Origin of the sequence: Novosphingobium sp. NDB2Meth1, assembly GCF_900117425.1 — a bacterium.
Classification (GTDB): domain Bacteria; phylum Pseudomonadota; class Alphaproteobacteria; order Sphingomonadales; family Sphingomonadaceae; genus Novosphingobium.
The window spans coordinates 1-112,727 of sequence record NZ_FPEH01000032.1 but is presented as its reverse complement, the minus strand read 5'-3'; the positions used below and the strand labels follow the sequence as shown (position 1 = coordinate 112,727).

Below are 112,727 nucleotides of genomic sequence, written 5' to 3'. Positions count from 1 at the left end.
CCGCCTCGGCATCGATCCCGGCCTGGAAGACAGTCCAATCCATCAGCATCGTGTCGTGGTAGGAGTCGCCGAGCGCGGCGCCCCACTTGACGGCGACGAATTCGGGGCTGAACCCTGGAGCAATCACATCGGGCGCAAGCTGGGCAGCGCGGTTGGCGACGCCGGCTTCGTCCATCGGGATCGGAACGATGACTTTGATGCGATGTTCGGTCACGCGACGATGCACCCCGGCCTGTTGCGATTGTGTGCGAACCTAATGTATACAATGACACTCGGTCAAGCAGGAGTAATAGAGAATGTCGCGCGCGTCCGATCGAGCTTACGTGATGATCCGCGACATGATCCTGTCCGGCGACCTGCCCTCTGGGGCAAAGATCGGCGAAGAGGCGCTGGCGGAGCAATGCGGAGTTTCACGCACCCCGATTCGCGAAGCGCTGGGCCGTCTCGAGGCCGAACTGCTAATCCGCCGCAGCGACACGCAGCGCAGCTATGTGGCAGACTGGTCGCTGGAGGATGTCGAGGAAGTGTTCGAACTGCGCGGCCTTCTGGAGAGCCGCGCCGCACGCCGCGCGGCCACCCGCATCAGTCACAGCCAGATCGAGCGACTGAAGACGCATCACGCCGCAATTGGCGAGGCAATCAACGCGCCGACGCCCGACACGCAGCAGTTTGTCGAGCACAACCATCTGTTTCACAGCGTAATTCTGGAAGCCTCCGCATCGGCTGAACTGACCAGCATGCTGGCGCGGATCATTGAGCGGCCGATCGTGCATCGTACGGCCCGCAACTACTCTTTCGACGATCTCAAGCGCTCGCATCGCCAGCACGGCGAGCTCGTTGCCGCGTTCGAGCAGCGCGATCCGGCATGGGCGGAAGCGGTGATGGTTTCCCATATCCGCCGCGCGTTCCACACCTATGCCAACGCGCATATCGACCAGCGGATACCGGATATGTCGCAAGCTGCTGAATAGTCGCAAAGAATGGGGGCGACGGGTGAGCCCTCTTGATTTTGTATGCAAAACTGCGATGCTCGAAAGATGGGATCAACAAGCATAGAGTTCGTCGAGGTCGGTCCGCGGGATGGCCTTCAGAACGAGCGGACGGTGGTTTCGACCGCCGACAAACTCGAACTGATTGCGCGTTCGATAGCGGCCGGTGCCCGGCGAATCGAAGTGACCAGTTTCGTGAACCCCACGCGAGTTCCGCAGATGGCGGACGCCGAGGCGGTCTGCGCCGCCTTGCCCGAAAGGGCAGGCGTCACCTTCATCGGCCTCGTCATGAATGCGCGCGGGGCCGACCGGGCGATTGCGACCGGCAGGATTGACCAGCTTGGCGCAGTGGCCGTGGCCACAGACAAGTTTGCCATCGCCAACCAGGGCCAGACCAGCGACGAATCGGTCGATGCCGCCAAGGCGATCATCAGCAAGGCCCGCGATGCGGGGTTGACCGCGCAGGCGACGATCGGTGCGTCGTTCGGTTGCCCTTTCGAGGGCGAGGTGGACGAGGCGCGTGTGGTGGAGATGGCGCGCCGGCTTGCGGAAGCAGAGCCGGTTGAGGTCGCCCTCGCGGATACCATCGGCGTTGCCGATCCGGGGCACGTATCGCGGCTAGTGGCGGCAGTGCGCGCTGCCATCGATCCGCTGCCGGTGCGGGTGCATTTCCACAACACGCGCGGCACGGGCCTCGCCAATGTCTGGGCGGCGGTCAACGCCGGCGCGACCGTTGTCGACGCCGCGCTCGGCGGCCTCGGCGGCTGTCCGTTCGCGCCCGGCGCGGCTGGCAACGTCTCCAGCGAAGACGTCGTCTACATGCTGGAGCGCGCGCACATTTCGACAGGCATGGACCTTGATCAGCTGATCGAGAGCAGTGCCTGGCTCACAGGAATCATCGGTCGGAAATTGCCGGGCATGGTGGCGCAGGCGCCGCGATTCCCGCAGCAGCAAACAAAGGACGCATAGATGGGTTACCGTTTGGGGGTTGATGTCGGCGGCACGTTCACCGACCTGCTGTTGTTCGACGAGACGACCGGCGCCTTCTGGCGCCACAAGACGCCGTCTACCCCGCACGACAGCTCGGAAGGCATCCTCACCGGCGTCACCGCGATCTGCGAGAAGGCGTCGGTCGATCCCAAGGAGATCGAATACTTCCTTCACGGCACGACGGTCGCGACGAACGCGGTGCTTGAAGGCAAGGGCGCACGCGTCGGCCTGATCACCACCGATGGCTATCGCCATGTGCTGCAGATCGCGCGCTCCTATGTGCCGGGCGGCCTTGCGGGCTGGATCATCTGGCCCAAGCCGACACCGCTCGCCGCGCTGGAGGATACCGTGACGGTCGGCGGCCGCATGGATGCCGCAGGCAAGGAAGTGCGCCCGCTCGATGAAGCCAGCGTCAGGACGGCGCTGCTCAAGCTCAAGGACCAGGGCGTCGAGGCGATCACTGTCTCGCTGATCAACGCCTACGTGAACGGCAGCCACGAAGCCCGCATCGGCGAAATGGCGCGCGAGATGATGCAGGACATCCCCGTCTCATTGAGCCACGAAGTCTTGCCCGAAATGCAGGAGTACGAACGCACGCTGACCACGGTGGCCAATGCGGCGGTGCGTCCGGTCGTCGGCCGCTATGTCTCGAGCCTGCGTGACAAGCTTGCGGCATCGGGCATGAACGGCAAGCTTTCGCTGCTGCGCTCCGATGGCGGCCTGATGTCCGCCCAGAAGGCGGAAGAGCAGCCGGTCAACATCCTTATGTCCGGCCCTGCCGGCGGCGTGACGGGCGCGCTGTGGGTCGGCAAGAATGCCGGCATCCGCAATATCCTGACGCTCGACGTCGGCGGTACTTCGACCGACGTCGCGCTGATCGAGAACCTCGAGCCGCGCCGCCAGCGCACGACCGAAGTCGGCCACCTCTCGGTCCGCGCCTCGGCGCTCGACGTGAAGACGGTTGGCGCCGGTGGCGGCTCGATCGCCTATGTCCCCGAACTCACCAAGGCGCTGCGTGTCGGGCCGCAGTCCGCAGGCGCGGTGCCGGGGCCGGTCGCCTACGGCAAGGGCGGCGAACTGCCGACGGTGACCGACGCCAATGTCGTCCTCGGCTATCTGCCGGAAAATCTCCTCGGCGGCAGCTTCAAGCTCGACCGCGAAGGCGCCAAGCGCGCGGTGCAGACCATCGCCGATGCGCTGGGGATCGACCTGATGGCCGCCGCGCGCGGCATCATCGACATCGTCAACGAGAACATGTTCGGCGCGCTGCGGATGATTTCGGTGCAGCAGGGCTATGATCCGCGCCACTTCGCGCTGATGGGCTTCGGCGGCGCAGGGCCGCTCCACGTGAACGCCGTGGCCCGCCTGATGAGCAGCTGGCCGGCGGTCTCTCCGGTCTCGCCGGGCGTGCTGTGCGCACTTGGCGATGCGACGACGCGGATGCGCACCGAAACCGCGCGTTCGTTCTCGCGCCTTGCCACGCAGACCGATGCGGCCGAGCTGATCGCGGTCCTGAAGGACATGGCAGAGCAGACCCGCGCCGAACTGCGCGCCGACGGGCTTGCCGACGCGAGCATCGAAAGCGAGTTCGAAGTGGACGTGCGCTACGCCGGGCAGGCCTTCGAAGTGCCGCTCACCATCACGGCAGAAGTGCTGGAGCGCGACGGTATCGACGGCATCATCAAGCGCTTCGACGAAGAGCACCTGCGCCTGTTCACCTTCAACATGGATACGCCGCACGAGATCGTGAACCTGCGCGCTGTCGCGCTCGGCCAGGCGCTCGACCTGCCCGCTGCGGAACTGCCCAAGGGGGATGGCAATCCCATTGGCGCAAAGATGCGCGATCACACCTTGTGGATGGATGGCAAGGAGCAGGCTGCGGTGATCTATGATCGCGCCAAGCTGCGCCAGGGCGACGTGATCCCCGGCCCCGCCATCGTCATCGAAATGGATTCCACGACCCTGATCGAGACCGGCTGTGTTGCGGTTGTTGACCGTGTCGGCAACATCCTGATCAACCTGGCCTGAGAGGAGGCAAGAGCCCATGCCCGCAACCATCATCCAGACCAATCCTGCGCCCTTCGAGAAGCTGGCAATCGATCCGGTCACGCTCGACATCATCGAGAACGCGCTCCGCAACGCGCGCAATGAAATGGACGCCACGCTCAAGCGCACCGCGATGTCGCCAGGCATCCGCGAGCAGGGCGACGCCTTTCCGCTGGTCGCCGACCATGCCGGGCGCATGATCGTCGGCCAGTTCGGCAGCTTCATCGGCGGCTTCCTCGAGGGCTACGAAGGCACGCTCGAAGACGGCGACATGATCTTCCTGTCCGACCCCTATTCGGTCGGCGGCGCAATCAGCCACTCGAACGACTGGCTGGTCCTGCTGCCTGTGTTCAAGAACGGCCGCCTGATCGGCTACACCGCGATGTTCGGCCACCAGGCGGATATCGGCGGCAAGGTGGTCGGCTCGATGCCGATCGATTCGCGCTCGATCTTCGAGGAGGGCGTGCGCATTCCGCCGGTCAAGATCTGGAAGAAGGGCGAGTACAACGAAGACCTGATAAAGCTCGTCATGCACCAGACGCGCAAGCCGGACTGGTGCCAGGCGGACCTCAACGCGCTGATCGCCTCATGCCGCGTCGCCGCGCGCCGCGTGATCGAGATGGCCGAACGCTTCGGCGAGGACGTCTACGTTTCCGCCACCGAAGAGCTGCTGGCGCGCAACCACCGCGCGATGAAAGCACTGATCGGCATGGCGATCGCCGAGGATCCGGTGAGCTTCGAGGACTATATCTGCGACGATGGCATGGGCGCCGGGCCGTTCAAGATCAAATGCACGATGTGGCGCGAAGGCGAGAAAGTGATCCTCGATTTCGACGGCACCGACCCGCAGAGCCAGTACTCGATCAATTTCCTGCTCAACGAGAACATGTTCCGCATGTTCTTCGGCATCTACATGATCATGGTGTTCGACCCGCAGATCCTGTTCAACGACGGATTCTACGATCTCATCGACGTGCGCATTCCGGAAGGCTCGCTGCTCAAGCCGAAGTTCCCCGCCGCGCTCTCGGGCCGCACCCATGCGCTGGGCCGCATCTTCGACATCCTTGGCGGCCTGCTGGGCCAGAAGACTCCGGAGTTCCTCAACGCCGCCGGCTTCTCGTCGAGCCCGCACCTGTTCTACTCGGGCCTTGATGCCAAGGGCGAATGGTTCCAGCTGTTCCAGATCGGCTTCGGCGGCATTCCGGGCCGTCCGATGGGCGACGGGCCGGACGGGCACTCGCTGTGGCCGGGCTTCACCAACGTGCCGAACGAGTTCCTCGAGCGCTATTTTCCGCTGCTGATCGAGAACTATGAAACCGTGCCCGACAGCGGCGGCGCCGGCCTCCACCGCGGCGGCAACGGCATCAACATGACCTACCGCTTCCTCGCGGACGGCACCATCTCGGCGCATGACGACCGCTGGTTCGTGCCGCCTTGGGGCGTCAACGGCGGCGAGCCGGGCGCCCGCGCGCGCAAGATCGTGGAGAAGCCCGATGGCCGCAGGATCATCATCGGCAACAAGGTCGATGCCTATCCGGTGGAGGCGGGCGACCTGCTGCACTTCATCACCTGGGGCGGCGGCGGCTGGGGCGATCCGCTCGAGCGCGATCCCGCGCTCGTCGGCAAGGAAATCACGCAAGGGCTGGTCACGCCGGAAGGCGCGAAGGCCTACGGCGTGATCGCGAACGACAATGGCGAGGTCGATCTGGCGGCAACCGAGGCGCTGCGCGTCAAGCTGCGCGCCGAACGTCCGCCGCTCGGCCTGTTCAACTTCGGCCCGGATATCGAAACCTTGCGCGCCAATTGCGAGGCAGAAACCGGCCTTCCCGCTCCCGTCCAGCCTGTTTGGCAGACGGCGCAGGCAGCGGAGTAAGCCATGGCTGGGGCAGTGGCGAACGAGGGTGCTCTGAAGGGCATCCGGGTGGTCGAACTCGGTCAGTTGCTGGCGGGTCCGTTCTGCGGGCAGCTTCTTGGCGACATGGGCGCGGACGTGATCAAGGTCGAGCCGCCGGGTGCGGGCGATCCGATGCGCGACTGGGGGCTGGGCGATGACAAGGTCAACTGGGAAGTCATTGCGCGCAACAAGAAGTCGGTTTCGGCCAACTTGCGGGTGGCCGAGGGCCAGGAGCTAGTGCGCCGGCTGCTCGCCACGGCCGACGTAATGGTCGAGAACTTCAAGCCGGGCACGCTGGAAAAGTGGGGCCTCGGCCCTGATGCGCTGCACGCGATCAATCCGGGCCTGATCATCGCGCGCATGTCGGGCTATGGGCAGACCGGGCCCTATTCGGACCGGGCCGGCTTCGGCGGGATCGGCGAGGCGATGGGCGGCTGGCGCTACATCGTCGGCGAACCGGACCGTCCGCCGAGCCGCATGGGCATTTCGATCGGCGATACGCTGACAGCGACCTATGGCTGCATGGGCGTGCTCGCCGCGCTGCATTCGCGCAGCTCGACCGGCAAGGGGCAGGTCATCGACACCGCCCTTTACGAAGCGGTCCTGCAGGTCATGGAAAGCGTGATCCCGGAATACGACCATTCGGGGATCATCCGCGAACGCTCGGGCTCGTTCCTGCCCGGCATCGCGCCGTCCAACGTCTACAAGTGCAGCGACGGCGACTTCATGATCGGTGCCAACAAGGACGCGATCTTCGCGCGGCTGGCCGAAGCCATGGGCCGGCCCGAACTGGCGACCGACCCGCGCTATGCCACCCACGTGGCGCGTGGCACCAACCAGCTCGAACTCGATGCGCTCATCAACGAGTGGACGAAGACCCTCACCATCGAGGAAGTCGACGCGCTGATGATCAAGCACTCGATTCCGGCGGGCAAGGTCTATCGCGCGCCGGAAATGCTGGCCGACCCGCACTTCCAGGCGCGCGAGGCGATCATCGAGGTGGAGACCGAGCGCTTCGGCAAGCTCAAGATGCAGAACGTTGTGCCGCGCCTTTCCGCCACGCCGAGCAGCGTGCGCACCCCGGCGCCATCAATCGTCGGCCAGCACAATGCCGAGATCTATGGCGACCTGCTGGGCCTTGATGAGGCGCAGCTGGCCGATCTTGCCGCGCGCGGGATCATCTGAGGGGAACGGGCGCGCCATGAGCACGGACTACGGCGAGATCGCAGCCAACTACACCGGCGCCTTCGACGGCTCGCTGCCGTTCGGCAAGCGGCCGGCGATCATCGTGATCGACATGGTGGAAGCCTATCTCCAGCCGGGATCGCCGCTCTATGCCGGGATCGAGGCGGCGGTCGAAAGCGCCGCCCGCCTCGTCGCGGTGGCCCGGCAATGCGGCGCGCCGGTGTTCTTCACCAATGTCGAGTACCAGCCCGGCGGAGCGGACGGGGGCGTCTTCTTCCGCAAGGTACCGGCGCTCAAGGTGTTCGAGAAGGGCTCCCCGCTCGGCGCCTTCCCGCCGCAGCTCAGCCCTGAAGACGGCGATTTCGTCATCACCAAGCGCTACGCCTCGGCCTTTTTCGCCACGCATCTGGCGGCGACGCTGACCTCGATCGGCGTCGATACCCTGCTGATCACCGGTGTCTCGACATCCGGCTGCGTCCGGGCCACCGCGCTCGATGCGTGCCAGAGCGGCTTCCTGCCCTTCGTCGTGCGCGATGCCTGTGGCGATCGCCATCCGGGGCCGCATGAAGCAAATCTGTTCGACCTTCAGGCGAAGTACGCCGAAGTCGTCTCGGAAGAGCGCGCGATCACGCACCTGCAGGCCTCGCGCGCAGCCAGTCGCTGAACCCCGACACCGTTCCTGGAGGCCCGGCATTGCGCGAGATCAGGGCGCCAAACAATTCAAGCGGAGCGCGGCTGCGCCTGTTCCATGCATCTTCGATGGAGCGCGCGACCATCTCTCGAACCAGCCGAAAAGATGGTGGGCGCGGCAGGGATTGAACCTGCGACCCCACCCGTGTGAAGGGTGTGCTCTACCACTGAGCTACGCGCCCGCATGGCCGGATCGGGCCAGACAGGGGCGCGCCTCTGCCATGGCGGGGCAGAATTGACAAGTGGGGGGATCAAGATATTTGGCTCCTCCCATGACCGAAGACGCCTCATCGCCCGAATCCGCCGCCCCCGCCGCCACTGCCGGGCCCGACGTGCCGCCCGATCGCCTCGCGATCAATCCGCGCAGCCCGTTCTTCGATGCGGAGAAGCTGCGCCGGGGCATCGGCATCCGCTTCAAGGGCACTGTGCGCCGCAATGTCGAGGAATACTCGATTTCCGAAGGCTGGGTCCGCGTGCAGGCGGGCAAGACCATGGACCGCAAGGGCAATCCGCTGACGCTGAAGCTGAGCGGTCCTGTCGAAGCATGGTACGAGGATCTGGGCGACGACGCTCCGGTGGCGAAGCTTTAGGTAGAACCCCTCCGTCAGCCCTGCGGGCTGCCACCTCCCCATTTGTGCGTTCCGCAAAAATGGGGAGGGCCTAGTGGGGCAACAGGCGTGCTCGTTCCTTCTCGACCAATCCTGTCAGCCAGGTCTTGAAGGCTTGGACGCGAGCGAGGCTATGCGTGTCCTTGTGCATGACCAGCCAGAATGAGCGCGTGATCCGGCGCTCCGGCAGCACGGGGACAAGCCGCGGGTCGGCGTCGCCGATGAAGCAGGGGAGTACGCCGATGCCAGCGCCAGCCGCAATCAGGCGGTGCTGGGCGTTGATCGAGGACGAGCGGACAGTTGCGGCGAGGCCGGGTTCGATTTCGGCGAGGTAGCGCAGTTCCGGCGCATATAGCAGGTCCGGCACGTAGCCGACCAGCGCGTGGCCCTTGGCGAGGTCCGACGGGCGGCGCAGCGGGGGGTGACCGGAAAGGTAGTCCGGGCAGGCGTACAGCCTGAGGTGATAGTCTGAAAGCTTGCCGGCGATAACCGGCCCGGCGCGCGGGCGCGAGAGGGTGACAGCGAGATCGGCTTCCCGCTTTGATGGGCTGAGGAAGCCCGAGTTCGCAACGAGATCGATTACGAGGCGCGGGTGCGCGGCGGTGAAATCTGCAAGGGCGGGCGCTACGATCCAACTGGCGAAGCCTTCGGAGAGGCTGACGCGCAGCAGTCCCGCGGGACCGCCGCCCCCGTGCTCGGCGATACGGCTGGCGGCGCGCTCCATGGCTTCGACTTCCACCAGCATCGCCTCACCCGCTTCGGTGAGCACCTGACCCTCGCGCGTTTGCTCGAACAGGGTGGCGCCGATGCGCGTTTCGAGGCGGCGCAGGCGGCGGCCCATGGTGGTGGCATCGACGCCCATGGCCTGCGCAGCGCGAGCGAGCTGCCCGGCGCGGGCGATGGCGAGGAAGGTCTGGAAATCGCTCCAGTCGGGCACCTGCATCATTGCAGGCCTCCCTCGCATTTTCTCACCTTGCTTGCAATTCATCCGGGGTGCAGGAGGCCAGAAAGGCCCTTGGCCAAATTCGTCAGGAAAGGAAGCAAACCCATGCGCCAGATCGATCATTTCATTGTCGGCGGTTCCGGCGGCGCGCCGGCGCGCAAGGGCCCGGTGTTCGATCCCAACACCGGCGCCGTGCAGGCCGAAGTGGCGCTGGGCACGGCGGAAACGCTGGAGCGCGCAGTTGCCGCCGCGCATGCCGCGCAGCCCGCGTGGGCCGCGACCAACCCGCAGCGCCGCGCCCGCGTGATGTTCGAATTCAAGCGGCTGGTCGAAGCCAATATCGACGAGCTGGCGCATCTGCTCTCGTCCGAGCACGGCAAGGTTATTGCCGATTCGAAGGGTGACATCCAGCGCGGCCTCGAAGTGATCGAGTTCGCCTGCGGCATCCCGCATGCGCTGAAGGGCGAATATACCCATGGCGCCGGCCCGGGCATCGACGTCTATTCGATGCGCATGCCAATCGGTATCGGCGCGGGCATCACGCCGTTCAACTTCCCGGCGATGATCCCGCTGTGGATGGCGGGCGTGGCGATCGCCTGCGGCAATGCCTTCATCATCAAGCCGTCCGAGCGCGATCCTTCGGTGCCGGTGCGCTTCGCCGAGCTGTTCCTCGAGGCGGGCCTGCCCGAGGGCATCTGCCAGGTCGTCCATGGCGACAAGGAAATGGTCGACGCGATCCTCGATCACCCGGCCATCGGTGCGGTGAGTTTCGTCGGCTCGTCGGACATCGCGCACTATGTCTACAACCGCGGGGTGGCCGCCGGAAAGCGCGTGCAGGCCATGGGCGGCGCGAAGAACCACGGCGTAGTGCTGCCCGATGCGGACCTCGATCAGGTGGTCAACGATCTGGCCGGTGCCGCGTTCGGCTCGGCGGGCGAGCGCTGCATGGCGCTGCCGGTGGTCGTGCCGGTGGGCGACGAGACGGCGGAGGCGCTCAAGGCCAAGCTGATCCCGGCGATCGAGGCGCTGCGCGTCGGCCTGTCGACCGACAAGGACTGCCACTACGGCCCGGTCGTCACCGCCACGCACAAGGCAAGCATCGAGCGCTGGATCACCAAGTGCGAGGAAGAAGGCGGCCAGATCGTGATCGACGGTCGCGGCTTCAAGCTGCAGGGGCATGAGGACGGCTTCTTCGTCGGCCCGACGCTGATCGACCACGTCACGCCTGACATGGAAAGCTACCACAACGAGATCTTCGGCCCGGTGCTGCAGATCGTGCGTGCCAAGACCTTCGAGGAAGCCCTCGCGCTGCCGTCGAAGCACCAGTACGGCAATGGCGTCGCCCTGTTCACCCGCAGCGGCAACGCGGCCCGCGAGTTCGCGGCGCGGGTCAATGTCGGCATGGTCGGCATCAACGTGCCGATCCCGGTACCAGTGGCCTATCACACCTTCGGCGGCTGGAAGCGTTCGGCGTTCGGCGACACCAACCAGCACGGCATGGAAGGCGTCAAGTTCTGGACCAAGATCAAGACCGTGACCCAGCGCTGGCCCGAAGGCGTCCCCTCGGGCGGGAACGCCTTCGTCATCCCGACGATGAGCTGAGCCGGACGCTTACGGGCTGACAGCACCATGCCCCGGGCTACCCTGCGCAGCGGTTTCGCGGCGGCGGTTCACCACCGCCTCGAACCGTTCGTGGTAGCGCGGGTGCTCGGTGCCCATCCAGCGGTCCCACCACGTGAAGTAGAGGCCGAAGTTGTAGCGCCCTTCGCTGTGGTGGAGATCGTGGTGGGTGGTCGTCGTCATCCAGCCCGTCCACGGCGAGCGGGTGAAGCCCGGCCAGGCGAGTTCGAACCCGGCATGGCCGAAGGCGTTGCGGGCGATCTGGTGGGCGAGGAAAATGAACACCGCCCAAGGCTCTGCCGGGGCCGCGATCGTGATGGCTGCGATCATCAGCGGTGTGATGATCCCTTCGAAAACGGCCTCGCCCGTGGCAAAGCTGTAGGCGGCCCAGCTCGTCGGCGTGCGGCTGAGGTGGTGGACCGAGTGGAGCAGCCGGAACATGGCCTTGCTGTGCATCCAGCGGTGCATCCAGTAGAAATAGGCATCGTGCATCAAGATGAGCGCTGCGGTCTGCCACAGGATCGTGGCGAGCACGGGCGGACCAAGATTGAAGGCGATCGCGCCCGCGACGATCAGCGCCACGGTCATCAGATCGACGAAGGCGAACACCGCCATCGACCACATCGACTGGCGCACCTCGCGCAGGCGGTCGGCATTGGTGGCATGGCGGGTCTGAATGCGGCGGTGGGCGATGCGGCCCGCCAGCAGCCAGCACAGCAGCGCGACGCCGGCAGCGCCCGCGAAGTAGCGGATGCTTTCGATCCAGATGCTGTCGAATATGCGGTAGGCCAGAAAAGCAAGCGTGATCGGCATGGGACTCTCCGGGAAGGGGATGCCCAGAGCTTGTCACAGCGGCGGCACGGCGGCTCCGCTGGCCCCGAAAATGCTGATGCTTTCCGGAATCGATCAGTCTTTTTCAGGATCGGCAAAGGCCTGACGACGAAATTCCGTGGGGGTCTGGCCGACGCTTTCGCGGAAGGCGCGGTTGAACGGGGCGAGCGAGCCGTAGCCGAGGTCCATCGCGATGGTGAGGACAGGCAGGTCGACCCGCACCGGATCGGCGAGCACGGCTTTGGCTTCGGCAATGCGGTATGCGTTGAGGAAGGCCGAGAAGTTGCGATGGCCGAGCCGGCGGTTGATGAGCGCGCGCAGGCGGTGCTCGGGCACGTCGAGCCGGGCGGCGAGCATGCCGATGGTGAGGCCGGGTTCGAGCCAGACGCGGGCCTCCATCGCGGCATTCAGCTTGGCGGCGAGGACGCGTTCGGCAGGGCTCCAGTCATCGTTCGGAGCCGTGGGACCAGGCGCGCGCGGCGGAGCGAGCAGCGCGGGATCGGCTTCCAGCATGGCCACGCCGATGCCGAGAATCGCAAGCGCGATGACGACCGACTGGCTCGCCAGCATCCACACCGGTTCGTGGCCGAAGCCGAACCAGGCCTCGCTCGCCAGCACGCCGATCGAGAGCACCGCGATCACCAGCACGAAAGCCACGCGGAAGCGGCGGCGCTGCTCCACCAGATCGTCGTCGCGTTCGCGGACCGCAATGGCCATGGCATGGATCACCAGCAGCGCAGCAGTGAGGTGGCCGACGGCATCGGCGAGCGGGATCAGCGGCTCGCACCAGCGGCGCAGGACAAAGATCATCACGCTGGCAAGGATCAGCGCGATGCTCGCCCCGGCGATGCGCCGGTCCGCCGCGCGGTCGAACACGACATGCGCGAAGAGCCACAGGAACCAGGGCGCAAGATTGCTGGCCAGCACGACAGCGAACCGCGTGGGCGAGGGCGTTTGCGGAAACTGCGGCGCCGAATTGATGAGATAGCCGATCACGCCGATCAGCAGCGCGACCGTCACCCGGCGTACCGCCGGCCCGGCGCCGCTGCGCCAGACGACGAGCGCAACGAGCACGAGCTGGCCGATGCCGATCAGGCGCAAGGCAGTGTCGAGGTTTTCCATGCGCGCGCGGTTATGGCCCGCACTCGCCCCAAGGTCCATGGCCCGCGCCACACCTTGCCTGCCCCTGCGCTTCGTCTAGGACGGGCACGGGCCGTGCGGCGTCCCCCGATTTCACCTTCCCTGCAAGCCAAGGCCAGAGCATGACCGACCAGTTCGCCCTTACCGACGACCAGATCGCCATTCAGGAGATGGCGCGGCGCTTCACCGCCGATGCGATCACGCCCTATGCGGCGCAGTGGGACGAGGAGCACACCTTCCCGCGCGATACGGTGAAGATGGCGGCAGAGCTGGGCTTCGCCTCGATCTACGTGAGCGAGGAAAGCGGCGGCATCGGGCTCGGCCGTCTGGACGCGGCGCTGATCATGGAAGCCATGGCCTATGGCTGCCCCAGCACGAGCGCGTTCATCTCGATCCACAACATGGCCTCGTGGATGATCGACCGGTTCGGCGGCGCGGAGATCAAGTCGCACTATCTCCCCGACCTCATCACGATGGACAAGATCGCCAGCTACTGCCTGACCGAACCGGGCTCGGGCTCGGACGCGGCGGCGCTGCGCACCACAGCGAAGCTCGAAGGCGATCACTATGTCGTCAACGGCACCAAGCAGTTCATCTCGGGCGGCGGCGTGAGCGATCTCTACGTGACGATGGTGCGCACGGGCGAAGCGGGGCCGAAGGGCATTTCATGCCTCGTGATCGAGAAGGACATGCCCGGCGTCAGCTTCGGCGCGCCCGAGCGCAAGCTGGGCTGGAATTCCTCGCCCACCGCGCAAGTGATCCTCGAGAACGTGAAGGTGCCGGTGGCAAACCGTATCGGCGCGGAAGGCGATGGCTTCCGCTTCGCCATGGCCGGGCTCGATGGCGGGCGCCTCAATATCGGCGCCTGCTCGCTCGGCGGGGCGCAGCGCTGCCTTGATGAGGCGATCAAGTATGCCAAGGAGCGCAGCCAGTTCGGCCAGCCGATCGCCGAGTTCCAGAATACCCAGTTCGCGCTGGCCGACATGGCGACCGACCTCGAAGCGGCGCGCGCGCTGCTCTATCTCGCGGCGGCGAAGGTGACGCAGAACGCGCCGGACAAGACGCGCTTCTCTGCGATGGCCAAGAAGCTGGCGACCGACACCGGCTCCTCGGTGGTCGACCGCGCGCTGCAGATCTTTGGCGGCTATGGCTACCTGAAGGACTATCCGATCGAGCGCTTCTGGCGCGATCTGCGTGTCCACCGCATCCTCGAAGGCACCAACGAAGTTATGAAGATGATCGTCGGGCGCGATCTGCTGCGGCAATGATCGCGCAAAAGCTCGCCATGGTGACGATTGTCGTGCCCGACTATGAGGCGGGTCTGGCGTTCTTTGCCGGCACGCTGGGCTTCGCCATCGTGGAGGACACCGATCTCGGTGCGGGCAAGCGCTGGGTGGTCGTCTCCTGTGGAGAGGGCGCAAACCTGCTGCTGGCGCGCGCGGCGGATGAAACGCAGGCTGCGGCGATTGGCCATCAGGCAGGCGGGCGCGTGGGGTTCTTCCTCCACACTTCCGATATCGCCGCGAGCGAGGCCCTGCTGCGGACACGCGGCGTCACCATCGAAGCACCGGCGCGCCGCGAAAGTTATGGCGCGGTGCTCGTCTTCCGCGATCCCTTCGGCAATCGCTGGGATCTGATTGAACCGCGAATGGATGTAGCTGCATGACCGAAGACATTCTTGTGCGCGTCGAAGGCGGGATGGGCGTGCTCTCGCTCAACCGGCCCAAGGCGATCCACGCGCTGAACCGCGCGATGGTGGATGGCATGACCGAAGCGCTGCTGAAGTGGCGCGATGATCCGGCCATCGGTGCCGTCATCATCGACCATTCCGAAGGCCGCGGCTTCTGCGCGGGCGGCGATATCGCCTTCCTGCGCAACTCCGCGCTGAACGATGGCGGCGTTTCGGGCCGCAAGTTCTTCTTCGACGAGTACCGCCTCAACCACCTGATCATGACCTACGAGAAGCCCATCGTGGCCTTCATGGACGGGATCACCATGGGCGGCGGCGTTGGCATCGCTGATCCAGCGCGCTACCGCGTCGCGACCGAGAACACGCGGCTTGCCATGCCGGAGACCGGCATCGGCCTGTTCCCGGACGTCGGCGGCGGCTGGTTCCTTTCGCGCATGAAGGGGCGGCTTGGGCAGTACCTTGCGCTCACCGGCGCGCGGATGGACGGGGCGGAGTGCCTTTGGGCCGGTTCCGCCACGCATTACCTGCCCTCTGCCGCGCTGGCCGAGGTCAAGGCGAAGATTGCGGCGAACCCCGGTGATATCCCGGCGATCCTGCACGAGGCGGCCGCCGTGCCGCCCGAGCCGAAGATCGCGGCGCATGCCGACGATATCGCGCGGCTGTTCGCGTCCGACCGCTACGAGGACATCCTCGCCGCACTCGAAGCTGATGGCAGCGAGTTTGCCGCTGCGACGCTGGCGACCCTCCACACCAAGAGCCCGCAGACGTGCAAGGTCGCGCTGCGCCAGCTCGCCACCAGCCTGACTCTCCCCGATTTCGCCGCCAACATGGTGATGGAATACCGCATCTGCAGCCGCGTGCTGCTGCGCCCCGACTTTGCCGAAGGCGTGCGCGCGGTCATCGTGGACAAGGACAATGCCCCCAAGTGGGACCCGGCAACGCCTGAAGGCGTGACCGACGCAATGCTGGACGCGATCTTCGCGCCCCTGCCTGCAAACGAGGAATGGAGCCCCCTATGACGTACGAAACGATCCTGGTTGAACAGCGCGGCGCCGTCACGCTGATCACGCTCAACCGCCCAAAGTCCTTGAATGCGCTCAATTCGCAGGTGCTCGAGGAACTGATCGTGGCCTTTGGCGCCTATGAGGCTGATGCCACCCAGCGCTGCGCGGTGCTGACGGGTTCGGGCGAGAAGGCCTTTGCCGCCGGCGCCGACATCAAGGAAATGGCCGACAAGGCCGCAACCGATTTCTACACCGGCGACTTCTTCTCGCGCTGGACCAGCCACCTCGTGAAGACCACCCGCAAGCCGTGGATCGCGGCGGTGAACGGCTTCGCGCTCGGCGGCGGGTGCGAGCTTGCGATGATGGCGGACTTCATCATCGCGTCGGAGAACGCCAAGTTCGGCCAGCCTGAAATCAAGCTCGGCGTCGCGCCCGGCATGGGCGGCTCGCAGCGCCTGACGCGCGCGGTGGGCAAGGCCAAGGCGATGGACATGTGCCTCACCAGCCGGATGATGGACGCGGTGGAAGCCGAGCGGTCTGGCCTCGTCAGCCGCGTCGTGCCGCTCGCCTCGCTGATCGATGAAGCCATGGCCGCCGCCGAGGCGATTGCCGGCATGGCTCCGGTCGCGGTGATCGCCAACAAGGAAATGGTCAACGCCGCGTTTGAGATGACCCTCGATCAGGGCATCCTGTTCGAACGCCGCGTGTTCCAGATCCTCACCGCGACCGAGGACAAGGCCGAAGGTATGGCCGCCTTCATCGAAAAGCGCCCCGGCGTGTGGAAGGGGCGGTAAGCGGTGGGGACTGGTCTGATCGCGATTGGAACATGCCTCGTTGGCATGATGATCGCGATCTACCTGACTTTTTCTAGGGGCGACCGTATCGCGCAAGCTACCACCAAGTCGGTTGTCCTTGCGGTGCTGCTCAGCGAAGCGATCATCCCGATTTTTCCTTATGATTCACAATACTTTTTGGGCGCAACGCTCCGCCTCGCGGGCTTGATCCTGCTTCCTGTTGCTGCATCCGCTTGGATCGGCACGTGGATGAACTCCAGATACGAGGAAAAACCATGAAAATCGCATTCATCGGCCTTGGCAACATGGGCGGCGGCATGGCCGCGAATCTCGTGAAGGCGGGGCATGACGTCCACGCCTTCGACCTTGCCGAAGCGGCGCTGGCGCGCGCCAAGGAGAACGGCTGCACCACCTATACCTCGGTGCAGGAAGCGGTGCAGGGCGCGTATGCCGTCGTTTCGATGCTGCCCAATGGCGCCATCGTGAAGGCGGTCTACACCGCCGACGTGATCGGCCACGCGCCGACTTCGGCGCTGCTGCTCGATTGCTCGACCATCGACGTCGCCACCGCGCGCGAAGTGGCGGCACTGGCGGCGGACGCAGGCTATGCCATGGTCGATGCGCCGGTTTCGGGTGGGATCGCTGCGGCCAATGGCGGCACGCTGACTTTCATGGTCGGCGGGGCCAAGGACGCCTTCGCCCGCGGCGAGCCCATCCTCGCCGCGATGGGCAAGGCGGTGATCCATGCGGGTGACAGCGGTGCGGGGCAGGCGGCCAAGATCTGCAACAACATGCTGCTCGGGGCTTCGATGATCGCGACCTGCGAGACCTTCGCAATGGCCGAGAAGCTGGGGCTCGATCTGCAGACCTTCTTCGACATCTCCTCGAAGGCCTCGGGCCAGTGCTGGTCGATGACGAGCTATTGCCCGGTTCCGGGTGTCGGCCCGACGACGCCTGCGGACAACGGCTATCAGGGCGGCTTTGCCACCGCGCTGATGCTGAAGGACCTCAAGCTGGCGATGGAAGCCGCCAAGAGCGCCGGGGCCGATGTGCCGATGGGCGCGCGCGCGGCGGAGCTTTACGCGGCGTTCGATGCGGCGGGGAACGGCGGGATGGACTTCTCGGCGATCATCAAGACGCTGTAAGGGGCCGCCGCTCAGCGCACGCGGGCGGCGATGATACGGCCGATGGGATCGCGGGCGAGGCTGGGGGAGACCGCCAAAGTGCGGTCTTCCTCGCGCGGCTTGGGCTCGGCCTTCACCACAACGCGCGCGGTCAGCGGTTTGCGCGCCGCTGTCCGGCTCGTTTCGGGCACGATACCCTTGAGGAAATCGGGGCCGATGCGCGAGGTGTAGGTCGCCTTGGGTGCGTCGGCCGACGCCAGCACCGTCAGCCGTTCGTTCGCGAGTGGTTTCTTGTTGTAAATGAAGCCCTCAACCGGCCAGTGCGTGGTGCCGAGGCCGCCGAGCGGGGCGTACCACACGCGGACTTCGCTCCAGTCGTTGTCGGGTGAGACGTCTACCGCGCGAACGTTGTCTTCAGGCTGGCCGCGGCGGCCATCGATGGGCGACCAGTTGGCGTGGCGCAAAAGGATCGTGCGCGAATCGACAATGCGGCTGACGGCAGCGACATGGCCCAACTGCATCGCGCCATAGGGGCGGAAGGCCATGACCGCGCCAACCTTGGGCCGGGTGCCGCGTGCATAACGGCCGGCGGCCTGATCCCACCAGGTATGCGCATCGCCATAGAGCTGAATGCCGGAAACTTTGCGCGCATAGGGCACGCACTGGATGTAGGGAAGGGCGAAATCTCGCCCGAAATCACTGGCATCATCATCGCTTGCACCTGCCGGATGAGGCGCAATCGGGCGCGCCTGCGCCATCGGCGGCACTGCGGCGAGCAGAAGAAGGAGTGCGAGTCGCAGAGATGCCGGGCTCATGCAGGCACCATTGCCGTCGCGTGGTTAAAGCGGCTGAATTGAAGCTGGTTAATGCATCCTTGACGCGGGCGGGCGCGCGCCGGGGATCCACGCTGCGCTTGCGTTCCGCTGCCGTTGGGGCCACGGGAGGGCCATGCTGCCCCAGGTTATCATTATCGGCCGGCCCAACGTCGGCAAATCGACGCTGTTCAATCGGCTGGTCGGCAAGAAGCTCGCGCTCGTCGACGACCAGCCGGGCGTGACGCGCGACCGCCGCTTTGGCGATGCCGATCTGCTCGGCCTGAAGTTCACCATCGTCGATACGGCGGGCTGGGAAGACCTTGATCCGGAGACGCTGCCGGGCCGCATGCGTCAGCAGACCGAAGCCTCGCTGATCGGCGCCGACGTTGCCCTGTTCGTGATCGACGCGCGCGCGGGCGTGACCCCGCTCGACGAGGAAATCGCGCGCTATCTGCGCTCAAGCCGCATTCCCATCGTACTCATGGCCAACAAGGCCGAGGGGCGCGCGGGCGATCCGGGGCTCTACGATGCCTTCGCGCTGGGCTTTGGCGAGCCGGTGGCGTTTTCCGCAGAGCACGGGCAGGGCCTCGCCGATCTGTTCGAGGTGCTGCGTCCGCATATCGAAGGCGCGTCCGAGGACGACGACGATGACGCTGGCCCGCCGCCGGAAGGCGCGGAGGAGGAGGAGGAGTTCGATCCCGAATCGGTCCTCAAGCTCGCCATCGTCGGGCGCCCCAATGCGGGCAAGTCGACCCTCATCAACAAGCTGCTCGGCGAGAACCGGCTGCTGACGGGCCCCGAGGCCGGGATCACGCGCGATTCGATCGCGATCGACTGGCAGTGGTTCGATCCGGCGAGCGATGCCTATCGCCCGGTGCGACTGATCGACACCGCGGGGATGCGCAAGAAGGCGCAGGTCGTCGAAAAGCTGGAGAAGCTCTCGGTCGCCGATGCCCGCCGCGCCATCGATTTTGCCGAAGTCGTCGTGCTGCTGCTCGATGCGACGCGCGGGCTTGAACATCAGGACCTCAAGATCGCCTCGCTGGTGCTCGAGGAAGGCCGCGCGCTGATGATCGCGATCAACAAGTGGGACGTGGCCGAGGACCCTTCGGCGCTGTTCAACGGCGTGCGCGCGGCGCTCGATGAAGGCCTGGCGCAAGTGCGCGGCGTGCCGCTGCTCGCGGTCTCGGCGCGAACGGGCAAGGGGCTCGACCAGATGCTCACCGCCGCCTTCGATATCCGCGCGGCCTGGTCGAAGCGCGTGCCGACTTCGGCGCTCAACCGCTGGTTCGATGATGCCCTCGCCGCCAATCCGCCGCCGGCGCCGGGCGGCAAGCGGATCAAGCTGCGCTACATCACGCAGGCACGCACCCGCCCGCCCAGCTTCGTGATGTTCGGCACGCGGCTCGATCAGCTGCCGGAAAGCTATCGGCGCTATCTGGTGAACGGCATCCGCCGTGAACTGGGTTTCGATGCGGTGCCGATCCGGCTGACCTTGCGCAGCCCGACCAACCCGTTCGCGAAGAAATAGAACGCGCCATGCCGAACGCTGCCCTCCCGCTGGACCCCGCGATCCTGCCGCATAGCGCAGGCGCTGCCATCCTGCGCGGCGCTTCGGGCAAGTGCCCCCGCTGCGGGGGCACGCATCTGTTCGCAGGCGGGCTGAAGCCGGTCGAGCGCTGCCGGATGTGCGGGCAGAACTGGACGCTGCACGCGGCGGATGACTTCCCGCCCTATATCGCGATCCTCCTCACCGGGCACCTGATGGCGCCGGTGATCATCGGCCTCGGCAAGATGGAGACCCTGCCGGCATGGGCGATGATGCTGATCGCGCTCACCATGGCCGCCGCGCTGATCGCCACGATCCTGCGCCCGGCCAAGGGCGGCGTGATCGCGCTGCAGTGGTGGCTGGGAATGCAGGGCTTTGCCGGGCATTCGGGGAAGGCCGAGGCTGGGGTGGCGTAAGGAAACGTACCCACCCCTTCGTCGCCCCGTGCTTGACACGGGTTTGGCTTTTCTTCCGGGTCAGCGCAGTGCCGCAATAGCGGAACCCCTGATCAACTCCAGGGTGATGGCAGGTTTTGAGGATCGAAACTTCGGGTTGTTTTGACGGGAATTGGGTGGGAAGCTGAATGACGGCTTATTGGGGCAAAGAGCCTGAAGCGGGAATGTGGCTCGATCACCTGTCGCGCCTTGCCTATTGCTTGCGGACTCACGGCCTCGTGTTCATGGTAGCGCAGTCATGGTCGATATCCGAATTCTGACGATCCGCGATGCCCAACTGTTCAGCAGCATTGCGGACGACGTTTTCGACGAGCCGATCAATCCCGAATATGTGGCTGCCTTTCTGGCTGACCCGCGCCACCATATCGCCGTCGGGATCGATGATGGCGTGATCGTCGGGTTTGCCTCGGGCGTCGACTATATTCATCCCGACAAGCCTGCCGAGCTATGGATCAACGAGGTCGGCGTGGCGCCGACGCATCAGGGGCGCGGGCTTGGCAGGCGCATTCTCGATTGTCTGCTTTCGCATGGTCGGTCGATCGGCTGCCATACCGCATGGGTGGTGACGGAAAACGGCAATGCGCCAGCCAAAGCGCTCTATGCCTCGGCTGGCGGTACAGTCGATGCTGACGAGGACGACCGCGATGCGCAGCCGGTGCTGTTTGTTTTTCAGGAGGGGGCCTGAATGGATTATCAGATCAAGGCTATCGGCCATGTGCAGGGCGGCAGGGTCGATCCGATCGATGATGCCTGGGGGGCAAGCCGGTCAGTCATCGCGCTCGACACCGAGCAGTTCGGCCCCGAGGCTCTAGCCGGACTTGACGCCTTCAGCCATGTCGAGATCGTCTTCGTGTTCGACAAGGTTGCTCCGGACAAGATTGAAACAGGCGCGCGCTACCCGCGTGGCCGCAAGGACTGGCCGCTGACGGGCATTTTCGCCCAGCGCGGAAAGAACCGGCCGAACCGGCTCGGGGTCACGGTCTGCAAGATCGTGTCAGTGGAAGGCACCATGCTTCATGTCGAAGGACTGGATGCGATCAGCGGGACGCCGGTGGTCGATATCAAGCCAGTGATGCGGGAGTTTCTGCCGCGTGGCGACGTGCGTCAGCCCGCGTGGGTGGGCGAGCTAATGGCGCGCTATTGGTGACAGCAAACCTGCCATGTCAGGGCAGGTTGAAGGCCCCTTAACGGGTGTATGGCCGGACCATCCTTTGATGGTTGAAACGGGCGAAAGCTGAGGCGTTCTGAACGTCCGCAATGGGGTCGTATCCAGACAGACAGCTTTCAGCTCCTCGACGACGAATGCAGCCACTCCCTCACAAAAAATTATTCGGCCAGATCATCGTGCGCCACATATGCGCCGTCGGTGAGCCATCGAAGCCCAGCCCTTCCGCCGGCTCCCTGAAGTTCCGCCCGATCACGTCTTCCAGCTCCTCCGGCTGCACCACCGGGAAATCGTCGAAGAAGTAGGTGTCGTAGAGCGTCATCTGCCGCGCGGTCATGTACCACTTGTGGTTCTTCGCATATTCGGCATCGCGCAGGAGGTAGTCCGGCACCTGATAGTCCGGGCCGAAGAAGGCGTGGTAGCTTTCGGGATAGGTGTAGCCGACGCTTTCATCGGGCACGTAGCGCAGTGCCTGGTGGTACTTCACCGCGAAGGCGACTTCGGGATCGACATAGGGCTCGACCAGCTGCGCGCTCCAGTAGCCGTGGTCGCAGCGGATCAGGCAGCCGTTGGAAATGTCGTGCAGCAGGCAGGCCATGACGACCTTTTCCGGCAGCCCGTCATCCAGCGCGCGCTTGGCGCTGACGAGAAGGTGGCGCACGGTGATGTCGCCGAAGCGGCAGCGGAAGAAATCCATCAGGCGCGGGCGCTCGGGCATGCGCGGCAGGGCGGGGTTGTCGCCCATCATGAACACCGTCTTGGGGTTCAGGCGCTTGAGCAGTTCGCCCTCGTTGTCGACGAAATCGGTGCCCTTCCAGCCGACCGGCGAAGGATAGATCAGGCGTTCGCGGCCGTCCTGCGGCCAGGGGCGGTTGTCGTCGGTCATATGCAGGAGGGTAAGCGCGGCGCTGCCACTGGGCAAGCGCCGCGCCGATGCCTCAGAGGACTTCGAACAGCCCCGCCGCGCCCATGCCGCCGCCGACGCACATCGTGACGACGACGTATTTCGCGCCCCGGCGCTTGCCTTCGATCAGCGCATGCATCGTGCAGCGCGCGCCGGTCATGCCGTAGGGGTGGCCGATCGAGATCGAACCGCCGTTGACGTTGAGGAGTTCGTTCGGAATGCCGAGCTTGTCGCGGCAATAGAGCACCTGCACCGCGAAAGCCTCGTTTAGCTCCCACAGGCCGATGTCATCCATCTTGAGACCGAAGCGCTTGAGCAGTGCCGGGATCGCGAAGACCGGGCCGATGCCCATCTCATCGGGCTCGGTGCCTGCCGCCGCCATGCCGACATAGCGGCCAAGCGGGGTGAGGCCCTTCTGCGCGGCGACACCCGCTTCCATCAGCACCACGGCGGCGGAACCGTCCGACAGCTGGCTGGCGTTGCCCGCCGTCACGATGCCGCCCTCGATCACGGGCTTCAGTGCCTGCAGGTTCTCGAGGGTAGTCGAAGGCCGGTTGCCCTCATCCTTGGTGAGCGTCACGTCGTGCATCGTGATCTCGCCGGTTTCCTTGTTCTGCACGCCCATCGAGGCGCTGGCAGCGACGATCTCGTCATCGAACTTGCCGGCGGCTTGCGCGGCGGCAGTGCGCTGCTGCGATTGCAGGGCGTATTCGTCGCAGGCCTCGCGGCTGATGTTGTAGCGCTTGCCGACGGTCTCGGCGGTCTGCAGCATCGGCATGTAGACCGCATTGTGCATGGCAACGAGGCTGCGGTCGGGCATCACGCGCATGTCCTTGGTCTGGACGAGGCTGATCGATTCCTGGCCGCCCGCGGCGACGACATCCATGCGATCGACGATGATCTGCTTGGCGGCGGTGGCGATGGTCATCAGGCCCGATGAGCACTGGCGGTCCATGCTCATGCCCGAAACGGTGACGGGAAGGCCCGCACGCAGCGCGACCTGGCGAGCGATGTTGCCGGCCTGCGCGCCCTGCTGAAGCGCGGCGCCCCACACCACGTCGTCAACCTCGGCACCTTCGATCCCGGCGCGCGCGACGGCGGCTTCCAAGGAAAGCGCGCCGAGCGTGGCGCCGGCAGTGGCGTTGAACGCGCCCTTGTAGGCGCGACCGATGGGGGTACGGGCGGCGGCGACGATTACGGCATCACGCATTAGTTTTCTCCTTAGGCATCCGGTGTGAGTACGGGCTTCTGGGCAATCGGGTTACCACCGAAGTGATCGCGCAGCTCGCGCTTGAGCACTTTGCCGATGGGGCTGCGCGGCAGTTCATCGACCACTTCGATGCGGGCAATGCGCTGGGTCTTGCCGAGCGCGCGGTTGGCTTCGAGGCGGATCGCCTCCGGGTCAGCAGTTGGATCGGCAAGCACGATGACCGCGAGCGGGGTCTCGCCCCACTGATCGGAAGGAATGCCGACGACGGCCGCTTCCTTCACGGCGCTCTGGCGGGTCAATTCGGCCTCGAGGTCCGTCGGGAAGATGTTGAACCCGCCCGAAATGATCATGTCCTTGGCGCGGTCCATCAGGATGAGGAAGCCGTCCTCGTCGAACTTGCCGATATCGCCGTGGCGGATGTAGCGCACACCGTCCTTGTCGAACCACTCCATCTCGCGCGTCTTGGCGGGCTGGCCGTGATAACCGTTCATCATGATGGGGGAGCGGCCGACGATTTCGCCGACTTCGCCTTGCGGCAACTCGTTGCCCTGCTCGTCGATGATTTTCATCACGTGGCCGGGCGAGGGCTGGCCGACGGTGTGGAGCTTGTTGGGGAACTTGTGCGCGAGGAGCGTGGTTGTCGCGCCGCCTTCGGTGAGGCCGTAGCCTTCGACAAGGCCGCCGGGCCAGCGCTTCAGCACGTCGGCCTTGAGCCACGCCGGGAAGGGCGCGGAGGTGCAGCCCTTGAGGCGGTAGGACGAAAGATCGAAGCTGTCGAACTCCGGCAGCTCCATGATCCGGCGGTACTGCACCGGCACCAGCATGGCGTTGGTGACGCGCTCGCGCTCGCTGAGCTCAAGAAACGTGCGTGCATCGAACTTCTTCATCAGCACGACCTTGCCCGCCGCGGTGAGCGTGGGGAGGAAGCTGACGAGCGTGGTGTTCGAATAGAGCGGGGTGGAATTGATAGTGACGGTATCATCGTCATAGCCGCCGACGATCGTGCGCCGGGCATATTCGTGGCGCATCTGGTGCGACTGGACGATGCCCTTGGGTACCCCTGTAGTGCCCGAGGAGTAGATGATGTTGAACGGGTCTTCGGGCTGCGGAAGGCGCTCTTCTGGCTTGGTGCCCGGAGGTACGATCCACTCGGAGAAAGGCACGCCCGCATCGCTGTCGTCGAGCGCGATGCGTTTGACGTTTGCCGGGAAAGGCAGGCCCGCCAGCCCTTCCGCCATCGTCTTGTCGAGCAGCAGCACGCGGCTGGTGCTGTCGGCCAGCATGGCGAGAACGGTCGGCGGCGCGGCGGTTGAGGTGAGCGGTGCGGCAACCGCCCCTGCCCGCAGCGCGCCGAGGAAGGCGAGCGCCGTGCGCACCGAATTGCTCGCCGCGATGGCAACGGGTTCGTTGGCCTGAACCCCTTCGCGCTGGAGCGCAGCGGCCACGCGGTCGAGCATGGCGTCGAGATCGGCCCACGAAAGGCGGGAGGTCTCATCCGCCAGCGCGATGGCTTCGCCCCGCCGCGCCGCATGGGCGCGCAGGATCACGCTCAGCGGGATGAACGGGCTCTCGACAATGTCCTCGATCTGCATGGCCGCCTGCTTTCTCAGTCGAAGCCTTCGCCAGCGGCGGCTTTCTTCGCCAGCAGCGGCGCAACGGGCAAGCCATGCTTCTCAAGCCCGGCGACGACCGTGCCCAGGCCGATGTTGTTTGCCCAATACATCGGGCCGCCGGTCCACGCCGGCCAGCCGTAGCCATTGAGCCACACGGTATCGATGTCCGATCCGCGTTGCGAAATGCCTTCCTCGAGAATCAGCGCGCCTTCGCTGATCATCGGGTAGAGCAGGCGTTCGAGGATTTCTTGGCTGTCGATGCTGAGCTGGGGCTTGCCTTCCTTGGCAGCCCATTCGGCGATCAGGCCGCGCGTGACCTCGCTGGGGGTACGCTGGCGGTTCTCGTCATAGTCGTAGAAGCCCGCGCTCTTCTTCTGGCCCCAGCGGCCCAGCGCGCAGAGCGCCTCGCGCAGCGTCTCGATGCGATTGGGATCGCGGTGCCAGCCGATGTCGAGGCCGGCGAGGTCCGCCATCTGGAACGGCCCCATCGGGAAGCCGAATTCGAGCAGCGCGTTGTCGACATCGGCGTAGTCCGCGCCTTCCATGATGAGCGCGTTGGCCTGCTCCTGCCGCTTGGCTAACATGCGATTGCCGATGAAGCCGTGGCAGACGCCCGAGACGACCGGGACCTTGCCGATCTTCACCGCCAGCGCCATCACAGTGGCGAGCACGTCCTTGGCGGTAGCCGAGCCGCGCACGACTTCGAGCAGCTTCATCACGTTGGCGGGTGAGAAGAAGTGCATGCCGAGCACGGCTTCGGGGCGCTTCGTGCTGGCGCCGATTTCGTTGACGTCGAGGTAGCTGGTGTTGCTCGCAAGGATCGCGCCCGGCTTCACGATGGCGTCGAGCTTGCCGAAGACGTCCTTCTTGACGTCCATGCTCTCGTAGACCGCCTCGATCACCAGATCGGCATCGGCGAGGGCTTTGAAGTCGAGCGAAGGCGTCAGGCGGCCCATGGCGGCTTCGGCGAGTGCGGCGTCCATCTTGCCCCGCTTCACGGTGTTCTCGTAGTTGCGGCGCATCGTGGCGACGCCGCGGTCGAGCGCTTCCTGCGTCATCTCGACGATGGTGACGGGGATGCCGGCGGTGAGGAAGTTCATCGTGATGCCGCCGCCCATCGTGCCTGCGCCGATCACGCCGACCTTGGCGATGGGCAGAAGCGCGGTGTCGGCAGGAATGTCGTCGATCGTTGCAGCCAGTTTGCGGGCCGCATCGATGTGGTCCTTGGCGCCGGGAATGGGATCGGACATGCGGTGTCTCCTTTGAAACTTCAGGCGTGACTGTGCTTCATCGCCGAATAGACCAGCGTCTTGAGCTGGCGGCGGATGGGATAGCTGGACGAAGGGAACAGCTGGGTCATGAAGACCATGTGCAATTTCTCGACCGGATCGATGAAGAAGGCGGTCGAATGGATGCCGCCCCAGTGGAATTCGCCCTTGGTGCCGGGGATGAGTGTCCTGGCCGGATTGATCACGACACCGAAACCTAGCCCGAAACCGACGCCGGCATTGCCGGATTCGCTGAACAGCGCCTTCGACAGCGTTGTGAGGTCCGCACCACCCGGAAGGTGGTTGCTCGCCATCAGCGCCAGCGTCTTGGGCGAGATGAGCGGGGCACCGCCCTTCGCAAGCGCGGCGCAGAAGCGGTGGTAGTCCGCAGTGGTCGACAGCAGCCCACCGCCGCCGCTTTCGAAGCGCGGCTCGCGCAAGGTGTTCGATTTCTCCGCATGGTCGATCAGCGTGGGCGCGCCGAGCGGGTTCCAGGCCCAGCTGTCGGTCAGGCGGTGGGCCTTCTCGGGCAGGCAGTGGAAGCCGGTATCGACCATGCCGAGCGGGGCGAAAATGCGCGTGGCAAAAAACTGGCCGAGGCTCATGCCGGAAAGGCGCGCGACGATCACGCCGAGAACGTCGGTGCTGACCGAGTAGTTCCAGCTCGTGCCGGGATCGAATTCCAGCGGCAGCTTGGCCAGTTCGGCGACGAAGTGGTCGTTCCCCGGCAGCGAGGCGTGCCCGTCGAGCCTGCCCTTGCGATAGGCCGCATCGACATTGGTGCGGTTCTGGATGCCGTAGGTAAGGCCCGACATATGCGTTAGGAGGTCCACCATGCGCATCGGGTTGGTGGCCGCGCGCGTCGGGAAGAACGGCGCATCGCCGCCGCCGCCGTTGTAGATGCCAAGCCCGGCGAACTCGGGGATGACCTTGGTGACCGGATCGTCGAGCGCGACTTTGCCTTCCTCCAGCAGCATCATGAACGCCACGCTGGTGAGCGGCTTGGTCATCGAGGCGATGCGGAAGATCGCATCCTCGCCCAGCGGCGTGCCATCGGCGCGGGCCTTGCCGGTGGTGAAGCGGTGGAAGGCCTCGCCATCGCGCGCGATCAGCAGGTCTGCATTCGGCAGCAGCCCGGGTGTGACGTAGCGCTCTTCGAGGAACGCGCCGATGCGGGCGAGGCGGGCTGCGTCGAAGCCATGGGCGGCGGGGTCTGCCAAAGTAAGATCAGGCGCGATCATCCGAACACCGCCACCGATTGCAGGCCGTGCATCGCTTCCACGCCTTCGCTGTTCCACAGCCGCAAGGTCTCGCTGCTGAAGCCGTTGGCCATGTGGTTGGATCTGGTCTCCAAGAGCCACCAGCCATCGCGCGTAGGCGGCACCTCGCCGAGGATCGTCAGCGCCCAGGTGATCGAACTGATCGGCCCCATGCGCTGCATCGCGCGCGCAGACCCCGGCGGCAGGGCATCGCCGATGCCGACAAGCTCGCCGACGGGATCGAGGCCGGAGCGGTCCTTGAGGCGCACCCAGCGGCGGATCGTACCCGGAGGCGAGCCTTCCGGCGGATCGGCGCGGCGCATGTCCATTCGCGCGGTGAAGGCGGGGGCCATGTCGTTCGCGGTGAGGCGGGGCGAGTCCTCGGGTTGGATCACGTTCGGCAAGACGGCGGCGGCGACGTTTCCGTTGCTTTCCCGGCCCGCGCCGAATAGCCAAAGCGTGCGCTGCGCAACTGCGCCGTCGCATAGCAGCGATGTCTCAACTTGCGCCACGCTGCGGCCTTGTCGGAGCATGGTCACGCTGACTTCGAGATGTTCGCCCACCGGGGCCACGAAGCCGACCTGTGCGGCGCGCAAGGGAGGCAGATCGGGGAAGGCAAGCTTGGCGGCGGAATAAGCGATGAACGCCGCCGTCCCGCCATACATCGTGCGGCCCTGCATCCAGCCTGCCGCCCCGTCGAGCTCGAAGCGCCCCTCGCCCAGCGGCTCCAGCTGCGCGGCGAGTGCGCCGAAGCCCATTTCGGCCTCGGCGAATGCATTGCTGGCGGCGTCCGGCTGCTCGGCTTCCGGCAAATCGGCATCCTTCCCACGAATCTTCTTATGCGCCCGGATTAGGTCATCGGAAGGGATCAGGGAAGCGTCTGCGCAGCGCGAAAGGCCGAAAAAATCACGCAATTCCGCCGGGTTCGCTGCCTTCCGCTACGGCAAGCGAGGCTTTCGGACCCCTTGCTGCGAGACGGGGGCGGCACTACTCTCCGCGTCAAAGAGGCACTGCCAGAACGAGCAGCGCCCGCGAGGATGTCATGACCGAACAGAGCCCAATCGCGCAAGGAGCGCTTCCTACGATTCCCGCCGGCTGGCCCGTGCATACCCTCGCCGCAATCCGGGCGGAACTCTGCGCGCCGGGCATGCCCTTCGAGATGGAAACGGTCACCATTCGCGGTGTGCCGACGCGCGTGTGGAAGAACGCCTTGCCCAACCTGCGCGGCGTGATGGCGGCCGCACGGACGCATGGAGCGGCCGATTTTGTCGTCTACGGCGAGGAGCGGGTCACGTTCGATGCGTTCCATCGCGCCGTGGCGGCATTGATGGCCGCTCTACAGGCGCGCGGGGTGGGCAAGGGCGACCGGGTCGCACTCGCGATGCGCAACCTGCCGGAATGGCCGGTCGTATTTATGGCCGTCACCGCGCTTGGCGCGATCATCGTGCCGCTCAATGCGTGGTGGACCGGCGAGGAACTGGCGTTTGCGCTCGAAGACAGTGGTTCGAAAGTCCTGATCGCCGACGCTGACCGATGGAACCGCATTGCGCCGCATGCCTCGCGCTTGCCGCTGGAGCGCGTGATCGTCTCGCGTGGTGATGCCGAGGGCGCGGAGCGACTGGAGGATATGATCGGTGCGCCGATGAGCTGGGCTGCGCTCCCCGATGCGGATCTGCCTGCCGCAGCCATCGCCAGCGATGATCCCGCCGGCATCTTCTATACCAGTGGCACCACCGGTCGCCCCAAGGGCGCGCTCGGCACGCATCGCAACCTCGTGACCAATATCATGACCAGCGCGTGGAGCGGGGCGCAGACCGCCCGGCGGCGCGGCGAGGGGCTGCCCGAGGCGAAGCGCCGCGTTATCCTGCTGGCCGTTCCGCTGTTCCACGCAACGGCCTATTCGGCAACGCTGATGGGCACGCTTGCGGGCGGCAACTGCCTCGTGCTGCTCCACAAGTGGGATACGCTGGATGCAATGCGCCTGATCGAGAAGGAGCGCGTTTCGATGACCGGCGGCGTACCGTTCATCGCGTGGCAGCTGATCGAACACCCGGACCGGCACAAGTACGATCTCTCGAGCCTCGAAGCCGTGTCCTACGGCGGAGCCCCCTCTGCACCCGAGCTTGTTCAGGCCATCTGGCAGACCTTCGGCGCGCTCCCCGGCAATGGCTGGGGCATGACCGAGACGAGCGCAACGGTGACGCACCATATGGCCGAGGACTACCTCAACCGGCCCTCCAGCTGCGGCCCGGCAGCCCCAGTCGCCAGCCTCGAAATCCGCGCCGATGATGGCGTGACGGTGCTCCCGCCGAACACGGTCGGCGAGCTCTGGGCAAGCGGTCCGATGATCGTTGCCGGCTATTGGAACCGCCCGGAGGCGACCGCGCAGACTTTCGTCAATGGCTGGGTGCGCACGGGCGATCTTGCCAGGCTGGATGATGAAGGCTTCTGCACCATCGTCGACCGTGCCAAGGACGTGATCATCCGCGGCGGCGAGAACATCTATTCGATCGAAGTCGAGAACGTGCTCTACGAGCATCCGGCGGTGACCGACGCGGCGCTGGTCGGCATTCCGCACCGCACGCTGGGCGAGGAACCGGCGGCGGTCGTCTATCTCGCACCCGGAACCGAAGCGAGCGAGGACGAACTCAAGGCCTTCGTCGCGGCGCGGCTTGCCGGTTTCAAGGTGCCGGTGCGGATCGCATTCACCAGCGAGACGCTGCCGCGCAACGCCAATGGGAAGATTCTCAAGAAGGACCTCAAAGCTCTCTTGGCTGCTTCCGGGCTGGCAGAAACGTGAGATGGCGCGCCGCAAAGCCTGTGCGATATGACGGGCAAACAGGAGGGAGACGGGGCAATGACTGAAACTACGGGCGAACGGCGGACGGGCGGATGCCTCTGCGGAGCGGTGCGCTATGAAACCGCATGGCCGCCGCTGCTGACGGGCGTCTGCCATTGCCGCCATTGCCAGAAGCAGGCAGGCACCGCGTTCTCGGTGCTCGTCGCCGTGCCGTTCGCCGCGCTGGAGCGGTCAGGCGAGCTGACGGTCTACGAGGACGGCAGCGAATCCGGCAATCCGGTGATGCGCAAGTTCTGCGGCACATGCGGTTCGCCGGTGTTCAGCGAGACGCCAAGCGGGATGGCGCAGGGCATGATCTTCATCAAGGCGGGCACACTCGACAATCCCGACGAGCTTGAGCCTACCGTGCATTTCTGGACCAACAGCAAGCAGAACTGGGTGACGCTGCCACAAGGTGCGACCCTGCTGGAAAAGCAGTAACCCGCGTCAGTTCGCGCTCCTATCCAATGCGCCAGCTTGTTGGCAGGCGGCGCAGTGGCATTATGCTCACCGTGCAAGACTTGCGCGTCTGGCGAGGGCTGTTCCGCCTTCCCGGCGCCGCCTACAATCAGGACCTGCCATGGCTGACATTGACCCCCAGATCGAACGTTCGGACCGCTGCCCGGGGATCACCTATACAGACATGCTCGCCGTCGATACGCGGCCAGCGCCCGATTACCTCGTGATGGAATCGACGCAGGAGCTTGGCGACGAACCGCTTGACCCGGACCGCTATACCAGCCCCGCGTTCAAGGCGCTCGAAGACGAGAAGATGTGGCCCAACGTGTGGCAGTTCGCCGCGCGGGAAGAGGACATGCCCGATCCGGGCGACACGGTGGTCTACGAGATCAATGACAAGTCGTTCCTGCTTGTCCGCCAGCAGGACGGCAGCGTCCGCGCGTTCTACAACGTGTGCCTCCACCGCGGGCGCAAGCTGCGGCTCGAAGGCGGCCGCGCGATCAATCTGCGCTGTCCGTTCCACGGCTTTACCTGGAACAACGACGGCAGCCTCAAGGAAATCCCCTGCTCGTGGGACTTCAAGCATCTCGAGGACAAGGACCTCTCGCTCCCCGAAGCGCGGGTCGAAAGCTGGCAAGGCTTCATCCTGATCACCGAGAACCACGATCTTCCGTCGTTCCGCGAGTGGATTGGGCCCGGTGTCGAGCACTACGACAACTGGCGGCTCGACGAATGCACCACCGGCGCATGGGTCGCACGGATCGTTCCGGCCAACTGGAAGGCGGTGGCCGAGGCGTTCATGGAGGCGTGGCACTCGATCGTCACGCACCCGCAGATCCTGCCGTTCACCGCGGACGCCAACACGCGGTACGACCTCTACGGCGATCACATGAACCGGGCGATCACGCCCAATGGTACTCTTTCGCCCCACCTCAAGGGCAAGGACCAGATGTATGTGATCAACAAACTGGCCGAGTTCCTCGGCGCGGGCGACGGGCGCGGACGGCGCAATGCAGCCGAGCCGACCGACCTCAAGGGCTTCGATCCGGAAGATCCGCTGCTGGCGCGCAAGGTGCTGGCGCAGGCCAACCGCGAGGGCTTCGCGGCGATGAACGGGCATGACTATTCGCAGGCCTCGGACAGCGAGATGCTCGACAACCTGACCTACAACATCTTCCCGAACTGGAGCCCGTGGGGCGGCTTCGTGCCGAACATCGTCTATCGCTGGCGGCCGTGGAAGGATGCCGATCACTGCCTGATGGAAGTGCGCATCCTGATGCGCGCGCAGAAGGGCGAGAAGCCGGCGCGTGGCCCTGAGATGTTCATGATCCCGGATGATCAGCCGTTTGCCTATGCCGGCCACCTCATCGGCGCGGCGCTGGCGGGCGTATTCGATCAGGACATGGAGAACCTGCCGCACGTGCAGGCGGGCATGAAGGCGAGCAAGAACAAGCGGCTCGAGCTCGGCCACTATCAGGAAACGCGCATCCGCCAGTTCCACCGCACGATGGACAAGTATATCTCCGGCGAACTGCCGAAGACGGCGTGATGCCGCGGTGGTGGGGCGTCAGAGCTCCACCACCACCTTGCCGATGTTCGCGCCGGTGAACAGCTTGGTGAAGGCGGCGGGGGTCTCCTCAAGCCCGGTGCTCACCTCGAAGGGCAAACGCAGCTGGCCGGCGGCTGCGAGCTTCGCGAGCTCGGGATTGAACGCCGGTTCGCGGGCGTAGAAATCGGGCGAGAAGAAGCCTTCGATGCGCAGGCGCTTCATCAGCACCTGATCGAAGCGGTAGGGACCCGGTACTGGCCCCTGCGCGATGTAGTTGGTGATGAGACCACAGACTGCGACGCGACCGAACAGAGCCATGTTTCCCAGCGCCGCATCCAGAATGGCGCCGCCGACATTGTCGAAATAGACGTCGATCCCCCCCGGGCAGAGCCGTGCGAGTTCGGCTTCGACATCGGCCGCCTTGTAGTCGATCACCCCATCGAAGCCGTATTCGCGGGTCAGCAGGTCACACTTGGCAGAGCCGCCCGCGATGCCGATGACCCGACAGCCTCGCGCCTTGGCGATCTGGCCCGCCATCAGCCCGGTGCAGCCTGCGGCGGCGGAGACGACGAACGTCTCGTCAGCCTTGGCCGCGCCGGTTTCGACCACGCCGACCCATGCGGTCCAGCCGTTGGCACCGTAGATGCCGACGTATTCCTTGAGATCGGCATGGGCATCGTCGAGTGTCGTGCAGTATGTCGCGTCGGGTTCGACGACCGAGAAATCCGCCCACTGGCCGTAGCAGCGGACGCGATCGCCTGCCGTGTAGGCCGGGTGGCGACTGTCCTCGACCACCCCGAGCACCGTACCGATCAGCTTGGCGCCCAGCGGCGTGCCGGGCTGGTAGCTGTCCTCGCGGTCGGTCATGTACATGCGGGTGCCGCTGTCCATCGAGAGCACCTTGTTGCGCACGAGGATCTGGCCTTCGGCGAGCGCGGGCAGCGTTTCCGTCTTCATCTCGAACGCTTCGGCATAGGCATTGCCGACGGGGCGCCGGGCCAGGATCCAGTGGCGGTTTGCGGTGCTCAACGTTTGTCCTCCGGTATCGGTGCAGCCTCCATCAAGCCCGGGATCGCCCGGCAATGCCACTGGCGGAATTGAGCGGCCCACCCTCTCTTTCATCAGTGTGCCCAGCCCCCGATTGCCGATAGCTTCCCGCCATAAAATCTGGGGAGATGTACCTTGGCCGATAAGACCCTGCGGACGTTCTGCCGCTTCTGCCACGCCAGCTGCGCGATGCTGGTCGATGTCGAGGGCGACAAGGTGACGGCGGTGCGGGGCGATCCCGAGAACGAGCTGTTCCACGGCTATACCTGCGTGAAGGGCCGCCAGATGCCCGAGATGCACAACCTGCCCGAACGGCACCTGCGCCCACTGGTGCGCAAGGGCGGGGTGAAGGGGGCCGAGTTCGTCGAGACGTCTACCGCCGAGGCGCTCAAGCTGGTGGCGGACAAGATCAAGGCGGTGATCGCCGAGCACGGGCCGCATGCGGTCGCGCTCTATTGCGGCACCAATGCCTTCCAGAACAGCGCGGTGCTGGGCACGTCCTACGCGCTGGCCGAGGCGATCGGCACGCGCAACTACTATACCAGCGTGACGGTGGACCAGCCGGCCAAGGTCTTCACCACCGCGCGCTACGGCCAGTGGATGGGCGGGCCGAACAACTTCGAGGAATCCGACGTCGTCATGTTCGTAGGCAACAATCCGCTCGTCTCGCACTACACGCCGAGCGGGGGTGTACCGCCGTTCTCGCCCTCGCGGCGCCTGCGCGATGCCAAGGCGCGGGGGATGAAGGTGATCGTGGCGGACCCGCGCCAGAGCGATACCGGCAATCTCGCTGACCTCTACCTGCAGGTGAAGCCGGGCGAGGACCCGGCGCTGCTGGGCGGGATGCTCCACGTCATCATCAAGGAAGGGCTCTACGACCGCAATTTCGTCTCCGCCTACGTCGATGGCTTCGATGCACTGGCCGATGCGGTGAAGGATTTCACGCCCGATCTCGCCGGGGAACGCGCCGGGGTTCCGGCGGAGCAGGTGGTCGCTGCCGCCCGCATGTTCGCCCGTGCCGCCAAGGGCCGCGTGGTGACCGGCACCGGTCCGGAAATGGCAGGCAAGGGCGTGCTCACCGAATACCTCGTGAACGCGCTCAACATTGTCTGCGCGCGGTTCAACCAGGCGGGGGACAAGGTGGCGAACCCGATGGTGTTCATGCCCTTTGCCGCCGGGCCGAAGAAGGCGCAGGTCGCGCCGCCGATGCCGATGTTCGGCGAAGGCTTCGCCCAGTCGCGCATCCGGGGGATCGGTAAGCTGGGCACCGAAATGCCCTGCCCGGTGCTGGCGGACGAGATACTCACTCCGGGCGAAGGCCAGATCAAGGTGCTGATCTCGATCGGCGGCAACCCCGAGATCGCCTTCCCCAACCAGCGCAAGGTGAGAAAGGCCTTGGAAACGCTGGAAATGTTCGTGCAGGTCGATCCCTATATGTCGGCCAGCGCGAAGCGGGCGGACGTGATCCTCGCGCCGTCGATGTGCCTCGAGCGCGAGGACATCAACAACGTCTCGCAGCCCTTCTGCGAGGAGCCCTATGCCCATTATGCCGAGGCGATGGTGCCCGCGCCGGGCGACACGATGGATGAGTACGAGATGCTGTGGTGGATCGCCAAGCATCTCGGGCTCCAGCTGCAACTGCCCGGCGGCCCTTGCTCTATGGAGAGCGTGCCGGACAAGATGACGATGCTCGACCTGATTTCGCACGGCTGCCTCGTCAAGCCGAGCAAGGCGCGCGCGGATTCGCTTGCGAGCGCGACGCCGGGCGGGGCGATGTTCTATCCCGAAGTCCATGCAACCATCGCGCCGGCGGACCCTGATGCCACGAACAAGTTCCAGCTTGGCGCGGGCGACATGCCGTCGGCGTTCGCGGGCTATGCGGCGCGGCGGCCCGAGGCGGACGGGTTCGATTTCAAGCTGATCTCGCGCCGTTCAAAGCACCGCTACAACAGCAACGGGCACATCTCCGAGTTCCTCAAGAAGAAGATGCCGACCAATCCGGCCTACATCAATCCGGAGGACCTCGCGGCGCTGGGCGTGGAAGACGGCGCGGTGATCGAGATCGCCTCGCGCGTCGCCTCGATCCATGCCGTCGCCAGCGCCAGCGACAAGGTGCGGCGCGGGGTGATCTCGATGAGCCATGCCTGGGGCAACGACGATGCCGGCAAGGACGACGTGATGGGCATCGGCGCCTCGACCAACCGCCTGATCGACGACATCCAGGACATGGACCCGATCACCGGCCTGCCGCTGCAGAGCGCGATCCCGGTGCGGGTGATCGCGGCCTGAAAGCGGGGAGCAAAAGCGACAAAAGCGACACCGTGTCGCTTTTGAGAGGCGCTGTTTTCCTGTTTATTGACAGGACCTTGTGCTCGAAAAAGCGACAAGGTGACACATATTGCGTGTGTGCGCCTGAACCGACCATTTCAAAGAGCGTGTGGAGTCTGACAGACCGGGCGGGTGTAGGAAAGGGGTAACCGAGCGGGGCGCCCTGGCTTTCACTGGGTGGCGCCGCGCCTTCAAGGCGGCCCAGTCCCGTGTCGAGCACGGGGCGACGGAAGAATGCCCGAAGCAAAGGGAAAAGGACCCCTCCGACCTGCCTTCGGCAGGCCACCTCCCCATTTGTGCGTTCCGCAAAAATGGGGAGGACCAGAACAAGAGTTGGGCCCATTTGCCCGGGCCGCAAGAATGGGGAGGACCTGAAAAGGAAAAGGCCGCCCCGGTTTCCCGAGGCGGCCCCTTCATCCGGCGTGGAGTTGCCGCCGGGATCTCAGAACTTGAAGCTGCCCTGGATAAAGATCTGGCGGCCGCGGTTGATGGTGAAGACTTCGTCGTCACCGATCGGAAGGCCATTGGTCGGGCCGGCGAGGAACGGACGACCGCCCGAGGTGTTGACGAAGATCTTGTCGGTGATGTTGTTGCCGACCAGCGCCAGCCTCCACTTGCCATCGGGCGCGCCGACCGAGATCGAGGCGTCGATGGTGGCATAGGCGGGCTGCTGGTAGTCCGTGAAGTTTTCCTGCCGGGTATAGTACTTGCCGCTGTAGGCGACGTTGCCCGAGAGGCCGAGTTCCAGCGCATCGCTGAGCGGTGCGGTGTAGTCGAACGCGATATTGCCGGCGAATTCCGGCGCACGCGCGGCGCGGCGGCCACGGATGTTGGGATCGTCAGCCGTGCCGAGCACGCCATCCGGGCCGGTGCCGGTGAAGAAGTCCCGCGTGAACTTCGCATTGGTATAGGCGAGCGAGCCGAACAGGCGCAGGCCATCGACCGGCGGGCGCCAGCTGAAATCGACGTCGATGCCCTTGGTGCTGAGCTGACCGGCATTGGTGGTGACGAACTGGATCGTCGTCGCGTTGAAGTTCTGCACCTGCAGGTTGTTGAACACGTAGTAGTACGCCGTGGCGTTGAACGTGATCGTGCGGTTGGCCAGCTGCGACTTGAAGCCGATTTCGCCGCCCTTGCTGGTTTCCGACTTGAAGATCAGCCCGTTGGCTGCGGCCTGGAACCTGTCGGGAATCAGGAAGTTGGCGAGGTTGCTCGAGGGCAGCGCGCTGTTGTCGATGCCGCCCGACTTGTAGCCGGTCTTGAAGGCAGCATAGACGTTGAAGTCCGGGTTGACCTTGTACCGCAGCGTCACTTCCGGCGACCAGTTGCTGTCGTTGAACTTGATCGGCGGTGTCTTGAAACCGCTCGGCACGAAGCCGAACACCGTCGACAGGAAGGTGTGCATGTAGGGAATTTCGATCGTGTTGACCTTGTCTTCCTTGGTGTAGCGGACGCCGCCGGTCAGCTCGAGCTTGTCGGTGATGTCATAGGTCGCGCTGCCGAAGAGCGAATAGGTGTTGGTCTTCGTGCGGTGCTTCTTGAAGTAGTCGAACGTATTGCCGGTCACTGGATCGGGGAACAGCAGCGAGGCATTGAACGCCTGCTGCGAGGTATCGAACTTGATCACGCGGCTTTCGTAGAAGGCGCCGAGCTGGAAATTGATCGGACCATCATAGCTGCTGACAAGGCGCAGTTCCTGGGTGAACTGGGCCGTCTTGTTGACCGGATCGCTGCCGCCGACGCCCTGCGGCGAACCGGGGGCGTTGACCGCTGCCAGCGCGGGGGCTGAGAACGGCCCGAGCGCTGCGAGCACCAGCGGCGCCCCACTGGGGCGGAATGCCGGGCCGACGCCGAGATAGCTGTAGGAATCGAAGTCGAGCGCCTTGAGATTGAGGTAGCCCGTGGTCGAGACCAGCTTCAGGTTTTCGCCGAGCTTGGCGTCCATCTTTAGGCGTGTGAAGAACACGTCTGTCTGGCCGAAGGGATGGCCCGGATAGCGGCCGCCCGCAGCGCCGCTGCCATCGGGGAACCGGCCCACCAGCGCCGGTGAGGGATCGGACGTGGTGACGTACTTGTCGAGCGGCTTGCAATCCGCGTTCGAGGGGATTGCAATCGCGTTGGGGCCAAGGAACGAGAACAGCACGACCTCATCCGCACGGCCGTTCTTGCCGCACGAAATGTCGGCGGTGCCGATCGCGCCGTCGTTGGTGTTGCGGGTGTAGGTTGCCTTGAGGTTGGCGGTGAAGTCGCTCGACGGTTCCCACTGCAGCGTGACGCGGCCGACGAAATCGGTGAGGCCGCGGTTGCGCAGCTTGGCCGGGGTCGTCGGGTTGATCTTCACGTATTCCTTGACGTCGTTGTACTGGCCGGCGACGCGGATGCCCAGCGTATCGGTCAGCGGGCCCGAGACGTAGCCGCTGACGAGATAGCCCTTCTCTTCGAATTCATAGGAAGCGCTGCCGCCGTACTGCCAGGTCTTGGTCGGATCGGCGGTGCGGATCTGGATGACGCCGGCCGAGGCGCTCTTGCCGAAGTAGAGCGACTGCGGGCCCTTGAGCACGTCGATCTGCGCCGGGTCGGCAAAGCCGGCCTGAAGCAGGCGGCTGGTCGAGACCTGCACGCCGTCGAAATCGATCGCCACGGCGCTGTCGAACGCGGCGGAAATGTTGGACGAGCCGACACCGCGCAAGCTGATCTGCGCACCTGCGCCGGAGCCGCCGACCTGGACGTTGAGCGTAGGGATGCGGCTGACGATGTCAGCCGGCTTGGTGACGTTGTACTTGGTGAGCGTGTTGGCGCTGATCGCGGTGATCGTCAGCGGCACGTTCTGCAGCGATTCCGCGTCGCGGCGGGCGAACACGGTGATTTCCTCGGTCGTCGCCGGCGCGTCACTGGCGGCGGCACCTTCCGCCGGAGCCGCAGCATCGGCAGCATGAGCCAGCCCCGGCAGCATCAGTGAAGTGGCAGCCGCACCGGCAAAAAGCGCGGCGCGGAACGGCGACACGACGGTCCTCATCCCCATAGCAATCCTCCCAACTTTGTGGCGGCAGATATCTAGCTGTATTTACTAGATTTTCCGCCCACAATCCCGGTTACTAAGCTAGGGCGCGGGGGGCGAACAGCAACTATCAGAAATAGGGACAGGCGGCGGGTTTTTGTGCGCGGTGTTGCTGCAAAAACGCACGGATTCCGTAAGGTCCGATCTGAATGTAATTGCTGCGTGCCGTCACCGGCTTCTGGGCGGGGTCTCGCTTTCCAGCCAGCGGTTCAGCTTGTTGTGAAAATCGCGGATCTTGCTTTCCTGATAGCTCGCGAAGATCACCTCGCCCTTGGGATGATTGTGCAGGCCCTTCTGGACGGCGGCGTGATTGAGCCCGTCCTGGTTGAAGATCTTGTTGAGATAGCTGCCGAATTCGGTCGCCTTGGTGTAATCGTCCTCCAGATCGAGGAAGGTGCACTTGGCTGGCGCCGGGCGCTCTGCGCCTTCGGGCACCTGCACCATGTACATGACCTCGTGGAGCGACTGCTCCGGATTGTCCCCGTCGGGCCGGAAGCGGTAGAAGATCGGATTGAAATCCGCCCACGGATGCAGGTTGGGGAACACCGAGTAGAAGATCGCGTCGATCATGTCGGCGTCGCTGAACTGGTCGATCTTGTCGCCCCACTGCGGGCGCATGAGCTCGCGCCGGTCGCGCGCAGCATCGGCGCGGAAATCCTCGGTTGAGGCACTGGCAAAGCGGGTGGGCATGTTTTCCTCGCCCGGTGCGATCTTGCCGCCGATCCAGTTGCACATGTGCGCATCGGCGCTGACGACTTCGCCCTCGATATGCGCGCCGGTCATGTCGAACAGACCGGTCTTCCCGTCGGGCCGCGTGACTTCGACGCGGTTTTCCTCGATGCGGCGATAGACGTGGCCCGAAAGCGGATGGCGGAAGCTGGTGAAGGCCTGGCCTTCGGGGAAGGCGCTGGGGTCCGGTGCATCGAGATCGGTGTGCGCGCTCGGCGGGCCCGAGGCCGACATGGCGCGGCTGATGTTCGGCCAGACGTCGTACTTGGAGCCGGTATCGAGGAACATCGGCAGCAGCTCGGGGTGCGTGCCGACAACGTGGTAGGATTCCATGAAGGCTTCCTGCGCCACTTTCCAGTTGCACGGTAGGCGCTTCACCATGTGCGCGGCCTTGTAGCGGCGCTTGAACGGCAGCGAGAAATGGCGGTCGATATCGCCGAGAAAATCGGCAAGCGGCTCGGCATTCGGGTCGGGATTGATAAACACGAAACCGCCCCAGTGGCCGACCGAGACCGCGGGGAGGGAATATTCCTCTTCGGTGACGCTCGGGAAATCCCAGTGGCTGGGCACTTCCTTGAGCTTGCCATCGAGGTGCCACGACCAGCCGTGGAACGGGCAGCGCAGCACCTTGAGGCCCTTTTTGTGGGCCTCGCACAATTGCCGGCCGCGGTGGAGGCAGGCGTTGGGGAAGGCCTTGACCGCGCCGGGGCCGTCGCCCGAGGCATTGCGCACGAGGATGTAGGAGAGACCGGCGATCTCGTAGACATGGGTGTCGCCGACATTGGGAATGTCGTCTTCATGGCAGGCCATCTGCCACACGCGCTTCCACAGCCGCTCGACCTCGCGCTCGTGCTCTTCCTTGCTCCAATAGCGGTGGGTGGCGACCTTGGTGACGCCGCCGGGATAGGGCGAATCCTCGAGGTAGACGGCCGGCGGCGGAACGGTGTCCGCCTTGATCACGTCGTTGTAGGTCACACCGGCTGTGCGGTCGTGCCCGGTCTTGGTTTCCACCATTTGTCCGCTCTCCCTAGGACTTACAGGGCAGTCTACGCTTGCGGGGAAGGCGGACCATTCATCATTTTGAGGGGACCGCGCTCCATGCCGCCAGCGGCGTGGAGGTAGAACAGCGCGGCCGGGACGGCGAAGGCGGCGCTGACGCCGATCACCGCCCAGGTCAGGGCCTTGGCGCCCAGCATCGGGGTCAGGCTGGTGCTGGCATAGCCGATCAGGAACAGCCCGAGCGCCTGGCCGATGAGGTTGTTGAAGATCATCGCGACGGCCATCGCCATGGCGCGCTCATCTGGCCGCACCGCGAGCTGGATCAGCGAGACGGTGGGCGCCTGCGCGGTCAGGAAGACGAGATAGCCGCACGAGAACAGGCCGAGAAAGGTCCAGAAGTTCGTGCTCTGGAGTGCGGCGAGGTAGATCGGCAGGCACGCAAGGGTGGCGATGGCAGGGAGCCAGGCGCGCCAGCGCGCATCCCGCCGCACCAGCCAGTCGGTGAGATAGCCGCCCAGCAACGGCCCGGGAATGCCGCCAAGGACGAAGGCAAGGCCAAGGTAGAAACCCACGTCGGCGGTCGTGACGGGAAATCCGCGCAGCATGATCGCCGCAAGCCAGGTGGCAAAGCCATAGCCCGTCACGATCATGCAGCCGAAGGCGAGGCTGGCGGCAAGGAACACGCGGTTGGCAAAGAGTTCCCGAATCCCGGTGAACCATGCGGCCATGCCCTCCGCCATGCTGACCTTGTCCGGGATCGGGCGGCCGCCAGGTTCCTTCACCGTCAGAAAGACAAACAGCGCGAAGATGATGCCGGGAATGCCGAGCAGCAGGAAGGTCATCCGCCAGCCGACCGCATGGGCCAGCACCCCGCCGAGAATGAGCCCGGCGGCGGTGCCGAGCGTGGGGCCGAGGAAATAGATGCCCATCGCGCGGCCCAGCTCGTGGCCCTTGAAGGTCTGGGTGAGGAGCGACGTGCCCGCCGGGCCGCTGCCCGATTCGCCAATGCCAACGCCCATGCGCGCGAGGAAGAAGGTCCAGAAACCCGTCGCCATCCCGCACAGCGCGGTCATCAGGCTCCACGAGGCGATCGACACCGCGATGATCAGCGGCCGGCTCATCCGGTCCGCCAGCCAGGCGATGGGCAGGCCGCAGACGACATAGAGCACGGTGAAAGCAAAGCCGGTGATCAGGCCGATCTCGGTATCGCTCAGCGTGAAGGCGTGCTTGATGTCCTCGAGCATGATCGAGAGGATCAGCCGGTCGGCAATATTGAGCATCCCGCCGAAGGTGATCACGGCGAGCACGAACTGGCGGTAGTGGCGATGCTCTCCCAAGATGCCCGCTCCTTGTTATGGCATAGGGCTAGGCATTCGCAGGCGCGGCGGCGACTAACACAAAGGGGGAGGCCTCGGCGGGCCGCCTATCATTTTCAATGCCTACCATTTTCAATCATCGTCGCCCCCCGGCTTTGATGCCACGATGCTTGGCACAAACGGGGCCGGGGCGAGCCGGCCTGATCCTGCGGGAAAGGTCATATGACGCAGCTTGAGCCCATTGCCGAAAACCTGTGGACCAACGAGGCGGAGCCGGCGCTGATCGGCGGGCGGCTGCCGAGCGGCAAGATCGTGTTTCCCTATCCCAGTGGCGATGCGGCGGAAGGTGTCGAGCCCTGGCGCCTGTCGCGCAAGGGCACGCTGTGGTCGTGGACCCGGCAGGACTTCCAGCCGAAGGAGCCCTACGAGGGGCCTGAGCCGTTCCAGCCCTACCTCCTCGGCTATGTCGAGCTGCCCGGCGAGGTGATCGTCGAGACGCGCATCGTCGATTGCGTGCTCGAGGATCTGAGGCTCGGCATGCCGATGGAATTCGTGGTCGCGCCGTTCGATGCGACCCGTTCGACTTATGCGTTTCGTCCGGAGAAAGCGTGATGGAAGACGTCTATATCATCGGGGCCGGCATCCACCCCTTCGGCCGCACTGATGGCCGCTCGGGCCGCGATCAAGGTGTCTACGCGGTGCGGCAGGCGATGGCCGATGCCGGGATCGAGTGGACCGACGTGGGCTGCGCCTATGGCGGCTCGGCCGCCGCAGGCAGCGCGGACATCATGGTCAACGAACTGGGCCTTACCGGCCTGCCGTTCATCAACGTGGCCAACGGCTGCGCGACGGGCGGCTCGGCGCTGGCCTCTGCGCGCAATGCCATCGCGGCGGGCGAGTTCGATGTGGCGCTCGCGGTCGGCTTCGACAAGCACCCGCGCGGCGCGTTCAACGCCAAGCCGCGCGAATATGGCCTGCCCGAATGGTACGGCCAGACCGGGATGATGCTGACGACGCAGTTCTTCGCGCTCAAGATCCAGCGCTACATGCAGCTTTACGGGATCAGCCGCGAGACGCTGGGCCGCGTGGCGGAGAAGGCCTTCCGCAACGGCGTCCATGCCGATCACGCGTGGCGGCGTTCGCCGGTCGATCTGGAGACGATCCTCAACTCGCCGATGGTGAACGATCCGCTGACAAAGTACATGTTCTGCGCGCCTGCGGAAGGTGCGGTGGCGCTGATCCTGGCGAGCGGCAAGAAGGTGCGCGAACTGGGCGCGGATGCGGTGAAGATTGCCAGCGTCGCCGTCCGCACGCGCCCGCCCGGCTCGTTCGAGGTGTTTGCACCCTCGGTCGATATCGAGAATGGCGGCAAGCCCACGATCCTCGCTTCCAAGGCAGCGTTCGAGCAGGCCGGCATTGGGCCGGAGGACATTTCGGTGGCCCAACTGCAGGACACCGAGTCCGGCGCCGAGATCATGCACATGGCCGAGAACGGTTTCTGCAAGGACGGCGATCAGGAGCAGTGGCTGCGCGAGGGCCGGACCGAGATCACCGGCAAGCTTCCGGTCAATACCGACGGCGGCTGCCTTGCCTGCGGCGAACCGATCGGCGCATCGGGCCTGCGGCAAGTCTACGAAAACACCGTGCAGCTGCGCGGACGCGGCGGCGGGCGGCAGGTGCCCGGGAGCCCCAAGGCGGCCTACAGCCACGTCTATGGCGCGCCCGGCCTTTCCGGCGTTTGCATTCTGGAGCGCTGATTGATGGGCAAGATGACCGGCAAGGTCGCGCTGATTTCGGGCGGCGCTGAAGGGATCGGCGGCACGGTGGCCGAGCTGTTCGTGGCCGAAGGCGGCAGCGTGATGCTGGGCGACTTGCAGCTGGACAAGGCCAAGGCCCATGCCGCGAGGCTGGGGCCGAACGCGGATGCGGTGCAGCTTGATGTCCGCAGCCTCGAGCAGTGGGAAGCGGCGGTTGCGGCGACTTTGGCGCTCTTCGGCAAGCTGACGACTTTGTGCAATATCGCAGGCATTTCGGAGCCGGGGAACACCGTCGACGTCGATCTCGACAGCTGGCACCGCCATATCGACATCAACCTGACGGGCAGCTTCTATGGCTGCCGCGCCGCGATCCCGGCGCTGGCGGCTTCGGGTGAACCTGCGACGATTGTCAATGTCGGTTCGATGCTGGCGCAGCGCGCTTCGGGCAATATGGCGGCCTATTGCGCGTCCAAGGCGGGCGTGACGCATCTGACCCGCACCGTGGCGCTCGATTGCGCCGAGCGCGGCCTCAGGATCCGCGCCAACACGGTGCATCCGGGTGCGATCCGCACGCCGATGTACAACCGCTATCTCAACGCTGGCGGGGTGACGCCGGAGCAGATCGAGGCGGTGATGGCCTCCGCGCATCCGATGGGGCGCGTGGGCGAGCCCGACGAAGTGGCGCGGGCGATCCTGTTTCTGTCTTGCGAGGATTCGAGCTTCACGAGTGGCACCGACCTCAATGTCGACGGAGCCAGCGCGATCAGGAGTTGAGAGGGAATTCCTACCCCTCGTCCGTTCGTCCCGAGCGAAGTCGAGGGAGTTTTGGCCGAGCGTAGCCGAGGTCTTGTGCGGAGTTGGTTCTCGGCTTCGCTCGAACGGGTCCCTCGACTTCGCTCGGGACGAACGGCGTAAAAACAAGGGCTGCGCATGACAGCCGGCATAACGAAGGAGAGATGCAAGATGGCACTGGTATCCGTCGTGGGCGCAACCGGTCGGCAAGGGCTGGCTCAGGTGCGCCAGCTTGTCGCTGCGGGGCATCAGGTCCGCGCCCTGTCGCGCAACGAGAAGCCTGACCTTGGGCCGACCAACGCCGATATCGAGACGCGGGTGATCGATCTTTATGACCGCTCGACGTACGTGAAGGCGCTCGAGGGTTCGGACGCGGTGTTCTACAACCACCCGCTGCAGCTCAGGGATTCCCGCGCCGAGCTCGCCGGCTGGATCGGCGCGGCGGCGAAGGAAGTCGACGCCAAGCGTTTCGTCTGGAACACCTCGAGCTGGATCCCGGACAAGCCCGGCGATGCTTTCACTTATGCGGGCAACACGGCGGGCATCAACGCGCTGTTCCGCTCGGGCGTGCCGGCCACGGTGTTCGGCTCGGTGCTGTTCATGGACAACCTGCTGACCAACTGGGCGCGCCCGTTCATCGTCCACGAAAGCCGCTACGTCTATCCGCACAAGCCGACGCTGGGTGCGAACTGGATCAGCCTGGATGATGTCGCCAAGATCATGATCCACGCGATGGACCGGCCGGACATGGAAGGTACGTGGATGAACATCGGCGGGCCGGAGCGGCTGCTGCCGCCGCAGGTCGCGCAGATCCTCTCGGACCACTTCGGGCGGACGATCAAGTATGATCCGTGCACACCGCAGGAGTTCGGCGACCTGCTGGTCGGCGCGTTGGGGGATTCGATGGCCGAGGAAGAGCGGGGGCCCTTCTCGGCAGGCATTGCGGCGTTCTACGAATACAACAACAATGCGCCGACGAGGCCCTTCGAGGTGAATGTCGAGGCGATGATGGAGCGGCTGCCGGGGATCGAGCTGGAAACGCTGGCGCAGTGGGTGGCGCGGCAGGACTGGTCCGACACGGCGCACCGGCCTTCGGCGGGATAGATCCGCTCCACTTATGGCCCCGCTCACCCTGAGCTTGTCGAAGGGTGCTGGTGCTTCCGTTGCGGTTGATGCTTCGACAAGCTCAGCATGAGCGGTCGGGGGTGGGAAATCCCACCTTGCAGGGTATGGACAAGAAACCGGCGCGGTGCGACCAACCGCGCCGGTTTTCTGTTTGTGGATGAGGCATTTCATGCGGCTTCTCGGGATTTCGGCGCTGGCTCTGGCATTGGGACTCAGCACCGCGGCGCTGGCGGCGGACAAGCCGGCTGACGCGGCCAAGCCTGCCGAGGCGGCCAAGGCGGCGCCTGCGGGTCTGTTCCAGCCGGAGGAAGTCGCGAGCGAAGGTTCGGTCACCGTGCGCGGTGCGAAGATCGACTACAAGGCGGTGGCGGGCACGCTGGTTATCCATCCCAAGGGCTGGGACGATGCGGCCAAGCCCAAGGCGGAGGCCTCCAGCGACGAGGCGCCGGCCGAAGCCTCGATGTTCTACACCGCCTATTTCAAGAAGGGTGCGCCCGCTGCGGACCGGCCGATCCTGTTCGTGTTCAACGGCGGGCCGGGGTCGGCGACCGTCTGGCTCCACATGGGCGCGTTCGGGCCGCGCCGGGTGGTGACGGCGGATGGCGGCCATACCCCGCCGGCGCCCTACAAGGTGGTCGACAACGGCGAGAGTCCGCTCGATGTGGCGGACCTCGTGTTCATCGATGCGCCGGGGGCGGGGTTCAGCCGGATCGCGGGGAAGGACAAGGAGAAGGCGTTCTACGGCATCGACCAGGACGTCTATGCCTTCGCCGATTTCATCAAGCAGTTCCTCGGCAAGTACCAGCGCTGGAACTCGCCGCGCTACCTCTTCGGCGAAAGCTATGGCACGCCGCGCGCGGTGGCGCTGGCGGCGCGGCTGCAGGGGACGGACGCGGTCGACTTCAACGGGATCATGCTGCTTTCGACCACGCTGGCGTTCGATTTCTGGGCCGATGCGCCGCAGTGGAACCCCGGCAACGACCTGCCCTATATCGCGGTGCTGCCGACCTATGCGGCGACGGCGTGGTATCATGGCCGCGTGCCCGGCGGGCGTCCGGCGGCGTTGGAGCCGTTCCTGGCCGAGGCCGAGAAGTTCGCAACCGGCGACTATGCCGCCGCGCTGATCGAGGGGAATGACCTTCCGGCGGATCGCAAGCAGGCGGTGGCCGAGAAGCTGGCGCGCTATACGGGCCTTGCCCCCGCCTACATCCTGCGCTCGAACCTCAGGGTCAATCTCGGCCAGTTCAACCGCAATCTGATGGACGAAACCGGGCAGACCGTGGGCCGGCTCGATACGCGCTTTGCCGGGCCGAGCCTCGACGTGCTGAGCAAGGAGGCGGACTATGATCCGCAGTCGACCGCGATCAGTTCGGCCTATGTCTCGGCGTTCAACGATTATGCGCGGGGCAAGCTGGGATACGGCGCGGGCAAGGCGTTCAAGCTGTTTGCCAGCATAAGTGAATGGGACCTCAAGCACACGCCGCCGGGCGCCGGTAGTCCGGTGGAAGGTGCGGCGAACCTGCTGCCGGACCTTGCCTTCACGATGAAGACCAACCCGACGCTGCGGGTGCTGGTGCTGGGCGGGTACTATGACACCGCGACGCCCTATTTCGAGGGGCGCTTCCAGATGCGGCACCTGCCCGTGCCGGAGAACCTGCGCGCGAACATCTCGTACAAATACTACCCGTCAGGCCACATGGTCTATGCGCACGAGGATTCGCTGAGGGCGCTGCACGAGGATGTGGCGGCGTTTGTGAGGGGGCGCGGCAACTAGGCGGCGTTCGCCGCCAGCCAGCGGCGCGTGGCCTCCGCCACCGCCTTGGCCCGCTCGCCTGGATCGGGGAAGCCGTCGCGCAGGGCCTTGGAGCGCAGTTCGATGCTGAGCGGGATGCCGGGCGGGAGGCCTTTGTAAATATCCACGAGGGCCAGCGCGCCTTCGCCGCATTGTTCGCGAAGGTCGATGGCGTCCTCGATGATGGCTGGGAAATTCGCTGGATCGGGGCGCTTGGCGGGCGCGTCGCAGAATTGCGCGTAGGGGAGCAGTTCGCGCGGGATGCGGGCGATATCGGCGATGCTGCTTTGCGAGCGGTCGACGTGGATCGGATCGATCAGGAGGGCACGCAGCGGGTGGGCGACCTGATGCAGCACGCCGAGGGCCATGGTGAGGTTCTTGACCTCCGTGAAGATGCCGAACTCGAGCGCGACGCGCAGGCCGGTGCCTTCGGCGTGGACGCAGAGCTCATGCAGGCGCGCAGCGGTCTTGCCCATGTCCGGCTCCGATGAGACGCACAGCACGTTCTGCGCGCCAAGTTCGGCTCCGACATCGATGACCTTCTTGTGGAGGGTCATGTCGCTTCCGGGCTGGATCCAGATCACTTCGACGTCGACCACCGGCAGGCCCGTATCCGCGAGTGCGGCGCGCGCTTCACGCGTGGTTGTGTCCGTCCACGTCTCGGGATCGACCCAGAGCCCGACCGCATCGAACCCGCCGAACTGCGCGGCGCGGATCGTCTCGACAGGGCCGAATTCGGGGACGACGCCCGAGGCGAGGCTGATCGGGTTCATCAGATGGAACTGCCGCCGTCGATGCGGAACTCGGCGCCGGTGGTGAAGCCGGATTCGTCGGAGGCGAGGTAGACTGCGATGGCGGCGATTTCCTCAGGGGTGCCGATGCGGCCGATGGGGTGGACGGCGACCCAGCCGGCGTAGACTTCGTCGGGGTTGGGCACTTGCGCCAGCACCTTGTCGAGGATCGGGGTGCGGATCACGCCGGGGTGGATCGAGTTGCAGCGGATGCCGTAGCCGCTTTTGCCGCAATGCGCGGCGATCGACTTGGTCATGTGCGCGACGGCGGCCTTGGCGCCGTTGTAGGCGACGAGATCGGCATTGGCGCGAATGCCCGCGAGCGAGGACATGTTGATGATCGAGCCGCCGCGCTCTTTCATGGCCGCCACCGCATACTTGCAGCCGAGGAACACGCCGACGACGTCGATCTCGAACTCGTGGCGGAACTGCTCGAGCGTGACTTGCTCGATGTTCCCGGCGGTGGTGATGCCGGCGTTGTTGATCACGCAATCGACGGTGTCGAGGCCGGCGAAGGCGGCGGCCCAATCGGCTTCCTGCGTCACGTCGAGATGGACGTAGCGGGCCTTGGCGCCGAGTTCTGCGGCGAGGGCTTCGCCGCCTGCGTCATCGATGTCAGCGATCACGACGCTGGCGCCCTCCGCCACGAAGCGCCGCGACATGGCGGCGCCGAGGCCGGAGGAGCCGCCGGTTATCAGCGCGGTCTTGCCGTTCAATCGCATGATTTTTGTCCTCTCAGTTTCCGCTCGTGTCGAGCGAAGTCGAGACACCGTGCGCCGCGTCTGGTGTCTCGACTTCGCTCGACACGAACGGAGTGGGTTTAGCTTCTGGGTGCATTGGCCGGATCGACGCGCTCCCAGTCGTGGTACGCCTGCCGCGCCACGATCAGCCAGCGCCCGTCCCGCTTTTCCATGCGGTCGCAATAGCGCCCGGCCACGATCCAGTCGGTTGCCTTGCCATGGGTCGGCACCGGGGTGCCTTCGGTGTGGCCGGCCTCGATGAAGTGGTAGGCGACGAAGTTGGCTTCGGTCTCCACGCTCAGGCCGTCAGCCGCAAATGCGAAGTGGACATTGCCGATGGTGTGGTGCGTCGCGGGGATCGTGCTGAGGACAGCACTGGCAAAACCGATAAACTCGTCCGGCGAGCCCACGAAGGTGGAATGGCGGTGGATATGGTCATCGGCGAAGCAGGAGCGGACCAAAGCCCAGTCTTTCCGGTCGATTCCCTTGCAATAGCGGTGGAGCAGATCGCGCACTTCCTCGCGTGCCAGCAGCTCCTCTGTCGTCACCGCCACGGCCTCACCCCTCTCTTTTGCTAGTAACGTCTGCCTAGCATCCGGGGTGAATTGGTGGGAACTTGGCAATAATGAGAGGGACGCCGCGTATGGGCAGGCTTTCGGGAAAAGTGGCGATCATCACCGGCGCGGCCAAGGGCCTCGGCGAGGCGGATGCGCGCATGTTCGTGCGCGAAGGGGCGCGGGTGGTGCTGACCGATGTGGACAGCGCGAACGGCGAACGCGTCGCTGCCGAACTCGGCGAGATGGCGGAGTATCGTCATCTCGACGTGCGGCACGATGCCGAATGGCGCGTGCTGGTCGATGATGTGGTCGCGCGGCACGGCAAGCTGGATATCCTCGTCAACAATGCTGGCGTGGTCGAGCTGGGCGATATCGAGACGCAGACCGAGAAGGACTATCGCTTCATCATGGCGGTCAGCGCGGACGGCACCTGGTTCGGCTGCCAGCACGCGGTGCGCGTGATGAAGGAAACAGGTGGCGGCTCGATCATCAACATGGCCTCGATCGCCTCGGTCCAGGGCGAAAGCGCGGTTGCAGCATATTGCGCAGCAAAAGGCGCGGTCGAGGGGCTGACGCGGGCGGTCGCGGTGCATTGTGCGAGGGCCGGCTACAACATCCGCTGCAATTCGATCCACCCGGCGGGCATCCTTACGCCGATGGTGATGGAAGTGGGCCGGCAGGCGGCGCTGATGCGCGGCGCGGAAGAAGCGCTCAACGCAGGGCCGCTGGTCAAGCTCGGCGAGCCGGACGACATTGCCTACACGGTGACGTTCCTCGCCTCGGACGAGAGCAAGTTCATCAACGGCGCGGCGATCCGCGTCGATGATGCAAGATCGGTGATTGCGGGAAATCCCTGAGATTTCAGCCCCCAATGGAGTGCGGCCAATGATGGATCAGCAGACGGTCGAGACGATCAAGCGGCTGATGGAATGGGAAGCGGGGCGCAGCGCGCCGCCCGAGGGCTTCCCGTCGCTGCCGGACATGCCTGCCGGGCGCTATACCAGCCAAGAATACTACGACCTCGAGCAGCAGTACATCTGGAAGAAGAGCTGGCTGTTCGCGGCGCACCTCGATGAAGTGCCGGAGCCGGGCAGCTTCATGCAGTGGGACAATGCCGGTCAGCCGCTGATCATCGTCCACGGCATGGATGGCGTGGTCCGCGCGTTCTACAACACCTGCCGCCACCGCGGCGCGCCGGTCGTCACTGTGCAGCGCGGGCGCAGCCCCCGCCTGATGTGCGGCTATCACAACTGGACCTACAAGACCGACGGCGAGCTCGTCGGCGTGCCGGAATCCCAGGATTTCGGCCCTGCATTCGACAAATCGTGCCGCAGCCTGATCGGCGTGCGCTGCGAGATGTATGGCAAGCTGATCTTCGTCAACCTCGATGAAAACGCGATTGGCCTGCGTGAGTGGATGGGGCCGCTGTGGGACGAGTGGGAGGAGTTCGCCTTCGACCGGATGCGCCTTGCATCACGCCAGTCGTTCGATCTCAAGTGCAACTGGAAAGTGGCGATGGAGGCCAACATGGAAGTCTACCATGTGCCCTTCATCCATGCCCAGACCGTGGCGCCGCTGGTCGATCACAAGCGCAACGTGAACACGATCTTCCCCGGCGGCCACGCGCGGATGATCGCGCCGCCGCCGAAGAATACCAACCGGGCGCACGTGCGCGCGATCGACAATCCGCCGGAATGGCAATCGGTCGAGACGGTGGGCGAGCTGGGGCGGACCACCACACAGAGCTACACGATGTTCCCCAACTGGGTCTCGCCGCTCTCGAACTTCTTCATTCCGCCGCTGATCTTTTGGCCAACCTCGCTGAACACAACCCGGCTCGAGCTGATCACCATGGCGCTCGACTGGGGCGATGGCCCGACGCCTGATCTTTGGACCGTGCCCGACGGCAAGGGCGGGCGCGAGATGAGCCCGATCATCCAGGAAGACACCCAGTTCGGCGAGGCGATCCAGAAGTCGATGGAAAGCGACGGGTTCAAGTCCGTGCCGCTGAGCTATCAGGAAGCGCGCATCTACAGCTTCCACCAGACCTGCGACAAGATGATCGGGCTGGACCGGGTGCCGCCGCACCTCGCCGTGAAGCAGGTCATCGGCAAGGACTGGGTCTGGCCGAACGATCCGCGCGTTGCCCTGATGGAGCGTGAGGCCGAACCGGCATGAGCATCCTCGACAGCTTTCGCATCGACGGGCGGGTGGCGGTCGTTACCGGTGCGGGCAAGGGGATCGGGCGCGCGATTGCCATCGCGCTGGCCGAAGCGGGGGCGGATGTGGCGCTCGGCGCGCGGACGACGGCGGACATCGACGCGGTGGCGGAGGAAATCCGTTCGCGCGGTCGGCGGGCGATTGCCGTGCCGACCGATGCGACCTCGATGGAGGCGCTGGAGAACCTCGCGGCCCGCGCTGCGGCGGATCTCGGTTCCGTCAGCATTTGGGTGAGCAATGCGGGCGGCATTCCTGATGGCAATCCGCGCTATCTGACCAAGACGACGGAAGCGAGCTGGGACGCGCAAGTCGATCTCAACCTCAAGGCTGTCTGGATGGGCGCGGTGGTTGCGGCCAAGGCGATGGGTGAAGCGGGGGGCGTGATCCTCAACACCTCCTCGCGCGCGGCGTTCGGACCGCAGGCGAAGAACGGGCCTTATGCTGCGGCGAAGGCGGGCGTGAACAGCCTCACCAGGACGCTCTCGCGCGAACTGGCACCGAAGATCCGCGTGAATGCAGTCGGGCCGGGGCCGATCCCCACGCAGAACTTCAACGAGTGCATGCGCACCGGGGATGAAGCTGCGCGCGAGGCGCTGCGGGAGATGATGCGCATTCCGCTCCAGCGGTATGGCCGCGAGGAGGACATCGCGGCAGCCGCAGTCTATCTGTGTTCGCCGGCCTCGGGCTGGGTGACGGGGCAGTGCCTCTACATCGACGGAGGGCTGTGAGGTGAACGAGACGACCGACGTTCTGATCGTCGGCGCGGGTGCGGCGGGCATGGCGGCGGCGCTGTCCGCCCATGCGGCGGGTGCGGCGGTCACGCTGGTCGAGAAGGGCGACCGGCTGGGCGGCACGGCGGCGGTTTCGGGCGGGATCATCTGGGCGGCGAACAATCCGCGCATGCAGGCGGCGGGCATGGCCGACAGCGAGGACGACGCGCTCGCCTATTTCGGCAGCCTCGATCACGGCGAGATGGATGCCGAAGTGCTCGGCGCCTTCGTGCGCGAGGCGCCCGGCGCGCTGGCGTTTCTGGAGGAGGCGGGTGCGCTGGAGGTCAGCATCCTGCCGGGCTATCCGGACTATTACCTCGACCGGCCCGGTGCGAAGCCCGAAGGCGGGCGGGCGCTGGACAACGAACTGTTCGACTTCACCACGCTGGGGCAGTGGGCGGAGAAAGTGTTCAGCGACGGCGTGATCCAGCGGATGATGCTGCGCGAGACACCGCTCGGCGGGAGCAGCGGGTTTGTCGATCCGGCGGAGCTGAAGCGCCGCGCGGATGCGGACTTGCGCGGGTTCGGGCAGGCGATGGTCGGGCGGCTGCTGGCGGCGTGTCTGGCGCGCGGGATCGAGCCGCAGTTGGGCATGAAGGCCGAGCGGCTGATCGTGGAAGCGGGCCGCGTGGTGGGCGTGGACTTTGCCGGTGGCCGCAGCATTCGCGCGGAACGCGGCGTGATCCTTGCGACCGGCGGGTTCGAATGGAACGAGGCGCTCAAGAAGACGTTCCTGCGCGGGCCGCTCGATATGCCGGCCTCGCCGCCGGGCAATACCGGGGATGGGCTGAAGCTGGCGATGGCGGTCGGTGCGGGGCTGGGCAACATGACCTCCGCCTGGTGGGTGCCGACGCTTTCGCCCGAAGGTGCGCATTGGCCAGGCGGCCAGCAGCGCGCCGCGCCGGTGCTGATCGAGCGGACCTTGCCGCATAGCCTGCTGGTCAACCGGGCGGGGAAGCGGTTTTGCAACGAGGCAAACAACTATTCCTCACTCGCGGGGGCCTTCCACCTCTTCGATCCGGCGACGTACGATTATCCGAACAATCCGGCGTGGCTGGTGTTCGATGCGCAGTACCGGGCGCGCTATCCCTTGGGCACGGTTATGCCGTTCGATGCGCTGCCGGAGTGGGTTTTCGTGGCCGATACGCTGGAGGAACTGGCGGCGAAGATCGGCGTTGATGCTGCGGCTTTTGTGCAGACGGTGGAGCGGTTCAACGCCCATGCTGCAAACGCCGAAGACCCCGATTTCTTACGCGGTGTGAGCCAGTACGATCGCTTCTACGGCGACCGTTCGCGGCCCGGTGCGGCGGCGACTCTCGGGCCTCTTGTGCAGGGGCCGTTCCATGCGGTGCAGCTGAAGCTGGGCGCGCTGGGGACCAATGGCGGGGCGCGGACCAATGCGGCGGCGCAAGTGCTGGACGTGGAGGGCGAGCCTATCCCGGGGCTCTATGGCGCGGGCAATGTGATCGCGTGCCCGACGGGGAGCGTCTACGCGGGCGCGGGCGGCACGCTCGGCCCGGCGCTGACATTCGGATGTATCGCCGGGCGGACGGCTGCCCGGTTGGCCAATCAGTAAGGAAACACGCATGAAGCGCATTCTGGTGCTGGGCGCGACGGGCGACCAGGGGCATCCGCTGCTGACGCGGCTGATCGCGGCGGGGCTGACGCCGGTCGCGGCGCTGCGCAATCCGAAGGCGCTGGCGGGAACCGAATTCGCGGATGTCGAGACGGTCGCGGCGGATATCTACGACGAGGCTTCGATGATCGCGGCGGCCAAGGGCATGGACGCGATTGCCGCGCATCTCCCTTTCGTGTTCGACCGCGATCTCGCGCAGAAGATGGGCGCCAGCATCGCGGCTGCTGGCAAGGCGAACGGGATCAAGCGCATCGTCTTCCACACCAGCTGCCATATCGCCGACGAGGATATCGGCAGCCCGGCGATGGATGGCCGGCGCGACATCATCAAGGCGATTGCAGGGAGCGGCTGCGAATGGGCGATCATCGAGAGCCGCGTGTTCATGGACAACATGATCCGCAGCTGGAACAAGCCGGGGATCGTCAACAGCGGCGTGTTCGCCTACCCGGCCAAGCCCGACCTCAGGATCTCCTGGATTTGCCTCGATGACGTTGCAGCCTTCATGGTCGAGGCGCTGACCAATCCTGATCTCCCGAGCGGGCGCTACAAGGTCGGCGGCCCGGAAGCGCTGGTGGGCGATGAAGTGGCGGCGACGCTGAGCAAGGTTTCGGGCAAGCAGATCGTGTTCAAGAGCATGACGCCGGACGACTTTGCCTCCGCGATGAGCCTGCTAGTGACCGGATCGCCGGATGTGAAGCCCGCCTCGATCTATGACGGGATGGCGCAGTTCTACCGCTGGTACAATGCGCAGCCGGTCTCGCCGCTGGTGGTGACGTCCGAGGAAATGGCCAAGCATTTCAAGCACAAGCCCGCCAGTCTTGCCGAATGGGCAGCGCGGCAGGACTGGAACGATCCGCGCGATCCGGCGCTGCCGACGCGGCTGGCGGGGATGGTGGGGTGATGCCCTTTGGGGCTCATTCAATTCGGTAGGTCCGCATGCGCGGCGGCGGCGCTAGTCTCGGTGCCAAGACAACCTTTCAGGGGAGAATCCGCGTGACCGAAACCCGCCAATGGCTGCTCAATGGACATCCCCGTGGCCGCCCGATCAATGATGACGATCTCAAGCTGGTGACCACCACGCTGCCCGAGCCCGGCCCGGGCCAGATGCTGCTCAAGACGCATTATCTCGGCTTCGATCCGGCGCAGAAGGGCTGGATGGAAAACATTGCGGACTACGTCGCGCCGATGGCCATCGGCGATGTGATGCGGGGTTCGGGCATCACCGAAGTCGTGGCGAGCAATGGCGGCAAGTTCTCGGTCGGCACGATGCTTTCGGGTTCGATCGTTTGGAGCGAATACCTGATCCACGACGGGGAAGGCCTCATCCCCTGCATGCCCGAACTGCCGCCGACGGCGATGCTTTCGATCCTCGGCACGACCGGCGTGACCGCCTATTGCGGCCTGTTCAAGGTCGGCGAGCCGGTCGCGGGCGATGTCGTCGTCGTCTCCGGCGCGGCGGGCGCGACAGGTTCGATCGTCGGACAGCTGGCCAAGATCGCGGGCTGCACCGTGATCGGCATCGCGGGCGGGCCGGAGAAGTGCGAATGGCTCGTCAAGGAAGCGGGCTACGACCACGCCATCGACTACAAGGCCGGGCCGATCCGCGCGCAGCTGAAGGAACTGGCGCCGCACGGCATCAACGTGATCTTCGACAATGTCGGCGGCAAGATCCTCAACGACATGCTGGCGCTGATCGCCACCAATGCCCGGGTGGTGATCTGCGGCGGGATCAGCCGCTATGAGACGGGCAATCTTCCGGCGGGCCCGGAAAACTACTTCAACCTCGTGTTCCGCCGCGCGCGGATGCAGGGCTTTATCGTGCTCGACTGGGCCAGCGAGTTCCCGGATATCCGCCGCCGCCTGGTCAAGTGGGTGAACGAGGGACGGCTGGCCTACCGCGAGGACGTGCAGCACGGCTTCGAGAACGCGCCTGCCACCCTGCAGCGGTTGTTCTCGGGTTCGAACAAGGGCAAGCAGCTGCTCAAGCTGTGATCTGAAGGAGAGAAATCGATGGCAACCGTCGCGATTACCGGAGCCGCGCGCGGCATCGGGCTTGAGCTTGCTGCGCAACATGTTGCGGCAGGCGATACCGTGATCGCCTTGCCGCGCAAGGCGAGCGCGGCGCTGGAAGGCCTTGCCGCCTCGTCGAACGGCAGGCTGACTATCGTGCCCTGCGACGTGGCGAGCGATGCCTCGGTGCGCGCCGCGGCCGCTGCCAGCGGGGATGCACCGATCGACGTGCTCTACAACGTCGCCGGGGTAACCGGCCCGATGGGCGGCGAGCTGGAAAGCGCCGACTGGGAGGCGTGGAACGAAGCGTTCGCTATCATGGTGCAGGGTCCGCTACGGGTGCTGCAGGCGTTCCTGCCGCGCCTTGGCGAGGGGGCCAAGGTGATGAATATCACCAGCCAGCTGGGCGCGATGGCCTGGCCGATGGGCGGGATGTATTGCTACGCCTCGGCCAAGGCGGCGCTCAACCGGCTGATGCGGTCGGTGGCGATCGACCTCAAGCCCAAGGGCATCGTGATCGGCCTGATCCATCCGGGCTGGGTGCAGACCGACATGGGCGGGCCGCACGCCCAGATCACCACGGAAGAAAGCGCCTCGGGCATTCGCAAGTTGGGTGCGGAATGGACGCTTGAGGACACCGGCGCCTTCCGCAAGTGGACCGGTGAGACGCACGACTGGTAGGATGCCTGCGGGCAATTCCGACAAGACTGCAACAGGAAAGCCGGCCCCCGCAAAGGGCCGGCTTTCCTGTTGCCGGGTACGGTTGGACCGGTCCGGCAGAACTGCCGGTTTACCTATCAAAAGTGTTCAGTTGGCGGATAAACGGTTGAGCCGGTGGGCAAGATTGATACGCTTGCTCCAGTTTGCCGACCCGGAAGAATCCGGGCGGCGAGGCAAGCGAAGTGGGAGAGGCGAGATGCAGCACATGGGGCGGCAGACTGGTTCGGTGCGACTGGAATTCCTTTCGGGCACGGCACGCGCCGCCCTGCTTGCGGCGATGGTTCCCGGCGCGCTGCTTGCGGCAAGCCCGGCTTTTGCCGCCGATGAAGCCGCAGCGCCGCCGCAGTCCGGCGCCAGTGCGGAAAGCACGGCATCGACCGGTGTCGAGGACATCATCGTCACCGCCCGCCGCCGCAATGAAAGCGTGCAGAGCATCCCGGTCGCAGTGCAGGCGATCAGCGCCGCCACGGTGCAGGCGCGCGACCTGACCAGCCTCGAGAAGATCGCAGCAGCCACGCCGCAGTTCACCGTCGCGCGCGCTTCGAACGGCGCGGGCGCGCAGCTCACCCTGCGCGGCATCGGTTCGAACGCGACCTCGATCGGTATCGAGCAATCGGTCGCGATCGTGGTCGACAACGTCTATTACGGGCAGGGCCGCGTCATCAACGAGGGCTTCTTCGATCTGGCCCGCGTGGAAATCCTGAAAGGTCCGCAGGCGCTGTTCTTCGGCAAGAACGCGACCGCCGGCGTGATCAGCCTGACCACCGCCGATCCCGGCCGGGACCGCGAGATCATGGCCCGCATCGGCTACGAAGCGAATGCGCGGCAGCTCTACGGAGAGGCGGTCTACTCCACTCCGCTGGGCGAGAACTGGGGCCTTCGCCTTGCGGTGCGCGGCTCGCGGATGTTCGGCGGCTGGTATCGCAATGCGGCGGGCCCGCAGACCTACACCACGGTCGACGTTGCCAACGGCTTTGCCCCGACCAATCACCCGGCCGCCCCGGCTGCGGCCGACCAGCCTCAGGAACGCGAAGTGATCGGCCGCGCCACGCTGAAGTATGACGGCGGCAGCGGGCTTACCGCGACGATCAAGGCCTCCGGTTCGTGGAACGACACGATCGGCAACGGCTGGAACTATTCGGCGATACGCTGCCCGACCGGCTCCACCGCGCTCAACCCGGCCTACAAGTGCGACGGCGGCTTCAAGATCTACCAGAACAATTTCCCGGTCGATATCGCCAAGGCAACGCCGTTCGCGCGCGAGAATGGCGACCTCTACAACACCTACAAGTCGTGGCAGGTCACCGGCACGGTCAACTACGACATGCAGAACGTGACCTTGAACTCGGTCACCAACTACAACTGGAACAACAACAAGTTCGGCTGCGACTGCGACTTCCTCGGCGGCCCGGTCTGGGCGACCGAGAACGCCAGCTACCATGCGTTCAGCCAGGAACTGCGCGCGCTGACGAAGTTTGATGGACCGGTCAACGTGATGTTCGGCGGGCTCTATCAGAAGACCAAGCGCACGTTCTTCCAGACGGTGCTGTTCGCCGGGCTGGAGAACTCGGCCGCGCCCACCGGCATGCGCTATGTCGCCTATGCCAAGGACTCGGCAACGGACGGCGAGACCTGGTCGGCCTATGGCCAGCTCATCTGGAAGATCCTTCCCACGCTCGAGGCGACCGGCGGCGTGCGCTACACGCATGAAACCAAGAGCAGCTTCTTCACGCAGCCTTACGTGAACCCGGCGCTCACCGGCATCTTCCGTCCGCAGAGCGCGGCGGCGAACGGCGTGCTTACGGCGGATCAGACCTTCAACGACTGGTCGCCGGATGTGACGCTGAGCTGGAAGCCGACCAGCGATATCCTGGTCTATGGTGCCTACAAGACGGCCTACAAGTCGGGCGGTTTCTCAAACAGCGCGATCAACTCCTCGCTGGTGACCGTCAACCCCGTGGGCGACTTCACCTTCAATCCGGAACGCGGCCGCGGCTTCGAGGCGGGAATCAAGACAACGCTGTTCGACCGCCAGCTGCGCGCGAACCTGACGCTCTACAGCTACAAATACACCGATCTGCAGATCGATTTCTTCAACTCGCAGGTCTTTGCCTATGTGACCTACAACGCCGGTGCGGCCCGCTCAAAGGGTGCGGAACTGGAGCTCGAATACGCGCCGCGCGCGGTTCCGGGGCTCTCGCTCCATGGCACGCTCAACTACAACCGGGCGCGCTACATCGACTTCATCGCGCCGTGCTGGTCGGGCCAGAGCATCGCGGCGGGCTGTTCGCTGCGGGTGAACGGCATCGAGCAGCAGGACCTCTCGGGCACGCCGACTTCGGCGGCGCCGGAATGGACCGCGACCGCGGGCGTCTCCTATGAGACCGAGATCGGCAAGAACCTGAAGATCGGCGGCAACCTTGATACGCGCACATCGAGCTCGTACCTCGGTTCGAGCTTCGGCGATCCGTTCACCCGGCAGGACGCCTATGCGGTTGTCGACGCGGGCATCCGCATCGGCGCGCAGAATGATCGCTGGCAGCTGGCGGTGATCGGCAAGAACCTGACCAACAGGTTCTACTTCATCGGTGGCGGCACTGCGCCGCTGACCGGCGCGGGTACGGGCACCAACGCCGCGACGCGGGGCGACATCATCGGCTATGGCTCGATGCCGCGCACGGTGCGGATGCAGGTGACCGTCCGGTATTGATCGCATGGCGGCGAGGGGCATGAAGGAGCTTGAGGGATGAACCTTGAAACCAGCCTGCCTCTCCCTGCCGACGAGCCCGGCGCCGCGCGTTGCCCGGGCCCGAGCACGCGCGACATCATCATCGCGGACGGGCAGGATGTGCCGCCCGCGCTGATCGCCGAGGCCTACAGCTTCGCGGGCGACGCGGACATCGATTACGACCGCTATACCTCGCCTGATTTCATGGCGCGCGAGTTCACCCATATGTGGGCGCGCACCTGGCAATGGGCCGCGCGCGAGGAACATATCCCCGAAGCGGGCGACTACATCACCTACGACATCGGGCCTTGGTCGATCCTCATCGTGCGCGGCGATGACATGGAAATCCGCGCCTATCGCAATGCCTGTCTGCACCGGGGCACGCAGCTCAAGCGGTCCGACACCAGCGGCAATGCGGTGGAGCTGCGCTGCCCGTTCCATGGCTGGCGCTGGTCGCTGGAGGGGGAGCTTTCGCATCTGCCGTGCCGGTGGGATTTCCCGCATGTGAAGGACGAGGAATTCAGCCTGCCGCAGGTGCGGATGGAGACCTGGGGCGGGTTCGTGTTCATCAACCTCGATCCTGATGCGCGCCCGCTGAAGGAGCAGCTGGGGCCGCTCGCCGAGCATTTCTCGGGGCGCTGGGACCTGGCCGACCGGCGGATCGCGCTGCACCTTCAAAAGGAACTGCCGACCAACTGGAAGGCGGCGCAGGAAGCCTTCCTCGAGGCCTACCACGTCTACGAAACGCATTCGCAGGCGCTGCCGACGGCGGGCGATGCCAATGCGCAGTATGATATCTTCAGCGATCATGTGACGCGGTTTGTCCACGTGATCGGCAAGCCGAGCCCGCACTTTACGGGTGAGCAGACCGAGCAGGAGCTGTTCGACAAGCTGCGTGTGGGCGGCGGGACGCTGCCGGAAGGGCGCACAGCACGGTCTTACGCTGCAGAAATGCTGCGCAAACAGATGTCCGCCGATCTGGGTGTGCCGCTCGATCAGTATTCGGACAGCGAAATGCTCGATTCCATCGAGTATCACCTGTTTCCGAACATGTGCCTGTTCCCGGGCGTCTCTCTCCCGATGATCTACCGCTTCCGGCCCATGGCGGGCGATCCCTCGCGCTCGCTGTTCGATCTCATGTTCCTGAAGCTGGTGCCGCCGGGGACGCCCGTCGAGCATCCGCCCGAGCCGGTGCGGCTTTCGGTCGAGCAGTCCTATGCCGAGGCTCCGGGGATGAACCCGGGGCTGGGCGGGGTCTACGATCAGGATACCGACAACCTCGCGCTGCAGTATCAGGGCTTTCTCGGCTCGGCGAAACGCGGGCAGACGCTGGGGAACTATCAGGAAGCGCGCATCCGGCAGTTCCACCAGACGCTCGACCAGTATCTTGCAGGGAATTGAACATGGACGCGCTTGATCGGCTCGTTTCGTGGCAGGCCATCTACGACCTTTGCTGCGACTACATGCGCGCGCAGGACCGGCTCGATCCGGTACTGCACATCTCGGTGTTCCACGAGGATGCGACGACCGACTACGGCGCGGGCTGGCAGGGCGATGCGCCCGGCTTCGTCGACTTCGCGCAAAAGGTGCTGACGCCGCACAAGGCCAATCACCACATGATCGGGCAGGTCCGTATCGATTTCGAGAGTGGCGATCTGGCGTTCGGCGAGGTCTATTTCCAGGCGCACCACCGCGTGGTCGGAGAGGATGGCGGCGAGCGGGACATGTTCGTCGCCGGACGCTACGTCGACAGGTACGAGCGGCGCGAAGGCGTGTGGAAGATCGCGCACCGCAGCGAACTGGTCGACTGGGTGCGCGACGAGCCCGCCGCCGATCTGCCCGGGGGTGAGGCGATGTTTCCGTGGGGCGCGCGTGCCCCCCATGATCTCAGCTGCCGGCGGGAGGAGATGCGGGTCCGATGAGCATGGTGCGCCCCGACGAGGTTGCCGACCGGCTGGCGATCATGGACGTGCTGAACCGCTATGCGCGCGGGATCGACCGCTGCGATCTGGAGGTGCTACGCAGCGTGTGGTGGCCCGAGGCCAAGGCTGACTACGGCACCGGCGAGATCGACGCGCTGGTGTGGTCGGACGGGGTCGTCCCCGCGCTGGCAGCGATGCGCCGGACACAGCATTTTCTCGGCAACATGCTGATCGATATCGACGGCATGAGCGCGACGGCCGAAACCTATTGCCGCGCCTATCACGAGGTCGACTCGCCCGATGGCCCCTACGACATGCAGGTCGGCGGGCGCTATCTCGACCGGCTGGAGAAACGGGACGGCGACTGGCGCTTGGCTCACCGCCGCTATGTGCTCGACTGGAGCCGGAATGGCCTCTCGACTGCGCAGTGGGACGGGCCGCTCTATGGGACGCTGACGCGCCGCGGGCAGCGGATGCCCGATGATCCCCTCTACACTGGAGACTGACCAGAATGGCCGACCTCGATCCCCGCGTAGCGCTGCTGCTCGACAAGATGGCTTGCACCGAGCTGGTCCACCGCCTCGCGCGCGGGATCGACCGCTGCGATGCCGATCTGGTGCGCGCGGTGTTCCATCCCGATGCCACCGACGATCATGGGATGTATCAGGGAACGGCAGCGGACTTCGTGCCGTGGGTGATGGAAGTGCTCGCCGGCATGCGCCGCACCCAGCATGTGATCGGCAATGTGCTGGTCGAAGTCGATGGCGACAAGGCCAAGGGCGAGGCCTATTTCATCGCGCACCACCACATTCCCGGCGAAAGCGGTGACAATTTCATGGTCGCTGCGGGCCGCTACCTCGACCGCTTCGAGAAGCGCGACGGGGAGTGGAAGATTTCGCACCGCCACGCTGTCTATGACTGGAGCACGGTGGCAGGTTCTACCGACATGTGGGACCGCGCGAACATGCCGGGTTACGCCTTTGGCGAGCGGGGGCACGCCGATCCTTCCTACAACCACTTCGCCGGTGCCTGAACCAGGAGATCCTATCATGACCACCGAAGCTCAACTCGCCCGCGCCCGCGCCACTTCGCTGGCCGATATCTCGCCGCTCGCCGATCCGCCGCTGGGCAATGCCCCGATCACGCCGGACCGCTATTTCTCGAAGGAATGGGCGGATCGCGAGTGGGACAAGATCTGGACCAAGACCTGGCAGATTGCCGGGACGCTGGCGCAGATCCCCAATACGGGCGACTGGCTGACGGCGGACTTCGGCCCGGAAACCATCGTCTGCGTGCGCGGCGACGACGGCGCAGTGCGCGCGTTCTACAACGTGTGCCAGCACCGCGCGATGCCGGTGGTGTCGGGCGAGCAGGGCAACTCCAAGCGGCTCGTCTGCCCCTATCACGGCTGGTCCTATGACCTCACCGGCAAGCTCAAGGTCGTGCCGGACGAGGCCGATTTCGTGCAGGGTTCGCCTTGCGGCAAGCTCAACCTCGTCGAGGTGAAGTGCGAGACCTGGGCCGGCTTCGTGTGGATCAACATGGACCCGGAGGCCGCGCCGCTGCGCCAGTTCATGGGGCCGATTGCCGACCAGATCGATACCTATCCGATGGACGCGATGGTCCGCACGCACTGGGTGACGATCGAAGGAAACTTCAACTGGAAGCTGGTGCAGGACAACTTCAACGAGAGTTATCACGTGCCTTTCGTCCACCCGCAGACGAAGTTCGTGATGGAGTATGCGCACAGCTACTGCCAGTTCGATCTCTATCCCGAAGGCCACGCGCGCATGTTCATGCCGGGCGCGGGGCCGACCAAGCAGCTGCGCGGCGGCGAGGCGGAGACGCTGGAAATGCTGCGCGAGGAGCTGGAATTCTGGGACCTCGATCCCGAGCAGTTCCGCGGCGGCAAGACGGGCGAGATCCGCAAGGCGCTGCAGAAGGCAAAGCGCGAGAAGGGCGCGTCGAAAGGCTTCGATTTCTCGACCTATCACGATGACCAGCTGACCGACCACTGGCACTACACGATCTTCCCGAACCTCTCGTTCAGCTTGAAGCCCGATGGCAACATCTGGCTGCGCGCACGGCCGCACGAGAGCGATCCGGAAAAGTGCTACTTCGACATGTGGTACATGACGTTGTTTCCGGCGGGGACGACGCGGTACTATTCGCAGTCGATGTCCGAATGGGTCGACGTCTCGGTGCCAGCGCCGCATGTGCAGGGCAAGTGGGGCGAAGTGTCCGCGGGGCCGGGCATCGATCAGGACGTCTCGGTGTGGGAAGCCCAGCAGCGCGGGCTGCACTCGCGCGGATACAAGCGCGATTACCTCGCGTGGCAGGAGCGCCGGGTGCGGTATTTCCACGAGAATCTGGAACGGTGGATGGCGGATTGAACTAACTTGAAGCCCTCTCCCCTTCAGGGGAGAAGGTTGGGAGAGGGGCAAAGCGCAACGCCAAAGCCCCTCTCAACTTAGGCTAGGCGCTTCGCGCCAAGCCTACGTATCTCTCCCCTGAAGGGGAGAGAGCTTCGCCTAAACTACCTTCACCAGCACTTTGCCGATCGCGCCGCCACCTAGCATCTTCGCATAGGCGGCGAGCGTGTTTTCGAGGCCGGGTGTTTCATCGAAGCGGGAAACGAGGCGGCCTTCGTCATGCCATTGGCGCAGCGGGGGGATGAACTCCTCGGCGCGGTGGAAGTGGTCGGGGACGAAGAAACCCTCGATGCGCAGGCGCTTCATCAAGACCTGATCATAGCGCGCGGGGCCGGGGAGCGGCTTGTCTGCATCGTAGGCGGCGACGAGGCCGCAGACCGCGACGCAGCCGAACAGGGCCATGTTGGGCAGGATCGCATCCAGGATCGGGCCGCCGACATTGTCGAAATAGGCGTTGAGTCCGCCGGGCACTTCGGCGGCGAGGCGGGCGGCGATGTCGTCCGCCTTGTAGTCGATGGCGATGTCCGCGCCGAGTTCTTGCGTGAGGTAGGCGCATTTGGCGGGGCCACCGGCGATGCCGACGACATGCGCGCCTAGGTTGCGGGCGACCTGCACGGCAAGGCTGCCGGTGGCGCCCGCGGCGGCGGAAACCGCGATCCACTGGCCGGGCTGGATCCGCGCGGTGTCGCGCACGCCGAGGAGCGCGGTCCAGCCGTTCATGCCGAGCGCGCCGAAGTGTTCGCGCAAGTCTGGCAGGCTCTCGTCGAGCGCCATGAGGCCCGCTTCGGCGGGGGTGACGACGGAGTAGTCCGCCCACTGCCCGAACCCGCGCACGAGCGTGCCTTCGGGGAAGGCGGGGTCGCGGGTTTCGACGACGCGGCCGATGACGAGGCCGGACATCTTGGCGCCGAGCGGCAGCGGCGGCTGGTAGCCATCGGTGCGCGGGCTCATCCACATGCGCGTGCCCGCGTCCATCGAGAGCCACTGGGCGGCGATGCGGACCTGCCGCTCAGCAAGCGGCTGCAGCGCCTCTTCGCGGAAGGAGAGGGCACTGGCGAAATCATCGCCCTTGGGATGGGCATCGAGCTGCCAGAAACGGTTGGTGGTCATGGAAAGGGCCTTCAGCGCAGGCGGATGGTGGTGATGAGGTCGCGCGGCGGGGCGCCTTCCTTCGCGGCATCGGCGACCATCGCGTAGAAGCCGAGCAGGCTGGGGCGGGGGCTGTAGAGTTCGGTCATATGGCCGAGCGCGGCGCTGGTATCGGCGAAGGCATAGACGAAGCCGTCGGCCATTTCGGCGCGCATCGCGGTGGGAGAGCCCTGGGCTTCGAACTCGGCGAGCGCGGCATCCACATCATCGACGAACACCGCGACATGGTGCAGGCCGTAGCGCCCCGAACCCTCCGGGTACATGTCGTGAAAGGGCGAGGGGCCGGGATTGTTCTGCTGGACGAACTCCACCATCACGTCGCCCCACTGCCCATAGGCGGACGAGTGATCGTGAATTCGCTCGACACCGCGGTGGACGCAGTGCGCGAGCGGGATGTTGTCCGCGACGAAGAACGGGCCGGAGCCAAAGATCGCGTGGTGCACGCGGGCGGCCGCGCGCACGTCGGCGCAGAAGTACGCGACCTGCCGGATGGGCAGGTGGCCCATCAGGCGAACAGCGATTCCGGCGCTTCGATCAGTGCCTTGAGCGTCTGCAGGAAGCTTGCGCCTGCCGCACCGTCAATCGCGCGGTGATCGACCGAAAGCGAGAGCTTGATCTGGCTTTCGAACGCGATGTCACCATCCGCCGTTTCGGTCGCCACGCGGCCCATGCCGCCCACCGCAAGGATCGCCCCCTGCGGCGGATTGATGATCGCGTCGAACTCCTCGATCCCGAACATGCCGAGATTGGAGACGCTGAAAGTGCCGCCGTCCATGTCCTCGAAGCTGAGGCGGCCGGCCTGCGCCTTGTCGATCAGCGCGCGGGTGGTCGCCGCAATCTGCGCGATGTGCATCCGGTCGGCCTGCCGCACGATGGGCGTGACGAGGCCCTTGGGGCTCGCGACCGCGATGGCGACGTCGGCGTGGGGGAAACTGTGGACCGCGTCCGCGCCGACCTGCACGTTGACGTCCGGATGGCGGACCAGCGCCATGGCGACGGCCTTGACGATATAGTCGTTGATCGAGGCCTTGGTGCCCATGACCACGTTCGCCGTCTTGCGCAGCGCGACCAGTTCATCGACCCGCGCCGAAACGCGCAGGTAGAAGTGCGGGATCGTCTGCTTGGCCTCGGTGAGGCGGCGGGCGACGACCTTGCGCACCTTGTCGAAGGGCTGGACCGTGGGCGTGTTCGCCACTGGCACGAAGAGTGCGCCGAACGCAGGTGCAGGAGCGGCTTCGGGCACGGCAGGCTTCACCGCACCGAGCACGTCTGCCTTCGAGATACGCCCGCGCGGGCCGGTGCCCTTGAGCGCCGCGAGGTCGATGCCATACTGGGCGGCAAGGCGTGCAGCGAGCGGCGATGCGAACACAGCGCGGTTCTCGGCCGGGAGTTCGGCAGGGCCGACCGGGTTCAGCGCGCGCTCGGGGCGCATGGCTTGCACCACGTCCTGATAGGTTATGCGACCGCCGCGGCCCGAACCGTGGATCGGCTCGATATCGACGCCATTGGCTTCGGCGAGCTTCAGGGCTTCCGGGCTGATCGGGCGGTTGGTGACGATCTTCTTGGGCTCCGGCGCAGCGGCGGGAGCGGGTGCAGGCGCGGCAGCGGCGGGCGCAGCTTCGGCACCGGCCTTTGCGGCGACGGCGGTTTCAGCCGGCTTGAACGACGCCACGAAGGCATCGACTTCGGCATCGGTCGCGGCGGCATCGGTGAACACGCCGAGCAGCGCGCCGACCGGCTGGGGCTGATCGCTGGCAGGCACGAGCACGCGTTTCAGCACGGCGTCGAACTCGGCTTCGACTTCGTTGGTGATCTTGTCGGTCTCGATCAGGCAGATGACCTGACCGCGCGTGAAGGCTTCGCCTTCCTTGACCATCCATTCGGCAACCGTGCCCTCGGTCATTTCGATGCCCCACTTGGGCATGCAGAACGGGCGGATATCGGCCATGACGGCAGTTCCTTAGCGGTAGGAGAGGACCTTGCGCACCGCCGCTTCGATCTTGGGGATCGAGGGCAGGTACGCGGTTTCCAGCTCGCGCGCGAACGGGACGGGCGTGTGCGGCGGATTGACGCCGAGCGGCGGCGCCTTGAGGCTGGCGAAGGCCTTTTCGGCGACCAGCGCGCAGATGTCGTTCGCCAGGCTGCAGCGCGGCGGCGCTTCGTCGACGACGACGAGGCGGCCCGTCACCTCGACCGAATCGAGGATCGCTTCCTCGTCGAGCGGGCTGGTGGTGCGCAGGTCGATCACATCGCAGCCGATCCCTTCGGCGGCGAGCTTGTCGGCCACCGCCTCGCAGAAGCCGAGCAGCAGGCCGGTCGAGACGATGGTCACATCGTTGCCCGCGCGGCTGAGGCGCGCGTGGCCGAACGGGATCATGAAATCCTTGTCGTCGGGCACTTCGCCCTTCACGCCGTAGAGCGCCTTGTGCTCGAGGAAGATGACCGGGTCATCATCGCGGATCGCGGTCCGCAGGAGGCCCTTCACGTCAGCAGGCGTGCTGGGCATCACGACCTTGAGGCCGGGCATGCCGGTGAGCATCTGGTGCACCGCCTGGCTGTGCTGCGCGGCGGCGTTGAAGCCCGCGCCCCAGGCCATGCGGATCACCGCCGGGCACTTGGTCTTGCCGCCGAACATGTAGCGGAACTTGCCGATCTGGTTCCAGATCTGGTCGAGGCTGACGCCGATGAAGTCGGCGAACATCAGTTCGGCCACCGGGCGCTTGCCCGAGAGCGCGAGACCGGCCGCCGCGCCGACAATGGCGCTTTCCGAGATCGGGGTGTCGATCACGCGGTCACCGCCGAACTTGCCGTAGAGGCCGGTCGAGGTCGACCAGATGCCGCCGATAGCTTCGGGGCCGCCTGCGGTGCCATTGCCGCCCACCACGTCCTCGCCCAGCACGACGACATTCTCGTCGCGCTCCATTTCCTCGGCGATCGTGGAGAGGACCGCCTCGCGATACATCATTCTTGCCATTGGTCGCGCTCCTCGGGGCGAAATCAGTACGAGATGTAGACGTCGGAAAGGACGTCCTCGGGGGTGGGCCGCGCAGCCGCCTTGGCCTTGGCCACGGCGTTTTCGATGGCCGCCATCACATCGGCATCGACCGCATCGATGTCGGCATCGGTGAGCAGGCCTGCCCCCGTCACGCTGGCGCGGAACTTCTTGATGCAATCGCGCGTCTCGCGGATGCGGTCGAGCTCGCCCGGGCCGCGATAGCGCTGCGGGTCGCCCTCGAAGTGGCCGAAGAAGCGCTCGGTGTCGAACTCGACCGCCGCCGGGCCGTTGCCGGGGACGCGGACATAGTCGAGCACTTCGCGCATCGTCTCGTAGACCGAGAAGAAATCGGTGCCGTCGCCGCGCCACACCTTCATGCCGAAGGCTTCGGCGCGGCTGGCGATGTCCTTCTGGGTGCCGACCGCGTATTCGAAGCCGGTGTGTTCGGAATAGTGGTTGTTCTCGAACACGAAGATGCAGGCCGCCTTGGTAACGACCGCCATGTTCATCGCCTCGAAGGTGGTGCCCTGGTTGCACGCGCCGTCGCCCGAGAAGGTGATGGCGACATGGCCCTTGCCGTCGATCTTGGCGGCGATGCCCGCGCCGACCGCGATGGGCGCGCCCGCACCGACGATGCCGTTGGCGCCGAGCATGCCCTTGTCGACATCGGCGATGTGCATCGAGCCGCCCTTGCCCTTGCACAGGCCCTCGCGGCTGCCCCAGATCTCGGCCATCATGCCATCGACGTCGCAGCCCTTTGCGAGGCAGTGGCCGTGGCCGCGGTGGGTGGAGACGATCTTGTCGTCGTTCGAAAGGTGCTCGCACACGCCGACCGCGACGGCTTCCTGCCCGCAGTAGAGGTGGGTGAAGCCGGCGATCTCACCAGTCTGGATATCGATGTGGAGGCGTTCCTCGAACTCGCGGATCACCTTCATCTGGCGATAGGCCTTGAGCAATTGGTCGCGGCTGAGTTGCACCTTCTTGTCTCCCGGTAACTGGTCAGCGCAGGCGGTCGGCACCCGCGCGGAACATGCGAATGACATGGCCACCCAGCGCATGGGTTGAGAAGCCATAAAAGTGATAGGTATGCGCGGATTTCCGCGCCGTCACCTGCCCCTGGTTACCTGTCGGTGCGGGGCACCGTCGTCCCGGCGATGATCGAGGCGCCGTCGTCGATCACGTGGCTCTGGCCGTTGATGAAGCGGCTCTCGTCCGAGGCGAGGAAGAGGACGAGATTGGCGACGTCGACCGGCTCGCCGAGGCGGTTCATCGCGGTGGCGTTGTCGTGCACCGGAGCCGCCGCGCCGAGCGCAGCCAGCTTGCCGCCAAGGCTCTGGACCATCGGCGTATCGATCCCGGCGGGGAGCACCGAATTGGCCCGCACGCCGCGCCCGTTCTTGATCGAATAGGCGGCGGTGGCGCGGGTATAGGCATCGATCGCGCCCTTGGCCGCGCTGTAGGCGGCGAAGGTCGGCTCGCCCTGGATCGCGGCGATGGAGGCCATGTTGACGATCGAGCCCCCGCCGCTTGCGGCCATCGCCGGGATCGCGTGCTTGGTGCCGAAGACGACGCCATCGATGCTGACCGCCATGATCTTGCGGTAGTTGGCCTCGGTCAGCGTTTCGGGATCGCCGAATTCGACGACGCCGGCATTGTTGACAAGGATGTCGAGCCGGCCATGTCGCGCCACGACATCGGCAACGAGCGCTTCCCATGCGGCTTCGCTGGTGACGTCGAGGTGCTGGTATTCGGCATTGGCGCCGAGCTCAGCGGCGAGGGCGCTGCCGCCTGCGTCGTCAACGTCGGTAAGGATCACCCGCGCACCTTCTGCCACGAACAACCGCGCATCGGCGGCGCCGAGACCCTTGGCCGCGCCGGTGATGATGGCGACTTTGCCTTTCAGACGGTCCATGTGCTTACCCCTCCAGCTTCACCGCACCCGGGCGCGGCGGGCCGGCTTCCCGCGCGACCAGCGCGCAATCGTGGTAGTGGATGGTGTATTCCACCATCAGCCCATCGACGCAGCGCGTGGTCTCGGCGAGCGAGGTGCTGATGCGGTTGCCGGTGAGCTTCGAGGTCATCGTCATGCGCAGCTGCAGGCAGAAGTAGTTCTCGTCCGTCAGGATGCCGAGGCGGTCGACCACGACGTCGTCCCAGTAGCTCCACACGTGCGGGAACAGGCGGATCAGCGCGTCCTGCCCCTTCCAGTCGCCGCCGAAGGGAAGCTCCGGCGGTTCGTGGACGACGTAATCGGGCGAGGTGATGGCGAGGACGCCGGCCCAGTCGCCCTTGTCGATGCAGCCGAGCATGGTCTCGGCGAGTTCGCGCGGGGTTTTGGTCATAGCTGAATCCCGGGCTTCAGAACTGCACGCGCTTGGTGAAGCCGCCGTCGATGATCAGGTTGACGCCGGTGGTGTAGCAGGACGCGGGGCTGGCGAGGAACACGACCGAGCGCGCCACTTCGTCCGGCGCACCGAGGCGGCCCATCGGCATCTGCGCCTGGATGCTCTTGTAGAAGTCCGGCATCGCGCCCTGGATCATGTCCCAGCTGCCGCCGGGGAACTCGATCGGGCCGGGCGAGACGGTGTTGACGCGGATGCCCTTGGGCGCGAGCGCCTGGGAGAGCTGCGAGGCATAAGTGATCAGCGCGGCTTTGATCGCGTTGTAGGCCTGCGGCATGATGAAGGTCTCGACCGCGGCGGTCGACGACATGACGATGATCGAGCCTGCGCCCGAGGCTTCGAGCGCCGGGGTCAGCGTCTCAATGCCCTTGACCGCGGCCATGATGTCGACGTCGAGGCACTTCTGCCAGTCCTGCGTGGCGCCGGCGCCCGAAACGCTCGCCATGTTGATGAAGATGTCGCAGCCGCCGAGCTTGTCGACAGCGCCGTTCAGCCAGGCGACGTAGCCGTCGAGGTTGCCGGTCATGTCGAAGGCCTCGCCATGTGCCTTGCCTTCGTTGCCTGCGAGCTCGGCCAGCGCGGCGTCGACCTTGGCCTGATCGCGTGAGAAGAAGGCGACGTCGGCGCCTTCGGTCGTGAGGATCTTGAGAATCTCGAGCCCGATGCCGCGGGCCCCGCCGTTCATGATGACTTTCTTGCCTTTGAGACCCAGATCCATCGCGCTCTCCGTCCATGATTTGCGCCCGGCAGACCCGGGCCTTTGTGGGTGCAGAATAGCCAAAACGAGGGGGCTGACAGCGCGCGGAAATGATAGTTTCTGAGGCTCCGGAATCGCCTTAGGCTTCTTCAAAAATCGGGCCAAGATCGGGAGAGACCATGGCTATCACCGGACCCATCGAGGACCAGCTCGCGATCCGCGCGCTGCATGACAACTACGCAGACGCCGTGTTCCGGCGCGACGCCGGGGACTGGGGCGCGCTCTGGGCGGACGATGCCGTCTGGGACCTCGCCGGCACCACCGTCAACGGCAAGGACTCCATCGTCGGCCTGTGGCAGGGGGCGATGGGCACCTTCGCCTTCGTGGGCTTCTTCCAGCAGGTCGCCGCGATCCAGATCGACGGCGATACCGCCACCGGCCGCGTCTACACCAACGAGACGCTCGAGGACCTCGAAGGCAATCTGCGCCGCAGCATTGGCCGCTACGAGGACACTTACGTCAAGCGCGGCGGCACCTGGCTCTACCAGAGCCGCAGCTTTTCCGTTCTGAAGGGGTATTCGTGATGATCGTCGTTGTCGCAGGGGAAATCGATTTTGCGCCGGAAGTCCGCGACGAGGTGCTCAAGGACGCGCTGCCGCTGATCGAGATGGCGCTCGCCGAAAAGGGCTGCCGCCACTACGCGTGGAGCCTCGATCCGCACAATCCGGGCCGTATTCACGTGTTCGAGGAGTGGGAGACCGCCGAGGACCTCGCCGAGCATCTGCTGGCCGAATCCTATTTCAAGATGGGCGCGCATCTGGCGGGCTTCACCATCCTCGGCGCCAATACCCGCAAGTATCGCTGCGACATTTCGGAGCCGGTCTATGGGCCGGACGGTGTTGCCACCGCCACGTTCCTCACCGCAAAGGACTGAGAGGCCATGACCAATCTTTCGGGCAAGGTTGCCGTCGTCATCGGCGCGGCGGGCGAGAACAACATGGGCCAGCATATCGCCCGCACGCTGGCCGATGCGGGCGCGAAGGTGGTTGTCGCGGGGCGCAAGGCCGAGCCGCTCAAGGCCATCGCCGGCGCCATCGCGGGTGACTGGGCGCTGTGCGATCTATCGAAGAAGGCCGATGTCGAGGCGCTCGCGACAACCGTGCTCGAACGCCACGGCAAGGTCGACATCGCGATCAACGCGACCGGCTGGGGGCTGCTCAAGGGCTTGCACGAGATCACCGAGGAAGAGCTCGACCAGATCATCGCGCTGCAGCTGAAGGGTGTGCACTATTTCCTGAGCGCGTTCGTCCGCGCCATGCCGCATGGCGGGTCGCTGATCCAGATTTCGTCTGCCACCACGCAATGCGTGATCGACGACCACGCGGCCTATATCGCGACCAAGGCGGGTTCGGAGGCGCTGATCCGCTGCGTCGCCAACCAGTATGGCCCGCAGGGTATCCGCGCCAACGTGCTCTCGCCGGGCTTCACGTATAGCCCGATGACCGAGCAGTCGTTCGCGGTGCCGGGGCTCGCCGATGCTTTCGTGAAGGAATATCCGCTGGGCCGGGTCGGCACTTCGGAGGACATCGCCAAGGCCGCGCTGTGGGTGGTGAGCGACGATTGCTTCATGTCCGGCCAGAACCTGCAGATCAACGGCGGCCTCACCCTGCGCCGCAATCCGCGTCCGCACGAGATCCAGGCGGCGGTCGGCGCGGCGATGGCGGCGATGCAGGCGGCGGGGAACTGAGCCACACTTTCAACATTCGTCATTGCGAGGAGCGCAGCGACAAAGCAATCCAGAGCAGTCGAGCACATACGCTCTGGATTGCTTCGCTACGCTCGCCATGACGATATGGGGGAGAGGAGCGGGGCGGCCCTTACCCCGCCTGCTCCGCCGCGATCTTTTCCTTGATCATCGTGCGCAGCACATCCTTGCGGATCTTGCCCGATGCGGTGCGCGGGAAGGTGTCGACCCATTCGATGCGCTCGGGGCACTTCTGCTTGGCGAGGCCCGCCTCGCTGACGAAGGCAGACAGCGCCTGAAGGTCCGGCTGGTCTGCGCCTTCGGGGATCAGATAGGCGCAGATGCCCTCGCCGAGGCGCGGGTGCGGCATCGAGACGACGGCAGCTTCCTTGATCGCCGGATGGAGGTGCAGCACATCCTCGATTTCCTTGGCGCTGATGTTCTCGCCGCCGCGGATGATGAGGTCCTTCTTGCGCCCGGTGATGACGAGCGAGCCGGAAGGCGTGATGCGGCCGATGTCGCCGGTCTTGAAGAAGCCGTCTGCGGTCAGCGCTTCGCGGGTCTGCGCTTCGTCCGCATAGCCCAGGAACATCGCGGGTCCGCGCACGAGGATTTCGCCGTCCACGCCGTGCGGCACTTCGTTGCCGTCGTCATCGACGAGGCGCAACTGGTAATCGAGCGGCCATCCGTCGGTCTCGGCGGCGAGTTCAAGGCTCTCTTCGGGCAGGACGCCGGGTGTCGCCAGCGGCACTTCGGAGCTGCCATAGACGCGGTAGGCGCAGGCGTGGGCGAGGCGCTTGTTGGCGGTGTAGACCAGCTCCGACGGGATTGCCGCACCGCCGCAGGCAAAGCGGCGGAAGGTGGGAAGCGAGGAACCGGCAGCCTCTGCCGCGTCGCACAGTTCCTGCAGAAACGGGGTAGCTGCAACGGTCGAAGTCACCCCATAGCGGTCGATCAGCTCGACCGCTTCCTTGGCCTTCCACACTTCCATGAGGACGACTTGCGAACCGGATGCAAAGGGCTTTTCGAGGCCGCCCGAAAAGCCGCTGATGTGCGTGACAGGCGAGGGCATCAGCGTCACGTCATTGGGCACGCCGCTGTACTGCCGGCCGAACTGGGCGACGCGGTCCAGCGTGTTGTGCGAGTGGAGCACCGCCTTGGCGCGGCCAGTGGTGCCTGAGGTATAGAGCACGAGCTTCAGCGCGTTCGGGTCGACCTTCTCGAGCGGGGTATTGAGTCCCCGCCCATGCTCCACCAGTGCAGCAAAATCCGGCGTACGTTCGGCGGGACGCACATAGATCACGTGCTGCAATTGCGGCAGGTGCGGGCGCACCCGGTCCATCATCCCGGCAAAGTCGTAGCCGCGGAAGCTTTCCGCCACGAAATAGGCCTTGGCCCCGCAATCGCCGAGCATCTGGATCACCTCGGCATCGCGGTAGATCGGCACGATCGGCGCGATCACGAAGCCGCCGAGGTTGGCGGCAAGGTTGATCACCGAGGCTTCGACCCAGTTGGGCACCTGGAAGCCGATAACGTCGCCGGTCTTGAGGCCGAGATCACGCAGCGCGCGGGCCAGCGCTTCGCCGTCCGCCAGCAGGCTGGCGTAAGTCGGGGCGGCGGGATCGCCCAGATAGACGATCTTGTCGGGATCGGTTTCGGCCCAGCGGCGTGCGTAATCGCCGATGGTCATGTTGGTCCAGCTGCCGTCGGCGGCATACTGCGCGAGGTGCGCGGGGATCGTGGTCATGGGGGGCTTTCGTCAATTCGCCAGGGTCTGCCGGTAGAGCGGGTTGTCCTCGGCGTAGAAGTTGCAATGGAAGCCGCTGGGGACGCGGAAGGGGATCATCACGCGGGCGATGGGGCCAGCGGCGATGTCCTTGGCCGCGAAGATGGCAAGTTCACTGGTGCCGCTGTTCGCCGGGTGGACCAGCGTCATCGCGTAGCCGTCCGCCTCGTCGGTGCTGCCGAGGCGCGGGGCGAACACGAGCTCACCTGCCGCTGCGCCCGCGCCGAAGTGCCAGATATCCTCCTCGCCGGTCTGGGTATCGTAGCGCAGCACCGCGTCCATGCCCTCGACGCGGCCGTCGCGCGATTTGAGGTTGATGTTGGCGAAGCTGTGGCGGCTCTTGCGCGTCATCAGGCGGTCGTCGGGGCGGGGGAACTGGATGTCGCGCCCGTTGAGCACGTCTTCCTTGATCCAGCCGGTGTTCCCGGTGGGGTCGATGGTCCAGCGGCGCAGGCTCTGCTGCGTATCGAGGTGCGTGCGGCGCGCGCCGGTCTCGTCGGGGAACAGCGCGGTGCCGTTGGCGGCGGCGACGTCGGCGAGGATCTTGCCGTCCTCTTCCCACACGTTGAGTTCGTGGAACATGTGGCGCGGTTCGAACTCGAACCACTTGATCTGGTCCGCTGTCCCCTCGCGCGGCATGACGGCGAACTTGGTCGGGCGATCGTTGACCCATGCCGTCATCGGACCACCAGCGGCGAAGCGCTTGAGGTCGGTGTCGATGGGAATGAACGGGAAGATCGCCCAGTTTTCCGTCAGCAGAAAAGTGTGCATCAGGCTGAAGTGCGGCATGGGGATGATCTCGGTCTTGCGGATTGTCCCGTCCGCTGCGACCACGTCGTAGCGCATTTCCGCCGGGCCCATGAAACCGTGGATTGCCGCGCCGGTGTTGATCATCTCGCGCGTAGCGTAGTCGATCTTGGGATGCGCCGAGAAGCTGGAGGTGACGAGTCCGCCATAAGTCTCCTCATGCAAGGTATCGAGCTTGCGGGGATCGAGTGCCACCGGCGGCGCGCCTTCCATAAGGGCGAGGAGCTGGCCGCCGTGCAGGATGATGTTCGTATTGCCGGTGTTGTAGCGCTTGCCCTGCACGCTGGGGTCGCTCGTCATCGGATTGCCGAAGATGCCGAACAGGCGGCGCCCGGCGGCCTTCTCGAGCTCGAACTTTTCCGTCTTCACCCAGCGGTTGCGCATCGAGACGCGGCCGTCCGCAAACTCGAAGGCGAAGACCATGCCGTCGCCGTCGAACCAGTGGTAGTCGCCCTCGCGTGGCGGGTAGAGCGGGTCCGGGCCGTTGCGATAGAAGATGCCGGCGAGGTCGTCGGGCAGCTTGCCCTCGACGATGAGGTCGGGCGCATCGGCTTCGAAGCGGATCGGCGCGTGGTGGCCGCTGAGATAGGGGTGATCGAAGAACGGTTCTGCCATGGCTCTGGAGTCCCCCAAAATGTCCTGAACGCGCCGCCGCGCTGGATGACGGCCTGCGCCGCAATGTGGGTGGGATAGGGGGCGCATTCACCTCCTAAAATGGGGAGTGGCCAAAATGGGGAGTGACCCCCGCTCGAATGGGCAAAAATGAGAGTCGTCTTGGCGCGGGCGCGGGTTAGGTTTGCGCGTTGCTGATCAACTGGGCAAGGCGGTGCCCGATAAAATAGGGACAGTCCCCTTTTTATGCCCGAAGAGGTGACTCCGCCGATGGATAGTGCCGCATAAAAAGGGGACTGTCCCTATTTTATCAAGGAGCGTTGCAAGTGACCGAGAACCGCCGTTTCCTTCTCGTCCGCCGCCCCAATGGCGCGCCTGTTGCCGAAGACTTCAGCCTTGTTTCCGAAGCCCTGCCCGAGCTTTCCGACGGCCAGTTCCTGATCCGCAACCACTATGCCTCGCTCGATCCCGCCATGCGCGGCTGGATGGATGATGCGCCGAGCTACATGCCGCCGATCCCGCTCGGCACGCCTGTGCGCGCCTCGACCGTGGGCGAAGTGGTGGCGAGCAAGACCGCCGATTTTCCGGTCGGCCAGTGGGTCTCGGGCCTCAACGCCATCGAAGAATATTCGGTCTCGCAGGCCGGCGGCTTCAGCGCCCCCATCGACCCGACCATCGTGCCCTCGCCGACGAACTTCCTCTCGGTGCTCGGGGCGGTCGGGATGACGGCCTATTTCGGCTATCTTGAGGTGTGCCGTCCGCAGCCCGGCGATGTCGTGCTGGTGACAGGCGCTGCCGGGGCGGTGGGCTCGCTCGTCGGCCAGATCGCCAAGATCAAGGGCGCCAGCAAGGTGATCGGCATCGCGGGCGGGCCGGAGAAGTGCAAGCGGCTGGTGGAACGCTACGGCTTCGATGTCGCCATCGATTACCGCGGCAAGAGCGTCGACCAGCTTTCGGCAGAAATCGCCGCAGCCGCGCCGCAGGGCGTCAACGTGATCTTCGAGAATGTCGGCGGCGATATCCTCGATGCGGGGCTCAACAACCTCGCGATGTATGCGCGCATCGGCGTGTGCGGCCTGATCAGCGAGTACAACAACGCGGGCGAGAAGACCGGCGCGCGCAATATCTGGCAGCTGATCGTCAAGCGCGCCTCGATGACCGGTCTGCTCGTGGCGGACTACGTGCCGCGCTTCGGTGAAGGCATCGCCGCGATGGCGGGCTGGATCACCGAGGGCAAGCTGGTGTTCGACGAGCACATCGACGACGGCATCGACAATGCGCTTCCGGCGTTCCTGCGGCTGTTCAGCGGCTCGAACGACGGCAAGATGATCCTGAAGCTGAGCTGATCTGATGGCAAAGACGCTCCTCGTCCTTTCCGGCGGGCATCCTTACGAGGAAGGGCCGTTCGCCGAGTTCCTCGACGCGGTGGCGGACTTGCTGCCCGGGGACTGGCAGGTGGTCCACTATGTCCATCCGGAGGCCGAGGAGCGTGTGGCGGCAGGGGCGGCGAAGAGCGCCGATGCTGTGCTCTTCTACGATATGCCCGGCTACACCTTCGCCGATGGCACGGTGAAGACGGCTGCGCCCTCGGACGCCTTCAAGGCGGCGCTGGAGTCCCGCTTCCTGAGCGGTCACGGCGCGGTGATGATGCACCACGCCATCGCCGGCTGGGCCGAATGGCCGCAGTGGAGCGAATGGGTCGGCGGGCGGTTCCTCTACCAGCCGGGCATGATGCGCGGGGAGGCGAAGCTCGATTCCGGCTATCGGCATGATGTCGACTACACCGCGGAACTCGTCTCCGACCATCCTGTGCTGGACGATATTCCGCGCACTTTTGAAGTGAACGACGAGCTCTATCTTTGCGAAGTTTTCGAAGACGATGTCACGCCGCTCATCCGTGCGCGGCATGACTATGTGGCCGAAAACTTCTACTCCGCCGCGCATGCCGTCGCGGGCCGCATGTTCGACAATTCGGACTGGCCGCACCCGCCGGGGAGCAATCTCGTTGCGTGGGCCAAGCAGGTGCACGCAGCGCAAGTCATTTACTGTCAGTTCGGCGATGGGCCGCACACTTATGCCAACCCGGTCGTTCGGCAGATCATCGCCAATGCGCTGGAATGGACTTCGCTTTAACAGGAGAGCCGCATGAGCCCGCAGGAAGTGGTCGAAGCCTTCATCGCAGCGTGGAACAGGGGTGATGCGCCCGCCGCCTTTGCCATGATGGCGGACGATATCGTCTGGCATAACATCCCGATGGAGCCTGCTCTCGGCCTCGCCGGGGTGCAGGCGCTGATGGCGCAGTTCCCGCCCATCGAGGGCACGGAGTGGATCACGCATCACATTGCGGCCAATGGCAATGTCGTGCTCACCGAGCGGACCGACAAGTTCCTTGTCGGCGGGCGCTGGCGGGCGATCCGCGTCTCGGGCACGTTCGAGATCAACGAAGAGGGCAAGGTCGCCAAGTGGCGCGACTATTTCGACATGGCCGAATTCCAGCGGGAGTTTGCCTGATGACGATTGCTCGCGGCAAGGATCTGACCGGGCGGCGAGCGGTGGTTACCGGCGCGGCTTCGGGGATGGGTGCGGCGGCGGCGGCGCGTCTCCTGGCCGAAGGTGCGCTGGTGCTGGGCGTGGACCGGGTCGCGGAAGGGATTGTCGGCACCCATACGCTGGTCGCGGATGTGAGCGATGCCGATGCCGTCGCCGCGATTGCCGGGGCGGCGGAGAGCCTGCTCGGCGGCTGCGATATCCTGATCAACAATGCCGGTGTCTGTCCCAATGGTCCCTTTGCGGAAATGACCGAGGAGGCATGGAATTCCGCGCTTGGCATCAACGTGACGGCGGTGATGAAGCTGACTCGCGCGCTGGTGCCGCAGCTTGCCGCCTCCGGGCGCGGGCGCGTGGTCAATGTCGGCTCGATCATGTCGAGCTTCGGCGATGCCGGGCTGGTGGCCTACACGACCTCGAAGCACGCGGTGCTGGGTCTCACGCGTGCGCTGGCCATGGAACTCGGGCCGCAGGGCATCACCGTGAACTGCGTGCAGCCGGGCGCCATCGCCACCGGAATGACACGTAGCCTGTTCGAAGATACGCCGGGGGCCAAGGACTACTACGCGGGCCGCTCCGCACTGGGCCGGGTCGGCCAGCCGGAGGACGTGGCGGACGTGATGGTATTCCTCGCGACCGATGATGCGCGCTTCATCACGGGCCAAGGCATCATGGTCGACGGCGGGGTCATGGTCCACTCGTGAACACATGCCCTGCAAGGCAAGTCCACCTAGCATTTTCGCGCGTGGCACCGGGTATTTGACGGTGCCACATCCAAGTCGAACAGACTGGGGCAAATTTCGGGGATCGCCATGAATGAGATGACCAAGAGCCTGCTCGATCCCGAGGTGATGCAGAACCCGTTTCCGCTATACCAGTGGGCCCACGCCAATGCGCCGGTGATCGAGATGCCCGAGACGGGCATGAAGATCGTGATGAGCTACGAAATGTGCTCGGAAGCGGCGGGGCGGCCGGAAGACTTCTCGAACGACTTCAGCGGCGTGCTTTCGGGCGCGCTCGCAGAGGACCCGGAAGTCAGCGCGATCCTCGCCGAAGGCTGGCCGCAGATGAACACGCTGCTGACCGCCGATCCGCCGGTCCACACCCGCTTCCGCAAGCTGGTCAACCTCGCCTTCTCGATGCCCCGCGTGAACGCGCTGGAAGCAGGCATCCGCGACAAGGTGACCAAGCTGATCGACGGCTTCATCGACAAGGGTGAATGCGACTTCGTGACGGAGTTCAGCGTCGGCCTGCCGGTGCAGGTGATCTGCGAGCAGCTGGGCTTTTCCGAAGCCGAGCGTGCCGACGTGAAGCGCTGGTCCGATGCCTTTGCCGACCGACTCGGCCACATGATCCCGCGCGAGCGCGAGATCGAGTGCGCGCACGAGATCGTCGACTTCCAGCGCAAGCTGAAGGTGAAGATCGACGCGCGGCGCGAGAAGCCGACCGACGATCTGCTGTCCGATGTCGTCAATGCCCGGCTCGATGGCGAGACCCCGCTCAATGATGCGGAAATCCTCTCGATTGCGCAGCAGCTTATGGTGGCGGGCAACGAGACGACCACCCATGCGTTGGCAGGCGGCATCGTCCACCTCGCACAGAACCCCGATCAGCAGGCCAAGGTCCGCGCCAATCCGGCGCTGGTGGGCAACATGATCGAGGAAGTGCTGCGGCTCGATACGCCGACTGCCGGCATGTGGCGGCTCGTGACCAAGGATACCGAACTCGGCGGACGCTCCTACAAGCAGGGCGAGATGGTCATGCTGCGCTATGCCGCGGCAAACCGCGATCCGGCGAAGTATCCCGACCCGGACAAGTTCGATGTCGAGCGCACCAATGCCCGCACGCACCTCGCCTTCGGCAAGGGCATCCACATGTGCGTGGGCAACATGCTGAGCCGCAAGGAAATGACCGTGGCCTTCACGGAACTGCTGCGCCGGCTCGATGATATCCGCATCAAGGACGGGGCGGAGCTGCGCGTCTCGCCCAACCTGCTGCTGCGCGGGTTCATCTCTGTCCCCATCACCTTCAAGAAGGCTGCGGCGTGAACTTCGATCTCGACGAGAACCAGGAGCTGTTCAAGGCGGCGGTCGAGCGCTTCTGCCAGGGGCAGGACGTGGCGGCCCGCCGCGCGGCGCGTGCCCTGCCGGGCGGCATCGACCGTGCGCGCTGGCAGGAACTGGCGGAGCTGGGGCTGATCGGACTCGCTGCGGGCGAAGATGACGGCGGCATGGGCGGCTCGCACGGCGATCTGGCTGTTGTTGCGCAGGCGCTGGGACATGCGCAGGCGGTGGAGCCGTGGCTCGAATGCGGGTTCCTCCCGGCACGGCTGCTGGCGGGGTCGGCACACCTTGAGAGCGTGATTTCGGGCGAGAAGATCGCCGCGTTCGCCTTTGCCGAGCCCGGTCGCCGCTTCGTACTCGAAGCGAGCGGCGTCAAGGCGAAAGGCGGCAAGCTTTCGGGCACCAAGCAATTCGTGCTCGGCGGCGGCGCGGCGGACTTGTTCGTGGTGACGGCGGAAGAGGACGGCAAGACCGTGCTCCATGTCGTCGATGCCAAGGCGCCGGAAGTCGAAGTGCGGCCCTATCCGGTGGCCGATGGCGGCGTGGCGGCCATCGTCACCTTCCACAATGCGGCGGCGGAAGGCCCGCTTGCCGCCGCTCTACCCGCGGCGATCGACGAGGCGCGGCTTATGGCGGCGGCCGAGATGGTCGGTCTTGCCCAGCGGCTGTTTGCCGACACGCTGGAATACATCAAGACGCGCGAGCAGTTCGGCCAGCCCATCGGCCGGTTCCAGGTGCTCCAGCACCGCATGGTCGATGCTTATGCCCGCGTCGAAAGCGTACAATCGGCGGTGCTGCGCGCGCTGCTGCAGCCGGGGGCGCCGATGGCGGCAATCAAGGCGCATGTGGCGGAAAATGCGATCTGGGTCGCGCATCAGGCGGTACAGCTGCACGGCGGCATGGGCATGAGCGACGAACTGGGCGTGGGCCACGGCCTCAAGCGGATCGTGCTGCTGTCCAAGCTGTTCGGCGATCCCGCCAGCGATATTCTGGATTATGCCCGCGCGGCCTGAGGGCGGCGGGACTGTGGAGTTTATGGAATGACCAAGCGGATCGACGCCCACTTCGTGGCCGCAGGCAAATACCACGATATCGACTTTGCCCGGCTCGAAGTGCTCAAGCTGCTGGCCGAGCACCCCGAGATCCGCACCACGGTGGCGATGGATTTCTCCAACACCGACCGGTTGGAACAGTGCCAGTTCCTGGTGACTTACACCTGCACCGTGCTGCCGACGCCCGAAGAGCTGGTCAAGATCAAGGAATTCCTTGACCGCGGCGGGCGCTGGCTGGCGCTCCACGGCACCAATTCGATCCTCAAGTTCGTCGAAGGCGGGGTCGATTGTCCGGAAGAGCGCGACGATGTGATGGAAGTGCTCGGCACCCAGTTCAAGGCGCATCCGCCGATCGGGCCGTTCCGTGTCGAGGTGGCCGACAAGACCCACCCGCTGACGCAGGGCCTCGAAGATTTCGACGTGATCGACGAGCTTTACATCATGAAGCAGAAGGCGCCGATCAAGGTGCTGATGCAGACGCGCTTCGATGGCGAGGCGACGGGGTTCATCGAGGCGAACTACGACAATGTCGTCGTGCCGGTGCTGTACTTGCGCGATCACGGCAAGGGCGGGGTGCTCTACAACACGCTCGGCCACTGCCGCAGCCACTTCGATGTTATTGAACTCCTGCCCTTCTGGACACATCCCGAACGCTGCGGCTGGAACTATCCGGTTTATTATGAAACGCTGCGCCGCGGCATTCGCTGGGCCATGAACGAGATTGCCTAAGGACGCCCGTTATGGACATGGATTTCTCTCCCGAGGACCTTGCCTTCCAGAAGGAAGTGCGTGCGTTCCTCGACGACAAGCTCAACGCCCGTCTGCGCGAGGGTGCGGCGAATACGCCGAGCGTGTTTACCGAGCCCGACATTACCCGCGAATGGCAGGCGATCCTCGCCGAAAAGGGCTGGCTGGCGACCTCGTGGCCGGTGGAAGACGGCGGTCCGGGCTGGACGCCGACGCAGAAGTACATCTTCGAGAAGGAATGCGCGATTGCCGGCGCGCCTTCGCTGCCGATCCTCGGTCTGCGCCTTGTCGGCCCGGTGATCTGCCGCTTCGGCACGCCCGAGCAGAAGGCGCGCTTCCTGCCGCGCATCATTTCGGGCGAGGACTATTGGTGCCAGGGCTATTCGGAGCCGGGCGCGGGGTCCGACCTTGCGGCGGTGAAGACCCGCGCCGAGCGGGTGGGCGACAAGTATATCGTCAACGGCTCCAAGATCTGGACCACCCACGCGCACCACGCCAACTGGATCTTCGCGCTCGTGCGCACCGATCCCAGCGTGCAGAAGCAGCGCGGCATCAGCTTCCTGCTGATCCCGATGGAGCAGCCGGGCGTCAGCGTATCGCCCATCGTCACGATGGCGAACGACCATGAAGTCAACGCCACCTTCTTCGACAATGCCGAAACCCCTGCCGACAACCTGATCGGCGAGGAAGGGCAGGGCTGGACGATCGCCAAGTTCCTGCTGGAGAACGAGCGCGGCGGCTCCTGCGCGGCGCCCGCGCTGCTCGCCAAGCTCGACCGGATCGAACGCTGGGCGCGCGAAGAAGCCTCGGGCACCAACGGCAGCATGATCCATGATCCCAACATCTCGCAGCGCCTCGCCCGCCTCCGTCTGGAAGCGCAGGCGTTCGAAGTGACCGAGCTGCGCATTCTCGCCGAACTCGCCAAGGGCCGCCCGGCCGGGCCGCAGACCTCGCTGGTCAAGCTGACGAGCTCGAACCTGCGCCAGCAGATCGACGAGCTGGCGGTGGACCTGTTCGGCTATGATGGCCTGCAACTGCCCGTCACGCGCCCGCTCTATGGCAATGAAGCGCCCGAATTCGTCGGCAGCCGCGCGGCGCAGCTTTCGATGCCCGCCTACCTCAACGGCCGCGCCTACACGATCTTCGGCGGTTCGGACGAAGTGCAGAAGACGATCATCGCCAAGCAGGTACTCGGGCTCTGACCTGTTACCCGGAAGCCCCACATCCGAACCGTTTCGGATGGGGCTTCCGCTACGGCACGCACTAGGTTAGCATGCGAATCGCAGTGGATGCCGGACGAACCGGCACCGGCGAGAGGATGCAGCATGGACTGGGCGAACTCCACCTTCGAGCAGGTGACGATTCGGGCCGTTGAAGACGTGCGGCCCGCCGCAATCGCGATCCGCGATGTGGCCTTGCAGCTTGATCTGCGCATTGCCGTCTGCCCCGACATTTCGTCGAAGGAGCAGATGCTCGATGCCGACGGGAAGATCATCAACGCGGACATTTTCGGCTGGACCGCCGACGGCGAGCGCTGGTGGGAAAACGGCACGCTGGCACTCTCCTCGCCCTTCCCGCGCGCGACGCGCTATGAGAGCGAGCCGTTCTGGTGCAACGCGCACGGCGCCTTCACCGTCAGCCGCAACAACTACCTTGAGGACCTCAACTTCTCGGAGTTCCACAAGTTCAGCAAGGCGCGGGCGATGATCGTGATCCCCTCGCACCTCTCGTTCGGGCAGATCGCCGCGACGAGCTTCGTGCCGGTCGACAAGACGCTCGATGACATGTCGGACGTGTTTGCCGAGCATGGCGATTTCCTCGGCGCGCTGACCCGCCGGTTCGTCGCCAGCTACGTCAGCACGATGCGTACGCAGCAGTGGATCCCGAGTGACTGCCGCCTGTCCAAGCGCGAAGTCGAATGCCTGCGCTGGGCCGCGATCGGCAAGACCGACAAGGAAATCAGCCTGATCCTCGCGCTGAGCCACGCCACGGTGCGCTACCACATCCAGCGCGCGGGCGAGAAGCTCAACGCTGTGAACCGCAGCCAGGCCGTCTTCAAGGCCGGACAACTGGGCTATCTGGGGGCGGCGGCCTGAGGGCTGCCCGCCTCCATCCAAACATTTCGTCATCCCCGCGAAGGCGGGGATCCAGAGCAGGCGAAGCGCGCGGTTGCCTTGGATCCCCGCCTTCGCGGGGATGACGAGGTAATGGGAGAACGACCGGGTTCGGCGTCATAGCGGGGCCCGATCAAACCCCCACCATCCCCGCCGTGCTAGCCCCATCGATCCCGTATTCCGATCCGGAGATGAAGCCCGCTTCATCTGAAGCGAGGAACGCGACCAGCGCGGCAATTTCTTCTACTCGGCCCATGCGGCCGATGGCAGACATCGCGTTGAACTGCGCGCGCGCGGCGGCGCTGTCGGGGCTGCGGTCGATGACGCCGCGGATGAGCTCCGTCTCGACCACGCCGGGGTGGATCGAGTTCACGCGGATCCGCGTCTTGAGATTGGCGCAGTGGAGCGCGGACGACTTCACCAGTGCGATCAGCGCGCCCTTGCTGGCCGAATAGGCGACGTAGTTGGCAAGCGGGCGGTAGGCGCTCATCGACGAGTTGACGATGATCGAACCGGCGGGGCCATCCGGATTGGCGCGCATCGCCCGGATCGCGTGCTGGATCGTGAGCATCACGCCGGTGAGGTTGACCCCCATCACGCGCTGCCACGCTTCCAGGGTGATGTCCTCGACGCTGCTGTCGCCCGTCTCGATCCCGGCATTGGCGAAGGCAATGTCGAGCCGGCCATGCTTGGCCTTGATATCGGCCATGAGGCTGTCCCACGCGGCGGCGTCCTCGACGCGGTGGGGGGCGAATTCCGCCCCTGTTTCGGCGCAGAGCGCAGCGGCGGCTTCAGCCTTCGAGCCGGTGAACACGACCTTTGCGCCTTCGCTGGCAAGGCGCCGCACGGTGCCCGCCCCGATACCCGAGGTGCCCCCGGTGATCAGCGCCACCTTGCCGTGAAACCGTCCGCTCATTGTGCTCTCCCTGCGTTCAGGAGCGTGATCCTAGAGCGGGCTTGGGCGGGGACCTACTGGCATTTTGGTTTGGGATTAGCGTTGCCACACCCGCCGTTCACCCACTGTGGCAATCGCACCAGCGGTCCCGACGGGTTCCACCGCGCCATCCATGAAGAACGCGCACATCCCCGCATCCGCCACATCGATATGGCATAGCGTACGCTTGCCATCCGGCGTGCGCGCAATGACCACGCCGCTCGAAGGCACCCCGTCGCGGTTGTGGAACACGGTGTAGCTTTCGACCTTCGCGGGGCCGACGTAGTCCTTGTCCAGCTCAGGGATCGGCCCCCGCGCGGCGTCGGCTTCGGCCTGATAGTCGAAGTCCTGCGGGAACTGAGCCGCAGCAATCGGCTGGCGCGAGATGACGATGCAGTGGTTGTCGGTGGCATAGCCGCCGTTGGCGAAGAGGAACCCGGTCTTGCCGTCGCCGCCCCGCAGGCGCTCCACCATCGAAACGACCGCGTGGCTCATGTAGTTGGCGATGGGGCCGCCGCCGAAGGTGAGGCCGCCGAACACGGTGGCGGGCTTGTCGAGCGGCCAGCCGAGCACGCGGCGGGCCATCTTGGGCACGCAGGGGAAGCAGCTGTAGAGCTCGACATGGTCGAAGTCCGCGCCGGTCATCCGGTTGAGCTCCAGCGTCCGGCGGATCGCCGTGTCCATGCTGGAGGAGCGGTCATAGCGGTCGCGGCGCAGGATGCTGGGGTCTTCCTTGGCGGCGGCGCCCATGCCGACGAAGATCATGCGCTCTTCCAGAATGCCACGGCGGCGCGCTTCGGCAAGGCTGGCGACGATGAAGCCCGCGCCCTGGTTGACCGACGAATTGGCGACCGTGAGCTTGGTGTAGGGGAAGGCGAGCGGACGGTTGGAAGGGCCGGGCGTGAGGATCTCCTCGGCGCTGACTGCCTTCCTGATCCACGCGCCTTCGTTGGCAGCGGCGACCCGGCTCATGCCCGCCCAGATCGCGCCGCTTTCGGCCTGCGCTTCGGCCAGCGTCTGGCCATAGGCGGCGCGGCCGGCGTTCTCGTAGATCGGGTAGACATCGACCGGAGCGGTGAGGCCATGCGCTTGGGCATAAGTGGGATCGCGGCGGGTCGAGACGTTGCGGACGGCGTTGTAGCTCTTGTCCTCGCCTTTCGCGGCAAGCTTGGCGAGGCCTGCGGCAGTCCGCAGCGCTTCGGCGCCGACGACGGCGGCGAGGCTGGCCTTGCCTTCACCGATGCGGTTGGCGGCTTCGTTGAGCAGGCGGATCGGGGTGTCGCCGTGGGGGGCTTCGGACTGGTAGTTGATCGGCGGATGAGCGCCGATCTTGCGCGCCACGCTGTCGCACAGGTTGCCAAGATGGCGGAAGCTGATCTGGTCGACGATGGCGAGGCTGTCGAGATCGGCGAGCATGTTGCCCCCGGCATCCGCCTCGGCAAGACGGAGTGCGGCCGCCATCAGGGCCGGCGGATCGAGGCCGAGCTGCGGGTCTTCGGGCCGGTCGTTGAGCTGGCCGACGCCGATGATGACAGGGATACGTTCCGGGTCGGTCATGGCAGGATCGGTCATCAGGCTCATCGGGCAGTCTCCAGATAGGATTTGGTGGCGACCATCTCGCGGATCTTTGCCGGGGTCGTTTCGAGCACGCCGGCGGCCTCGAGAGATGCACATTCGGTTTCGGTGAGGCCCAGCCAGTCCTGCATCACGGCGTAGGTATCCTGGCACTGCAGCGGGGCGGGGCGGCTGTCGGGATCGGGCATCCAGTCCCAAATCGCGGGGCGGCGCTCGGCGGTCATCGGCTCGGGAAGCAGATCATGTGGCTCCTCGCGGAACAGACCCCGCGCGGTGTAGGTGGGGTGATCGGCAAGATCGGCGGCGCGGAGCATGGGGGCGGCGGGGATTCCGGCGTCCTGCAGCGCTTCGGCGGCCTCGCGCGCGTTCTTGTCGGCCAGCCAATCGGCGAGGGGCTGCGTGCCGATCAGCGCGGCGAGGCGCTGGCGGTCGGCCTCGTCGCGCAAGGATACGACGCACCATTCGTCTTCCCCGGCGCACGCGTAGACGTCCGAAGGTCCAGCAGATGGCGCGAGGTCCAGTGCAGTCGCCGCCACGTCCGTCGCAAGATGCGCGAGCATGACTTCGGCCTGGCTGACATCGACATGGCCGCCGCGTCCGGTGCGCCGACGGCGGGCGAGGAGCGCCATGACCGCGCTGGCGCCGATCCGCGCGCAGACATGGTCGGGGTAGATCGTGACCGAATCGGAGAAGCTTTCCGGATCGTCCGGATAGCGCCACATCGCGGTGAGGCCTGCGGCTGCGCGCACCAGCGGGCCATAGCCCATGCGCTTCGACCACGGGCCGGTGCGGCCGAAGGCGCTGGATTCGACCGCGATCAGGCGCGGGTTGAGCTTGCTGAGTTCCTCGTAGCCAAGGCCCAGCGATTCCAGCGTGCCGGGCTTGAAGTTGGACAGCATGACGTCTGCACCCTCCACCATGCGGCGGAGCAGGGCCTTGCCGTCCTCGGACTTCAGGTTGAGGCCGAGGCTGCGCTTGTTGCGGTGCCCGGCGCCGAAGCTGCTGGACAGGCCGATCTTGAGCCAGGTCTGCCGCGAGCCATCGGGGAAAGCGGCGGATTCGATCTTCACCACGTCGGCGCCGAGATCGGCGAGCAGACGGCCGGTCTCCGCGCCGACGACGATCACGCCGAGGTCGAGCACCTTCAGGCCTTCGAGGGGGCGGCCGGGCTGGGCGTTGGCGGGTGCGGGTCGGGAGGCAGCGCTGCCGGCGTGGACCGGCCCCATGCGCTCGCCGTCGAGCACGATCATGCCGCCAGGCACGGGAACAGGGCCAAGGCCGGGGAGGTCCACCTCGGTAAAGGTGCCGCGCGCGCGGATATGATCGGCAGCGAGGCAATCGTGGAGGGTGTTGAGGCCCGCGAGGGGGACGCCGTGCTGCTGGCCGAGCTCCGCGATCTCGGCGCGGGTCTTGTCCGCCAGAAAGGCCTGCATCGCGGCGAGCAGTTCCCGGCTCTTGAAGCGGACCATGATGTCGTTGAATTCCGGCCCGGCAAACTCGGCGGGCGAGCCCATCATGCGGTGCATGCCCTGCCACTGGCGCGGGGCGAGAACGCAAAGGCGGACGTAGCCGTCAGCGACCGGGATGATCGGATACTGCACGCCCCTTGGCGGCCGACCGGGCGGCAGCGCAGCGGCGGGGCGGCCGTTGGTGGCGCTGCCGGAAATGCCGAAGGCGGGATCGAGAGCCTGCATCGCGCCGTCGAGCGCAGCGTAATCGACATGCCCGCCGGTGCCGCTCGTCAGCGCCTGCGTCAGCGCAGCCATCGCGACATAGGCCCCTTGCGCGACGGCGCATTGCACCGCGATCTCGCCCGGCGGCAGCAGCGGCGCCATGTCCTTGATGCCGGAGCGCGAGAGTTCGGTGGTCAGCGCGTGCAGCACGGCATCGGTCCACTGCCATTGCGACAAGGCATTGCCGCGGCCAAAGCCGGTGGCGGTCATGTGGACGAGCGCCGGATGAGCAGCGCGCAAGGCGGCCCAGTCGATGCTTCCTTCGGACAGGTCTTCGATGATGAGGTCGGCGCCCGCGAGGTGACACGTCAGGTCGGCGGCTGCCACAGACTCGATTCGTTTGCCGAGATTGGCGGTCCAGTACTCCAGCTGCGCGCGGTGATCGCCGGAGGGGCAGGCGCCGCGCCCGTCCACTTCGAGGCGGATCACCTCGGCGCCCAGTTCGCGCAGGATACGGGCGATTCCTGCCAGCGGGCTGGCGACGAGATCGATCACGACGAGGCCGGAAAGCGGGCGCTCGATGGCCTCTTGCTGCACTGCCGGAGCCTCCCTCACAATATTATTGGACGGATGGCGTCCATAAAGAATAGAACAAGGCCATGCAACGCGCATCCGATGATTCCGCGCTTTCGATAGGGACCAGACCCCGGGGCCGTCCGCGCAATCCGGATGTTGAGGCGCGCATTCTGGCGGCCGCCGCGCAGGTCTATGGGGCGGGGGGCTGGGCGGGCTTCAGCCTCGATGCGGTGTCGCGTGCGGCGGGGATCGGCAAGTCCACGCTCTACGCGCGCTGGACGAGTGGGGAGGACTTGCTTTGCGCCATGATCCAGCAGCGCTGGCAAGCAGTGGCGACCATCGATAACGGCAGCTTGCGCGGCGATCTCACAGCGTTCGGCTCGCTGGTGCTCACTCGCTATCTGGAGACGGGTGGCGGCATAGCGCGGCACGTGCGGCGCGATCTGGCAGGGCATCCGGAACTGGCGGCGCGGATTGGCCCGGTACTGGGGGCGCTGACCGAGCAGGCCATTGCGATCCTGCGCCGGGGCCGCGCGCGGGGTGAATTGCGCGAGGGGGTCAGCCCTGCGCTCGCTTCCGACATGTTGCTTGCGGCGATGGAAACGCATGCCGGCCGGATCGGTCCGGGCGAGACGATGAGCGAGCACGCCATCGCGACATATGCGGCGCGGGTGGCGGACCTGCTGATCGGAGGCATCGGGACATGAGCGGCCCATGAATTGCGCTGTCAATATGGGCAGGTTTGCGGCGGCGCATCTCGTGGAAGAAATGCGCGTCAGAGGGGAGAGCAGGGCATGACCTGGCGAACGATCACGGTGGAGAAGCGCGGCGCGGCGGACTGGCTGACGCTGAACCGCCCGGACATGCTCAATGCGATTTCGCTGGAGATGGTCGACGAACTCAGCGCCTATTTCGGCGCACTCGTGGGCGACCGCGAGACGCGCGTGGTGGTGATGCGCGGAGCGGGGCGGGCGTTCTGCGCGGGGCTTGATATCAAGGACCGGCAGGCGGCGAATGGCCCCGATCCGTTCGGCGGGGGCTTCGGCTTTCAGGGCCATCTGGCGGACGTCTATGTGAAGATGCGGCGCTGCCCGCAGCCGATCATTGCGCTGGTTCAGGGCGCGGCTTGCGGCGGCGGTTTTGCCTTTGCTCTGGCCGCAGACATCCGCGTCGCAGGGACAAGCGCCAAGATGAATGCGGCTTTCATCAAGCTTGGCCTGTCTTCCTGCGACATGGGGGTGAGCTATTTCCTGCCGCGGCTGGTGGGCACGTCGGTGGCTTCGGAACTGATGCTGACCGGGCGGTTCATCCATGCCCAGCGCGCGCTGGCGACGGGGCTGGTGAGCGAGGTGGTGCCCGATGACGAGCTTGAAGCCGTTGGTGAAGGCTATGTCGCCGAGCTGCTCGCCGCCTCGCCGAAGGGGCTGCGGATGACCAAGGAGGGGCTCAACCTCGCGGTCGATGCGCCGAGCCTCGAAGCCGCGATGGCGATCGAGAACCGCAACCAGCTGATGACCGCCGCCAGCCCCAATTTCGCCGAAGGCATGCGCGCTTTCCTCGAGAAGCGCGCGCCCAACTACATTTCAGACTGATCGGACCCCACGCATGACGCATCCCAAATACCCGCTGGTGTTCTCGCCGCTGACCATCCGGGGCAACCGGCTCAAGAACCGCATCATCATGGGCTCGATGCATTCGGGGCTGGAGGACCTGCCCGATGCGGCGGAGCGGCTTTCGGCCTACTTCGTCGAGCGCGTGAAGGGCGGCGTCGGCATGATCATCACCGGCGGGATTACGCCGCACGAGAGCGGCGGGCGCGGGGCGAAGCTCAGTGAACCCTCGGAAGTGCCGATGCACCGCGCGGTGACCGATGCAGTCCACGCGGCGGACCCCGAGGTGAAGATCTGCATGCAGATCCTCCATTCGGGCTCGATCGCCAATGTGCGTGAGCCGATTGGCCCGTCGCCCGTGCGTTCGCGGCTGGCGCGCGTGGCGCCGGTGGAGCTCGATGAAGCAGGGATCGAGGAACAGATCGCCGCCTTTGCCAATTGCGCGGCGCTGGCGGTGCAGGCGGGCTACGACGGGGTCGAGATCATCGGCTCGGCTGGCTATCTCATTTCCACCTTCCTCGTCGAGAAGACCAACCAGCGCACCGACCGCTGGGGCGGCTCGTGGGAAAACCGCATGCGCTTTCCCGTCGAGGTGGTGAAGCGCGCGCGCGTGGCGCTGGGCGACGACAAGATGCTGATCTTCCGCATCTCGGCGATGGACATGCTCGAAGGCGGCCTTGCGTGGGAGGAAGTGGCGAGCCTTGCCAAGGCGCTCGAGGATGCGGGGGCGGATGTCATCAGCACGCACTTCTGCTGGCACGAAAGCCAGGTGCCGACGATTGCCACGATGGTGCCGCGCGCGGCCTTCGCGCAAGTGACGGGCAAGCTGCGCGATGTCGTCTCGATCCCGCTCATCACTAGCAACCGCATCAACATGCCGCATGTGGCGGAAGAAGTGCTCGCGCGCGGGGATGCCGATCTCATCTCGATGGCGCGGCCGATGCTGGCCGATGCGGAGATCGTGAAGAAGGCGTGGGAAGGCCGCGAGGACGAGATCAACACCTGCATCGCCTGCAACCAGGCCTGCCTCGATCACACCTTCACCGGCCAGCTGACCAGCTGCCTCGTAAACGCACGAGCTTGCCGTGAGACCGAGATCAAGGTCGAGCCGGCCACGGCGGCGCGGCGGATTGCGGTGGTGGGGGCGGGACCAGCCGGGCTGGCCTATGCCACGATCGCGTCCGGCCGCGGGCACAAGGTCACGCTGTTCGACGCGGCGGACGAGATCGGCGGGCAGTTCAACCTCGCGCGCAAGATCCCCGGCAAGGAGGAGTTCGACGAGACGATCCGCTACTTCGGGCGGATGATCGAAGTGAACGGCATCGAGCTGAAGCTCGCGACGCGGGTCAATGCGGACATGCTGGCTGCTGGCGGCTTCGACGAGATCGTGATCGCGACGGGCATCACGCCGCGCAGGCCCGATATCGAAGGCATCGATCACCCCAAGGCGGTGCGCTACATCGACGTGATCAAAGGCACGGCAAAAGTGGGCCAAAAGGTCGCGATAATGGGGGCAGGCGGGATCGGTTTCGACGTGGCCGAACTGATCACCCATGCCGGAACGCCGGGTTCGCTCGATGTCGAAGTCTTCGCCAAGGAATGGGGCATCGACTTCAAGAACCACCCGCGCGGCGGCGTGACCGGCGTGGTGCCCGAGGTCGCCTCGAGCGGACGCGAGGTCTGGCTGCTCCAGCGCAAGACGAGCGCGGTGGGCAAAGGCCTCGGCCGCACCACCGGCTGGACGCACCGCATCACCCTGCAGCGGCGCGGCGTGCAGATGCTGGGCGGGGTCGAGTATGACCGGATCGACGATGCTGGCCTGCACATCCGCGTGGAAGGCGAGCCGCGCCTGCTCGATGTCGATACCGTGATCGTCTGCGCAGGACAGGAACCGGCGCGCGGGCTTTACGACGAACTGGTGGCGCGCGGGCTTGCCCCGCAGCTGGTCGGCGGCGCGTACGAGGCAATGGAACTGGACGCCAAGCGCGCGATCAAGCAGGCGACCGAATTGGCGGTCGCTGTCTGACGCCTACTGACTGCGCCCGCGCTCCTGCACGGCGAGGCGCCGGGCCTCGACTTCCTCCGGACGGACGGCGGAATTGGCCGCAGACGAGCGCTGCGCTTCGAGCGCCATGCCGTCCCCGAACGGCAGCGCATAGCCATCGTCGATGAGCGCCTTGTAGCCCTGCAGGAAGGTGGGATCGATCGAGGCCATGTCGCGCGCCAGCTGCTGCGCGGTGGGGAGCAGTTTCTCGATCGAGACCACGCGGTTGACCAGCCCCCAGCGCTCTGCGGTGGCGGCATCGAGGAAGTTGCCTGTGAAGGAAAGCTCCTTGGCGCGGCTGATGCCGATCATGCGCGAAAGCTTCTGCGACAGGCCCCAGCCGGGATAGATGCCGACGCGCGCATGGGTATCGGCAAAGCGCGCATTGGTGGACGCGATCAGGACGTCGCAGGCCAGCGCGACTTCGAAGCCGCCAGTGATGGCGACACCGTTGATCGCGCCGACGACGGGCTTGCGGCAAATCTCGATGGCCTTGACCGGGTTTTCCGACGCGCCCTCCGCATTGGCGGCGCCCAAGGCCCCTTCGGTCGAGCCCAGCTCCTTGAGATCGAGCCCGGCGGTGAAGGCGCGGGTGCCGGCGCCGGTCAGCACGACGGCGCGCACCGCATCGTCCCCATCGAGCGCGGTCATCACTTCAGCGAGGCGGGCGCGCAGGGCCTTCGAGAGGGCGTTCATGGCCTCCGGACGGTTGAGTGTGACGGTGGCGACGCCATCGGCGATATCGACGAGGATGAGATCGGTCATGGGCCAAGTCCTTGGGGAAGCTGCGCCGGTTTGACCATGGCGCGCGGGCAGGTGCACCTCTGCTTATTGCGAAGGGGGCGCGATTCCGGCGTAGAGGTCCATGAAGTTGCGGGCGGCATCGCGCTCGCCAGCATCCTTGAAGGCGACATCGAGATCGGGCGCGCTGCCGAGAATGTACATCAGCGCCCACAGCGCGAAGCGGCGGGCAGGATCGGCTTCGAGCCCGAAATCGACGGCAAGGCGTTCCGAACCGGCAGCGAGTTCAGCGCTGCTCAGCCCGGGAAGCTCTGCAGTGCCGAAGTAGCGGCGCATCAGGTCGTCAAAGCCCACTGGAATGTCCTTGCCCGCAACGCGAACGGCACGCGAGAGGAGGTCTCCCGCGTGCCGTTCCTGTAACAACCTGCGCCCGCAAGGAGCGCGAGCCGGATCAGCCATTCAGCCGATCAGCCGTTCAGCTTGTCCTTGACCGACTTCGCGGCAGCGAAGGTCAGCTTGCGCGAAGCTGCGATCTGGATGGTGGCACCGGTCGACGGGTTGCGGCCTTCGCGGGCCGGGCTTTCCTTGACCTTGAACTTCCCGAATGCGCTCAGCGAAACTTCTTCGCCCTTGGCAGCAGCATCGGCAATCGCCGCGAACACGGTGTCGACCAGCTTCTTGGCATCGGCCTTGGTGAGGCCCGCGCTGGCAGCAACGGCTTCGGCGAGTTCAGCAGTATTCATGATCCCAAATCTCCAACGGTTGGACGGGCCGGTTAGCTTGGCCTGTGTCCGTCGTCCAGCCATGCGCGGCGAGAAAACGCTGGAATCTGGGGGAATCTGACGACTTGCCCGGTCTGGACGATACCGTGAGCCGATAATGGCGCATGCGTGTGTCAGCGGCGGGAATGCAATTTTCGCGCGTAAGCCCGACCATTTGCCGATGCAGGGCACTCTGGACAAAATGCGGCGAGGTATTGATCAAATACAGTGACCGACATTAGTCAAATTAGCCCCTTAACCTGCTAGCATATACCATTTTGGATGGGCGGCATTTTGGGTGAGTTGGAATCAAATACTGAGTGCCGCTCGCGAGTACCGTGAAAGCCGATTTGCTCAAATCGAGAAACGCGATCGGCACACGAGGCGCTTAAGGCTGTGCGTCCAGACGGATCGGATGGACCTGCACTTACCTTTCGGGCCCGAGAACTGCTCGGTTTTGCACAGGATTAAATATATGCGGGAAGCATGCGTATCCTGTAACCCTGATGTTGCCGCGTCCGAACCCGTCGGAACAAGCCAATGGGAGACACACCATGATCACGACGCTCATTTTCCTGGCCGCTGCGGTGCAGTCGGTCGATGCGGACCCGGTGCAGCCCCTATACGAGGATGCCCAACTCGGCCGGCAGATGTCGGTCGAGGAAATGAAGCGCGATCTGGTCGGCAGTTCGTTCGCGTTCGACAGCCCGGAAGGCAAGAACCTGTTCTATGTTGCCGAAGGCGGCGTGCTCAAGGGCGTGATGCCCAAGGGCGAGAAGTTCGCGATCAACTGGCGGTTCCGCGAGTACGACAATCTCTTCTGCTTCGAGACCGGCGATGTCGCCTCGAGCGGCTGCGTGCAGATGATCCGCGATGGCGAGAAGGTCAGCATCCGTCGCAAGGACGGTGTGGTGGAGTTCACCGCAACCATGGCGCACGGCAATGCCTACAACCTGTGAGTGATCCGGCGCGGGCCGCCCCCGCTGGGCACATGCGACGGTGGCGGCTGCGTCCGGCGTTCAGTAGCGGGCGGCCGCAGGAGGACCTGCCTCAGCCGCCCAGCCAATCGGCAGCAAGCTCGCCCTGGTGCCCCTCGGGCGCCAGCGCGGTGCGCAAGGCTTCGAGCAGCGGCGGCAGGGCCTGCGTGAAGGCATAGGGCGGATTGACGATAAACAGGCCGGCGCCGTTGTAGACGCCGGGCTGGTCGTTGTCGTAGAGCCAATGCTCCACCTGCAGGAGCTTCGGGATGCCGAGCTTGCGCAGCTGTTCGCGCCACCGCACATGGGTTGCGCGTTCTTTCAGCGGAAACCAGATCACCGTCACCCCGTGAGCCCATTTGCGGTGTGCGGCGGCGAGCGTGGCGGTGATCCGCGTGCGCTCGTCCGTTTGTTCGTAGGGCGGATCGACCACCACCACGCCGCGCGGGGAGCGGGGCGGCAGCATCGCCAGCCAAAGCTCGTAGGCGTCGCGTTCGTGCACGGCTGCCCCGGTGCCGCGCATCACGCCGCGAAGGACCTGCACGTCCTCGGGATGCTTCTCGTTGACGATCAGAAGATCCTGCGCGCGCCGCAGCTGCGCCAGAATTCGCGGCGAACCGGGATAATGCCGCGGTTCGGTGCCCCCATTCACCGCCAGTACCGCAGCGCGGTAGTCGCTCAGCAAGGGGTTCTGATCGGCAAGGGCGCGCAGCACGCCCTGCGCCGCCTCGCCGGTGCGCAGCGCCGCTTCGCCGCCAAGGTCGTAGAGCCCGCAGCCGCCATGCGTGTCGATCAGGGTGAGCGCGCTGTCCTTCTGCTGCAAGGCCCGCACGAGCGCGATCAGCAGGCAGTGCTTGACGACATCGGCGCTGTTGCCGGCGTGGAAGGAATGGCGGTAGTTCATGCGGTCTTGGGGGCTGACGAACTGCTTTGATACGTAGCGCACGAGCCGGGCGCGAGGCGATGGCACGGGCCAATGCGGTGCCCGTACAGAAACAGTCGGGAACCTTCAAAGCACTTCTGCGCTCGCGGCGCGGCGCTAGGGCGCCCGCAGCGCAGCGATCGCCGAGAGATCGCTTGCAATTGCATCAGCGTGCGGCGTGAGCGTTTCCTCCGTCACGCCGAGACGGTTGATCCACGCGGTGCGAAAGCCGAACCACTTGGCGCCCAGCGCATCCCAGCCGCCGAACGCGACAAAGCCGATCTCCTCGCGCGGCAAGCCGAAATGGTGCGGCGCCATCGCATAAGCGCCCGACGACGGCTTGAAGGCGCTCACCCGGTCCGTGCTGAGCGGCGGGTCCATCCACCGGTCGAGTCCATTGCTGCGCATGTTGGCCAGCAGCATGTCGGCGCCAAGATTGGACAGGAAAGCGAGCCGGACCCCCGCCTCGCTCAGCGCCGCCAGTGTCGCGGTGGTGTCCGGCCAGGCGGGCAGCTGGCCATAGACTTCGACAAGCGCGCGCTTCTGCTGCGGTGTCAGATCCACATCCTATGCACGCGCCACGTTGCTCCCCCGGCGCGTCAAGCTGATGGACGCTTGGGCCGAATACTGCGCGCGCCCCGCCACGGCTGGCGGCATCGTCACGCCGATTCGGCAGGTTGAGGCGTCTAAGGTTTCACCGGGCACTAGGCCCGATGGAAGCGGGCCAGCGCAGTGATTGCGCCCGAGTGCTGACCTTGCCCGTCAGGTGTAGTGATCGACTTGCCAGTGTGGCTCGTCGGCGCGCCGCCCTGAGAGGTCATCGGCAACATGTGCTGCGCACTTCCCGGCGAGTTCGGGATGACGCAAGGTCAGGTCTTGGCGCGTTCCATGATCCAGTCGGCCGTGACCCGAGGCTGTGTGAGCGGAAACATATGTCCGCCTTCGATCAGCTTGAGCTCGGCGCCCGTGATCGCGGAAACGGTCGGCTGACCATGAACCGATGGGTCCAGCAGGAGATCGCCCTTGGCAAACATGATCCCGACCGGAAGGGAAAGCTCGCCATAGCGTGCGGCAATGCCCGCCATTTCGGCGCGAGCCGCCTCGACATCGCCGCAAGCCGCCACGAACGCTTCGGGACGCAAGGTGAGCGCGGCGCCGCCCCGCGTCTCGAAATCGGCCGGGAAGGGTTCGGGTCCGAAAACCTGTGCATTCGCCGCATCTGCTCCAAGGCGGCCTGCGGGCACAGCCAGGGTCCATGCCAGCAAGGTGCGGACCAATGGTGACTTCAGATCGAGCGCCTTGAAAACTTGCGGAATGGTTTCGATGGGCTGGGTGAGGGGCGCGAGCAGCGCAAGGCCGCCAATCTTGCCGGGATGAGCAAGCGCCATTGCCAGAGCAATCGCACCGCCGAGCGAATGGCCGACCACCAACGGCCGGTGCAGCCCGAGCTTGTCCATCAGTTCGGCGATCATCGCGCCCTGCACGGCAAGGCCGCGATCGCTGTCACCGTGATAGGCCGAATATCCCGATCCCGGTCGGTCGACCACGATCAGTCGGTGGTGGGGCGCGAGTAGCTCGCTCAGGGCATATGTGAAGTTGCGCAGCTGGCCGCCCAGACCGTGCACCAGAACGATCGGTGATCCCTCGCCAATGTCGAGGTAGTGCAAGCGCGCGCCCTTCACATCGGCGAACTCTCCATCGGGCGGCACCAGCTCTTCTGCGCGCTTGCGATTCCAGGCGGTGAACGCGGCCAGCCCCGCAGCCGAGGCGAGTGCGGTGGCGCCGCTGCCCATGATGGTCTTGAGAAAACTGGCCATGGCGTCGCGGTCCTTCCAAGGTGCGGGGGAAACCTCCATCTCACGGCGCTACCATTTCCGCAATTTCACATAGCGCCTCGGGGTAGTCTGATCATCGGGATGTACTGCATTTTTCCGGCGGCCATTCCGGCCCTCGGAGAACGATCATGGAGATGCCTGAAACCAAATCCACCAAGCGCCAAGCCTGCAATGCTGGCAGGACCGTCGGCGCGAAACGTGCACTCAAGCTAAAGCAAATTTGGGAGATCCGATTTTACCTCAATCAGCGCCGTCGCTTGCGAGATAGAGCACTGTTCGACTTGGCAATCGACAGCAAGCTTGGGCGCTGTGACCTCGTCCGGATGAAGATTGGCGATGTTGTCAGCGGCGGTCAGGTCCGGACGCGGGCAATCGTAATGCAGCAAGAAACGAGCAGGCCAGTCCAGTTCGAGCTGCTTCCGGATGCTCGAGCCAGCCTGCCAGCTTGGCTGGAACACCGCGGAGGCACGGTGGATGACTACCTCTTTCCGAGCCGGGTTGATCACAGTGGGCACCTCAGCACACGTCAATATGCCCGGCTTGTCGACGAATGGATCACAAGCGTCGGTCTTATGCGGGGCGAATACGGCACCCACTCGCTTGGGCGAACGAAGGCATAGATCATTTACCGGGCAACTGGAAACCTAAGGGCCGTGCAGATACTGCTGGGCCATAACAAGATCGAAAATACGGTGCGCTACCTCGGGATCGACGTGGAAGATGCACTTGCCCTTGCCGAAAATACCGCAATCTGAGCCTAGGGATTCTCATCTCTGAAGATAATTCAACCCAGTTATGACAGAAAATTAGCGTATATTTTCTCTTCAATCCTAAAACTTTAATCTCAATACAGTTAAGATACTGACTATTATCGTATTAACTTTAAAATATAATCCGAAATCAATCGATTTATTTTGCCATAAAGTCTAGTAACTGTTCGATTTTTACTGTAGCGATGGTCGAGAATGTGTCGGAAACGGCATAGGGCAGCACTATACGGCTTCCGAACTTCATCGCTCCGCACGAGTAGACCACGTTGGGCACGTAGCCCTCGCGTTCGGATTTTTCAGGCTGCACCAGCGGCACGTGCGAGCGGCTGATCACGCGTGAAGGGTCGTCCTTGTCGAGCAGCACTGCACCGATCGAATAGCGCCTGATCGGCCCCACCCCGTGTGTGAAAAGCAGCCAGCCTTCGTCGAGCTCGATCGGCGATCCGCAATTGCCGATCTGCACGAACTCCCACGGGTATTTCGGGCCAAGAATCGGCACCCCGTGGTTCCATTCGTGGAGATCGTCCGAATAGATCAGATGCAGGCTCTCGTTGTCGTAGCGCGCGATCATCGCGTAGCGTCCGTCGATCTTGCGCGGAAACAGCGCCATGCCCTTGTTGACCGCCGCCGCGCCCTTGAGGGGCACCAGACGGAACGACTGAAAATCGCGCGTTTCGATAAGTTCGGACCGGATCGTGCGACCGCTGTAGGCAGTGCAAGTCGCGTAATAAGTCTTCCGTCCGCGATCCCTGAACGCCACGAAGCGAGCATCTTCGATGCCATTGGCCTGCGCTTCGGTGATCGGGAAGATCACACGCTGCGAGATGTTGCTGTTTTCCGCGAAGGAAAGGTCGATATCGTCGCCCACCCGCCGCGAGATGTGCGGCAGGCATGCAAGCCGGACAGGCGGCTCGATGTTGATCGCCCCTTCGCGGCTGATCGTGCCGCGTCGGAAGGTGAGCGACGAGATATGCCCTTCGCCCACCGCACGCAACGAGAGAATGAAGCGCAGGCTGCCCGGCTCCACCCCGTTCTGGTCGGGGTGAGGCACGATGCTGGGGTTGAACAGCGCGGCGGCCTCAAAGCTGTATTCGTGCAGGAAGTAAGCGCCGACAAGGTTGCGCTGGATCGGCGTGAAGGCGGCGTGGTCAGGAAAGACCTGGTCCATTTCGGCCGCGCGCCTCTCGAAGATCTCCAGGAGGTTGCGCTGCGGATTGTCAAAGTTTTCCAGCACCCCGTCGAGCACGACTTGCGCCTCCGTTTCGTCCAGTGCCAAAACCCGCTCGACAATGTGGTTGGCCCGTGACGTATCGATCGGATTGTAGTCGCGTGGCTCAATCGCGGGACGGAAGGCCCTGACGATAACGCGGGAGGGATCCGGACACAGATAGTGGGGATGGCGGTTGAAGAACGGGCTCTCGTTCATGCCCTGAACCTGCCGTCGACAGCATGGGGCGCCTCGGTCAGCGCTTCAGGCTGGCGCGCAGATGTGTGGGCCGCGATGGCCTCTATCGGCCTCTCGCTGAAACGGTTCATGTCGATCAGCGCCATCAGATAGGACAGCAGCGATTCCGCCCCCCGGTTCTCGTTGGCACGGTTGCGGTGAAGCCCGTCGCGACAACTGCCGGTGTCGGCATCGACCACCGGGATGCCCAATTCGTTGACGCCGCTGAACCAGGCAAAGGCCCGCTCGGCCTCAGCCTGCCAGCAGGGGTCGGCGTCAACCGAACTGGCGGCAAGGCAAGCGGCGACCGTGGCGCAGGCCTCCAGCGGCTGCTGGTCAAATTGCTGCGGCTCGCAAGATGCAAGCAGGAACCCCTCCGATCCGATCGGTTGGAAATGGCCACCCGGTGCGGTCTGACGGGGAATGAGCCAGCGCAAGGCCGAAAGCCCCGCGTCGACGATGTCCGGCAGGCGAGCGTCGCGTCCGGTAACGATCAGCGCTTCGCACAGGCGGGCATTGTCGTAGGTCAGCCGGCTTTCGAACCAGGTCCAATCTTCGCCGCTGCATATCCGCAGCAGTTCCTGCAGCCGCTCCGCAAGGACAAGCCCGATGCGGCTGGCCTTGCGATCAAACGGGCGCCTTGCCGAATAACCGTGCAAACCAAGCAGCGCGAACGCCCAGGCGCGCGGGGAGGTAAACCCCTCGACAGACTCGAGCGACCAGGCGAACAGATTGGCCGCCCACTGCGCCAGCTCGGTATCCGGGTTCTCGGCTGCGGTCATGCCCAGCGCCCACAAGGTGCGGCCGTGGCTGTCCTCCGAACCGACCTCTTCCAGCCAGCGGCGGTCAAATCCCAGAAAATTGCGAAAGCGCTTTCGATCCGGATTCCAGCCATGCTGGATGAAGGCGGCAAACCGCAGTGGCTGGATGCCGGGCAGCCCGGACAGCTGCGCGCTTCCAAGCGCGTTCGAGAGCAACAGCGCACGCGCATTGTCGTCGATGCAGTAGCCGTGTTGGCGATCCGGAATGCCGCCGACCGCGTGCTGAAACAGGCCAGTATCGTCGCACATGGCGGCAAAGTGGGTTAGCGGCAGCGCAGCAATCTTCGGTTCGGCTTCCTCGCAGGCCGCCTTGAATGCCGTGCGATACGCAAGCGCAGTCCTCGTCCAGGTCACGAGCCGACCTGCCAGGTTGGCTGATTGCCCCATTGCAAGGCGTCCGGGCTCATCGGTGAGCAGGTGCGCCACAGCGGCACCAAGGTGGATGGGATCACGGAAGGGGACCAGCACGCCCGACCCATCACCAAGCAGTTCGGTCGCGTGCCAATAAGGCGTCGATACCACCGGCCGGCCAAGTCCGTGCGAATAGGCGAGCGTGCCCGATGTCATTTGGGTCTCGAGAAGATAGGGCGTCACGTACACATCGCACATCGCGATGTAGTCCAGCAGTTCCGGCCGCTCGACGAAGCGGTTGATGAACACCACGCGGCCATCGAGGCCCAGCGCACGGACGCGCGCCAGTAGACAATCTCGATAGGCTTCACCTTCGACGCGCAGCAGAGCAGGATGCGTCGCGCCCATTACCACGTAGACCGCATCTGGCGCTGCTTTAAGCACCGCAGGCATGGCCTCGATCATCACCTCGATGCCTTTGTTAGGGCTGAGCAGACCGAAGGTGAGGATCACCTGCCGGTCGGTGAAGCCGAGCCGGCGCCTGGCATCCTTTGGTTCGGCCAGCGGCAGATCGGGAATGCCATGCGGTATGACCGCGATTCGCGCTGGATCGGCGCCGTAGCGTTCGATCAGGATGGTTCGGGCCTTGCGCGCCATCACGACGACCCTTGCCGAGGCCGCAAGCAGGGCCATCATAACTGCATGCTGCGCTTCGGTCGGCTGATCGAGCACGGTATGCAGGGTCGTCACGAGCGGAACGCGCAGCGCCGCGATCAGACCAAGTAGGTAGTTTCCTGCCTCGCCGCCGAAGATGCCGAACTCGTGCTGGAGCGAAACCACATCGAAGCCGGCGGCGTTGATGTAATCTGCCGCCTCGAGATAGGCGCCCGGCTCCTCCTGCGCGATCTCGAGGCACACCGGCTCGGCATACGCGCAAGAGATGCCGTGATCTTGCATTGCCAGGATCGCTGTCTCGCCCACTCCGTCTTGATGGCGCATCGCCAGTTCGAGATCGGTGGTGAAAGTTGCAATGCCGCAGCGCCGAGGAAGCGCCGTGCCGATGAACACGATGCGCATGGCCTTTGCCGCGCTGGAAGGCCGTGCTCTGCCAGCCGGCAGGCGGTTGGCAGAGGCCTGCAGCCTGGTGAACGAGACGGTCGAATCGGCCACGTTTGCGGTTTCCTTGTTGGGAGGGTGTGCGTTCAACTGGCCTGCGGAAGGCGCTGAGTCTGCCCTCGGAAACTACGCTGACGAGCCCCGCCCTGTGCCGGGCGGACAACATGGCAAACTTGGCGGCTTGGGTAGATTCCGATCCTGTTGCCGATACCGCATAAGACTAGGTTTGCCAGGCAACGTGTGGCGACCGGTCTTTGCATTCCGCCGGTTCCCGCCCGTCTCGTCTCGTTCGTCACTCAAGGACACCGACCCATGCGTCTCGTTCTTATGGGCATCGCCGCCACAAGCCTGCTCGCTGGATGCGCCAGTTATGGCGGGACCGAGGCCATGAACTCGCAGTGGCGCAACTACGACTACGCACGCCCAGATCCGAGCTACGGCGGCTACGATGCCGGGCGCTACTACCGTGAGGATCCCACCCACTACCGGGAACGGCGCATGAGCAACGACGAGCGCATCTACCGAGGCAATGATGGCCGCTACTATTGCCGCCGGTCGGACGGGACCACTGGCCTCGTCGTTGGCGCGGTGGCTGGCGGGGTTCTGGGTAACGTGATTGCACCGGGTGGATCGAAGGTCCTTGGCACTGTGCTTGGCGGTCTCGTGGGCGGTGTCGCCGGCCGGCAAATCGACCGCAGTCGGACCGTACGTTGCCGCTGAGCCGGAGCCCTTTAGCGCACCTTGCAGCGCAGGAGGATCAATCAGTTGCGTAGCAGTAGCATTGCGGCGTTGGCCGCCATCGCCCTGCTGCCGGCCCCTGCCGCAGCGCAGCCTATGCAAGGTTACGCTGCCAGTGCCACACGCCTCTATGCTGGGCCTCTGCGCGATTTCCCGGTGCTGCGCAGGATGCGCCGCGGGTCGATGATCACTGTTTACGGCTGCCTACGTGACTGGACCTGGTGCGATGTCACCTCCGGCACCGATCGCGGCTGGATCGCAGCCGATGCTCTGCGCGTTAATCACAAGGGGCGCCGCCGCGCAGTTGCAAACGGCATGGGCGTCACCCTCAGCAGGTTCTTGTTCGGCACCTACTGGGACGGTCACTATTCGAGCCGACAGTTCTATCGCCAACGCCAGCACTGGCAGTTGCTATCCGACCGTGCCTATCGTCCCGAATGGGGCGAGCGGGAGAAGCAGGAAGAGGCCTGGGGCGATACCCGAGCGATGGAGGAACAGCATCGGCTCTCCCGCGAACGCGGCGAGCGCACTGGCGGACCAATCGTTCCACAGTACATCGGCAAGCCCTATCGCTTTCCCGATCATGGCAACGCGAGTGGTCCGTCCGATCGCCAGGTCTCCGGGCCCGAGAACACGACCAAGAGCCCGCAGAGCGCTAGTCCGGCGCAAGACCCTGATTGAAACATGGCCTCAGGGCCTCACCACCAACGACCGCGTCATGGCCCGATCCCGCCTTCCCCCCTCAGGATCGGGCCATGACGAGCGGGACCGCACAGGAACTTCAGCTCAGGCGAAGATCCTGTGTGGTCTCACCTAACCAGATCCGCCTTGATCACAGGGGCTCAAGAAAGAGTATCGCGTCATGCCGCTCATCAATATCATAGTCGTACTGATCGTGGTCGGCTTCCTGCTATGGCTGATCAACAATTACATGCCGATGGATGGCAAGATCAAAGCCATCCTCAATGCGCTTGTCGTCATCACGGTGGTCCTCTGGCTGCTCCGCGGGCTGGGCCTACTGTCCTCGTTCGATAGCATCCATCTCGGATTTTGATCACTTACGCCGCGTTGCGCTCGGCAGGCGGCTGGTCAAACAGTATAAGACTTATGCTGACGAAGTGTGCTAGGCCTGCCTATCGAAGGGGGGGTATTCCATGGCACGTAAACTGCGGGCGAGGCCCCTCGGATGCAGGAGGTTAGCCGCCTCGACAGCGCAGTGGTGAGCCCGCCTCGCGAAGCAGGGTCCGCACCGTCAAGGAACAAGGTACCACCAAGACCGGTGCTGCCGATCATCGCGATCGGGGCATCGGCGGGCGGACTGGAGGCGATTTCGCGCCTTTTCGATGCACTGCCGGCCACCGCAGGCTGTGCGTTCATTGTCGTCCAGCACCTTGATCCGCAGCACGAAAGTCTCATGGCCCAATTGCTGGCCGAGCATACGACCATGCCTGTGATTGAGGCCACGCACGGTTGCGCGATTGCGGCCGACCACGTCTACGTCATCCCCCCGGGCCGTTTTCTGGCGGTGCGCGCAGGTACCTTGAGGCTGTCCGTGCCAGAGGTGGGCCACAGCGCCCGGCTGCCGTTTGATTGGCTACTCCGTTCGCTGGCAGCCTCTTGCGGTCTGCAAAGCGCGGCGGTGATCCTCTCCGGCACGGGCGGCGATGGCAGCCAGGGGCTTGCTGCGCTCCACAATGCCGGCGGCATGATCCTCGCCCAGTCGATCGCAGAGGCCGAACATCCCGGCATGCCGCAGGCCGCGCTCGATACCGCGCTGGTCGATGCGGTCCTGCCACTTGCGGACATGCCCGAGGCGATTTTGGCCTTTGTCGAGCGTGTCACGCTTGGGGAGCATGCGGCAGTGCCGATTGCGCCGCACGGCAGCGCCGAAGATCTCGCAGCCGTTCTTGACGCGCTCAGACACACCGCTGGGCAGGATTTCAGCCACTACAAACCCGGCACGGTCAGCCGCCGCATCGCACGCCGCATGGCACTGCTCGCCATGCCTGATGGCGATATGTCCGCCTATGCCGAACGACTGCGCAGCGATCCTGCCGAATGCGGCCTGCTGGCGAGCGAACTGCTCATCAACGTCACTGGCTTCTTTCGCGATCCCAAGGTTTTCGAGACGCTGGAGGCGATGGTCCTGCCCGATTTGCTTGACCGGCTGGTCGCGGGTCAGGCCCTGCGCATCTGGGTGGCGGGGTGCAGTACCGGCGAAGAGGCATACTCGATCGCGATGGTATGCCAGGACGTAATGGCCAAGGCACAGCGTGACATCAAGTTGCAGATATTCGCTTCGGATCTCGACCCCGATGCCATAGCGGCTGCGCGCGAAGGTCTTTATTCGCACGATACCGTCGCTGCGATCCCGCCTGAACGACTGGCGCGCTATTTCACCGAGGAGGATGGCGGCTTCCGCGTGGTGCCGGCCTTGCGCGGACATGTCGTTTTCTCGGTGCAGGATGTGCTGACAGATCCGCCGTTCTCGCGGCTCCACATGATTTCCTGCCGCAATCTCCTGATCTATCTCGATAGCTTCGCGCAGGCGCGGGTGATCGCGCTCTTCCACTTCGCGCTGCGCGAAGCCGGCGTCCTGCTTCTCGGCACGACCGAGACGATCGGCAAGCCCGATGGCCGGTTCGAGCCTCTGGCAAGGGCCGAATGCTTCTACCGTCATGCCGCGCGGACCCGGTCGGGAGAAGCGGACTTCCCTTTCAGCTTTGATGGCAAGCTGCCCCTCGTCACGACCGTGGGGCGCGAAACACCTGCAGCACGGCGCAATCTCGCCGAGATCTGCGAGCGGGCGTTGCTGGCGAGCCATGCGCCTGCCGCCGTGCTGATCAACCGGCACAATGATTGCCTGTTCTCGATGGGACCAGTGGACCGGTTTCTCCGGATCAGGCCCGGCTATCCCACGCAAGACCTTCTCGCCATGGTCTCGCCGGTGCTCCGCACCCGGCTGCGCCACGCGATCAACCTTGTCAGTGTCGATACACCGCTCGTCGATGGCGGCCTTGCGCGGGTGACGATTGCCGGGGTGCAGGCGCATGTCCGCATCACGGTGGAGCGGCTTGTCGAGGCAGGGGAGGAACTCCTGCTGGTCTGCCTTGCCGAACAGCAGGCGGGCAGTCCCCTGGCGCCGGAAAATCCTTCACCGGAACAAGCCGGCCGTATCGCTGAGCTGGAGCGCGAACTCGCCGAAACCGATGCTGAACTGCAGGCGCTGATCCGGGACCACGAATTGGCCATCCAGGAGCAGAAGGCAATCAATGAGGAAGCCTTGTCGATCAACGAGGAGTTCCAGTCCACCAACGAGGAACTCCTGACTTCGAAGGAAGAGCTGCAATCGCTCAATGAGGAACTCACCGCGCTGAATAGTCAGCTGCAGGAAACGCTCGACCGCCAGCGGCTCGCCTCCGACGACCTCCAGAATGTCCTGTTCAGCACCAATGTCGGCACGATGTTCCTTGATGCCGCACTTCGAATCCGTTTTTTCACCCCGGCAATCAGTCCGCTCTACAACGTCATCGCCAGCGATATCGGCCGGCCGCTTGCTGATCTCAGGCTGATCGCCGACGATCCCGAACTCCTCGCCGATGCGCAGCGGGTCCTCGACGACGAGGCAACAATCGAGTGCGAGGTCCGCGCGCCGGGCGATATCTGGTTCGTTCGCCGCATCTTTCCCTATCGGGCGCATGACAGCCGGATCGAGGGGGTGGTCATCACCTTCGCCGATGTCACCGATCGCAAGCGGGCTACATCGGCGCTGGAAGAAGCCAAGCTGGAGGCAGAGCTCGCCAATGCCGCCAAGTCGCGCTTCCTTGCCGCTGCGAGCCACGATCTACGCCAGCCGCTGCAGGCGCTGACCCTGCTCAAGGATTTCCTCACGCCGTCCGTCTCGGGTGAACATGCCGTCGAACTCATGGCCCGCTTCGACAAGACCCTTGGGGCCTTGTCGGGCATGCTCGATGTCCTGCTCAACATCAGCCAGATCGAGGCAGGCGAGGTCCGCCCAGAGCTGGAGCAGTTCCCAGTCGCCGATATGCTCGAACGACTGCACGGCGAATTCCTCGCACTGGCTGAGGCGCGCGATCTCTCGCTGCGTTTCATGCCCTGCGCTGCTTGGGTGGAAAGCGATCCCCACCTGCTTGAGCAGATGATCCGCAATCTTCTTGGCAATGCGGTGAAGTACACCCGGACGGGGCGGATCCTCCTCGGCTGCCGACGGCGCGGGAACGGCCTCAGGATCGAGGTATGGGATACTGGCATCGGAATCGAGGCAGGCCAACTGGAGGCAATCTTCGAGGAATTCCATCAAGTCGGCAATCCTGCGCGCGAAAGCGGGCTCGGGCTGGGGCTGGGGCTCTCGATCGTGCGGCGCCTGGGGCGCCTCCTGCACCATCCGATCGATGTCCGCTCGGTGCCGGGCCGCGGTTCGCTGTTCGCCATCACTGTCCCGCGCCGCAAGGGTGTCACGCGACTGCCTCCGGCACCGATCCCCGCAATTGATCCTTCGCGGGAACGTGAAGCTGCCGCGCGCCCATCGGTCATCGTTGTGGTCGAGGATGATCCGGATCTGCTCGATCTCGTCGCGCGGCTGCTGCGGGAGAACGGCCATATGGTAAGCTGCGCGCCCGATGCAGCAACAGCGCTGCGGCTTACGGCGGGCGGTGCGATCAGGCCGGATATTCTTCTCACAGACTACAACCTGCCCTCTGGGCAAAGCGGCGTGGACCTGCTCCACGCCCTGCAGCAACGCTTGCAGCGCCCACTCCCCGCGATCGTGCTCACTGGCGACATCTCCTCGGAAGCGCAGGGGATCATCGCCGAGGCCGATTGCATCCATCTCAGAAAGCCGGTCGTGCCGGCGGTCCTGCTGCGTGCGGTGGAAAAGCTATGCCCGCCAGCAACAGCCCCAAACCCAGCCTTGCCGCCAGGTCGCCAACCTCAGGTGTCGCCGATCGTTTACGTGGTGGATGACGAGCCGCACATCCGCGCCGCAATCCGCGATTTCCTGGCCGCGCACGGCCGCGAGGTGGCAGACTTCGGCTCTGCGGAGGATTTTCTGGAGGGCTACCGCGCGGGTCGGCCGGGCTGCCTGCTGGTCGATGCGCACCTGCCCGGGCTCAGCGGCATCGGCCTTCTTGGCAAATTGCGCGCAAACGGCGATCACCTGCCGGTCATCCTGATAACCAGCGATGAGGACATCGGCCTGGCCGTTGCAGCCATGCTCGCGGGTGCCTGTGATTTCATCACCAAGCCGGTAGGGCGCGACGCGCTGATGGACAGCATCGACCGCGCGACCGAGCAATCGCTCGGCACCAACATCGCCGATGTCGCTCAGGCCGAGGCGGCGATGTGCTTTGCCGCACTGACCGCCCGGCAGAGAGAAGTGATGGACATGGTCCTTGCTGGTCATCCCAGCAAGAATATTGCCTCCGATCTCGGCATCAGTCAGCGCACGGTCGAAAACCACCGAGCCGAGATCATGCACCGGATGGGGGTACGCTCGCTGCCGGAGCTGGCGCGCAAGGTGCTCATGATCGAGACCTGAATGACTATGGGGCGGGCCTTAGGGCCAGCCCCATGTTCCTTATGTGGCCTTGTTGGCCCCAGATGCATTGCGCGTCATCAGAAACCCGAACCCGGGCCATAGCTGATCTCGACGCGCCGGTTCTGCACTTCGCGGACACCATCGGCAGTTGGCACCCTCTGGTTTGTCTCGCCAAAGGCTTTGCTCGAAATGGCCCCGGCAGAGATGCCATGCCCGGTCAGGTAGGTCTGGACCTCGCTGTCACGCCTTGCCGAGAGGCCGAGGTTGTAACGCGGCGAGCCAGAGCTGTCGGTATGGCCTGCAAGCATGATGCCGATGTTGCCGCAGCTGCCGTAGGCCTGAAGCGCATTGTCCAGAACGCTCGCCGCTTCGGGTGAGATATCGGACTCGTTCCAATCGAAGAACACGATGAACGGACCCTTGTTGCAGACCACGACGGGCGGCGGTGGCGGCGGAGGAGGAGGGGGCGGCGGAGGCGGAGGCGGCGCAGGCGGCGCATCTGCGGGCGCCGGTTCGGCTGCATGCCCGCCGAAATTGACCGTCAGCGTCGCTAGCAGGGCGTGCGAGCGCAAATGTGCCGACCTGGAAGTACCGTCTTCGGCGACGAAGCGATCGGCGCCGTCTGGGCGGAAATAGCGGTATTTCAGGCCGAGATCGACATTGTGGCTGATCGGCACTGTCACCCCGGCAATCGCCTGCCATGCAAAGCCGTGCGCCCTGTCTTGCAGTCTGACCACAGTCGGCAGGCTCTCGGTCAACTTGGTGGTGGCATACCCCGCACCGGCACCGACATAGGCCTTGATCCCGCCCCAGTGGCCGAGTCCGATCAGGGCATTGCCCATCGCTGCGATCGTGCTGGTTCGGCCGGAAAGGCCATCTTCGCTTGTGTAGGTACCGTTGGGTAGGGGCGTTCCGATAGGGCGGGTCTGATCGCGCAGCTGAGAGCGCGCATAAAAGCCTTCGGCCTCGAGCCGGAAATGACCGAAATCATACCCAAGCGCGCCGCCCGCTTCCCAGCCGGTCTTGAACCGGTCGGTATGCTCGTAGCCGCCCGGGCTGAAGACATCCGAATGCTCCTGTTTGACGACGCCGCCCTCAAGCGTGACATAAGGGCCGGTTTCGTTGGCACGGGCAGTTGCTCCCAGTGCGCATGAAGCCAGCAACAGGCTGACGATGATTTTCCTCATGAGATATCCGATCTTTAATGGTGGCGTCGCTGAATGCGGCCACGGGGTAAGAGGGAGAATTGATGGGGTCGGTCCCCGCTGCATGGCTGCGGCCGAGCTGCAACGGCTCTTTGCTCATTCCGAACCCTGCATGTGCCGTTTCGCGAGCACGGTGCGCACCGAATGGCCGGTGGGAAAGGGAAGCCGGCGGCTGTGAACAACCGCCGGCTCAAGATGAAATGCCGCGGACGTAAGGTGGGTCGCTGAACCTTCCCGTTGCGACCAGGCCCTCAAAGAATGGGGGTAAGGACCATCGCCGGCATCACACTTGCCAAGTACGCCACCCGCTGGAGGCGGCACAGCCTCGGAAACTACCCATGCTGAGCGATTGGGTGAAATGCCAGGTCGAGGCCGGGCGGCAGTGGCCAGCCCGTCAGGTCAGTCTGCGGGCCTGAGGGGAGTCGATAACTTCGCCCCCCTTGTTTCGAGGCTCGCAAGCCCCACATTGGATTCAGCTTCCAGTCGTGATCGACGGTCCCGAGGGGCTCTTGAAGGTCTCTCCTTACTTTCTTTTCCGCCTCTTAGCTGGCGCATAGGTGGTCACCTCTCGATCGCCTGCGCCATGCGGAAAGGACATCGTCATGGCTAGTTCTGGAAACACTCATTGCTACGAAAGTGGCAAAAGACGCGGAACCATTGCGCCCGAGTGGGCGGTGCAAAGCTCGACTTCACGGAAGCAGACCGCCATCGGGACACTGCCGAACCGAAAGCTGACGATCCTTACGGCTACGACACGCGGCAGACCGTTGGCGGGCAAGTCCATGCGATCAATCTCCGGTAGGACCGCAGACTACAGCAGGCAGGCTGATCAGTGAGGTAGGGGCGGGCGCGCTTGATCGCGCATCCTGCTCGTCACAGTCAGCATCGCCACAAAAAGAGGCAGTCAACAGTACTATGGATCTCAACCAGCTACTTAGCGCTCACCAGCGCGCCATGATGGAGCGCGGCCCGTCGAAAGACGACAATGCCGATCGGAAGCTAGCTGCCGATGTCGCTGATTATGCTGATCGCATCCAGCGGATGCGCGATCACTACGCTTGTGAAGGCACCGGGGAGATCGAATCTTGGGAAAGCGAGGGTGGTTTGGTGCCACAACCGGAAATGACCTTGCCGCCAGGCGTCACCATGACTTTGCGTCCCGAGTATCGCGTCGGCCCTTACGTCTATTCCGATCTGGTTCTCGCGCTGAGGGAGCTTGAACGGCAGGAGAAGCCGGGCGGACAGTAACGAGGTCCAAGCTTCGGTATGGAGTGGCCGGAAGCAGCAATACGGGGAAAGCGGCTCAAGTCCGCCGGCTTCTCAGGCAATCGCCCACCGCTGCAGCATTTGCGCCAGCACAAGATAGGCTGTTGCCAGTCCGACGACACACAGCAACAGGGACTGTGGCACAGGTGCAAAGCCAAAAACCAGTCCTAACGGTCCCAAAGCGAGGAACAGGGCGGCAGCCAGCGCGCGATGGGGCCGGCTTTGCCACGGCTGCAACCGGGTGCGGATGACGAAGATCACCAGGATCTGGGTCAGGATCGATTCCACGAACCAGGCCGTGCGAAATTCGTCCGCGGCGGCACGATAGACGAACAACGGCAAACCGAACGTCGCAAGGTCGAAAACAGACGAGAGCGGCCCCATTATCCCGGTGAAGCGCATAATGGCGCTCATGCTCCAGTTGTGTTGCGCAGCCAGGTCGTCTTGGTCGACTGCGTCGAACGGGATGCCGGTATCTGAAAGGTCATAGAGCAGATTGTTGAGCAGGATCTGGATCGCGGTCATCGGCAGGAAGGGAATGACCAAGGACGCCGGCGCCATCGACAGCATGTTGCCAAAGCTGGAGCTGGTACCCATCCGCAAGTATTTCATGATGTTGGCGTAGGTGCGTCGGCCTTCGGCAACGCCATCCGCGATCACTCCGAGATCGGGTGCGAGCAGGACGATATCTGCTGCCGCGCGCGCCACATCGGTCGCGTTCTCCACCGAAATACCAGCATCTGCCGCGCTTATCGCTGGAGCATCGTTGATCCCGTCGCCGAGAAATCCGACCGTAGGCGAAGGCGAAGCGCGTCATGAGCTTGTCGCTGACCGGTCCGCTTGCGAAAAAGTCGCCACTATAGGTGCTGACCTGCCCCCCGCTGGTCCCGCGGTCATAACGAGAGTCCACCGGTTTGATATTCGTGCCGGTGTTCGGTTCGCCAGTGACGAGTGCGGCCTTTCGTTGTTGTAGTCGTAGCGCCAGACCGCCAGC

102 protein-coding genes, 1 tRNA gene and 2 pseudogenes (1 of these 105 running past the window's edge) are annotated in these 112,727 nt (G+C 65.1%); 62 read left to right on the top strand and 43 right to left on the bottom strand.

Features of this window, described 5'->3' with window-relative positions; all coding sequences use genetic code 11:
• Window positions 1–214, bottom strand: the start of a protein-coding gene (locus NDB2M1_RS18705) for an aspartate/glutamate racemase family protein (RefSeq protein ID WP_231625063.1). 536 nt of this gene lie to the left of the window's left edge; 214 of the gene's 750 nt are visible here — the first part of the coding sequence; the start codon lies at window positions 212–214; the stop codon falls past the left edge of the window.
• Between the two features lie 82 nt (window positions 215–296).
• Between NDB2M1_RS18705 and NDB2M1_RS18700 the strand changes: the two genes are divergently transcribed.
• The 6 genes from NDB2M1_RS18700 to NDB2M1_RS18675 all read left to right on the top strand — a co-directional run bounded on the left by NDB2M1_RS18700 (window position 297) and on the right by NDB2M1_RS18675 (window position 7,768).
• Entirely contained in the window at window positions 297–971 is a 675-nt protein-coding gene (locus NDB2M1_RS18700) for a GntR family transcriptional regulator (protein WP_072384323.1), read from the top strand.
• Between the two features lie 66 nt (window positions 972–1,037).
• Entirely contained in the window at window positions 1,038–1,958 is a 921-nt protein-coding gene (locus tag NDB2M1_RS18695) for a hydroxymethylglutaryl-CoA lyase (RefSeq protein ID WP_072384322.1), read from the top strand.
• Window positions 1,959–4,007 (top strand): hydantoinase/oxoprolinase family protein, encoded by a 2,049-nt coding sequence (locus NDB2M1_RS18690; protein ID WP_072384321.1) that lies wholly within the window; start codon window positions 1,959–1,961, stop codon window positions 4,005–4,007.
• Between the two features lie 16 nt (window positions 4,008–4,023).
• A complete protein-coding gene (locus NDB2M1_RS18685) occupies window positions 4,024–5,898 on the top strand; it encodes a hydantoinase B/oxoprolinase family protein (RefSeq protein WP_072384320.1) in 1,875 nt (624 codons plus the stop codon).
• Between the two features lie 3 nt (window positions 5,899–5,901).
• Window positions 5,902–7,104: a CaiB/BaiF CoA transferase family protein gene (locus tag NDB2M1_RS18680; protein ID WP_072384319.1), complete on the top strand. Its 1,203-nt coding sequence runs from the start codon at window positions 5,902–5,904 to the stop codon at window positions 7,102–7,104.
• Between the two features lie 16 nt (window positions 7,105–7,120).
• On the top strand, window positions 7,121–7,768 hold the full coding sequence (locus NDB2M1_RS18675) for an N-carbamoylsarcosine amidohydrolase (protein WP_072384318.1): 648 nt from the start codon (window positions 7,121–7,123) through the stop codon (window positions 7,766–7,768).
• Window positions 7,769–7,901: 133 nt separating this feature from the next.
• Here the strand turns inward: NDB2M1_RS18675 and NDB2M1_RS18670 are convergent.
• Window positions 7,902–7,976: transfer RNA gene (locus NDB2M1_RS18670), tRNA-Val, on the bottom strand.
• A 90-nt stretch (window positions 7,977–8,066) separates the two neighbouring features.
• Between NDB2M1_RS18670 and NDB2M1_RS18665 the strand changes: the two genes are divergently transcribed.
• Window positions 8,067–8,384 (top strand): DUF3297 family protein, encoded by a 318-nt coding sequence (locus NDB2M1_RS18665; protein ID WP_072384317.1) that lies wholly within the window; start codon window positions 8,067–8,069, stop codon window positions 8,382–8,384.
• Between the two features lie 70 nt (window positions 8,385–8,454).
• Here NDB2M1_RS18665 and NDB2M1_RS18660 read toward each other — a convergent pair whose 3' ends face one another.
• Complete coding sequence (locus NDB2M1_RS18660; protein WP_072384677.1) at window positions 8,455–9,345, bottom strand: LysR family transcriptional regulator; 891 nt, start codon at window positions 9,343–9,345, stop codon at window positions 8,455–8,457.
• A 105-nt stretch (window positions 9,346–9,450) separates the two neighbouring features.
• Between NDB2M1_RS18660 and NDB2M1_RS18655 the strand changes: the two genes are divergently transcribed.
• Window positions 9,451–10,947, top strand: a complete 1,497-nt coding sequence (locus NDB2M1_RS18655; RefSeq protein WP_072384316.1) for a CoA-acylating methylmalonate-semialdehyde dehydrogenase — start codon at window positions 9,451–9,453, stop codon at window positions 10,945–10,947.
• A gap of 9 nt (window positions 10,948–10,956) precedes the next feature.
• Here NDB2M1_RS18655 and NDB2M1_RS18650 read toward each other — a convergent pair whose 3' ends face one another.
• Both NDB2M1_RS18650 and NDB2M1_RS18645 read right to left on the bottom strand, forming a co-directional pair.
• Entirely contained in the window at window positions 10,957–11,778 is an 822-nt protein-coding gene (locus NDB2M1_RS18650) for a sterol desaturase family protein (RefSeq protein ID WP_072384315.1), read from the bottom strand.
• A 93-nt stretch (window positions 11,779–11,871) separates the two neighbouring features.
• Window positions 11,872–12,957: an AraC family transcriptional regulator gene (locus tag NDB2M1_RS18645; RefSeq protein WP_083554977.1), complete on the bottom strand. Its 1,086-nt coding sequence runs from the start codon at window positions 12,955–12,957 to the stop codon at window positions 11,872–11,874.
• A gap of 101 nt (window positions 12,958–13,058) precedes the next feature.
• Here NDB2M1_RS18645 and NDB2M1_RS18640 point away from each other — a divergent pair, with 101 nt between their 5' ends.
• The 6 genes from NDB2M1_RS18640 to mmsB are packed head-to-tail and all read left to right on the top strand — an operon-like array spanning window position 13,059 to window position 17,569.
• A complete protein-coding gene (locus NDB2M1_RS18640) occupies window positions 13,059–14,204 on the top strand; it encodes an acyl-CoA dehydrogenase family protein (protein ID WP_072384313.1) in 1,146 nt (381 codons plus the stop codon).
• Complete coding sequence (locus tag NDB2M1_RS18635; protein ID WP_072384312.1) at window positions 14,201–14,602, top strand: VOC family protein; 402 nt, start codon at window positions 14,201–14,203, stop codon at window positions 14,600–14,602. The genes NDB2M1_RS18640 and NDB2M1_RS18635 overlap by 4 nt, the downstream gene beginning before the upstream one ends.
• The gene (locus NDB2M1_RS18630; protein WP_072384311.1) at window positions 14,599–15,645 is read left to right on the top strand and encodes an enoyl-CoA hydratase/isomerase family protein; all 1,047 of its coding nucleotides are present in this window, start codon (window positions 14,599–14,601) and stop codon (window positions 15,643–15,645) included. Before NDB2M1_RS18635 ends, NDB2M1_RS18630 begins: the two co-directional genes overlap by 4 nt.
• Entirely contained in the window at window positions 15,642–16,424 is a 783-nt protein-coding gene (locus NDB2M1_RS18625; RefSeq protein ID WP_072384310.1) for an enoyl-CoA hydratase-related protein, read from the top strand. Before NDB2M1_RS18630 ends, NDB2M1_RS18625 begins: the two co-directional genes overlap by 4 nt.
• A gap of 48 nt (window positions 16,425–16,472) precedes the next feature.
• Complete coding sequence (locus NDB2M1_RS18620) at window positions 16,473–16,703, top strand: hypothetical protein (RefSeq protein WP_171955446.1); 231 nt, start codon at window positions 16,473–16,475, stop codon at window positions 16,701–16,703.
• Window positions 16,700–17,569: a 3-hydroxyisobutyrate dehydrogenase gene (mmsB, locus tag NDB2M1_RS18615; RefSeq protein ID WP_072384308.1), complete on the top strand. Its 870-nt coding sequence runs from the start codon at window positions 16,700–16,702 to the stop codon at window positions 17,567–17,569. The genes NDB2M1_RS18620 and mmsB overlap by 4 nt, the downstream gene beginning before the upstream one ends.
• 11 nt (window positions 17,570–17,580) lie before the next feature.
• On the opposite strand, the gene NDB2M1_RS18610 is transcribed toward mmsB, so the two are convergent.
• Window positions 17,581–18,363 (bottom strand): CHAP domain-containing protein, encoded by a 783-nt coding sequence (locus tag NDB2M1_RS18610; protein ID WP_072384307.1) that lies wholly within the window; start codon window positions 18,361–18,363, stop codon window positions 17,581–17,583.
• A gap of 133 nt (window positions 18,364–18,496) precedes the next feature.
• Between NDB2M1_RS18610 and der the strand changes: the two genes are divergently transcribed.
• The 4 genes from der (at window position 18,497) to NDB2M1_RS18590 (ending at window position 21,514) form a co-directional block, all read left to right on the top strand.
• Window positions 18,497–19,894: a ribosome biogenesis GTPase Der gene (gene der / locus NDB2M1_RS18605; RefSeq protein ID WP_072384306.1), complete on the top strand. Its 1,398-nt coding sequence runs from the start codon at window positions 18,497–18,499 to the stop codon at window positions 19,892–19,894.
• A gap of 8 nt (window positions 19,895–19,902) precedes the next feature.
• Window positions 19,903–20,328 (top strand): DUF983 domain-containing protein, encoded by a 426-nt coding sequence (locus NDB2M1_RS18600; RefSeq protein WP_072384305.1) that lies wholly within the window; start codon window positions 19,903–19,905, stop codon window positions 20,326–20,328.
• Between the two features lie 277 nt (window positions 20,329–20,605).
• The gene (locus tag NDB2M1_RS18595; RefSeq protein WP_072384304.1) at window positions 20,606–21,052 is read left to right on the top strand and encodes a GNAT family N-acetyltransferase; all 447 of its coding nucleotides are present in this window, start codon (window positions 20,606–20,608) and stop codon (window positions 21,050–21,052) included.
• On the top strand, window positions 21,053–21,514 hold the full coding sequence (locus NDB2M1_RS18590; RefSeq protein WP_072384303.1) for an SAM-dependent methyltransferase: 462 nt from the start codon (window positions 21,053–21,055) through the stop codon (window positions 21,512–21,514).
• 169 nt (window positions 21,515–21,683) lie between these two features.
• Here NDB2M1_RS18590 and NDB2M1_RS18585 read toward each other — a convergent pair whose 3' ends face one another.
• From NDB2M1_RS18585 to NDB2M1_RS18560, 6 genes and pseudogenes are all read right to left on the bottom strand, one after another.
• The gene (locus tag NDB2M1_RS18585; RefSeq protein WP_143146838.1) at window positions 21,684–22,418 is read right to left on the bottom strand and encodes an HD domain-containing protein; all 735 of its coding nucleotides are present in this window, start codon (window positions 22,416–22,418) and stop codon (window positions 21,684–21,686) included.
• 52 nt (window positions 22,419–22,470) lie between these two features.
• Entirely contained in the window at window positions 22,471–23,646 is a 1,176-nt protein-coding gene (locus NDB2M1_RS18580; RefSeq protein ID WP_072384301.1) for an acetyl-CoA C-acyltransferase, read from the bottom strand.
• 11 nt (window positions 23,647–23,657) lie between these two features.
• Window positions 23,658–25,238: a class I adenylate-forming enzyme family protein gene (locus NDB2M1_RS18575; RefSeq protein ID WP_072384300.1), complete on the bottom strand. Its 1,581-nt coding sequence runs from the start codon at window positions 25,236–25,238 to the stop codon at window positions 23,658–23,660.
• A 14-nt stretch (window positions 25,239–25,252) separates the two neighbouring features.
• Window positions 25,253–26,488: pseudogene (locus tag NDB2M1_RS18570) on the bottom strand (3-hydroxyacyl-CoA dehydrogenase NAD-binding domain-containing protein); the annotation flags it as partial.
• Window positions 26,489–26,529: 41 nt separating this feature from the next.
• Window positions 26,530–27,768, bottom strand: coding sequence for a serine hydrolase domain-containing protein (locus tag NDB2M1_RS18565; RefSeq protein WP_072384298.1), 1,239 nt, complete (start codon window positions 27,766–27,768; stop codon window positions 26,530–26,532).
• Window positions 27,765–28,598 (bottom strand): acyl-CoA thioesterase, encoded by an 834-nt coding sequence (locus tag NDB2M1_RS18560; protein WP_253185951.1) that lies wholly within the window; start codon window positions 28,596–28,598, stop codon window positions 27,765–27,767. Before NDB2M1_RS18560 ends, NDB2M1_RS18565 begins: the two co-directional genes overlap by 4 nt.
• Before the next feature lie 230 nt (window positions 28,599–28,828).
• Between NDB2M1_RS18560 and NDB2M1_RS18555 the strand changes: the two genes are divergently transcribed.
• The 3 genes from NDB2M1_RS18555 (at window position 28,829) to NDB2M1_RS18545 (ending at window position 32,633) form a co-directional block, all read left to right on the top strand.
• Window positions 28,829–30,586, top strand: coding sequence for a class I adenylate-forming enzyme family protein (locus tag NDB2M1_RS18555; RefSeq protein WP_072384297.1), 1,758 nt, complete (start codon window positions 28,829–28,831; stop codon window positions 30,584–30,586).
• 57 nt (window positions 30,587–30,643) lie between these two features.
• On the top strand, window positions 30,644–31,066 hold the full coding sequence (locus tag NDB2M1_RS18550; protein ID WP_054122941.1) for a GFA family protein: 423 nt from the start codon (window positions 30,644–30,646) through the stop codon (window positions 31,064–31,066).
• Between the two features lie 139 nt (window positions 31,067–31,205).
• Window positions 31,206–32,633, top strand: coding sequence for an aromatic ring-hydroxylating oxygenase subunit alpha (locus NDB2M1_RS18545; RefSeq protein WP_072384296.1), 1,428 nt, complete (start codon window positions 31,206–31,208; stop codon window positions 32,631–32,633).
• 18 nt (window positions 32,634–32,651) lie between these two features.
• Here the strand turns inward: NDB2M1_RS18545 and NDB2M1_RS18540 are convergent, their stop codons facing one another.
• A complete protein-coding gene (locus NDB2M1_RS18540; RefSeq protein ID WP_072384295.1) occupies window positions 32,652–33,662 on the bottom strand; it encodes an NADP-dependent oxidoreductase in 1,011 nt (336 codons plus the stop codon).
• Between the two features lie 153 nt (window positions 33,663–33,815).
• On the opposite strand from NDB2M1_RS18540, the gene NDB2M1_RS18535 reads away from it, so the two are divergent.
• A complete protein-coding gene (locus tag NDB2M1_RS18535) occupies window positions 33,816–35,969 on the top strand; it encodes a molybdopterin-containing oxidoreductase family protein (RefSeq protein ID WP_253185950.1) in 2,154 nt (717 codons plus the stop codon).
• Between the two features lie 481 nt (window positions 35,970–36,450).
• Here the strand turns inward: NDB2M1_RS18535 and NDB2M1_RS18530 are convergent, their stop codons facing one another.
• The 3 genes from NDB2M1_RS18530 to NDB2M1_RS18520 all read right to left on the bottom strand — a co-directional run bounded on the left by NDB2M1_RS18530 (window position 36,451) and on the right by NDB2M1_RS18520 (window position 42,131).
• Window positions 36,451–39,024, bottom strand: a complete 2,574-nt coding sequence (locus NDB2M1_RS18530; RefSeq protein WP_171955445.1) for a TonB-dependent receptor — start codon at window positions 39,022–39,024, stop codon at window positions 36,451–36,453.
• A gap of 210 nt (window positions 39,025–39,234) precedes the next feature.
• Window positions 39,235–40,809, bottom strand: a complete 1,575-nt coding sequence (locus tag NDB2M1_RS18525) for an aromatic ring-hydroxylating oxygenase subunit alpha (protein WP_072384292.1) — start codon at window positions 40,807–40,809, stop codon at window positions 39,235–39,237.
• 32 nt (window positions 40,810–40,841) lie between these two features.
• Window positions 40,842–42,131 carry a spinster family MFS transporter gene (locus NDB2M1_RS18520; protein ID WP_072384291.1) on the bottom strand — a complete coding sequence of 430 codons (1,290 nt, stop codon included), beginning with the start codon at window positions 42,129–42,131 and terminating at the stop codon, window positions 40,842–40,844.
• A 201-nt stretch (window positions 42,132–42,332) separates the two neighbouring features.
• Between NDB2M1_RS18520 and NDB2M1_RS18515 the strand changes: the two genes are divergently transcribed.
• From NDB2M1_RS18515 to NDB2M1_RS18495, 5 genes are all read left to right on the top strand, one after another.
• The gene (locus NDB2M1_RS18515; RefSeq protein ID WP_072384290.1) at window positions 42,333–42,722 is read left to right on the top strand and encodes a Zn-ribbon domain-containing OB-fold protein; all 390 of its coding nucleotides are present in this window, start codon (window positions 42,333–42,335) and stop codon (window positions 42,720–42,722) included.
• On the top strand, window positions 42,719–43,867 hold the full coding sequence (locus NDB2M1_RS18510) for a thiolase family protein (RefSeq protein WP_072384289.1): 1,149 nt from the start codon (window positions 42,719–42,721) through the stop codon (window positions 43,865–43,867). Before NDB2M1_RS18515 ends, NDB2M1_RS18510 begins: the two co-directional genes overlap by 4 nt.
• A gap of 3 nt (window positions 43,868–43,870) precedes the next feature.
• Entirely contained in the window at window positions 43,871–44,641 is a 771-nt protein-coding gene (locus NDB2M1_RS18505; RefSeq protein ID WP_072384288.1) for an SDR family NAD(P)-dependent oxidoreductase, read from the top strand.
• A 189-nt stretch (window positions 44,642–44,830) separates the two neighbouring features.
• The gene (locus NDB2M1_RS18500) at window positions 44,831–45,763 is read left to right on the top strand and encodes an SDR family oxidoreductase (RefSeq protein ID WP_072384287.1); all 933 of its coding nucleotides are present in this window, start codon (window positions 44,831–44,833) and stop codon (window positions 45,761–45,763) included.
• A 190-nt stretch (window positions 45,764–45,953) separates the two neighbouring features.
• Window positions 45,954–47,558 (top strand): S10 family peptidase, encoded by a 1,605-nt coding sequence (locus NDB2M1_RS18495; protein ID WP_072384286.1) that lies wholly within the window; start codon window positions 45,954–45,956, stop codon window positions 47,556–47,558.
• On the opposite strand, the gene NDB2M1_RS18490 is transcribed toward NDB2M1_RS18495, so the two are convergent.
• From NDB2M1_RS18490 to NDB2M1_RS18480, 3 genes are all read right to left on the bottom strand, one after another.
• On the bottom strand, window positions 47,555–48,349 hold the full coding sequence (locus NDB2M1_RS18490) for a sugar phosphate isomerase/epimerase family protein (protein WP_072384285.1): 795 nt from the start codon (window positions 48,347–48,349) through the stop codon (window positions 47,555–47,557). The two genes, NDB2M1_RS18495 and NDB2M1_RS18490, sit on opposite strands and share 4 nt — an antisense overlap.
• On the bottom strand, window positions 48,349–49,089 hold the full coding sequence (locus tag NDB2M1_RS18485) for a glucose 1-dehydrogenase (RefSeq protein ID WP_171955444.1): 741 nt from the start codon (window positions 49,087–49,089) through the stop codon (window positions 48,349–48,351). Before NDB2M1_RS18485 ends, NDB2M1_RS18490 begins: the two co-directional genes overlap by 1 nt.
• A gap of 98 nt (window positions 49,090–49,187) precedes the next feature.
• Entirely contained in the window at window positions 49,188–49,661 is a 474-nt protein-coding gene (locus tag NDB2M1_RS18480; RefSeq protein WP_072384284.1) for a nuclear transport factor 2 family protein, read from the bottom strand.
• An 89-nt stretch (window positions 49,662–49,750) separates the two neighbouring features.
• On the opposite strand from NDB2M1_RS18480, the gene NDB2M1_RS18475 reads away from it, so the two are divergent.
• The 13 genes from NDB2M1_RS18475 to NDB2M1_RS18415 all read left to right on the top strand — a co-directional run bounded on the left by NDB2M1_RS18475 (window position 49,751) and on the right by NDB2M1_RS18415 (window position 64,063).
• Window positions 49,751–50,521 (top strand): SDR family oxidoreductase, encoded by a 771-nt coding sequence (locus tag NDB2M1_RS18475; protein ID WP_054122928.1) that lies wholly within the window; start codon window positions 49,751–49,753, stop codon window positions 50,519–50,521.
• A gap of 28 nt (window positions 50,522–50,549) precedes the next feature.
• A complete protein-coding gene (locus NDB2M1_RS18470; protein ID WP_253185949.1) occupies window positions 50,550–51,842 on the top strand; it encodes an aromatic ring-hydroxylating oxygenase subunit alpha in 1,293 nt (430 codons plus the stop codon).
• Complete coding sequence (locus tag NDB2M1_RS18465) at window positions 51,839–52,612, top strand: SDR family NAD(P)-dependent oxidoreductase (protein ID WP_072384283.1); 774 nt, start codon at window positions 51,839–51,841, stop codon at window positions 52,610–52,612. The genes NDB2M1_RS18470 and NDB2M1_RS18465 overlap by 4 nt, the downstream gene beginning before the upstream one ends.
• Before the next feature lies 1 nt (window position 52,613).
• Window positions 52,614–54,230: an FAD-dependent oxidoreductase gene (locus tag NDB2M1_RS18460; RefSeq protein WP_072384282.1), complete on the top strand. Its 1,617-nt coding sequence runs from the start codon at window positions 52,614–52,616 to the stop codon at window positions 54,228–54,230.
• Between the two features lie 10 nt (window positions 54,231–54,240).
• The gene (locus NDB2M1_RS18455; protein WP_072384281.1) at window positions 54,241–55,191 is read left to right on the top strand and encodes an SDR family oxidoreductase; all 951 of its coding nucleotides are present in this window, start codon (window positions 54,241–54,243) and stop codon (window positions 55,189–55,191) included.
• Window positions 55,192–55,283: 92 nt separating this feature from the next.
• Window positions 55,284–56,282, top strand: a complete 999-nt coding sequence (locus tag NDB2M1_RS18450) for an NADP-dependent oxidoreductase (protein WP_072384673.1) — start codon at window positions 55,284–55,286, stop codon at window positions 56,280–56,282.
• Window positions 56,283–56,300: 18 nt separating this feature from the next.
• The gene (locus NDB2M1_RS18445) at window positions 56,301–56,981 is read left to right on the top strand and encodes an SDR family NAD(P)-dependent oxidoreductase (RefSeq protein WP_072384280.1); all 681 of its coding nucleotides are present in this window, start codon (window positions 56,301–56,303) and stop codon (window positions 56,979–56,981) included.
• Between the two features lie 235 nt (window positions 56,982–57,216).
• Complete coding sequence (locus tag NDB2M1_RS18440; RefSeq protein WP_253185948.1) at window positions 57,217–59,730, top strand: TonB-dependent receptor; 2,514 nt, start codon at window positions 57,217–57,219, stop codon at window positions 59,728–59,730.
• 36 nt (window positions 59,731–59,766) lie between these two features.
• Window positions 59,767–61,149, top strand: coding sequence for an aromatic ring-hydroxylating oxygenase subunit alpha (locus tag NDB2M1_RS18435; RefSeq protein WP_072384279.1), 1,383 nt, complete (start codon window positions 59,767–59,769; stop codon window positions 61,147–61,149).
• Between the two features lie 2 nt (window positions 61,150–61,151).
• Window positions 61,152–61,670, top strand: a complete 519-nt coding sequence (locus NDB2M1_RS18430) for a nuclear transport factor 2 family protein (protein ID WP_072384278.1) — start codon at window positions 61,152–61,154, stop codon at window positions 61,668–61,670.
• Window positions 61,667–62,176 carry a nuclear transport factor 2 family protein gene (locus tag NDB2M1_RS18425; protein WP_072384277.1) on the top strand — a complete coding sequence of 170 codons (510 nt, stop codon included), beginning with the start codon at window positions 61,667–61,669 and terminating at the stop codon, window positions 62,174–62,176. The genes NDB2M1_RS18430 and NDB2M1_RS18425 overlap by 4 nt, the downstream gene beginning before the upstream one ends.
• A gap of 5 nt (window positions 62,177–62,181) precedes the next feature.
• Window positions 62,182–62,703 carry a nuclear transport factor 2 family protein gene (locus tag NDB2M1_RS18420; RefSeq protein ID WP_072384276.1) on the top strand — a complete coding sequence of 174 codons (522 nt, stop codon included), beginning with the start codon at window positions 62,182–62,184 and terminating at the stop codon, window positions 62,701–62,703.
• Between the two features lie 16 nt (window positions 62,704–62,719).
• A complete protein-coding gene (locus NDB2M1_RS18415; protein WP_072384275.1) occupies window positions 62,720–64,063 on the top strand; it encodes an aromatic ring-hydroxylating oxygenase subunit alpha in 1,344 nt (447 codons plus the stop codon).
• A gap of 138 nt (window positions 64,064–64,201) precedes the next feature.
• Here NDB2M1_RS18415 and NDB2M1_RS18410 read toward each other — a convergent pair whose 3' ends face one another.
• From NDB2M1_RS18410 to NDB2M1_RS18375, 8 genes are all read right to left on the bottom strand, one after another.
• Window positions 64,202–65,212, bottom strand: a complete 1,011-nt coding sequence (locus NDB2M1_RS18410) for an NADP-dependent oxidoreductase (protein ID WP_072384274.1) — start codon at window positions 65,210–65,212, stop codon at window positions 64,202–64,204.
• 11 nt (window positions 65,213–65,223) lie between these two features.
• Window positions 65,224–65,757, bottom strand: coding sequence for a VOC family protein (locus NDB2M1_RS18405; protein ID WP_072384273.1), 534 nt, complete (start codon window positions 65,755–65,757; stop codon window positions 65,224–65,226).
• Window positions 65,757–67,199: a 2-oxo acid dehydrogenase subunit E2 gene (locus tag NDB2M1_RS18400; protein ID WP_072384272.1), complete on the bottom strand. Its 1,443-nt coding sequence runs from the start codon at window positions 67,197–67,199 to the stop codon at window positions 65,757–65,759. Before NDB2M1_RS18400 ends, NDB2M1_RS18405 begins: the two co-directional genes overlap by 1 nt.
• Window positions 67,200–67,211: 12 nt before the next feature.
• A complete protein-coding gene (locus NDB2M1_RS18395; RefSeq protein ID WP_072384271.1) occupies window positions 67,212–68,225 on the bottom strand; it encodes an alpha-ketoacid dehydrogenase subunit beta in 1,014 nt (337 codons plus the stop codon).
• Window positions 68,226–68,248: 23 nt separating this feature from the next.
• Complete coding sequence (locus NDB2M1_RS18390; protein ID WP_072384671.1) at window positions 68,249–69,223, bottom strand: thiamine pyrophosphate-dependent dehydrogenase E1 component subunit alpha; 975 nt, start codon at window positions 69,221–69,223, stop codon at window positions 68,249–68,251.
• A 143-nt stretch (window positions 69,224–69,366) separates the two neighbouring features.
• The gene (locus NDB2M1_RS18385) at window positions 69,367–70,158 is read right to left on the bottom strand and encodes an SDR family oxidoreductase (protein ID WP_072384270.1); all 792 of its coding nucleotides are present in this window, start codon (window positions 70,156–70,158) and stop codon (window positions 69,367–69,369) included.
• A gap of 4 nt (window positions 70,159–70,162) precedes the next feature.
• The gene (locus tag NDB2M1_RS18380; protein WP_072384269.1) at window positions 70,163–70,588 is read right to left on the bottom strand and encodes a nuclear transport factor 2 family protein; all 426 of its coding nucleotides are present in this window, start codon (window positions 70,586–70,588) and stop codon (window positions 70,163–70,165) included.
• A 16-nt stretch (window positions 70,589–70,604) separates the two neighbouring features.
• Complete coding sequence (locus NDB2M1_RS18375) at window positions 70,605–71,366, bottom strand: SDR family NAD(P)-dependent oxidoreductase (RefSeq protein ID WP_072384268.1); 762 nt, start codon at window positions 71,364–71,366, stop codon at window positions 70,605–70,607.
• Window positions 71,367–71,524: 158 nt separating this feature from the next.
• Between NDB2M1_RS18375 and NDB2M1_RS18370 the strand changes: the two genes are divergently transcribed.
• From NDB2M1_RS18370 to NDB2M1_RS18360, 3 genes are read left to right on the top strand one after another with little or no spacing between them, the layout of a single operon-like run.
• Entirely contained in the window at window positions 71,525–71,929 is a 405-nt protein-coding gene (locus NDB2M1_RS18370) for a nuclear transport factor 2 family protein (RefSeq protein WP_072384267.1), read from the top strand.
• Window positions 71,929–72,279: a putative quinol monooxygenase gene (locus NDB2M1_RS18365; protein WP_072384266.1), complete on the top strand. Its 351-nt coding sequence runs from the start codon at window positions 71,929–71,931 to the stop codon at window positions 72,277–72,279. The genes NDB2M1_RS18370 and NDB2M1_RS18365 overlap by 1 nt, the downstream gene beginning before the upstream one ends.
• Window positions 72,280–72,285: 6 nt before the next feature.
• On the top strand, window positions 72,286–73,092 hold the full coding sequence (locus NDB2M1_RS18360) for an SDR family NAD(P)-dependent oxidoreductase (RefSeq protein WP_072384265.1): 807 nt from the start codon (window positions 72,286–72,288) through the stop codon (window positions 73,090–73,092).
• A gap of 130 nt (window positions 73,093–73,222) precedes the next feature.
• On the opposite strand, the gene NDB2M1_RS18355 is transcribed toward NDB2M1_RS18360, so the two are convergent.
• Both NDB2M1_RS18355 and NDB2M1_RS18350 read right to left on the bottom strand, forming a co-directional pair.
• Window positions 73,223–74,836 (bottom strand): AMP-binding protein, encoded by a 1,614-nt coding sequence (locus NDB2M1_RS18355; protein WP_072384264.1) that lies wholly within the window; start codon window positions 74,834–74,836, stop codon window positions 73,223–73,225.
• Window positions 74,837–74,848: 12 nt separating this feature from the next.
• Window positions 74,849–76,297, bottom strand: coding sequence for a carotenoid oxygenase family protein (locus NDB2M1_RS18350; protein WP_054122906.1), 1,449 nt, complete (start codon window positions 76,295–76,297; stop codon window positions 74,849–74,851).
• A 323-nt stretch (window positions 76,298–76,620) separates the two neighbouring features.
• On the opposite strand from NDB2M1_RS18350, the gene NDB2M1_RS18345 reads away from it, so the two are divergent.
• From NDB2M1_RS18345 to NDB2M1_RS18305, 9 genes are all read left to right on the top strand, one after another.
• Window positions 76,621–77,640, top strand: a complete 1,020-nt coding sequence (locus NDB2M1_RS18345) for an NADP-dependent oxidoreductase (protein ID WP_072384263.1) — start codon at window positions 76,621–76,623, stop codon at window positions 77,638–77,640.
• A 4-nt stretch (window positions 77,641–77,644) separates the two neighbouring features.
• Window positions 77,645–78,427, top strand: a complete 783-nt coding sequence (locus NDB2M1_RS18340; protein WP_072384262.1) for a ThuA domain-containing protein — start codon at window positions 77,645–77,647, stop codon at window positions 78,425–78,427.
• A 12-nt stretch (window positions 78,428–78,439) separates the two neighbouring features.
• Window positions 78,440–78,805, top strand: a complete 366-nt coding sequence (locus NDB2M1_RS18335) for a limonene-1,2-epoxide hydrolase family protein (protein WP_072384261.1) — start codon at window positions 78,440–78,442, stop codon at window positions 78,803–78,805.
• Window positions 78,805–79,545: an SDR family NAD(P)-dependent oxidoreductase gene (locus NDB2M1_RS18330; RefSeq protein WP_072384260.1), complete on the top strand. Its 741-nt coding sequence runs from the start codon at window positions 78,805–78,807 to the stop codon at window positions 79,543–79,545. The genes NDB2M1_RS18335 and NDB2M1_RS18330 overlap by 1 nt, the downstream gene beginning before the upstream one ends.
• 108 nt (window positions 79,546–79,653) lie before the next feature.
• A complete protein-coding gene (locus tag NDB2M1_RS18325; protein WP_072384259.1) occupies window positions 79,654–80,889 on the top strand; it encodes a cytochrome P450 in 1,236 nt (411 codons plus the stop codon).
• A complete protein-coding gene (locus tag NDB2M1_RS18320; protein ID WP_072384258.1) occupies window positions 80,886–81,917 on the top strand; it encodes an acyl-CoA dehydrogenase family protein in 1,032 nt (343 codons plus the stop codon). Before NDB2M1_RS18325 ends, NDB2M1_RS18320 begins: the two co-directional genes overlap by 4 nt.
• A 27-nt stretch (window positions 81,918–81,944) precedes the next feature.
• Entirely contained in the window at window positions 81,945–82,685 is a 741-nt protein-coding gene (locus NDB2M1_RS18315; RefSeq protein ID WP_072384257.1) for a ThuA domain-containing protein, read from the top strand.
• An 11-nt stretch (window positions 82,686–82,696) separates the two neighbouring features.
• On the top strand, window positions 82,697–83,905 hold the full coding sequence (locus NDB2M1_RS18310) for an acyl-CoA dehydrogenase family protein (protein WP_072384256.1): 1,209 nt from the start codon (window positions 82,697–82,699) through the stop codon (window positions 83,903–83,905).
• A 123-nt stretch (window positions 83,906–84,028) separates the two neighbouring features.
• Window positions 84,029–84,799, top strand: a complete 771-nt coding sequence (locus NDB2M1_RS18305) for a helix-turn-helix transcriptional regulator (protein WP_072384255.1) — start codon at window positions 84,029–84,031, stop codon at window positions 84,797–84,799.
• 151 nt (window positions 84,800–84,950) lie between these two features.
• On the opposite strand, the gene NDB2M1_RS18300 is transcribed toward NDB2M1_RS18305, so the two are convergent.
• The 3 genes from NDB2M1_RS18300 to NDB2M1_RS18290 all read right to left on the bottom strand — a co-directional run bounded on the left by NDB2M1_RS18300 (window position 84,951) and on the right by NDB2M1_RS18290 (window position 89,596).
• A complete protein-coding gene (locus NDB2M1_RS18300; protein WP_072384254.1) occupies window positions 84,951–85,733 on the bottom strand; it encodes an SDR family NAD(P)-dependent oxidoreductase in 783 nt (260 codons plus the stop codon).
• A 75-nt stretch (window positions 85,734–85,808) separates the two neighbouring features.
• Window positions 85,809–87,332, bottom strand: a complete 1,524-nt coding sequence (locus NDB2M1_RS18295; protein WP_253185947.1) for an acetyl-CoA acetyltransferase — start codon at window positions 87,330–87,332, stop codon at window positions 85,809–85,811.
• Complete coding sequence (locus tag NDB2M1_RS18290) at window positions 87,329–89,596, bottom strand: CaiB/BaiF CoA-transferase family protein (RefSeq protein ID WP_072384253.1); 2,268 nt, start codon at window positions 89,594–89,596, stop codon at window positions 87,329–87,331. The genes NDB2M1_RS18295 and NDB2M1_RS18290 overlap by 4 nt, the downstream gene beginning before the upstream one ends.
• 62 nt (window positions 89,597–89,658) lie before the next feature.
• Between NDB2M1_RS18290 and NDB2M1_RS18285 the strand changes: the two genes are divergently transcribed.
• The 3 genes from NDB2M1_RS18285 to NDB2M1_RS18275 all read left to right on the top strand — a co-directional run bounded on the left by NDB2M1_RS18285 (window position 89,659) and on the right by NDB2M1_RS18275 (window position 93,211).
• On the top strand, window positions 89,659–90,282 hold the full coding sequence (locus tag NDB2M1_RS18285) for a TetR/AcrR family transcriptional regulator (RefSeq protein ID WP_072384252.1): 624 nt from the start codon (window positions 89,659–89,661) through the stop codon (window positions 90,280–90,282).
• Between the two features lie 87 nt (window positions 90,283–90,369).
• Window positions 90,370–91,167, top strand: coding sequence for an enoyl-CoA hydratase/isomerase family protein (locus NDB2M1_RS18280; protein WP_072384251.1), 798 nt, complete (start codon window positions 90,370–90,372; stop codon window positions 91,165–91,167).
• Between the two features lie 13 nt (window positions 91,168–91,180).
• Window positions 91,181–93,211 (top strand): NADPH-dependent 2,4-dienoyl-CoA reductase, encoded by a 2,031-nt coding sequence (locus tag NDB2M1_RS18275; RefSeq protein ID WP_072384250.1) that lies wholly within the window; start codon window positions 91,181–91,183, stop codon window positions 93,209–93,211.
• A gap of 3 nt (window positions 93,212–93,214) precedes the next feature.
• Here the strand turns inward: NDB2M1_RS18275 and NDB2M1_RS18270 are convergent, their stop codons facing one another.
• From NDB2M1_RS18270 to NDB2M1_RS18260, 3 genes are all read right to left on the bottom strand, one after another.
• Window positions 93,215–93,994, bottom strand: a complete 780-nt coding sequence (locus NDB2M1_RS18270; protein WP_072384249.1) for an enoyl-CoA hydratase — start codon at window positions 93,992–93,994, stop codon at window positions 93,215–93,217.
• Window positions 93,995–94,057: 63 nt separating this feature from the next.
• Entirely contained in the window at window positions 94,058–94,324 is a 267-nt protein-coding gene (locus NDB2M1_RS18265; protein WP_072384248.1) for a hypothetical protein, read from the bottom strand.
• Window positions 94,325–94,437: 113 nt separating this feature from the next.
• Window positions 94,438–94,713: an HU family DNA-binding protein gene (locus tag NDB2M1_RS18260; protein WP_067905954.1), complete on the bottom strand. Its 276-nt coding sequence runs from the start codon at window positions 94,711–94,713 to the stop codon at window positions 94,438–94,440.
• Window positions 94,714–95,285: 572 nt separating this feature from the next.
• Here NDB2M1_RS18260 and NDB2M1_RS18255 point away from each other — a divergent pair.
• Window positions 95,286–95,690: a hypothetical protein gene (locus NDB2M1_RS18255; RefSeq protein ID WP_072384247.1), complete on the top strand. Its 405-nt coding sequence runs from the start codon at window positions 95,286–95,288 to the stop codon at window positions 95,688–95,690.
• A 91-nt stretch (window positions 95,691–95,781) separates the two neighbouring features.
• Here the strand turns inward: NDB2M1_RS18255 and NDB2M1_RS18250 are convergent, their stop codons facing one another.
• From NDB2M1_RS18250 to NDB2M1_RS18240, 3 genes are all read right to left on the bottom strand, one after another.
• Window positions 95,782–96,612, bottom strand: a complete 831-nt coding sequence (locus tag NDB2M1_RS18250) for a 23S rRNA (adenine(2030)-N(6))-methyltransferase RlmJ (protein ID WP_072384246.1) — start codon at window positions 96,610–96,612, stop codon at window positions 95,782–95,784.
• 135 nt (window positions 96,613–96,747) lie between these two features.
• Window positions 96,748–97,194, bottom strand: coding sequence for an HAD family hydrolase (locus tag NDB2M1_RS18245; RefSeq protein WP_072384245.1), 447 nt, complete (start codon window positions 97,192–97,194; stop codon window positions 96,748–96,750).
• Window positions 97,195–97,499: 305 nt separating this feature from the next.
• A complete protein-coding gene (locus NDB2M1_RS18240; protein WP_072384244.1) occupies window positions 97,500–98,447 on the bottom strand; it encodes an alpha/beta fold hydrolase in 948 nt (315 codons plus the stop codon).
• Between the two features lie 146 nt (window positions 98,448–98,593).
• On the opposite strand from NDB2M1_RS18240, the pseudogene NDB2M1_RS18235 reads away from it, so the two are divergent.
• Window positions 98,594–99,220, top strand: a pseudogene (locus tag NDB2M1_RS18235) (tyrosine-type recombinase/integrase).
• A 154-nt stretch (window positions 99,221–99,374) separates the two neighbouring features.
• Here the strand turns inward: NDB2M1_RS18235 and NDB2M1_RS18230 are convergent.
• The gene (locus tag NDB2M1_RS18230) at window positions 99,375–100,661 is read right to left on the bottom strand and encodes a glycoside hydrolase family 130 protein (RefSeq protein ID WP_072384243.1); all 1,287 of its coding nucleotides are present in this window, start codon (window positions 100,659–100,661) and stop codon (window positions 99,375–99,377) included.
• Window positions 100,658–103,021 carry a glycosyltransferase family 4 protein gene (locus NDB2M1_RS18225; RefSeq protein ID WP_253185946.1) on the bottom strand — a complete coding sequence of 788 codons (2,364 nt, stop codon included), beginning with the start codon at window positions 103,019–103,021 and terminating at the stop codon, window positions 100,658–100,660. The genes NDB2M1_RS18230 and NDB2M1_RS18225 overlap by 4 nt, the downstream gene beginning before the upstream one ends.
• 258 nt (window positions 103,022–103,279) lie before the next feature.
• Here NDB2M1_RS18225 and NDB2M1_RS18220 point away from each other — a divergent pair, with 258 nt between their 5' ends.
• From NDB2M1_RS18220 to NDB2M1_RS18205, 4 genes are all read left to right on the top strand, one after another.
• Window positions 103,280–103,687, top strand: coding sequence for a glycine zipper 2TM domain-containing protein (locus NDB2M1_RS18220; protein ID WP_072384241.1), 408 nt, complete (start codon window positions 103,280–103,282; stop codon window positions 103,685–103,687).
• A gap of 69 nt (window positions 103,688–103,756) precedes the next feature.
• Window positions 103,757–104,386, top strand: coding sequence for an SH3 domain-containing protein (locus tag NDB2M1_RS18215; protein WP_072384240.1), 630 nt, complete (start codon window positions 103,757–103,759; stop codon window positions 104,384–104,386).
• 181 nt (window positions 104,387–104,567) lie between these two features.
• Window positions 104,568–104,759: a Thivi_2564 family membrane protein gene (locus tag NDB2M1_RS18210; protein WP_072384239.1), complete on the top strand. Its 192-nt coding sequence runs from the start codon at window positions 104,568–104,570 to the stop codon at window positions 104,757–104,759.
• Window positions 104,760–104,984: 225 nt separating this feature from the next.
• Window positions 104,985–109,262 (top strand): chemotaxis protein CheB, encoded by a 4,278-nt coding sequence (locus tag NDB2M1_RS18205; protein WP_216234066.1) that lies wholly within the window; start codon window positions 104,985–104,987, stop codon window positions 109,260–109,262.
• Window positions 109,263–109,339: 77 nt separating this feature from the next.
• Here NDB2M1_RS18205 and NDB2M1_RS18200 read toward each other — a convergent pair whose 3' ends face one another.
• Window positions 109,340–110,449 (bottom strand): OmpA family protein, encoded by a 1,110-nt coding sequence (locus NDB2M1_RS18200; RefSeq protein ID WP_072384237.1) that lies wholly within the window; start codon window positions 110,447–110,449, stop codon window positions 109,340–109,342.
• A 933-nt stretch (window positions 110,450–111,382) separates the two neighbouring features.
• Here NDB2M1_RS18200 and NDB2M1_RS18195 point away from each other — a divergent pair.
• Window positions 111,383–111,715, top strand: coding sequence for a hypothetical protein (locus NDB2M1_RS18195; RefSeq protein WP_072384236.1), 333 nt, complete (start codon window positions 111,383–111,385; stop codon window positions 111,713–111,715).
• 72 nt (window positions 111,716–111,787) lie between these two features.
• On the opposite strand, the gene NDB2M1_RS18190 is transcribed toward NDB2M1_RS18195, so the two are convergent.
• Window positions 111,788–112,459, bottom strand: coding sequence for a cation transporting ATPase C-terminal domain-containing protein (locus NDB2M1_RS18190; RefSeq protein ID WP_072384235.1), 672 nt, complete (start codon window positions 112,457–112,459; stop codon window positions 111,788–111,790).
• Window positions 112,460–112,546: 87 nt separating this feature from the next.
• On the bottom strand, window positions 112,547–112,727 hold a 181-nt coding region (locus NDB2M1_RS23460), incomplete at its 5' end, for an integrase core domain-containing protein (protein WP_171955443.1).

What these genes read in the sequence shown, in the direction of transcription:
- NDB2M1_RS18305 (WP_072384255.1), top strand. Translation starts at nt 84,029, where the DNA reads ATGGACTGGGCGAACTCCACCTTCGAGCAGGTGACGATTCGGGCCGTT.
- NDB2M1_RS18315 (WP_072384257.1), top strand. Translation starts at nt 81,945, where the DNA reads ATGACCAAGCGGATCGACGCCCACTTCGTGGCCGCAGGCAAATACCAC.
- NDB2M1_RS18575 (WP_072384300.1), bottom strand. Translation starts at nt 25,238, where the DNA reads ATGCAGATCGAGGACATTGTCGAGAGCCCGTTCATCCCGCTGAGCGTG.
- NDB2M1_RS18650 (WP_072384315.1), bottom strand. Translation starts at nt 11,778, where the DNA reads ATGCCGATCACGCTTGCTTTTCTGGCCTACCGCATATTCGACAGCATC.
- NDB2M1_RS18675 (WP_072384318.1), top strand. Translation starts at nt 7,121, where the DNA reads ATGAGCACGGACTACGGCGAGATCGCAGCCAACTACACCGGCGCCTTC.
- NDB2M1_RS18280 (WP_072384251.1), top strand. Translation starts at nt 90,370, where the DNA reads ATGACCTGGCGAACGATCACGGTGGAGAAGCGCGGCGCGGCGGACTGG.
- NDB2M1_RS18495 (WP_072384286.1), top strand. Translation starts at nt 45,954, where the DNA reads ATGCGGCTTCTCGGGATTTCGGCGCTGGCTCTGGCATTGGGACTCAGC.
- NDB2M1_RS18405 (WP_072384273.1), bottom strand. Translation starts at nt 65,757, where the DNA reads ATGGGCCACCTGCCCATCCGGCAGGTCGCGTACTTCTGCGCCGACGTG.
- NDB2M1_RS18485 (WP_171955444.1), bottom strand. Translation starts at nt 49,089, where the DNA reads ATGCGATTGAACGGCAAGACCGCGCTGATAACCGGCGGCTCCTCCGGC.
- NDB2M1_RS18385 (WP_072384270.1), bottom strand. Translation starts at nt 70,158, where the DNA reads ATGGACCGTCTGAAAGGCAAAGTCGCCATCATCACCGGCGCGGCCAAG.
- NDB2M1_RS18435 (WP_072384279.1), top strand. Translation starts at nt 59,767, where the DNA reads ATGAACCTTGAAACCAGCCTGCCTCTCCCTGCCGACGAGCCCGGCGCC.
- NDB2M1_RS18630 (WP_072384311.1), top strand. Translation starts at nt 14,599, where the DNA reads ATGACCGAAGACATTCTTGTGCGCGTCGAAGGCGGGATGGGCGTGCTC.
- NDB2M1_RS18525 (WP_072384292.1), bottom strand. Translation starts at nt 40,809, where the DNA reads ATGGTGGAAACCAAGACCGGGCACGACCGCACAGCCGGTGTGACCTAC.
- NDB2M1_RS18250 (WP_072384246.1), bottom strand. Translation starts at nt 96,612, where the DNA reads ATGAACTACCGCCATTCCTTCCACGCCGGCAACAGCGCCGATGTCGTC.
- NDB2M1_RS18325 (WP_072384259.1), top strand. Translation starts at nt 79,654, where the DNA reads ATGAATGAGATGACCAAGAGCCTGCTCGATCCCGAGGTGATGCAGAAC.
- NDB2M1_RS18695 (WP_072384322.1), top strand. Translation starts at nt 1,038, where the DNA reads ATGGGATCAACAAGCATAGAGTTCGTCGAGGTCGGTCCGCGGGATGGC.
- NDB2M1_RS18550 (WP_054122941.1), top strand. Translation starts at nt 30,644, where the DNA reads ATGACTGAAACTACGGGCGAACGGCGGACGGGCGGATGCCTCTGCGGA.
- NDB2M1_RS18370 (WP_072384267.1), top strand. Translation starts at nt 71,525, where the DNA reads ATGGCTATCACCGGACCCATCGAGGACCAGCTCGCGATCCGCGCGCTG.
- NDB2M1_RS18610 (WP_072384307.1), bottom strand. Translation starts at nt 18,363, where the DNA reads ATGAGCCCGGCATCTCTGCGACTCGCACTCCTTCTTCTGCTCGCCGCA.
- NDB2M1_RS18420 (WP_072384276.1), top strand. Translation starts at nt 62,182, where the DNA reads ATGGCCGACCTCGATCCCCGCGTAGCGCTGCTGCTCGACAAGATGGCT.
- NDB2M1_RS18285 (WP_072384252.1), top strand. Translation starts at nt 89,659, where the DNA reads ATGCAACGCGCATCCGATGATTCCGCGCTTTCGATAGGGACCAGACCC.
- NDB2M1_RS18470 (WP_253185949.1), top strand. Translation starts at nt 50,550, where the DNA reads ATGATGGATCAGCAGACGGTCGAGACGATCAAGCGGCTGATGGAATGG.
- NDB2M1_RS18195 (WP_072384236.1), top strand. Translation starts at nt 111,383, where the DNA reads ATGGATCTCAACCAGCTACTTAGCGCTCACCAGCGCGCCATGATGGAG.
- NDB2M1_RS18635 (WP_072384312.1), top strand. Translation starts at nt 14,201, where the DNA reads ATGATCGCGCAAAAGCTCGCCATGGTGACGATTGTCGTGCCCGACTAT.
- NDB2M1_RS18360 (WP_072384265.1), top strand. Translation starts at nt 72,286, where the DNA reads ATGACCAATCTTTCGGGCAAGGTTGCCGTCGTCATCGGCGCGGCGGGC.
- NDB2M1_RS18430 (WP_072384278.1), top strand. Translation starts at nt 61,152, where the DNA reads ATGGACGCGCTTGATCGGCTCGTTTCGTGGCAGGCCATCTACGACCTT.
- NDB2M1_RS18555 (WP_072384297.1), top strand. Translation starts at nt 28,829, where the DNA reads ATGACCGAACAGAGCCCAATCGCGCAAGGAGCGCTTCCTACGATTCCC.
- NDB2M1_RS18400 (WP_072384272.1), bottom strand. Translation starts at nt 67,199, where the DNA reads ATGGCCGATATCCGCCCGTTCTGCATGCCCAAGTGGGGCATCGAAATG.
- NDB2M1_RS18590 (WP_072384303.1), top strand. Translation starts at nt 21,053, where the DNA reads ATGGATTATCAGATCAAGGCTATCGGCCATGTGCAGGGCGGCAGGGTC.
- NDB2M1_RS18255 (WP_072384247.1), top strand. Translation starts at nt 95,286, where the DNA reads ATGATCACGACGCTCATTTTCCTGGCCGCTGCGGTGCAGTCGGTCGAT.
- NDB2M1_RS18665 (WP_072384317.1), top strand. Translation starts at nt 8,067, where the DNA reads ATGACCGAAGACGCCTCATCGCCCGAATCCGCCGCCCCCGCCGCCACT.
- NDB2M1_RS18655 (WP_072384316.1), top strand. Translation starts at nt 9,451, where the DNA reads ATGCGCCAGATCGATCATTTCATTGTCGGCGGTTCCGGCGGCGCGCCG.
- NDB2M1_RS18445 (WP_072384280.1), top strand. Translation starts at nt 56,301, where the DNA reads ATGGCAACCGTCGCGATTACCGGAGCCGCGCGCGGCATCGGGCTTGAG.
- NDB2M1_RS18355 (WP_072384264.1), bottom strand. Translation starts at nt 74,836, where the DNA reads ATGACCACGATCCCCGCGCACCTCGCGCAGTATGCCGCCGACGGCAGC.
- NDB2M1_RS18580 (WP_072384301.1), bottom strand. Translation starts at nt 23,646, where the DNA reads ATGCGTGATGCCGTAATCGTCGCCGCCGCCCGTACCCCCATCGGTCGC.
- NDB2M1_RS18415 (WP_072384275.1), top strand. Translation starts at nt 62,720, where the DNA reads ATGACCACCGAAGCTCAACTCGCCCGCGCCCGCGCCACTTCGCTGGCC.
- NDB2M1_RS18515 (WP_072384290.1), top strand. Translation starts at nt 42,333, where the DNA reads ATGACGCAGCTTGAGCCCATTGCCGAAAACCTGTGGACCAACGAGGCG.
- NDB2M1_RS18310 (WP_072384256.1), top strand. Translation starts at nt 82,697, where the DNA reads ATGGACATGGATTTCTCTCCCGAGGACCTTGCCTTCCAGAAGGAAGTG.
- NDB2M1_RS18220 (WP_072384241.1), top strand. Translation starts at nt 103,280, where the DNA reads ATGCGTCTCGTTCTTATGGGCATCGCCGCCACAAGCCTGCTCGCTGGA.
- NDB2M1_RS18685 (WP_072384320.1), top strand. Translation starts at nt 4,024, where the DNA reads ATGCCCGCAACCATCATCCAGACCAATCCTGCGCCCTTCGAGAAGCTG.
- NDB2M1_RS18660 (WP_072384677.1), bottom strand. Translation starts at nt 9,345, where the DNA reads ATGCAGGTGCCCGACTGGAGCGATTTCCAGACCTTCCTCGCCATCGCC.
- NDB2M1_RS18275 (WP_072384250.1), top strand. Translation starts at nt 91,181, where the DNA reads ATGACGCATCCCAAATACCCGCTGGTGTTCTCGCCGCTGACCATCCGG.
- NDB2M1_RS18700 (WP_072384323.1), top strand. Translation starts at nt 297, where the DNA reads ATGTCGCGCGCGTCCGATCGAGCTTACGTGATGATCCGCGACATGATC.
- NDB2M1_RS18585 (WP_143146838.1), bottom strand. Translation starts at nt 22,418, where the DNA reads ATGACCGACGACAACCGCCCCTGGCCGCAGGACGGCCGCGAACGCCTG.
- NDB2M1_RS18210 (WP_072384239.1), top strand. Translation starts at nt 104,568, where the DNA reads ATGCCGCTCATCAATATCATAGTCGTACTGATCGTGGTCGGCTTCCTG.
- NDB2M1_RS18690 (WP_072384321.1), top strand. Translation starts at nt 1,959, where the DNA reads ATGGGTTACCGTTTGGGGGTTGATGTCGGCGGCACGTTCACCGACCTG.
- NDB2M1_RS18595 (WP_072384304.1), top strand. Translation starts at nt 20,606, where the DNA reads ATGGTCGATATCCGAATTCTGACGATCCGCGATGCCCAACTGTTCAGC.
- NDB2M1_RS18365 (WP_072384266.1), top strand. Translation starts at nt 71,929, where the DNA reads ATGATCGTCGTTGTCGCAGGGGAAATCGATTTTGCGCCGGAAGTCCGC.
- NDB2M1_RS18230 (WP_072384243.1), bottom strand. Translation starts at nt 100,661, where the DNA reads ATGAACGAGAGCCCGTTCTTCAACCGCCATCCCCACTATCTGTGTCCG.
- NDB2M1_RS18680 (WP_072384319.1), top strand. Translation starts at nt 5,902, where the DNA reads ATGGCTGGGGCAGTGGCGAACGAGGGTGCTCTGAAGGGCATCCGGGTG.
- NDB2M1_RS18260 (WP_067905954.1), bottom strand. Translation starts at nt 94,713, where the DNA reads ATGAATACTGCTGAACTCGCCGAAGCCGTTGCTGCCAGCGCGGGCCTC.
- NDB2M1_RS18645 (WP_083554977.1), bottom strand. Translation starts at nt 12,957, where the DNA reads ATGGACCTTGGGGCGAGTGCGGGCCATAACCGCGCGCGCATGGAAAAC.
- NDB2M1_RS18335 (WP_072384261.1), top strand. Translation starts at nt 78,440, where the DNA reads ATGAGCCCGCAGGAAGTGGTCGAAGCCTTCATCGCAGCGTGGAACAGG.
- NDB2M1_RS18505 (WP_072384288.1), top strand. Translation starts at nt 43,871, where the DNA reads ATGGGCAAGATGACCGGCAAGGTCGCGCTGATTTCGGGCGGCGCTGAA.
- NDB2M1_RS18240 (WP_072384244.1), bottom strand. Translation starts at nt 98,447, where the DNA reads ATGGCCAGTTTTCTCAAGACCATCATGGGCAGCGGCGCCACCGCACTC.
- NDB2M1_RS18625 (WP_072384310.1), top strand. Translation starts at nt 15,642, where the DNA reads ATGACGTACGAAACGATCCTGGTTGAACAGCGCGGCGCCGTCACGCTG.
- NDB2M1_RS18455 (WP_072384281.1), top strand. Translation starts at nt 54,241, where the DNA reads ATGAAGCGCATTCTGGTGCTGGGCGCGACGGGCGACCAGGGGCATCCG.
- NDB2M1_RS18200 (WP_072384237.1), bottom strand. Translation starts at nt 110,449, where the DNA reads ATGAGGAAAATCATCGTCAGCCTGTTGCTGGCTTCATGCGCACTGGGA.
- NDB2M1_RS18395 (WP_072384271.1), bottom strand. Translation starts at nt 68,225, where the DNA reads ATGGCAAGAATGATGTATCGCGAGGCGGTCCTCTCCACGATCGCCGAG.
- NDB2M1_RS18425 (WP_072384277.1), top strand. Translation starts at nt 61,667, where the DNA reads ATGAGCATGGTGCGCCCCGACGAGGTTGCCGACCGGCTGGCGATCATG.
- NDB2M1_RS18640 (WP_072384313.1), top strand. Translation starts at nt 13,059, where the DNA reads ATGACCGACCAGTTCGCCCTTACCGACGACCAGATCGCCATTCAGGAG.
- NDB2M1_RS18440 (WP_253185948.1), top strand. Translation starts at nt 57,217, where the DNA reads ATGCAGCACATGGGGCGGCAGACTGGTTCGGTGCGACTGGAATTCCTT.
- NDB2M1_RS18380 (WP_072384269.1), bottom strand. Translation starts at nt 70,588, where the DNA reads ATGACCAAAACCCCGCGCGAACTCGCCGAGACCATGCTCGGCTGCATC.
- NDB2M1_RS18465 (WP_072384283.1), top strand. Translation starts at nt 51,839, where the DNA reads ATGAGCATCCTCGACAGCTTTCGCATCGACGGGCGGGTGGCGGTCGTT.
- NDB2M1_RS18375 (WP_072384268.1), bottom strand. Translation starts at nt 71,366, where the DNA reads ATGGATCTGGGTCTCAAAGGCAAGAAAGTCATCATGAACGGCGGGGCC.
- NDB2M1_RS18330 (WP_072384260.1), top strand. Translation starts at nt 78,805, where the DNA reads ATGACGATTGCTCGCGGCAAGGATCTGACCGGGCGGCGAGCGGTGGTT.
- NDB2M1_RS18600 (WP_072384305.1), top strand. Translation starts at nt 19,903, where the DNA reads ATGCCGAACGCTGCCCTCCCGCTGGACCCCGCGATCCTGCCGCATAGC.
- NDB2M1_RS18295 (WP_253185947.1), bottom strand. Translation starts at nt 87,332, where the DNA reads ATGAGCCTGATGACCGATCCTGCCATGACCGACCCGGAACGTATCCCT.
- NDB2M1_RS18410 (WP_072384274.1), bottom strand. Translation starts at nt 65,212, where the DNA reads ATGACCACCAACCGTTTCTGGCAGCTCGATGCCCATCCCAAGGGCGAT.
- der (WP_072384306.1), top strand. Translation starts at nt 18,497, where the DNA reads ATGCTGCCCCAGGTTATCATTATCGGCCGGCCCAACGTCGGCAAATCG.
- NDB2M1_RS18620 (WP_171955446.1), top strand. Translation starts at nt 16,473, where the DNA reads ATGATCGCGATCTACCTGACTTTTTCTAGGGGCGACCGTATCGCGCAA.
- NDB2M1_RS18300 (WP_072384254.1), bottom strand. Translation starts at nt 85,733, where the DNA reads ATGAGCGGACGGTTTCACGGCAAGGTGGCGCTGATCACCGGGGGCACC.
- NDB2M1_RS18565 (WP_072384298.1), bottom strand. Translation starts at nt 27,768, where the DNA reads ATGATCGCGCCTGATCTTACTTTGGCAGACCCCGCCGCCCATGGCTTC.
- NDB2M1_RS18350 (WP_054122906.1), bottom strand. Translation starts at nt 76,297, where the DNA reads ATGGCAGAACCGTTCTTCGATCACCCCTATCTCAGCGGCCACCACGCG.
- mmsB (WP_072384308.1), top strand. Translation starts at nt 16,700, where the DNA reads ATGAAAATCGCATTCATCGGCCTTGGCAACATGGGCGGCGGCATGGCC.
- NDB2M1_RS18340 (WP_072384262.1), top strand. Translation starts at nt 77,645, where the DNA reads ATGGCAAAGACGCTCCTCGTCCTTTCCGGCGGGCATCCTTACGAGGAA.
- NDB2M1_RS18490 (WP_072384285.1), bottom strand. Translation starts at nt 48,349, where the DNA reads ATGAACCCGATCAGCCTCGCCTCGGGCGTCGTCCCCGAATTCGGCCCT.
- NDB2M1_RS18545 (WP_072384296.1), top strand. Translation starts at nt 31,206, where the DNA reads ATGGCTGACATTGACCCCCAGATCGAACGTTCGGACCGCTGCCCGGGG.
- NDB2M1_RS18500 (WP_072384287.1), top strand. Translation starts at nt 44,831, where the DNA reads ATGGCACTGGTATCCGTCGTGGGCGCAACCGGTCGGCAAGGGCTGGCT.
- NDB2M1_RS18475 (WP_054122928.1), top strand. Translation starts at nt 49,751, where the DNA reads ATGGGCAGGCTTTCGGGAAAAGTGGCGATCATCACCGGCGCGGCCAAG.
- NDB2M1_RS18270 (WP_072384249.1), bottom strand. Translation starts at nt 93,994, where the DNA reads ATGACCGATCTCATCCTCGTCGATATCGCCGATGGCGTCGCCACCGTC.
- NDB2M1_RS18530 (WP_171955445.1), bottom strand. Translation starts at nt 39,024, where the DNA reads ATGAGGACCGTCGTGTCGCCGTTCCGCGCCGCGCTTTTTGCCGGTGCG.